The sequence below is a fragment of the Pedobacter sp. MC2016-24 genome, from assembly GCF_015223055.1.
Taxonomy (GTDB): domain Bacteria; phylum Bacteroidota; class Bacteroidia; order Sphingobacteriales; family Sphingobacteriaceae; genus Pedobacter.
In genome coordinates this window covers 230,164-345,506 of record NZ_JADFBX010000001.1, presented here as the reverse complement: position 1 = coordinate 345,506, position 115,343 = coordinate 230,164, and the positions used below count along the sequence as shown (strand labels likewise).

Sequence of the window (115,343 nt, the reverse complement as noted above, 5' to 3'; positions counted from 1 at the left end):
AATATTAATGAGGATTGTATTCAAGCACTTTATGATAAGGGAGCTAGATCAGTGATTTTCTACGCTGTTGGGAATACTATGTAAAATGAACTACTTATAAAAAACAAAAATGAATTACACAGATAATGCACTTAACATTTTTACTGTTAAAACATACAAGGGTATTGGGAATGCATGGGTTGTAAAGAATTTGAAGGGTAACGAAACTGATTACACCATAGTTACTTTATTAAATAGGTCGATAAAAGGGAACCCAACATCAGTGGAAGAATTTGACGGGCTAAAAAGAAAATTCGAAATAGAACTTAAAGAAAAACTTAAACATTGCATTGATGGCTTTGTAGCTAAGGGGGATGATAATTTTCCAAAATTTAGAGGCAATGTTAAAGAGAGTGAGCAGCCAATTCTTATCTATTACAAAGGAAATTTAGATTTACTTGGATATGAGAATAAAAATATTTCAGTCATTGGGCTTTTAAATCCTGACGATGATATAGAAAATAGAGAAAGGGCGGTAGTTGATCAGTTTGTTCAGAATGGTGCGACGATCATAAGTGGTCTAGCACTAGGTTGTGATTCTATATCTCATAAGCAAGCATTGGATTCCAATGGAAAAACAGTTGCGATTTTGCCAAGTCCTTTAAATAATATCTTGCCAGCGAAGAATAATGATTTAGCATCTGAAATTGTAGAACGAGGCGGACTACTTATTACAGAATATTATGATAATTGTAAAAGCTATATGGATTTAAGCAGTCGTTATAAGGAACGAGATCGTTTGCAAGCGTTGTTTTGCGATACTATTTTTCTGGCTGCGAGTTACGCTCAAAATTCTTCTGAACGTGAGGATAATCGACATTTAAAAGGAAAAAAACTGGATAGTGGAGCACGTTTGGCAATGAGTTACGCTAAAGACTACAATATTCCGAGAGCAGTAATGTATGATCCAATGGTTGATATAGCGAATCCAATGTTTGATTTAAATAGAGATATTATCAACGATAGTAAAGACATCGTAGTTATAAACCAAGAAAATGTCAATGAGGGACTAAGTAAGTTAATGCAACGAATTTCATCTTTAAAACATAGTGCAAACATGCAGACCGATCTGTTTGGCTAACGTCCAAGTACAAAAATTTCTAAAATCGTAAATTTGTCGCTCGTATATTCGATTAGTTCAGCGCATATGGTTAGAAAAATAGATGAAGTAGTTAAGACTTACTCTGACAGTTGTAATAAACAGATTCAAAGAATTGTACGATCGGACAGGCGAACGTACATTATAGAAACTTTTAAGCCGAAAGACCAGTTGTACCGGACTATGTTGACCCCCGTAAAGTTCATTTCAATAGCTTGATTGAATACTTCAATATAGAACTGAGCAGAAGTCGTTTAACCCGTTTACTACTTTGGGAAGATTACATTAAGGAATATCCTGCTGGCTTCCAGTATTCCCGGTTCTGCGAACTGTTACGGGACCAAATTAAACTGAACAATGCAGTCATGCATTTCGTCCACTATCCTGCAAAACTGCTGGAGGTAGACTTTGCAGGTGATGTGCTACACTATGCTGACCCCTCAACGGGTAAGCTCATTGCCTGTCCAGTATATGTTGCCGTATTGCCTTTCAGTGGTTATGGTTATGTTGAGGCTTTGCCCGATGCAAAGCTTCCGCAGGTGGTAAAAGCGTTGAATAACACACTTGATTACCTTGGTGGGGTTCCGCTAAGCGTCAAATCAGATAATATGAGACAATGGGTATCTAAGAGCTGTAAGTAGGAGCCTGCCTTTACCGATATGCTGGAAACCTGGGCAAACCACGATAAGATTGCTTTGATGGCGGCCAGGCCATATAAACCTAAAGACAAAACTTCTGTAGAAAACAAATATTCAGCATCTGATGGATAAACTTGGAATGGCGTACTTCTCTGGAGTGGATATGTTGATCTTAAGCGATTTAATGAAAGAAACAATACGTATTACGATTATGCAGATTATTGAAGCAGACGAATTGGGTACAGCACTTTCTGAAATAGGATCGATAAAGGTAAGAATTATGATAATTTAGTTGATGAAACTATTTTATATAATTGAATTATTGTTGTTCTATCTTTTTAATACCAGCTTCTAAGTTTACCCGTCATTTTATCCTGTTCCGGTAATTCTATTTTACCGCATATCAGTTCATCAATCCCTGTGGAGATCGTGGCAGCTAGAGCTCCATGTCGAATAACGTTGATAATCCAATTGCCACCGCATAGCCATGAAAACGCGACTATGCCTGTCCACCAGGGCCCTTCATTGATCAGCATAAAAACAGCCATAAGACTTGATAATATCGCCGTGCCGATAAAAAGCTTAAGCATGTTGATTTGGTAATTTAGCGACCAGCTATTGTCTTTATAAATTAAACTAAAGATACCATCATCAACACCGCTGAATAAAGACCAGTTCCAGTAAGACGTGGAACCTCTATAAGTTACATGCATATCTTCGACAACAACGTTCTTTGCTTTCTCGTCCAATATGGTTTTTACTATATATTGCAATATCTGCTGTTGGTTATCAGCGGTTACTACTGCTTTTAATCGATTTTTAAAGCTTACTGAGAGGGGGAAAGTCATATCTCTAATAGTCTATTAACGAAGATAAAAGAATCTATTGAACATTACTGGGGTTTTCATTTTAAGATATGTGTTTGAATAATTCGTTTAGTGAAGTATCTGTAAGTTTTCTATCTTTTTGACAAGTCCGCTGTCCATAATATTTTTGCAGCGGATGGTTGGTCTTTATCAGTTACGTTGGTATCAAAATTTTGTGGTTGCAGCATTAAAGCCTTACCTTAGATTGCAATAGATTGATACCATTTGAAAACATATATTACGGAGCTGGCTTATGGAGAAGCTAAGGTAATTTCAGTTAGTTCCTGCTATTCTGGATGATTGCCGTAAAATTTGATGATAAAATTATAAACTGATATGTCAGCAGCTAGACCTTTAATTGATAAATTAAACAACAGCAAACCAAGCTTGAATATCAAGCTTAATCCACCGGCGCCTTTTGGTGAAATATTGCGCTTAGAGAAACTCTTAAAAATGGAGTTGCCTTCAGATTTTAAAGAATTTTATGCACTGGCCAATGGTTTTGAAACAGACGATCATATTTTCCGAATTATACCTGTTGCAGAGATTATAGATTATCAATCAGAACTGGCTCCTAATGAAATATATTTCGCAGAGTATATGATTTATAGTGATACATGGAATATTGTGATAGATCCGGATTCAGGGTCTTATGATATTGTAAATAAAAATGGAGCTGGAAATTTAATAACTATAACTAACTCGATATTTGAATTTATCGAGAAATATTTGGAAAGTGACGGCATATTTAGTGATTCTGGATTGTATAGCTGGATTGATAATCAGTAGGTCAGAAATCCTAAGTATCTGTTATAACATCGTCCCAATTTAAAGAAGAGTTCGTTACCCAGTTAATTGCGTAATGGCGTTCTATTACAATGCTGGAATCTACATCTAAAGGAGCAAGATTATTCAATTTTACATTTCTTACAGCCCAATGTATTCTATAAATTAAATCCCATAAATCTAATATTTCAGCAGGTGATCTGATCACAGCTGATTTAACAAAGGCTTCGGTTTTCGTCATAAAATCGGGGATTTGGTTAAAGATAGCATCCATTTCAATTTCCTGTTGAGGAAGTTCTAGCTTTTCAATTTTATTGATAGTAAACAATAATACCCAAATACCCTCCGAGCGCCATGATATATTTATTCTTTCTTTTCTGGTTAATTTTTTCTTTAAAAAGAGTTTCCGTTCGTTGCCTGTTACACTATCCCACAGATTTTCTTTTTTTAGAAATTCGATTATTTCTAATCTGTCTTCCTCGACATTGGAAATGTAAATTAAATAGGTGAGGATGAGTATTCGTTGAGCAATATCCTGGGCAGATCTAATCTCAGATTTCTGCTCTTTTTCAATCAAAGAGACACGGTCATGAAAAGGAATACCTAGAGATACCAATAATATCTCAGTTTGGGTTTTTGATTTTAATGTACTCATCAATATCGACGGTTTGATCATGTTTGCTTTCAGATGTCAGGTACAATATACTATCTTTAATGCTAAAATCTTTTCAATTGAGAAGTACATCATCATATGGTTTTACTGTTTGGTCATTTTGTCTTGTACAAATGCGGAAACTCCTGTAGAGAAATCTGTTAAGCAAAATCATCCCAGGAATGGAACCGGTAAATTAGTTCCTATCAATTTTTCTGATCGCGAATATATATGATGATGTTGGTTTTAATGCTCATGATACAATAACTGCAGACGATTGGAAAATTGAGTATCTGATTAAAGATGATACTACAAGATATGACGATGTTTATATTAAATGGTCGAAAGGTACAAAAGTAAACGAATTGGGATCAGGAATATTGAATGTTTTTAGTTTCTTAAAAGATTATAGCCCCCGGCAGACTACCTCAGTTTATTGAAGATAAGCTGTTAAAACAATTATACCTGTTGGGGAAATTCTAAACGAATCGATAAAGGTGTGTGAAAAGGTGTGTGAAAAGGTGCGTGAAAAGGTGGGTGAAAGATTGACTCAAAACCAATATAGAATTATAGAAAAAGCTGAGTTCAATGTAGCGTTTTCAACACTTTAATCGTATAAATAGCGGGCGGGAGGATGTTGTCAAAGATTATTTCATAGTAGTGACAGACACCAAATGCCCGATTAGCGGGAGTTAACTTAAAATATTAAATACTATTACCTATAGCTCAATATAATATGCAAGCAAAAACAATATTGACAGTTTTATTAATAAGTGTCGGAATAGCCGTCCAATCATGTAAACGAAATAACCCAGTTGTTCCAAAAAGCGAGCAAACCGTTCCGAAAATTGAAGATATTTTGAATGGAAATGATCAAAATCTGATCAACCTACTAAATAAGGTACGGGGAAGCGTTGGAAGACGTGGCCCCGGATCAAAAACAATTTGGAGTAGAAAAAACGATTATGGTTTGGGACTTTATATAAGCGCCAACCATGTTTTTAACATATCCGGATGGAATTCCCGAAACGCCAAATTCTTTGACTTATCGTCCGAAAACACGGGCATTTTTGAAACATCGCAAATTCCTCAGACTAATGGAGGTATCGATTTGGGTAATACACTGGTGGCAGATTTCCCTTTCATTCATTTTGATATTTCTCCCGGTGCCACTAATACGACTCTACTGCCGGCAGAAGATTTTTATCTAGGAATAATTGATAATCAACGAACCCCGCAAGGCCCTTTTCCGAAACACCCTGAACTTGTTAAAACGTCTGAACCATTGCAGCTATACGATCCCGAGCATAGGACAAAAGCAACCCAAACATGGAATACCGCTGTGGCAGGCGAAAAAGTTATTGCAGTTGGTTATCCTCAGGATGATATCAACTATCCTAACGGAGCGGTAGCTTATGGAAAAATATTATCCAATAACGAAGCAGCGGAAGCAATCCAAAAATTGAAGATTGCAGGCGATGCCGAAGGAGATATCCCGTATAACGCGAGTGCAGAATTCTTTACAGAAGCGCAAGCGATCGCTGGAATGAGCGGAGGGGGCGTATTTAATTCCTCGGGGCAATTATTGGGAATTATGGTGAGAGCAACCGATAAGGAAGGTGCTCCTAAAATCATGAGAGTAGTAAAAATATCCTATATTAAAGCTGTCTTAACAGAATTTTATAACGGTTTATCCGAAGTAGACAAGATCAAAGTAAGCCCATTTATAAGGGGCGAATTATGATGAATCGGCAGATTTGATTGAGTCACGCAGGAGGGCAGGCAAATTGGATAGGGGTTATGCAAAGACGTTTTGTTTCCATGTGGTTTATCTGAAGAAAATGAGCTGCTTTTAAAATATTTAATGTAGATTGCATTGGGCTGTTAAATAAGCAGTTCAATAAATTAATAATGAAACAACGTCTCTCTCTACGCCGGGTCTTATCGATGCGCGCATCTTTATGTTTAATACGAATGCTTTAAATAATTCATCTGAAGAATATCGTGTTGCAGTATTCTTTCATGAAGTATTGCATGCTTATCTTGCCGCCTTATTTGTCGCTGACCCAAGTGTATTGCCTAATCTTCCTGATCATGATACAATTGCCTATAACTACGTAACTGTTCTAAGTTTAAATCTACATTATATGTACGGATTGGATATCGATGAAGCTAATGCTTTAGCTTGGGAAGGATTACGCGAAACAGCTTTTTGGGATTTAAGACCTGAGTCTATAAAGAATAATATAACTGCAATCAATCAAGATCACAGATTAGGTATAAGAGGCCATAAATGTAAATAGCGTATGAAAAATAAATTACTTTTCCTGAACTTATTAGTTTTAGCTGCTTTTAGTGGTTATTCGCAAGAAAAAAATACTGACAAACTCAGATCTGAGATTTTCAAAATCGTAATACCCAAAGATGATAATTATTTGGAAAAAGGACAGTTTAAAAGTAGTGTGATTGCATTCTCTTACGCCATTGGAACTGATGAGAAAGGTAAAATAGATACCATTAGCTTGTCAAATTCTGTATTAAACGAACATTCTGGTTTTGTTAATTATGAGCGTATTAAAGCAGAATTAAAGAAACAGGAAGAGTTGTTTAAAAATTTCCGAAATACTTTGTTTTTTGGAATGGTCATGGTTGCAAATGGGGAACTGGACTATATTAGACCAAACCAATTGTATTCATCCTGGCCAAAGCTGTTGCAAAATTTGCAACCTTTATTGGGTAGAAAGAAACTTGTGGTTTATGATCCGTTCCTGACACTTTTCTACTATAAAAAAAGTGACTAGTGTAATTGTGTGTTTATCGTGAAGAAAGTGTAAATCTACAAAGAACTGGGATTTCAAATGTTTTGTTGGTTTGCCTGTGGCATTGCTGAGGATAAATTGAAAAGGACGATCTTTCTCCCCATGTCCTGTTTGTCCTTGAAATGACGAGATATTTCTTGTGTAAACAACAGGCAGTAAAATGCTTTCTTAATGTAAACGTATTTCAGTACGGGACAAATTAATGATCATGCTGGTTTGGATAAAGAGGCCGATACAATGGGGAAGAAAGGGATTAGTGATAACTAGCTTATTTACTGACTCAAATTATGAAGAAGTTAAGGTAATTTCCACTATGAACCAAATCACAAATTCCATTTGACAAAGGAGAAATATAAGCAGCAATTTACAGAAGCCCATGTTGTTTTTGATTTGTTAAATCAACTATTTCTGAACAGACGAAAGCAAATCATGTGGATATCCTAAAGAGATTGCACTGATCTCATCCAGGCTGGCAATATGTTCACTGCTTAAGTTGACAATAGATAATGCGTCGGTCAAGGGGCGAATACATCATCGTTCCTAAGCCTAAGTGCTTGGCCATAGGCATGAATTCTCGGTCAGCCGTACGCTGTACCAGATTGTATTCTAGTTGGACCGCATTCAATTTAAACATACCCACAATTCTCGAAATTTTCCATGCTGGAAAATTCGCGATACCGGTGTACAGGATTTTTCCGGATGTTACTAAATCTTCTAATCCCCTTGCAATTTCTTCCAGTGGAGTATAACCATCATCAAAGTGTGGCATATATAAATCTATATAGTCTGTGCGAAGCCGCTTTAAACTACTTTCTACGGCCTGCCTCATGGCCTTTCGATGATTTCCATAGTTGCCTAAATGAGGTTTCGCATCGCTACTTGAGGTATATTTTGTGCTCACAATGAAGTTGTGGCGCTTACCCTCGATAAATTTTCCGACAATTTCTTCGGATTCTCCCAACTGATACCGGTCCGCTGTATCAATAAAGTTGCCGCCAGCCTCGGCATAACTGTTCATGATTTTTATTGCTTCATCGGAAGTGGTGCCATATCCATTTCTGGTTCCAAAGCTGGCTGCTCCCAAAATGAGCTGACTTGCTTTTAGTCCTGTATTTGTCCCAAATAAGTTATAATTCATTTTTTTCATTGGAATATAATTTGTTTTTTATCGGTGATGAAGCTATCATGAGCAATATTTTTCACTAGCATTTATTGATTTTTGTGTTCAAGAGCTCGCAAGCTCGGTTCATCGCTATTTGTGAGTGTTTGCTCATGATGGTTCCATCGTAATACAAAGCTAAGGTTGCGCGGTTTGCCATCCAATTACGGATAAATTTATCCGTATCTAAAATTATATTCCTATGACCTATATTTGATCTTCAACTATGAGTGATTATAAGAAAAAGTTATCTGTTCCATTGGAATGTGGACTGCATCTGTTTATGGTAGTAGTGAACGGAAAATGGAAGATCAGTTTGATTTGGTGTATTCATTCCGGGTTTAAACGCCCAAGTGAATTACAAAGAAAGATCCCGAAGGCCTCAAGAAGGGTATTGGATGTTCAGTTGAATCAATTAATTGGGCACGGAATCATTCGAAAAATCACCTATGACGAGCTTCCATTAAAGGTGGAATATGAATTAACACCCCTTGGGCAAACGCTCATTCCAGTGATTGCATCCACCGCTCAATGGGGCGAAGATCATCGAGGGGAACTGGAGGTTTTATTGCGCTAAGCTGAAGATATATGAAAGGCACAAAGAAGTCGAGTTGATAAACGCGAATGGTAGAGCAAGGCATGTGTCCACGATTTCTTTCTTTTTGACAAGTCCGTTGTCCATAATATGTTTGCAGTGGATGGTGGGTCTTTATCAGTTACGTTGGCAGCATCATAAATGTGTTCTTAAGAAGATGGTTGCTTGATTTATGTATATTAGAGTTGAAAAACCTTTAGACACATGAAGAATCAGACTCATCTTCGCTGTATGTTAGTTGTTGTAATAATGACGTTGACTTTCAATAGCTGTTCTAATACGCATGTAGTTGAAGGGGAAAAGCGCGAAGTGGATACCGTTGTTCAGGAAAAAGATCCGCCACCACCATCTTATGAAGCTTTTAAAGGGATTTCTCAAGATAGCCTTTTATCATATTTGAAAACGACAGAAAATATCGTTGTTAATAAAAATGCAAAGCTTCCATTCAGACGCCTTCGATACAATAAGATTATAGCTTATGAATATGAGGGTACTATTGGAGAAAGGGTGATTGGCATAGCTGAAAAGTCAAAACTTGCGACAACAATAAAGCAACAGAAGGCACTAAATCAAGACGAGGCAAATAAATTGACTTTTTTATTAGGCGCGAACTCAACGTACGGAAATACATATGCGATGTGTTTTAATCCTCATTTAGGGGTAGTCTTTTTTTATAACAATAAAATAGTTTACCATGCAAGCATATGTTTAAATTGTAATAGGCTACGTTCATCTATTACGATTCCGGCAACAAGGGCAAAGTATATTGGAATAGGTGATGATTATAAGTATCCAGCGGAGGGATTTAGTAAATCTGGAAGCCAGAAGTTGGTTGATTTATTTAAAGAACTGAGGTTAGTTGGAATGGCTCCGGTTCGTAAATAGATAAACGCTTCGCTGGGACGATTAAAAGAACTTTTTATAGTTTTTTCTCCAGTATTGTCCTATAGAGCCCCATTTGTAATTTTTATAATGCTCAATGGTCTTTATGGGTAATTTAAGAAAAGGTGTACGCTTTTCGCCTAGATCATCTTGATCAGGATTACCAGGCCTTTTTAAAAGTAGGAAAGGAATTGTGAAAGATGGCTATCTAAAAAATTATACAGATCTTTTTACAATGAACAATATACAATGAGAACATATTTTGTGCTAGATTAGTTGTCTATGACAGTTAATAAACCAAAGGTACCTAAGGGCTTAAGCTATATCATAAAATCGTCTCAGCTCAAAGCGCTCTTTGAGGAACTTAAACTTGATATTGATGTTTCGGTTAACTATTCTGTTTCAAAAGAAGGACCCGAGGGAATTAGGGTATTTGAATGTCTCTATTGGCTTCCAAATATGAATGTATCCTATGATAGATTATATATTACAATTGGTACTGTTAACATCAGCAATAAAGAAAAGATCAGTATACTTTTGAAGGAGCTTTTTCCGAAATTTAAAGAATGGATCCTGTTTTTATTGTCTCAACCAGAGAATTCGACCTTAATAAAACATGATAGCTATATACGTGCAAATTTTATTAATGATGAGTTTGTGTTGAAATCAGAACCTGATTATACATCTTCTTCTTAACTGCAATTATCGCTTTTTGATGCATCATTTCTTATCGTTGAGTCCAGGGCATATCAATCATAGCATTTTCAGTTTTCTTGTAGAATTGATCGTCGATACAACTGGCGGTATAGAAAATCCATTTATTTTAATTGCGATGACATTGGCACCGGCAATTCTGGAGTATGGCAAATTATGCCTTTCTATGGACTTTGGATGCTATTTGCTGATGGGGGAGATTGGAGATAATGAGTCTGGGCCGAATCCGAAGGGAATGTATTGGTATGATGACAATATTGGTGACATAGATCAAGCGTAAAATTTGTGGTTACAGTCCTAAAGCTTTACCTTAGATTGCAATAGATTGATACCATTTGAAAACATATATTACGGAGCTGGCTTGTCACTATGAACGTTATTTTGGCGTATCTGGTAAAAGGTTGAAGCTGAAGAAAGGGCCGATAGAGAAGTTGCACCCAGACTTTTTTATTTTAGAATTCCCTCCAAATAATAAACATGATATGTTTTGCTATTGTACGCTAGGCATGTCTGCAGATCGCTTAGATGATAATTTAATAGAATTGTTTGTTTACTCAGCTAAAGCAGACGAGACATTGGTTGAGCTTTTGACTGTTTGTGCCTCGTATCATAGAAATGTATTGCCATTGGGTATAAATCATACCGTGAATATTGGACAACCTTGGTTAGGTAATTCAAAATGTGACTATGGCTTTATATCGGCTGCTTATCTTGATGGGGCTGAACTGGGGTTGTTTGAATATGATGGCAAGGAGATCGGTTGTTATTGGCTTATTCCCATCACGGAGAAGGAAAGGGATTTTAAGATTGAATATGGGGTTGAACAATTGGAACAATTGTTTGAAGATAAGCAATTGAATTATTTAAATCCGGAGCGCAATTGCATGGTTGGGGAGTAAGGGTCAGAATTTATACTTACTAAAATTATGGAGAAGCTAAGGTAATTTCAGTTAGTTCCTGCTATTCTGGATGATTGCCGTAAAATTTGATGATTGAAATTATGAACTGATATGTCACAGCTAGACCTTTAATTGATAAATTAAACAACAGCAAACCAAGCTTGAATATCAAGCTCAATCCAACAGTAACATGTATATAAAAGTAAATAATCTATCTTAGATTAACTCATTGTATACTTATAATTACTCACATGCAGCAATTTAAAACAAAGTTCCCTACCGGCTATGATATTCCAGATCCGTTAAATGATAATATAGATATGCATGTTATTGTCCCTGAGGGCAAAGTTTTTTTTGCTACTATATTTACGCTACGAAATATTCAGCATCTGATGGATAAACTTGGAATGGCATACTTTTCTGGAGCGGATATGTTGATCTTAAACGATTTAATGAAAGAAACAATACGTATTGCGATTACGCAAATTATTGAAGCAGACGAGTTGGATACAGCACTTTCTGAGATAGGGTCGATAGAGGCTGTGTATGGGACGGGTAAGAATTATGATAATTTAGTTGATGAAACTATTTTATATAATTGAATTATTTGTTGTCCTATCGTTTTGATACCAGTTTTTAAGTTTACCCGTCATTTTATCCTGTTACGGTAATCTCTAGGCTAAGCCTTTAATTTGAGCTTTTAGTGGCAATATCTGATAGCCCATTAAATTTATTGAGAATAGGCAAGGAATGCTGTTTAATTTTGCATTTTATCCAACCAAATAAAGTTCTAAAACAGGCTTTTTAAATAATAAATCCCATATTAAATTTTGCTCAATTGACCTGACGATGCTCCATTTCCGGAAATGAAAGTTAGTTGGTTTAGGAATTACTTACACAGTAGTTTTACGTCAAATCAAAGTTTATTATGCTAACAACAACAAGGACAGCTCATCAAATTAAGCAAAAGAAGGAAACCGAATTAAAGCCAAAGCAAACAACCTATATCGATCCGTTTATAGATTTTGCATTCAAAAGGTTATTTTCATCTGAGGAAAGTAAGCCTGTTTTGATTGGGCTGGTAGTTGTTACATCATAGAGATACAGCGTGGTTATCTGTCTGGCCAACAGCCATACGGGTAAAATATTCTATGATAAATTAAGTCTGATATTCATTGAGATTTTTAACTTTGTTAAAGGGCCTGAGCAACTGGAAACAGACATTGATAGGTGGTTATATGCTTTGAAGCATTTAACGGAGTTTAAAGCACGTCCAGCGTATTTAAGTGGCCCAGAATTTGATCAATTATTCAACTTGGCTAAATACGCCAATTTAACCAAAAAAGAGAAAGCCATGTACGACGCAAGTTTAAAGTATAAGTGGGATAACAAGAACGTTAGGGACTACGAGGTAAGTAAAGGTCGCGAGGAGGGTCGTGAGCAAGGTCGTGAAGAGGGGTTGCACAAGAAAGCTTTAGAGATTGCAAAGGAAATGCTTGCTGAAGGAGAACTTTTAGAGAGAATTGTTAAATATACTAAACTTTCGATCGAAGAAATCCGGGCTTTAGATTGAGTTGTGTCCCCAGTTATCCTTGCGAAATACGAAGCAAGACCAAGTGGAGATCGGCTTGTATCTCGCGAGGACAGAGTATCGGGAAACACTGCCCTTGACGGCGATGCTTAATTGTACCTCTCATTCCGGGCCAGACTGGCCACTAATCTGTCTGCCGAGATGGGTAGAGAATGCTGTCAAAGCATGACCAAATATAATTAAATCTTCCAATCTCTTTTCTTCTTCCCTTGAATCACTTTTGTCGGATTACCCAGTCATGATAGAGGTAATTCTGGAGTATGGCATCCGAAGGGAATGTATTCGGATGATGACAATATTGGTGACATAGATCAAGCGTAAAATTTGTGGTTGCAGCCCTAAAGCCTTATCTTAGATTGCAATAGATTGATCCGATTTGAAAACTTTAAATGGGCATGGGAGGTAGTGTATACGCTGTTAATTTGGCATTATATTTAATCTCTCGGCTTTAATCTTGAATTTTGCACTATTTTCTTTGTCGCCAATTTCCTGGTAATAATTAGCCAGCTCAATCCACCCAGATTGATCATCTGGATACAGCCTTACGTACATCTCCAAAAAATACTTAGCTATTTTAAAGTTTTTATCTAAAACCTTACTTCGCCAGGCTAAGCCTTTAATGTCAGCTTTTAGCGGCAATATCTGATAGCCCATTTTTTTTGAAACATATTGATAATGGTTTTCTAATATTAGCGCAGAACTATCGCTTAATTTACTGAATCTTGGCCTTTTGTAAAAATTGAATATAAAGTTGAGGGCATCGTATGTGGCGATTAAAGGTATCGAACTGTGATTTTCTGCGGTATAATATTTAAATACATACTGAAGCTGTGTTTTTAGCTGGTTCGCTGAAATAAACTCATCGAATGCTATGACCGACCTCATCGCGACAGTAGCATCAGTGGTGTCCTTCTTTATCGTAAGGATATCAGAATTTCCAGTATTTATGCTATTTGCCATAGCAAGATACAATGCTTTATTGGAAAGTGTATTTGCTTTAATGTAAGTACTTATATTTTTTAAAAGAAAAGACTGTTTCCACCACAATGATGGATCAAGAGCGATGTAGGAGCTAAACATAGATGGGTATTTAACCAATACGTTAGCTACCAGCAGACCACCTACAGAATGACCTAAGAGTAGTCTGTAGGGGGCTGTTAAATATTTTTTCTCAATTTCAGGTATCAGCTCTTTGTCCAGGAACGAAATGAACTTCTCCCCAGCACCATTTGGCTTATAATTGCTCGACGAATCAACAGGTAGTGTAAAATCCCGGCTTCGTTCTGTGTTGCATATACCAATAACGATCATCTCAGGCATAGCACTACTGGCCGTAAGAAAATCAGATATACCTGTATAAAAGTGAAAAAAGACATCGCCATCAAGTAGATATGCAACAGGATAACGTACTTGAGGATTGTAGTTACTGGGAAGATGAACCAGGAACTTTCTTTCTTCCCCGAGAACTTTGCTATACATGCGCTCGATTTTTCCAATTGATACTGAATTTGAATTTTGCCCAACCACCCAAAAGGATTTAACAAGCAGCATCACGATCAAGAAATATTTATTTTTCTTCATTTATGACGAGAGTTATTATGCATATCATTGCTATTCTGAATAATCGAAGATAATAAAAAAGCACATATACCAGCAGTCAATGTCTATGGTGGAATTCTATCTACGGACACAATTGATGTCAGGAAGAGTTTACTGAATTTATAGAAGAAAAGATTACGCATTTCCTTTCAGCTAAGGATTTTCGATTCGGGAGATTTTGTGTCAATCTTTAAGTTTATTGAGAATAGGCAAGGAATGCTATTTAATTTTGAATTTTATCCAACCAAATAAAGTTCTAAAACAGGCTTTTTAAATAATAAATCCCATATTAAATTTTGCTTAATTGAGATCACGATGCTCCATTTCCGGAAATGAAAGTTAGTTGGTTTAGGAATTACTTACACAGTAGTTTTACGTCAAATCAAAGTTTATTATGCTAACAACAACAAGGACAGCTCATCAAATTAAGCAAAAGAAGGAAACCGAATTAAAGCCAAAGCAAACAACCTATATCGATCCGTTTATAGATTTTGCATTCAAAAGGTTATTTTCATCTGAGGAAAGTAAGCCTGTTTTGATTGGGCTTTTAAATAACCTGTTTAAAGGGAATAAATTCATCACTGCTATTGAATTCGGAAAAAACGAGCATCACGGTGAGATTGCAGAGGATGGAGGGGCGTTTTTGATGTGTACTGCACAGATGCCAATGTTAGTTGTTACATCATAGAGATACAGCGTGGTTATCTGTCTGGCCAACAGCCATACTGGTAAAATAATCTATGATAAATTAAGTCTGATATTCATTGAGATGATTAACTTTTTTAAAGGGCTTGAGCAACTGGAAACAGACATCGATAGGTGGTTATATGCTTTGAAGCATTTAACGGAGTTTAGAACACGTCCAGCGTATTTAAGTGGCCCAGAATTTGATCAATTATTTAACTTGGCTCAATACGCCAATTTAACCAAAAAAGAGAAAGCCATGTACGACGCAAGTTTAAAGTATAAGTGGGATAACAAGAACGTTAGGGACTACGAGGTAAGTAAAGGTCGCGAAGAGGGGCGTGAGCAAGGTCGTGCAGAAGGTCGCGAAGAAGAACGTTCAAAAGCATTGGAAGATAAGAGGGAAATTGCACTTGAACTAAAAAAGACGGGCTTAGATTTAGATTTCATTGCTAAGACGACCAAGTTGTCTTTAGAAGAAATACAAGGGTTAAATTGACTTAAGTTCCATTTACTGGATAGACCTTGTGCCTGAGGGGATTGCCGCGGCTCAATATTTTCGTTCACCTACATATCTAATTAATCAGGTTGTAATGTAAATTTGTCCGGCTATGGACATCCATAGTGGTGTAAACAGATAAACATGGATAATATACTAACAGAAAAAGACATCCTTGAACAGGAAAATAAGCTTTACAGTGCAATCAAAGAAGGCAACATCACCTTGCTTGACAAGTTGTTGCATGATGATCTGTTGTTCATTATCCCAAGCGGGGAAACAATAACAAAGGAAAAGGATCTGGATACTTATCGCAAAGGAGCATTAAAGGTTAACGAACTTCTACCAGAAGTTGAAAACCTAAATATTATCGATGATATGGCGGTGATTACATTGATCATAAAATTGAGCGGAAAGTTTAATGAAGTACCGTTTGAAGCTAGCTATCGGTATATCCGGTTTTGGAAAAAATTTGGCGATGGGGTTAAAGTAGTAGGCGGAAGCGGAATCGCTATTTAACCGGAATTATGGTGGATTATTTTTAGTTTAATACTGAAACAGGTGAAGTAACAGATGTACACTTCCTAACTAATGTAAAAATACAATGAGAATCATATTTTTCAGTGTCGCACTATTGCTAAGTGTAACGCTAGGTGTTGCACAAACCCAGGTATCTCTTAACTCAAAAATATATTTGGAGTTGCCTTCGGGAACTGTGAAGTTTGCGGATACAGAGAATTTAAGCAAAATGAAAGAGGCATTTGGTGAACAGTTAGCACAAACTTTGACGAAAAATACAGAAGTTTATAAACTAGATAATATGATATTTCGTTTCAAAGTGTTAGAGAAATTTCCGTCAACTTATATTGAAAATGTTAACAAGGTATTCGATAATAGCTATGGCAGAAGTACAAGTGCGTTGTATAGCCGTGAGAAGCAATTATATAAAAATTATCAAAAAGTATCAAAAAATGCTGGCGATGGTAAAGTGGTGTATGCGCTTTACGATACTGATGACAATGCTAGTTTAGATTTCCATTATTACAATCCCATAAAAAAGGCAGTATTTAGTTTGAAGATAGATTATCCCACAACAGATAAAGTAAAGGTTTTTCGAGCCGTTGACAGGATGATAGAAACAATAGTTGTAAAGTAATTAAAGCTATTGAGATAAATTCACTGTTGTCCAGATAAAATGTTTGGGCTAGCTTACCAGCTAGCCCATTGTTTATGTATTTGAGTTACCACACTTAAACCCTCACCATTCTAACATAATTAATAATAATGAACAATTAAATTAAAAACGCCTTGAATGGGTAAAGTTCTATGAGGCACAGGAAGCTTATATTAAAATATAGGATGAGGTATACGTTACTGATTCGCCAACAGAAAGATGCCATTTGACCCGAGTATTCAGTCAGGTATAATCAAACTATCAGACAACGATTAACGATTAACTATTATATATTTGTTCAAACGTTATGACGGTCAAAATGAACAAATATATCTCTCTTTTAATAATCCCCCTAATTTATTCAGGGGGGGTATTTGCTCAACAGCAAAAGTCAGCTTCCTATCCTGAAGTTGACTTTTTTAAAAACCCTAAGCAACTATTGTGTTGGAGTGGTCCACTATCTTCATCTTACAAAACTAATGTGAATATCTCTGCTGTGCCATTGATGGAGTATTTTAAATCAAAATTTGGTTCTGCCAGAATTGTTTGTAAACCTAAATATGGCTTCGAGAAGTGGAATGCCATGATCAAAAAGATAAAATCTTCGGACAGTTTTAATCGGGTTAAAGAAATTGCGATTAATGAAACGGAGCAGAAAAACTTCATCATTTATGCTTTTTTTATGGAGTATAAATATCTTGTGGAGCCTGATGAAAAACCTGCTTTCCCAGGAGGAAAAGATATGAACTTCCCTGCCCCGATATATGTTTATCAGAAAGAAGTTTATAAATGGAAGCTTTTAGAAAAACTAACTGTAAAAAGTTGGTCTGATTATGCTGATCTGCAAATGAAGTATGCGAAAGCAAAGTGAAATTACTTAGTTTGTTCAGCCAAATAAAGTTCTAAAACAGGCTTTTTAAATAATAAATCCCATATTAAATTTTGCTCAATTGAGATTAAGATGCTCCATTTCCGGAAATGAAAGTTAGTTGGTTTGGGAATTACTTAGACAGTAGTTTTACATCAAATCAAAGTTTATTATGCTAATAAAAGCAAGGGTTGCATTTGATGTATACTGTATAGATGCCGATGGTAGCCGTTACATCATAGAGATACAGCGTGGTTATCTGTCTGGCCAACAGCCATACGGGTAAAATAATCTATGATAAATTAAGTCTGATATTCATTGAGATGATTAACTTTGTTAAAGGGCCTGAGCAACTGGAAACAGACATCGATAGGTGGTTATATGCTTTGAAGCATTTAACGGAGTTTAGAACACGTCCAGCGTATTTAAGTGGTCCAGAATTTGATCAATTATTCAACTTGGTTAAATACGCCAATTTAACGAAAAAAGGGAAAGCCATGTACGACGCAAGTTTAAAATATAAGTGGGATAACAAGAACGTTAGGGACTACGAGGTAAGTAAGGGGCGCGAGGAGGGTCTTGAGCAAGGCCGTGAAGAAGAACGTGCAAAGGCATTGGAAGATAAGAGGGAAATTGCTCGTGAAATGTTGGCTGAAGGAGAACCTCTAGAGAGAATAGTTAAATATACTAAACTCTCCATTGATGAAATCCAAGCATTAGATTGATTTGTGTCCCCTGTTATCGAGAATTATCGAAGTGGAGATTATAAACTTGTAGGAAAAGGTTTTAAGCTGGAAGGGGTGGAATAATTTTTTTAAATAATTCGTTGAGTGAAGAATCCGTCAGTTTTCGTTCTTTTTGTTTTACCCAAGTGTTTTTGGGTTGAGGAAATCCAGTTCTACAATATCCAGCCTGGTTTTGAAAATCCACGACTGCATGGTAATAGTTATTGATGGAAAGAATAGCCTTTGACAGGTCTTCTGTCCATAATATCTTTGCAGTGGATGGTTGGTCTTTATCAGTTACGTTGGCAACATCATAAATGTGAAGTGCATCTAGTATTTTCAGGCCATTGTCATTTCTGTCAACTGCGTATAAATAGCCAGTTTCACCGTTATCTTCAAATATAACAGCGTAATTATTTTCTGCGGTGCTTTCAATGAAGACATCTTCTCCTACATTAAATGTTTGCTCTTCATAGATGATTGCCTTTGGCTTGTTTGACTGCATTGTGTTGTGTTGTTAATTTCAGTATTACGATATTCCATTTACAATGAGTGTATGATAGGTTTTATTGCTCAGATTTATAATCAGGTTAAAGAAGTTGCTTCCACCGTCCGATACCATGAGGATTTCTATTTTCCATTTTTCTTCAAAACTCTGCCAGCCTCTAAAACAATTGACATAGACCAATTTTTGACCCTTAATATTGGTTACAGCTACAAATTGCCGACGGTATTCTTTAAAGTCTTTAATGCGCAAAGAATGCTTTTTTCCGAGGCTTGAATTGTATTCTAGCCGAGCAGAATTGGTGATACTATCTAGTGCTAATATATCAGTTTTAGTAAGACTAGTGTTCTTATAATTCTTTGGAAATAAGTAGGAGTGGTCTGCTTTAAATTTAATAATTGTATATAAATCTGAACTATCGGTTTTAGGTTCAGTCTGTAGTTTTTGTACTGTAGAATATTGAGTCTTACCTGAGTTGCAACCGAAAAACACAAAAATTGTTAGATGTGATAAAAGAAGGAGCGTGGGTGGTTTCATAAACTGAAGATAATTAAATTTATTAAAATAGGTGTCAATTGATAATAATCAGCCAACGCTATCGATTCGCCGGTTGAAAACTTATTAATCAGAAAACTCAATGAGCAACTCGTCAATTGGTTACTGTAAAATTGGAAGCGCTTATTACAGTATGACTGGCGAGTTATTGGCTCTTTCCATGTTGTTGATTTACTATCTTAGATTGAATTTGATAATGCTATAAATATTATATTAGCTGATATGAATGCAGAAGAACTAAGGCTTGGTAATATTGTTAATTTTCTAATGGGCAGTTCATGGTTACAGGGGCAAGTAAATAACATTGGAAAATCAAACTGCGTAATTGGTGCCTCCTCTATTAAAAGCCTCAATATTCAAGGTGTTCGTATAACAGAAGAATGGCTACGTAAATTTGGTTTCAGAGAAATGGAGGACACAATTCCTGAAGGCTATCCAACTTTTTGGCCTCCAGACTGTAGCAGATTTCGAATTTATTTTAGCGAATCAAATCAAATGTTCAATTGGGACGTATTTGATTTGAAGACCCTTGATCTGATGGAAAGGATAGCAACTATAAATTATGTACATCAACTTCAGAACCTGTTTTTTATGCTGGAAGGGAAAGAACTGGTTGTACAGGAAGTATAACTAAATGTGAATTATTCAAATCAGCCGTAAAAAAGCAGCGCAGTTGAAGCTATTCGATAGATTTGAAAGTACTATATTAGCGTTTAAATAAAACACGTTTAACTTGTATGATCCGTTTGCTCTCACTCACCACGTTTTTTAGCATCTTAACGCTTTGGGCAACCGCTCAGAAATTCAACCCATCGATCAACAAGGATTCCCTTTTGAAGGTCATTTATCAAAAATTAGGTTCTGAAGAGCGGATCAAAGAATTTAAGACTCATTATAATTCAGGTAATAAAGAAGTCCAGGAGTTTTTGTTGTTTATGAGAAGTATGCCTCAAAGTAGTAAAAAGGAACTCATCGCCAATATTGACAATAATTATGATAAGATACACCTATTAATTGAATCATTTCGGAAATTGGTACCCAAAGGTTTTGATGTTTTTATTGAGTTTCAGCCAGCTAATAATATCATTACCACACCTGCTAATATTGATATGCGTATTGAATATCTGAATCCAGATAATTTCAATTCAGAGGAAATTGATCAGAAATGGAAAATGGAGTATGGTTCAGCAGAGTTGGATAGGATGTGTAAAAAGCTGAAGTGGAATGACGGAACGTTAAAGGAAATAAAGCAGTTACTTGATGATGCACATTGTATTTCAATTGATAATAATGCCATTGCTGGTGTTGGTTTCGCCAGAAGTGGCATGAGTAAATATTCTTATCGGATTTTTAACCACAATCTAGACAGGGAGGAGATAGGAAAGTATAACGATGGCTGCAGCTATATCTTTCACAAGAATAATATTGTACTGCAGTATGGGGGTGGGGCTGTGGGACCACAGTGTTTTCCGAATGGGGTTGATTGAATTGTTATTTAACAATAATAAAGAACTTAAGTGTAATATTCAGACAGTTAAAAAGTTTTTGAGTTCACCGATCAATCCTACTTAGGTTTTATTAAGGTAACTTGGACAGCAGCTGTTTGACGTTTTCAGTGACCAAAGAAGGATCATCAAGCATAATAAAGTGTCCTGATTTTATTGTTGATAAATGTTCAAAAACTGTGATTCCATTTTTCAAACTTTCATGAGCGTTATACCATAATTGTTTGTCTATACCTGAAACCCCAGCACTTGCTTGCATACTAGTGATTACTGTTACAGGAACATCAGGCAGATTGGGAAGAGTTGACATATAATCCAAATCTTCGCGGAGCGCTCTTACCTCCTGCAGCAGCCCTGGTCCGGCACCGTAAGTTTTTTTTGTTGCATCATATAAGCTATCTTCCTCAGCCTGCGTCCAGTGATTGGCAGACTCATGTGACGGATCAAGAAACAAAAGAGCAGCAATCTTCGATGGATTTTTGATGGCATAAGAACGTGCAATCATACCACCCAGGGAATGTGAAACAATAATAACTTTTCGTTCACCAGCAATTGCAGCGATGACAGCAGCCAGTTCATCACTTAGCCTGTCAATGTTGCGTGGCGATGGTCCCTCTTGTGATTTTCCGTAGCCAGCCCGATCATACATCATCACATCGGAAATAGAAGATAATGGCATTCTAATATTTTCTTCAGTCCAAATGGAGGCGTCATTACCCAAACCACTTTCGAATACAATTAAATATTTAGATCCTGATGATGACGAGTAACTCATCAGTTTGTGGGTACCCAAATCAATCTGTTTTTCAGTTAAACTGGGATGCATTGATTTTTTCTTGCAGGAAACAACGAGTAATGTTAAAAGTGTAAGTAAGAAGAAGGATCTTTTCATTTTTTTATATTTATGAAACAAACTTCTTCCAAAAAAAGAATATAAAGGTACTTCTGGATAAGTATTTTAATGTGCTAAATGTCTGTATTTTAATGTTTTGATACAGAAGAACCAATTTCTAATCCATTTTTTCTTTGCTGGAAGTCCTATATTCTCTTGGAGACATGCCGGTAACTTTTTTAAAGGAAATATTGAAAGAGGTTTTAGAGCTGAAGCCACATTCAAATGCTATACCCATAATTGTTAAGTGATCATACGATGGATTTTTGAACATGCGCATGCACTCATCAATTCTGTACCTATTTATGAACGTGTAAAAATTCTCTTCTAAACAGTCATTGAGCAAATAAGACATGTGATAGGTATTGGAAAGCATCATTTTACTTAGTTTCGGCAACGTGATTTCAGCGTCTAAATAGGGCTTATCGCTACTCATTAATTCCAATAGCTGATGTTTAAGCTGATTCACTTTTTCATCTGTTAGCACTTTCTTCTTCAATGAAGGCGAAGCTGGATTGACTGCAATAGCAATACCGGTTGATCCTCCGATTTCCAGGTTACTGACTAAATCGTCAGCGATCTGATTTTGATTCGGAAAGAAAGAAATTATATCTTTTTGCCTCATGATTTGCACACCTATATAGTAGAACGAGAAAAGATAGATTATTGAGGCGAGAAGAGACAGTAAAGGTTCGGCGGCAATCACTTCTAGCAACCAGATCATAGAAAGCATGCCTAGCCCCATCATTATTTGGCTAAGCCATTTGTAATCATTGCCAGCGAAACTGGAAAGAAACAGCGGAATGGATTTCCTGTGTTTTCTCAACTGTTTTAACGAAATAAAAAGATACCAGAAAATCTGTATAAACAAAAGGGTCAATAGAAAGATGCTTGCAATCTTCTCTATGTGATTTGCTTTGGGCTTATTGACTACAATTGCCTCTGGTGTTATTAGGAATGTAAAAATACAAAGTGCAAGTAGCAGCAGATATGGTATGAAATGTAAGACAAGTTTAAGCTCTAGCTTTTTATCAATTGAGGTTAGATACACAGAAGCAAGATAAAAACATGGCGCAATGGCATAAGTACCTGGCTGAAATATGAGCATTAAGGCTGGATGACTTATATACGTTCCGCTGATATTTAATGCTTCGTCTGTAAAGTTAAGGGTAAGGAAAAGCAAAAAAAGTGATAAGAACCGGTAGCCTATCACTGCTGTGGTTTTTTTTGTGAACGTTAAAACAGCCAAAAAAAATAGTGTACTGGATATAATGGTGCTAATGCTAGCTATAATTTGCGGATTTATGTTCATTGAAGTCTAAAGCAAAGGTAATTGTTATGGTGGAGCCTTTAAGTAGCATGTGAAGGCTTAAGTGGAATGATGGAAAATTAAAGTAAATCATGCAATTACTTGATATTTCCATGTAGGTTCCATGATTTATTGTGAGATTGAGTCACATTTTTCCAGATCCGGATTTGCCAGGTTTAAAGTTGAATTTATAATGCCTAATATATTTTTCAAGATAGGATTTTCGTCATCCGATCTCCAACTCATGTATAAATCAGACTGAATCGGAAGTTCGATAAACCGAATGCCCGACATAGTATTTTTGGAGAATGAAGTGGGTAATATGGAAATTCCAAGTCCATTAGATACTAATGACATGATGGTTGAACCAAAGTCTGAGCGGTGGTGTGTTTTTGGATCGAAGTCAAAAAGCTTAAAAAATTGTTCAACGATTTTTAAATAACTGCTCTGTTGATGAGCCATTGGAAGGATGAATTTTTCTTTTCTGATATGTTCAGGGGTAATGTCAGTAAAATTCCTGATGCAGTGATTATCCGGTACCACCAGAGAAAGGGTATTGCTACCTATTTTCCTGGAGCAAATTTGTTCCAGGCTATTCATGTCGCGTGTGATGGCAAGGTCAATTTTGTACTCCGTTAGGAACTCTTGCTCATTTTCATAAAGCAACTGGATGAGTTCTAATTGCAAATCAGGGAATTGATGGGAGATCTGTTTGAGAATTTCGGGTAAGATGGTGAAAGTAATCGAATCAGGATGAGCAATTCTAAAAGTGCCATATTCTCCAAGCTCCACTTTTTTTGCAAACTGATGTATAAATGTGAACTCTTCCATCATTCCTGCATACTTGTCCCTCAGAAACTGTCCTGAAGTGGTTAATTTGACGTGTCGCTTGTTCCGCTCAAATAATTTGATGTCCAACTCATTTTCCAGTGCTTGTATTTGCCTAGAAAGTGCTGACTGGGTAATGTTCATTTTGGACGCTGTATTCCAGAAATGGAGTTCTTCGGCTAGTTTTAGAAAGTTTTTTATTTGCTGTAAATCCATAGTAATGCATATTAATCATTAATAGATGTAAAAATAGCATTTTAATGCATTAATTAGTCTTGTATCTTTGTGAGGTTGTAACATTAAGGAAGTTCATAGGGACGGGGAAAGCGAAACAGTGTAAATGGGCAGCGACAAACGCCGGAGGTTAATAAAAGGGCTATTAATTTTATAATCGCATAGGTGGTATTAGACTGATAAAGTCAGGTTTACAACACTATTATAATAAAGTAAAGACGTGTATTAATGATAAAAATGATAGAAATTAAGAGGGCTACCTCAGCAGAAACTAAGACGTTACAGCAGATTGGCCGGCAAACTTTTTTTGAAACTTTTTCCTCAAATAATGATGAAGAAAATATGTCCAAATATCTGGAAGAGAGTTTTGCGCTTGATCAATTGAATGCCGAGCTGAATGAATCAGGTTCACGATTTTATTTCGCGATTATTGAGGGGGAGGTGATTGGTTATCTAAAATTGAATACGGGATCTTCACAAACTGAACTCCGAGAGCACCAAGGTTTGGAAATCGAAAGAATTTATGTCCTGCAGCGTTTTCACGGCAGGAAAGTTGGGCAGGCATTGTATGAAAAAGCATTAGAGATCGCTTTTGATATCCGGGCAGATTATGTTTGGTTGGGTGTTTGGGAAGAAAACCCAAGAGCAATCAGTTTTTATAAGAAAAATGGTTTTGTTGAATTCGACAAGCACCCATTCATGTTGGGTGACGAGGAACAGACTGATATCATGATGAAAAAGATGCTAAAGTGATACGACCCACTTATGACTAAAAAAAAATTATTTCTCATTTTACTTATTCTTGGGACAGCATTTTGGGGTATATCCTTCTCAGTCGTTAAACTGGTTGTGGGTAATTTTTCTGCATCAACTTTTTTATTTTATCGCTTTTTGATTGCAACATTCGTGCTTTCCATTATATTTTTTAATCGGTTCAAAGTAACAGATTGGCCATCGATTAAAATAGGCATGGGATTGTCGTTGCCACTTATGTTCGGTATTTGGCTACAGACATTGGGGATCAAATATACGGCTGCTTCCCAGTGTGCTTTTGTTGCTGGAATGTGCGTGGTTATCGTGCCGGTATTGAAGATCGTTATGTATAAGACTTTTGCTCCCTTAAAAATTTGGATAGCTGCTTTAATTGCGATCACAGGCCTTTTTGTCATCTCGGTGAGACAGAATCTATCCATCGGTATTGGTGATATTTATGTATTGACTGGTGCTGTCGGATTCGCTGTTTACTTGATCAAGGTCGAACAGTATTCCAAATCCCGAAATCTTGTTGCGACTATTGTCCCTATGTTCGCGACCTGCACCCTAATCACAGGGTGTTTTGCCTTAACGGACGCTCATGCAAACTGGATGCCTGACAGTGATATCTTTTGGATTGGTGTTGCCTATTGTGCACTATTTTCTACCGCTTACATGTACACCATTTCAAATCTTTCTCAGCGATACCTGAGCGCAGAAAAGGTAGCTCTGATTTATCTATTCGAACCAATTTTTGGTGCGATCGCTGCTTTTTTTGTTTTGAGTGAAGTGCTAACCTGGCAGTTATTTGCAGGTGGATTGATGATCTTTATTGCGACTCTGATCTCTGAAATTAATATCTATCAGTTTGCCCGGAAAAAAAATACGATCAACATACCATAAAGTTAAAGGTGCATCATAAATTGATCTTATAATGATCGTCGTTTTTGGGTGAAGAGCAGGTCATCATCCTGATTACGGATGGTATTATTAAGTTCGTCACTGATTCGCACATTAAGAGATGTTGCATTTTCGTGTTTCCATATGAAATATTTGTTATCTTTGAGTTAGAACAATCTGTTCTAATGATCATCGGCATTCATGTACCAGGACCAAAGTAGTCAGCCAGAGATTCTGGACATTAAAAAATTTGAGGGGCTTTTCAAAGGTAACCATCAGTTTTTATGTATGATCGCTTTCAAGATTGTTCAGGACCACTACGTAGCAGAAGAAATCGTCCAGGAGTTCTTTGTTAAATACTGGGAGGAATGTAGCGGATTTCTACTGAAAAGGAATTTTACAGCGTTTGCATACCGCTCAGTCAAAAACAGATGTATTGATTATCTGCGAAGGCAGTCTGTGTTTAACAAAAATTTTGTCGTGGTTCCATTTGATGGCTTTGATCAGCAACAAGCCGATCACGAAGAGGTGCCTGAGAAAGATCAAAGACTTAAAAGAGTGTTGGAATTATTCAATGAATTGCCGGTAGAACGAAGAAAAGTACTTGAGCTTCACGCGATACATGATTTAAGCTATAAAGAGATTGCCGAAAAGTTAGGTATTTCTGTTAACACAGTTAAAACGCAGCTTAGACGTGGCTACTCCAAGCTGCGGGAGCAAACTTTCTTTATTATGCTCCTCTCTCATCTGATCTATTTTATTTTTTCTAAATAATTGTCACCCATTTTCGATGAGCCTGCGTCATGTTCATGTATGGATCGGGATAACAATCATATCGACTGGAATAAGGTACTTGATGAACTTGACAAAAGATCAGGAATTCAGGAGCTAACGCCTGAAGAATAAGAATTAAAAAAAGAGCTGCTGAAGCTTAAGGAGGAAACTGCGAACCTTTTAGTTGGGTACCGTGACTACGATACTCAGGCACACTGGGAAAAACTGAATCAGCACCTAAGTGTTGCCTCAGGTAATTCCAGAAAACCTGCTACAATTGAAAGCAGGAAGAGCGTACTCTGGCCCCGCATAGGAATTGCGATGGCTGTTTTTTTCGTACTTTCTCTTGGGATATATTTTCTTTGGTTTAATACGGATCCGAAAGAACAAATGGTTCAACTGAAAACTAAGGATATCCTTCCAGCAACAAACAAGGCTATACTTACGACGGCAAGTAACCAGAAGATCATCTTGTCTGAGGAAGGTCATAGCGATCTCGGTCAGCAGGGAAATGCCGTAGTTGCTAAAGACAAGGACGGATCTCTTCACTATCAGGCGCTTAAAGGGCGTTCCGCAAATGGTGTTGTTTACAATACGGTTACCACACCTCGTGGTGGCGTCTATCACCTTACGCTGGCGGACGGTACACAAGTTGATTTAAATGCTGGTTCTTCGATTACTTATCCAACTACTTTTTCCGGATCGGAACGGAAGGTGTCAGTTACTGGCGAATTGTACTTTGAGGTTGCACATCACAAAAATATGCCGTTCAAAGTGGTGTCAGCTAATCAGACCATCGAGGTGCTCGGAACCCATTTCAATGTAAATACTTACGTTGACGAGCCGGCAACAAAAACTACTTTACTGGAAGGTAGTGTAAAGCTTACCAATCATCTCCATCAAACACTTTACTTAAAACCTGGGCAACAGGCTCAGAATGGTACAAACCTATCATTGGTGCCTGGAGCCAATGCCGAAGCGGCGATCGCCTGGAACAATGGTTTCTTTCATTTCGAAAATGCAGATATAGCTACCATCATGAGGGCGTTTTCCAGATGGTATAATGTGGATGTTGTTTTTAAGGGAAAATCAAATGGAAAGCATTTTACGGGAGATGTACATCGAAATCTGACGCTTTCATCAGCATTACAAGTATTGTCCTATTTAAAAATACGATTTAGTATCGAAGCAAACAGAATTGTAGTCATACAGTAATTAACCGTCAACTTAATAACCTAAACCACCAATTATGATCAACTATTTACGACAGCGCTGAGCCTGAGGCTAATGGAACCTGTAAAAAACCGCGGAAGTGTTGGACCACAACCGCGGTAATGATGGGTCAACCTAATCCCGATTAAGGGGAGACAATTGAAGATTGAACAAAGTATTAACCCAAACACTACAAAAGTAATGAAATTTATTTCTACTGCTATGCCTTATTGTGCATGGTACTTTCCTAAAAAAATCCTGCTGGTCATGAAACTGACAATAATCCTCATTTTTATAAGCTTGGTTTCTGTAAGCGCCAGTTCGCTTGGACAGATCACGCTTCATGAAAAGAATATACGCCTGGATCAGGTCTTTGATAAGATCCGGAAACAAACAGGTTACACCTTTGTGTATGAGTCTGAGCTGGTCAAGAGTAATCGGATATCCGTTAACTTGACAGATGTGAGCTTGAACGCCGCACTACAGGCGATCTTCCGTGATCAGTCACTTACTTTTAAATTGGTCGATAAAAATATTGTCGTCCAGCAACTGGAACAATCTTTCTTGGATAAGGTGAAGCAGGTATTTTCTGCGCCGATCACAGTAAAGGGGATTGTTATTAGTGAAAAAAAACCGCTGGAAGGGGTTACCGTTTCTGTAAAAGGAACTACAAAGGGAACCAGGACCAACCAAAAAGGTGAGTTTGCACTAACCGACCTGAGAGATAACGATGTATTGGTATTTAACTACCTTGGTTATGAAAAATATGAAATCAGTGTTAAGGATAGCAAATCATTCAACATTACGGTAGAGCTCAAACTGAGTGTTTCTAAACTTGACGAAGTCCAGGTTGTGGCTTACGGACAAAGTACGAATCAGCGCCTGACCACCGGTTCAATTGCCAAAGTCTCTGCTGAAGACATTGCCCGTCAACCCGTAACTAATGTTTTACAGGCGCTATCGGGTCAGGTACCAGGATTGTTGATTACACAAGCTAGTGGAACACCCGGAGCAGGTGTGAATGTTCAGATTCGTGCGGCGAACTCTTTGCCTTCTGCTAATGGTGTTGCTGCCGTCGGTAGCAATCCTCTTTACATTATAGACGGTGTACCTTTTCTATCAGAGCCAATATATACTGCAGGTGGCAATAAAGTTGGATTCCTCCAACCTACATTTGGTAATAGTCCGCTCAACGCAATCAACCCCAATGACATAGAGAATATCGCGATTTTGAAAGATGCTGATGCGACCTCTATTTATGGCAGTAGGGGAGCAAATGGCGTAATCCTAATTACGACAAAAAGGGGAAAAGCGGGGAAAACCAAGGCTGAGTTTGGTTATAGAACAGGGGTTTCTGATGTGGCAAATTTGCACCGGGTGGAAAATATGACACTCGATCAGTACCTGGAAGTTCGTCGCAAGGCTTTTGCAAACGCCAACGCAACGCCTACGGTAACGAATGCGCCGGATTTGCTGGTTTGGGATCAAACGCAATCTACAGATTTCCAGAAAGTGTTGTTTGGTGAAACGGCGCATACAAATGATTTTTCCAGTTCATTCTCAGGAGGTAACGAGTTAACCAATTTCCTATTAGGTGGGAATTACCACAAAGAGACGACAGTCACACCGGGGGGATATAGCTATAATAAAGGAAGTATTCATTTTTCAGCGGAGCATAGTTCTGCGGATCGGAAATTTACCGCGAATGTCAATGCGACCCTTATACTGGATAAAAATAACAATACTGCCAGACAGGGCAATAGTGGTGATCTTGGGCAGGTTGCGTTAACTCAGGCCCCCAATTTCCCGCTGTATAATGCCACTGGTGGCCTATACTGGTATGATAAGAGCATTTTTAATCTTGCTTTTAATAATCCGCTATCTAACCTTTATCAGGATTATACTGCGAAAAACAATAACCTGATTGGCGGTATTCAGTTGAAGTATACACCCATCAGCGGCTTAAATATTAAATTGAATGCTTCTTATAATAAACTGGTCGCTGATTCAAAAAATCTCTATTATTCACAGGCTAACAATCCTTTAGCCAACATGTTGCCCTCGGCAACCGGAATGCAAAACATTGCCGAGACCTGGAATGTTGAACCACAGGTGGATTACAGCTTAAAACTGGGTTCAGGGAATCTAAATGTCCTGGCAGGTGCAACTTTTCAGGACAATAAATATGATCAGCCGTTTTACATTGTTGGAAGTAATTATTCTTCTGATGCACTATTAGGCTCGTTTTCAAATGCGGGGTCTATCAATGCCTGGAATTTTAATTCGGAATATAAATACCAGTCTGTTTTTGGCCGATTGAACTACAATTGGATGAATAAGTACCTGCTAAATGTAAATTACAGGTACGATGGTTCCTCAAAATTTGGACAGAACAAACGTTTTGGAACTTTTGGGTCTGTAGGTGGAGCCTGGATTTTATCTGAGGAATCCTTTGTGAAAAATAACCTGCCGCTCATCAGTTTTGCCAAGTTAAGGGCCAGTTATGGAACTGTTGGGAATGACCAGATCGGTGATTACCAATATTTCGATACTTATAAGACTACCTTTAATGGATATGCAGGAATAAAAGGTTTGATCCCTGCTAAATTGGCGAACCCTGATCTGGAGTGGGAGCTGACCAAAAAATTAGAAGCAGCCCTCGATCTGGGATTTTTAAAAGACAGGATCTTGATCAGTGGTGCGTATTTTAGAAATAGGACAAATAATTCTTTAGTAAGCAATGCCCTGAGTATTGCGACGGGCTTCGAATCCGTTTACGCCAACCTGGCTGCTGTTAAACAACAACAAGGGCTGGAGTTTACTTTGACAACCCAGAATATCAAATCTGCTGATTTCAGCTGGACCACCAATTTTAACATCAGTTTTGCACAAAGTAAATTGGTTAGTTTCCCAGACATCGGCAACTCCGCTTATGCTGATCTGATGGAAGTCGGAAAATCCCTCAGCACGATATATGGTTATAAATATACCGGCCTCTCGGCAGACAAAAAATTGCCTACTTTTCTGGATGCCAATAACAATGGCAGAGTCTCGCTTTTTGAGCCTGGCTTGGCGATTAACGGTGTTGGAGACTATGTAGCTCTTGGTAAAACAGACCCGGATTACTTTGGAGGAATGAACAACAACTTCAGGTATAAGAATCTTCAACTGGATGTTTTGTTCCAGTTTACCGGTAAGAGCACACGATATGGAATAGAATATTACACAGGCACAAGTCCGGTGGGTTATAACCCTGTGAACATGTCCAGCTACAGCTATGACCTTTTCAAAGCCACAAATGGGGCGATAGCATCCCGGGCTTCTGGAGCTGGAATAGAAGGGACACCGGGTGACAGTTACTATAAATATACCTTATCCGATGCAGTATTAAGTAATGGCGCTTACCTCAGGTTGAAAAATATCGCCCTGTCGTATAACATCGACAGCCGATTTTTGAAACATTTGATGTTGAGTTCTGCGCGCGTATTTGTTCAGGGCCAAAATCTAATGACTATTACTAAGTTCAAGGGATATGATCCGGAAACTCCTGCCAATAATACACCACCCCTCAGAACTGTTGTTGCAGGTATTAATTTCTCATTTTAAACTATCAGGTATGAAAAATCTATTGATCACCTATAAAAATATATTTATTCTCTCTCTAATTGGATTAGTCTTATTGGCAGGAAGCTGCAAAAAATTCGTTGATGTGGATGCGCCCAACAGTCAGCTGGTCAGCGAAACAGTGTTTACCAATGACAATACTGTGAAGTCTGCGCTTGCCGGACTTTACAGCTCTTTTGCAATCAGCAGCGCCGCAAGTTTACAATTCGACTTAAGTATCGCAACTGGGGCCTCGGCAGATGAGTTAAGCACTACAGCTTTGGAAGTTTATGATCCATTTCTGACACATACCATTTTGCCAAATAATGTTACCACTTATGGTATGTGGTCAAGGTTTTACACAGTCATCTACCAGGCAAATGCAATTATTGAAGGTATCAATGCCAGCAGTGGTGGTGTTACTGACGCCGTAAAAAACCAGGCAATTGGTGAGTCGAAATTTATCAGGGCGTTCTGCTATTTCTATCTTGTTAATCTATGGGGAGATGTACCTTTGGCGCTGACCACTGACAGGGTAGTAAATAATACATTGACTCGGACTCCTAAAGCTGTTGTTTATCAGCAGATCATTTCAGATTTGATTGATGCTAAGGGGTTGCTCGTCTCCGATTTTTCTTACGGATCGGGTCAGCGGATTCGGGCAAACAGCTATGCTGCAATCGCTTTGCTATCCAGGGTTTATCTGTACACCAATGACTGGGCCAATGCTGAAGCCAATGCAACTGTCCTGATTAACAACAATGCCACCTATAGTTTACTTAGCACTGCTAACCTTAGTACTGTTTATGTGAAAAATAACACTGAGGCTATTTTTCAATTGGATGCACCACAATCGGGTGTTTCCGCAAGTGGTAGTACTTATGAAGGATTAAACTATGCGGTCAGTAATACCACTGTTCCTCAATACCAGCTGAGCACTTCCCTTGTAAATGCTTTTGAGACCGGAGACAGAAGGTTCAGCAATTGGGTAGGAATAAGCAATTATACCGGCGGACCTTTTTATTACTTTTATAAGTTCAAGAATAAAGTTGCAAATACGACTGCTACAGGCGAATATGTCACTTACTTACGTCTTGCGGAGCAATACCTGATTCGAGCAGAAGCGCGTGCACAGCAAAGTAACTTTTCCAATGCCATTTCAGATATCAATGTGATCCGTAACCGTGCGAATTTGGGCGGAACTGCTGCTGTGGGGCAAACGCAGATCTTGCTGGCAATAGAACAGGAAAGGCGGATTGAACTTTTTGGCGAATATGGACACCGTTGGAATGACTTGAGGAGAACAGGACGTGCTACTGCTGTTTTAGGTCAAAAGCCGAACTGGACAGCGAATTCTGTATTGTATCCCATTCCACAGATTGACCGTGTGAATAATAAGAATTTAAGTCAAAATGCCGGTTATTGATCCTACAATCATGCTTATGAAAAAGATATTTTTAATGATTTTTTTATGTTGTCCTTTGATGATCCTGGCGCAGCAACAGGTGTTTTCAGTGCAGGTAAAAATAGAGCACCTAGAAAATCCAAGTACAGCCAGAGCTTATCTGAGGTATTCCAGCAATGGTAAACCAGCCCTGGATTCTGCAAAAATGAGTGCGGGGCAATTTGAGTTTAATGGGCATGTGTCTGAACCCTGCAGGGCAGAACTTAGCATCGCTCATTCAGGGACTTCGAGTAAAACAGACGAACCCGATGTACTGAGTCTATATCTGGAAAAGGGGCATATTTTGGTTCGGGCTAAAGACTCATTAAAGCATGCCGAAGTTCAAGGTCCGACGCTCAATAGTCAACATGCGCTATACAAAAAAATCGTTTTCGACACCGAGCGTGAACTGCAATCCGTCAGGTCACAGTGGTCTAAGATCAATGTTAAGGATTCGACCACCAGACCACTTAATGACCAGTTGGCTGCACGTTATAAAGCGGGTTTAATCACCCGAAAGCAATTCCAGATCGCTTTTATAAAAGAGCATCCAGACTACGAATTTAGTGCGCTATTGCTTAGTGAGGTGACGGGTCCGTTAATTGATCTGGAAAAAACTGAACCTTTGTATAATGGGCTCGGAAAAGCAGTTAGACAGTCTGCTTCTGGATTGACAATTGGCCGTGCCATTGCTTTGGCTAAGGCAACTTCTGTGGGGTCGATGGCTCCTGATTTTAGTCAGGTTGATATGAATGGGCGGCTGATAACACTGACTGATCTACGTGGGAAATATGTATTTATAGATTTTTGGGCATCCTGGTGCAGCCCATGTCGAGCAGAGAACCCTTTTGTGTCAAAAGCTCACCATGATTTTAAAGGCAAAGACTTTATTGTGATTGGAATTTCCCTGGATAAAGATAAAAAAGCCTGGCAAAAAGCTATCGAAGAGGATGGATTGGCCTATACACAAATCCTGGATCCGAGGATCCCAGGACATGAGCTAGCCAGAAAGTACGGTATATCTGCTATTCCCCAGAATTTTCTGATAGACCCCAGTGGTAAGATTATCGGACGCAATATTCATGGTGCAGATTTGCATACAAAGCTGCAACAGATTTTTGATTTATAATTGATCAATCTTTCAGCCATAGGTTTCAAGAGGTTCTTAAACCTATGGCTAAAAGACTAAATTAATAAGCATAATCGAAATCGCTATTTAATCGGAAATATGGTTGATTACTTTTAGCTTAATACTGAAACAGGTGAAGTGACAGATTTAAGCTGGCTTAGCCTGTTTTAATAACCATTTTCGTTGATTGCAAGGCAGCTATCTTCAGCAACCGTTATTTTTGCTAAAGTCTCGTTTAAAAAGTACCTTACTATTTTGCTCAATATAGTCGCCTGATACAATCAAATATGGATGATTAGGCGAGTAACCTGCGCTGTGGCTTCTCACGATTATTTTGTCGTTAACTTTCAGGCTATTTAACTGCTGAAAATCCTTAGGACTAAATTGCATCATGTATGCTTCACCGTTAATCTTCACTATAAGCCATTTTGGGCCTGATGATTTCGCATTTTCGCGCTGAAAAGTAAGGGAGGTTACCACGGCATCCATATTGCTGAAAGCCTTTATGTACTTTCTTATTTTATCATGACTGGCATGCACCTTTTTACCTTCAGGAGAAATCTCCCATTTGTTGTACTTTATACCGTCGGGAGAAGCCTCCCATTTTTTCCTGTCCTCCAACAGGCGGGCTTCCCTGTCAGCAATAGACAACTTCTGTTGAGATGGCTTAGTTTTACTTTTAATTTCTCGATTAGCAAATACCAGTCCGCTCACCACAATCAGTGGTAAGATCAGCACATAGAGGGATTTTTTCATATGTTTCATGTCCTTTAAAATTGATGAGCAAATCTAGTTTGATATGATTCGGACTGAGTTATTTGGATTGTAAATTAAAATGTAAATTTTGTAAATAAATCGTAAATAGCCTTGAATTGTTTAACAAGTGGCATGAATCACAGGAGGGCACTATTAATGGCATCAGCGAATGGATCCAAGGAACTTTATGATACATTAATAGTGGAAGAAATGCAATCGGTGTTATATCGATGAAATTGGAGATCCTCAAAAACGACGATGTAGCGTTGTTGAGCTATTCAATAGCTTAGAAAGTATTATATTAGCATTAAAATAAAAATTTTGAAGAATCAGGTATTTACATCAAGTATATCATCTATGTTAAAATGGAAAGCCTTTGTCCTCATTGTTCTACTTGTTGGATTTGTGTCTAAAACCAACGCTCAATCCGATCTTCCTAGGGAAAAAGATGAGAATTCAGAATCTGCGTTTCCTACTTTCAAGGACGGGATTCCCGGATTAGTGAAATATTCGAAAAGACTTTTTCCTATTATTTATGAAAATACTAACGATAAAGATAATCTTCCATTTAGCCTTAAAATGCTTTTAACTATTGATACTTCCAGTAAAGTCGTTGATATTGAATTTTTGGATACCAGAATGGAGGATCAGTGCAAAATTAAAGTTAGAGAGGCTTTATTAAAAATGGATGGTTGGAAAGCTGCGGAAAGTAAGGGCAAACCCATAGTCGGCAAGTACCCGTGGAGGGTCAGTTGTATATTATGGGCCCGCTAGGATGTTTTTTTAATCAATTTAAGTACCTTGTGGCTATCTTTGCCAGGAGATGAAAAAGCAAGACATTCAGGACACTTTCGGAAATATTGATATTTATTTGTTTGATCAGATGCTTAAAGGAACCTATGATGAATGTCACATGATCTTGGATGCTGGTTGCGGAACAGGCAGAAACCTGCTTTACCTGTTAAAAAGCGGAGCAAACGTTTTTGGCGTGGATCAAAACCCAGAAGCCATTGCGCAGATAAGAACCCTCGCGGGCTCATTTTCGCAAGTTGATCCGCAAGAAAATTTTAAGGTAGCTTCAGTAGCGCAGCTGCCCTTTGAAAACGAAACCTTTGATTTGGTCATCAGTAGTGCTGTTTTACATTTTGCAGAAAACCTGAATCATTTTGAGGCCATGCTAAATTCCATGTGGGATGTGCTTAAGCCCGGAGGGTATTTTTTCTGCCGGCTCGCCTCAGAAATAGGGATCGAATCATTAGTCAGGTTTATTGGAAATGGTAGGTACTTGCTTCCCGATGGATCGGAGCGCTTCCTTGTAAACCAGGAGATGCTGCTCAGACTCACCAAAAAAATAGGTGGAGAACTTCACGAGCCCATCAAAACCACTAATGTTCAAAACATGAGAAGTATGACGACCTGGTGTGTGCGTAAAATGATGTCATCCTGATTGATTTGGATTGGACACTACATAACTGAAATACAATAGCTATGCTCAGAATAATAATATTCGTTTTAATTTTTATGGGTGTCCAGCCTATTGCATACAGTCAGAAAACACGACCAGTAAAGATGTTGAAATCAACAAAAGATACACTGGATGTGCGTTATAATGATTATTTGGACGAACTATCCTGGATCTTATCTCCTAAAAAGAAAATGGATGTTTTAGCTGTCCAGATTGATGATTCTCCGATAAAAGTTACCATCATTTCGAGTATCGATTCCATTTCCTTCCAAGTCAAACTTGGCGATAAATATGATTTCATTATTGTAAAGGGTGAAAAACATTATAAAACAAGAATTGAAGGAATTCAAGCATATCAGACCAGGAAAGATGATTCTCTGGCCCATGTCAATTTGCAGTGTTTAAAAACTGATTTGCTGTCTGTAGCAGAACGGAACAAAAAATATCCTTTCAATAAAGCCACAAGAATTGAGCTGATTTCCTTCACCGATACAGGTGCCATTCTCTCTATTCCGCTACCTGTTAAAGATGGTCGGCTTGATCAGTCTAAAATAGTTGATCAAAAAATACTTCACACAGCACAAATCAATAAACTTACCGATATATTATTTAATGTCGGAAGAACACCAATACCCAATCTCAAATACACCGAGCATGTCGGATCGGGCTGTTACGTACCTAGAAACGGGATCGTTTTTTTGGATTCCAATGAACGTGTATTTGCTTACATAGAGATCTGTTTTGAATGTCAACAGCACCGGTTTAGTTCAAAACGCATAAAGCCATGGGATGATTGTGAGCAAAAACACGATATGCTGCGCCATTTTTTCGCGGAACTAGGAATTAAGTTTGGTACTTCAGAACGCGGAACACATGAGGTGCCTGAATGACGAACTTCAAAACCTATTCTTTATACTGCCAGGGAAAAGACTGGTTGTAGCTGTTTTGCTGTTTTGTCGAATTTTGGCAGCTCGGATATCGATGTAGCCTTTTGCTTAAGCGTGTTTTCGAACTGTTTTAAGCGCGTTAAGAAACAGCAAATGCTGCTTAACCTCGTCTGAAACGTCTTTGAACTGGAAATCAACTTCGGTATCGATTATTCCTGGTTGAACGAAACCGATATGAATGTCTTCCTGAAAGGAATTGAGCTCAAGACGTACTGGCTGGATGAATTTTGCAAAGGAGAAGTAACGGTAGTCCGGATTCTTTGTCAATATCAACGGATCGGTCAGTTGCCTGAGTCCTAAAATGCTGCCCCTTCCGAAAATGATCAGAGCATCTTCAGTGATAATTAGTTCAGCGCGAAAGAAATGATAACCACCGTTTTTTGCACCTATAGAAGAGGTTTCAGCTTTGACATTTTGTAAATGAATGTGAATTCTGCTGCCTAGCGTATCAAAGAGTTTGTCGTAGTTTTTTCTTTTTTGTTTGTTGATCAGATGGTTAAATAGCAATAAGGCACAAATCACTAAGGGTATAAATATAATTGCCGGCATTTTTCGTTTGCGTTTTGTTGCTGGTTTTAATTAATGCGTCATTAACACCAAGATTATAGCGAAATTAGCGATAATTATTGATACAACCAGTCAGGTTGTTGATGTTGAATTTTTGAATAATTAGAATGATCAGTTATGTATTATGGAGTCGCTAGGATCTTAAGAGACTTGAGTGGAGTGATTGGAAAATTTCATATATTAGATTTGCACATAGACGTATAACCATTTTAATGTACAACAAAAGATAGCCCATTCTAAAACCGCTACCGATTATTAACATGAAAAAGATCTCATTCATTGCCGCATTGACATTACTGCACGTATATAGTTATAGCCAAAATAAAGTACAGACTGTTACTGCAAAGGGGCGGGGCAGTGCCCTTGACACGGTCATTACGAAAAAAACGGAGCTCGCATTTAACAAAAGCTTTCCTAACAACTACAAGAGAGACGAATCGGTTGTACAGGCATTAAGGCCCTACCTGGTTTCGGAAATTCTGGATCCCAGAAACCATTCCGATCGACTTTACCTGGATCATGTTAAGGATGCCCGCGAAAAATTGCCAGAGGCCAAGGCTGCACTTTTTCAGCGCCTAAAAACGAGCAGCAGTTACAGGGAATACATGAACAAATATAACATTGGTAATGAAGCCGATCTTAATTTGATAACCTTTGTGCATATTCCCATGTATTACATTACACCTAATATTGTTTTCTTTCAAAATAAAGATAACGTTGCAAAATATTATAATCTGGGAACCGGAGGATTGAAATACCTGATGATAAAGAATGATAGCCTGATCGGTTATTTGGACTTTTACAATAATAAAAGTATCTTTAGGGAGATACCAAACGCTATGGCAGAGAGTTATTACCAGATAAAGAGATTGGGTAAAGATCCGATTATCCTATCTCAATCTGTGTCCACAGCAGACCCTAAAAAAATAATTGGAGGAATAAATATGTTCGGCTACGTGGATGAGGGGCACCTCATCTATTCTATATATGAAGAAGGTATCGTTCAAGAAAATGGGGCAGGCCAAAAAAAACAAGTTTATCGTAAAGATTATGTACTTCAAACCGCTGAATCTTTTTTAGCTGAAAAACAAGGCAATTCCACCATTCAGCAGTGGCTAAACACTAAAGTTATTATGTAATGAATCACAAAAGTTCTTTATATTAGAAGATAATACAGAAACAAGATGACCCGCTCCGAATTGGTTAAGGAATCAGCAATTGCCTGTTTAAAACGTTTAAATATTTCGTTTAACAAAATTTCAGAGCCGGAGTACCATGAAAATAAGGTAATACAATTGCTAAATGGGCATACTGCAACGGCAGCGCTTTGGGTAGTACATTATACTTATTCTGCCTTTCAGGAAGAAGATGCATTTATTTATTTAGATGACCGTTATTTTGAACTCATCTATATCATCACACCACATGGGTTTGCATGTTATGTTCTTTAATTAAAAGTTTTAGGTAGCTTTAAATATCTTGTAAATGGCCAATTAATGGAATATGAAAGGAAAACAGCTCATGACATTTGTCTTCGGTGAAAAGATCAGGTTGGTTATCTTACTGTTTATAGCGTTGTTTTATGGTTCCTGCGTGAGTCTTAAAACACCTAAACGTGCAGATTTGGTTTCATTACAGGCGCCTATGTTTATCGGTAAGTACCCTGTTACCGTAAACCGTATGGTAAAATCTGAATTTCACAAAGACACAATCATTCCGACTGTGGTTTGGTATTATTTTAAAAATTCGTCAGGTAAGGATTCTCTGGAGTTGACTCAGGCGACGCATATCAAACTTACATTGACTAGTCAAAAACAGCTAAAAGCTATATTGTACAACAGGGATGTTCCTTTAAAGACGGAAGTGTTAAAAGGCCGGTTGAGAAAAGGGTATTTCAGGGCGAAACATGAGCTGAGCTTATCAGGTGTGCCTCCTTTCTACTGGTCTATGACTTCTTCAAAAATGCAGGTCGGCATTGGCCGGGAAAAACAATTATTTATTGATTCTGCTGATGAAACCAATGGGAGTATTTTGATTGTGATGGCTGGAACACCTGGTTTTACACGTAGCATTACCGTTCCGGTTTACGAGAAATAACTGTATATCTATCTGATCCAATCAATGGTATCAATCAACCACTTGCAAAAGCAATCTCGACTGGTAATCAGGCATACGATATAGGCAATCGGAATGGTGAAGAGAAACAGAAAAAAAGAATCCATCCAAACCTGAGGATGCTGTTTACGCCTTACCCTGATCACTAGATCAACGGTGAAACCAACAAACAAAACCAGGAATGTGAATACCGATAAAAAAGCAATACCTAATCCAACATCGGTAGGGTGTTCCCGGCCCCGGTTAGCACTTGCTGCGATTTGTGCAAAAATATAAATGCCCAGGAGCGGAACTGCAACAGTTAAAAAGCGGATCAAAAAGGGCTTAAGCGTTTTCATTTTTTGTGCGCAGTTTGATAAAAGTAACATTACTTATCCATACAACAAGCGTAGCAATCACTACGTCGAGTAACATCATGACCACCGAAAATTCATTTGGCGGATAAAAACTTCGTTTACCTCCATAGATTTTATAAAACCGGAAAGGGAAACCAAAGGTGTCATTGCCGTCAGACGGCGTCTCGATGCTTGCAGTTACGCATGTCAACACAACGAATAGTAGCACCGAAAAACCGGCAATAAATAAGATCCTTCTCATAAATATTATTAATACTTCCGCTGATGGCATCCAGGCAGGGTATTGCAAAATAGAGATTTTTGCGCTTAAAAGATCGATATGCTTAATTTATCTGCTAAACTAATCCCTTTTTCTATTCGCTATCTGAATTAATTTCAGTGCTAAAACTCCGGAAACAAATTGATCGGCAAGGGCTGGGAAGATATTAATTCTTATTTTTGTTTCTACACCACCCAAATAGTATCATAAACAAAAATGATCTTTTGGGTATTTTATAACGCAAGACCATAGCGCGTCTCAGATTGGAACAAGATGGAGAATTATCATGATAATGAGCAAGACATTCTAAGAAGGCTAAAATTAGGTCAGCAGGAAGCTTTCAGCGCATTGTATGCGCTATATAGTGATAAGTTGCTTTATTATGTACAGCGAACAACCAAATCACCGTATTTGGCTGAAGATGTAGTCCATGATACTTTTATGAAGATATGGCAACATCGCGATCAGATAGATCTGTCAAAACCTTTCAAACCTTATATATTCATCATTGCGAAAAGAACTTTATTAGATCTGTTAAAAAGAGCTCGACATGAGGCAGAAATAATCTCTGAAATAAAAAAATATACGCTTGAGGAAGATCATTCTACAGAATTACTCCTGGCCTACAATGAAAGTAACCATTTAATTAATGAGGCGATAGCGCAACTTTCAGAACAAGTCAGAAAAACTTTTACACTCTGCCGGATTCAGGGGATGAGCTACAAGCAGGCTGCAGAAACACTGAGCGTCACAGAAAGTACAATTAATAAGCACATGAGCAAGGCACTTCAAATTGTTCGTGAGCACATAGCCAGACATACTGGTAAATTAATTTCATTTTTTTTCATTTGCTATTGGATGTTTTTTCTCCGCCAGTAGTATTACTTATAAAGACAATATTTTGGATCAGGACATCATTGAACTTTTTAGAAAACATATTGAGAAGCAATGCTCAGCGGCAGAGCTTGAAAAAGTGTTTTTAATACTCGAGGCCGGAAGTTATCCGGATGAATTGGATTATGCTTTAACTCAAGATGCCAATAAGGTTATCGAAGCTGGAGATGATATTGGAAAGTGGAATCAAATAGCTACGCTGAATGTACATCACAAATTAATTACAGCGATAACTGATCAGAAAAAAGCCGTTAATCCAAAAAGGCCGAGCGTGATCTTGAAGATGGCCTCTATTTCTGCAGCGGCTTGCATCTTATTATTTTTTGGTTGGTACTTATACAATTTAAATACTGCCGGGATAGATCGAAAACAATACGAGAGCGACATTGCTCCAGGTAAAGCCGGGGCAACGCTTCGGCTGCAAAATGGAAAAGAAATTAGTTTGAATGGCTTGAAAGCTGGAGTGATTATAAAAGATAACCAGCTCAGCTACAATGATGGGTCCGGTGTAGGATTAGACGCTAAAGCTTCAGCTAAAGAGATTTATACGGCAAACACTGCACCTGGTAATACCTATATGGTAACCTTACCTGATGGAACTCAAGTATGGCTAAATGCTGCATCTCAACTGGACTTTCCTTCGCATTTTGATGGAAAGAACCGTATGGTTAGCCTCAAAGGTGAAGCCTATTTTCAGGTTGCTAAAGATAAATTGCACCCTTTTATTGTGGAAGCCAGGGGTATGCAGGTAAAGGTGTTGGGAACGCATTTTAACATCAATAGCTATGCAGATGAAAAAATAACTAAAACGACCCTGATTGAAGGAAGTGTGCAACTTAACAGTTCCTCGTTGCGAGGCGTAAGCACGGAAGCAATCTTGAAACCCGGTCAGCAAGGTACGCTTGCGGATCACGGAACGCTTGTAGTTTCGGAAGTGGATACGACACTGGCTATGGCTTGGAAAAACAATAAATTTATCTTTGAAAACAATGACATTCAGTCGGTGATGCGCATGGTGCAACGCTGGTATAATGTAGAAGTTATTTATTCTGGCCCATTACCCGATGCCGCCTTTGGAGGTAAGGTGTCCAGGTTTAGCAATGTATCTAATGTACTCCGGGTTTTGGAAACCACCGGTGGTGCTCATTTTAAAATTGATGGCAGGAAAATCTATGTCTCTAAATAATTATGTATTAACAACCAACCTAACAGTTCACCATTAAGAAAAAATATGATCAGAAAATTACGACAGAACGGCTAGCGCCAAGAAGATTAGGGTAAAATTAAAAGACCAGAAGCGCAATACCCCTGGTCTGTTTGGCCCCATTAACAATTAAACTCATCAACTAGAATTGCAAACGCCCCGTCTGTGGAAAGTAAAGGCGCTGCATACAACCAAACTAAACAAACTTAATAATAATTGCCTTCGAAAGCAATCATTATGGTCGCTTGTGGACCTTAAAGAGTTTAGTTTTTAAAAACTAACGACAAAAATGTATAAAATCTGGACCAAGAATCCTGGTATATGTCCACCTGTGTACCATAAAATAATGTTGATTATGCGATTAACCATCGTGCTATTATTTGCGTCATTAATTCAAGTCAGTGCGAATGGATTTGCACAAAATGTAACATTGAATGCATCTGGAGCTTCTTTAAAAGTGATACTTAACAAGCTGAGTAGCCAAACAGGATACGATTTTGTGTATACTGAGCAATTGCTAAAAACGGCAGAACCGATAACTATTCGCGTTAAAAATGCATCTCTCGGTGATGTTTTGGAACAGATTTTTAAACTACAGCCATTAACGTATGCCTTGGATACAAAAACAGTCATTATTAAGGCCAAAGAGAAATCCTTCCTTGAAAACCTCGTGTCAAAGTTCCAGGAAATTGATGTGAGCGGCAAAGTTTTAGATGAAACTGGCAGGCCGATCCCGGGTGCCACCATTAAGGTTAAGGGTAAATCCAAAGCCGTGATATCCGGACTTAACGGAGAGTTTTTATTGGCGGGCTTGAGCACAACTGACATCATCCAAGTGAGCTTTTTAGGTTATGAATTACGGGAACTGAAAGCCAGTACCGGCTTAAATAACATCATTTTAAAGCTAGCAACCAGTAAATTAGATGAAGTTCAAATTCAGGCCTATGGTACTACATCTAAAAGAATAAGCACATCTAATATCAGTACCGTTAAAATGGAAGATCTGGAAAAGCAACCCGTAGCAAATCCGCTGCTGGCCTTGATGGGTAGGGTGCCGGGCTTGCAGATTTCACAAAGTAATGGCAACCCAAATAGTGGGATTACTGTTCGCGTGCAGGGGCAAAATAGCATCTCAAATGGTAACGATCCTTTTTATGTGATTGATGGTGTGCCTTTTCCTCCACAGCTGCTAGCTACAGGGTTAAACGGCGGTAACCTGGGCAATTCGGGTCGCACCCCCGGCAATCCGCTGAGCTTTATCAATCCTTCTGATATCGAAAGTATTGACATCCTTAAAGATGCGGATGCTACCGCTATTTATGGTTCCAGAGCTGCCAATGGCGCCATATTAATCACTACCAAACGGGGAAAAAGTGGTGACATGAAGATCGACCTGTCTTTACAAACGGGATTTAGTGCGTTTACCAATACCTTCGATAAGTTGAATACCGCGCAATACCTGGAAATGCGCAGAGAGGCACTTAAGAATACCAACGCTGCAGCAACCGCTGTGAATGCGTATGACATTCTAAACTTGTATGGGTACGACAACAACCGTGATGCAGATTGGCAAAAGGAAATGCTTTCGGAGAAAAGTAATTTCTCTAATTACCAATTGAGTATATCTGGCGGTAACAACAACACGCAATATGTGATTGGCGGAGGTTTTATCAACCAGGGTTCTTTTTTACCGGGCAATTTTAAAAACACCAAGGCATCAGGGAATTTTAACATCAACAGCGTTTCCAATAACCGCAAATTTCAGATCCAACTTGGTGGAACTTACATGAATGATTCCAATACCCTGCCCAGCTCTACAAACTTTGTTGCTGCGATTGTACCATCACTGTCGCCAAATGCACCCGCGCTGTATAACGAAGATGGATCCTTAAATTTTGCTGTAGATGAGCTGGGACTTTCTAATTATCTTTATGGAAACAACCCTTTAGCCTCCCTAACTGCTATAGGTATAATCCGGACCCGTAACCTGATTACGCATGCCGATTTGAGCTACCACCTGTTGCCCGGGCTATATGTTAAAGCAAACCTGGGATACAATGATTTAAGCTCTGATGAATTGACTACAACACCTCTGGCTTCTTATCAGCCCTACGTAAGGCCTTTCGTATCCCGGTCATCACAGTTTGCAAACAATTCAACGAAAAGTTGGATCGTAGAGCCCCAATTGTCTTATCGGCTAACGAAGGAGTGGGGGGAACTTAATGTTTTACTGGGTGCCAGTGCGCAACAAGCGGAAAGCAACGGGCAGGTGACCACCGCTTCGGGTTATTCCAGCGATGAACTCATGCAAACCATAGTTGGTGCCACAACCCTTGAAGGCGCAGGAACCGTGGCTACGAATTACAAATACAACGCCGTGTTTGGTAGGGCAAATTATAATTATAAAAACAAATACCTTTTAAATTATTCAATTCGTAGGGATGGAACCAGTCGTTTTAGTCCCGCAAATAGATTTCATAATTTCCAGGCGGTTGGCGCAGGATGGATATTTACGGAGGAATCATTTGTGAAGCAAAGCCTGTCCTGGTTGAGCTTCGGAAAGTTTAATGTCAGTTACGGAACTAGCGGAAGCGATCAATATGCGGATTACCAATTTTTGGCTACTTATGGCGCATCCGGGCGACCGTATCAAACCATTGCCGGACTTGGCTTAACGCGAATAGGTACCCCCGACTTACATTGGGAAGAAACCAGCAAGCTGAACTTTGGGTTGAAAACAGGATTTTTTAAGGACAGGGTACTGTTTGAAGTGAACTATGCAAATAACCGCTCTTCTGAACAGTTGATTGCCTATTTGACTCCGTACTATGCCAGTGGATTTGGTTCTGTAACCAGTAATTTCCCTGCAGTGGTGAAAAATACCAGTTGGGAATTTGGCTTGAATACCAATAACATCAAATCGAACAACCTAAGCTGGACAAGCTCCTTTAACCTAACGATACCAAAAAACACGCTGGTATCCTTTCCAAACCTGGCCAGTTCGTCTTATGCTGCCAGACTGTCCATTGGCGAGCCCGTGAACATTTCCAAGCAGTTCCATTTCCTGGGCGTAGATCCGGCAATAGGACAGTATGTGTATGCTGACAGCAACGGAAACCCAACCATGAACCCCAATTCTGCAACGGATTATGTCTCGGTAGACCTCAACCCGAAGTTTTATGGAGGATTTCAAAATACCTTCAGTTATAAAAGCATATCGTTCGATTTCCTTTTCCAGTTTATGAATAAAAAAGCGAAGAACGAGTATTTTACCACAACACTGACAGGCGCAGTGGCCAATAATCAACCTGCCTTTGTAACCAACCGCTGGAGGAACCCGGGAGACATTGCTGAAAGGATGTTGTATACAACAACTTCGAGCGTTTCTTTTAACAATTCATATCTGTCTAATGATGCCGGTTTTACAAGTGCATCCTACATCAAGCTTCGTAATGCATCACTGTCCTGGAAGGTTCCTGAGGTGTGGGCAAAGAAAGTATTCCTTAGAACAGCTTCGGTTTTTGTGTTGGGACAAAACCTGCTGACCATTAGTGATTACTATGGTAGAGATCCGGAGTTTGGCTCAAACACGAGTTATCCCGCATCCCGTACGATAACCTTTGGTGCAAGGCTGGGACTATAACAAGGCATTAAACTTAAAAATATACTCATGAGATTAAAAATTTCTTTAATTATACTTACAAGCCTGGCGATCATAACGAGCGCCTGTAACAAATTTACGGATGCAGGCTTACCTAAAAATTTACTTACCGACGAGGTGACTTTTGCCTCAGATGGCACGGCCATCGCTGCAATTAGCAGCAACTTTGCCGCCATAAGTAACATGAACATACCTGCGGATCCTTTCAAGAGCATTGGGCTTAGGGCAGGCCTATCTGCTGATGAACTTAACCTTTTTTCTGGCTATCCACCTTCCACATCTGGCTATGACGATTTGCTGAAATATTATCAAAACTCGGTGACGCCTGCAAATGCCACCCCATGGCAACAATGCTATTCCTTTATTTTTAACGCCAATGTGGCCATCAATAGTTTAAATGCATCCAGTTCCCTTACTGCTCGGGTAAAGCAACAGTTGTTGGGCGAGATGAAGTTTACCCGTGCATTTATGTACTTCTACCTGGTGAATTTATATGGCGATGTACCTCTGGCCTTATCGGCAGACTTTACCATAAACCAAAAGATTGGACGCACGCCAAAGGCACAGGTTTATCAACAGATGATACAGGATCTTAAGGAGGCGCAAGCCGTTTTAGGGGAGGGTTATGTGGATGGTACTTTACTAGCCCCTACATTGGAACGCGTGCGGCCGAACAAATGGGCGGCGACAGCATTGTTGGCACGCACTTATCTATATACTGGCGACTATGTGCAGGCAGAAACCCAAGCCTCTGCTGTAATCAGCAACAGTGCTTTGTACAATTTGCCAGCCCTGAACGAAGCTTTTCTAAAAAATAGTACGGAAACCATCTGGTCTGTACAAGCGGTTGGAACGACAACGCTCTCCAACACAGCAGAAGGAAGGGTTTTTACCTTATCAACGGGCGGCCCAACCACATCAACACCAGTATATTTAAGCAGTCAGCAGATGGCTGCCTTTAAACCGGGCGATCTTCGCGGAGCGGCGGGTTATTGGGTTGGATCTGTTTCTGCTGCTGGAACAACTTATTATTATCCTACTAAATACAAAATCGGTAGTGTAAATGTGGCTGCAGCCGAATATTCTATAATGTTGAGGTTAGGAGAACAATACCTCATCAGGGCGGAGGCCAGAATACGAAATGGTAGGATAGCCGCTGGTATAGGAGATTTGAATGTACTTAGGGCAAGGGCAAGAGCAGCACAAACAACTGCTGTTCCGAATCCACTACCGGCCCTTTCTACCACCTTATCGCCGGTTGACGCAATGACGGCGGTGATGAATGAACGACAGGCGGAGTTGTTTACAGAATGGGGTCACCGTTGGTTGGATTTGAAAAGAACAGACACTGTTGATGCTGTGATGACCATCGCGACCCCGTTAAAAGTAATTTCTTCATCTAGCCCGAACAACTGGAATAGTGCGTACGCGCTTTATCCAATACCTCAAGCTGAAATTGATCGTAGTCCTTTGCTAAATGGTCATCAAAACCCCGGTTATTAAGTACCCGATCTAAATGGTCTAATAGCTGTTTAGCATTTAAATAAACTCTGACAATTTGCTTTTTATCTAAATCTTAATTATGAAATATTATATAATCTTTATTCTTATTCTTTTGGTTGGTTTACAATCCTGTAAAAAGGATGGACCAACCTTCACCGCACTTGCCTCGTTAAACGTTGCTGATGCCGTTATAGGCGGAAGAAATGTGAAATTGAATACCAATGTAAGGGACAGCGCTACGTTATACGGCTATAAGTTATTTCAGGTTTTGGCTGGCGAAACAGCCGTAAAACTTTATCCTACAAACAATCCTAATTTTCCTTATTACAATGAAATAAAAACCACGGTCAATGGCGGTATTTATTCCCTTTTTCTGACAGGTACTGCTAGTGCACCAGAAAGCATATTTATAAAGGATGAGATTCCGCCATTTAGCCAGGACAGTATTGTCCGTGTGCGAATTGTGAATTGTTCAGTTAATAGTTCGCCACTATCTTTGACACTGGCATCTTCACCGACTGTAAATATATTTAGAGATATATCATATAAATCAGTTTCAGCCTTCAGTAATATTGAGTTAAAGACCAGGGTAGCAGTAGGGGGCAATATCTTTCAGATTCGCGATTCCACTGGAACATTGCTTGCCAGTTATACTCTTCCTGCCACAGGATTGGTCAGTGTTGCTTCATCAAGGTTCAAAAACATTACCCTTGTGATCAAGGGCTTGTCTGGAACAACAAGTGGTACTGATGCTTTCGGTATTTATGGTATGACCAACTACTAACCTATGAAAACAAGATTTACAATTATTCTTTGTCTTTTTCCAATATTTTGCTTCTCGCAGTCCTTAAAGTATACAATTAAAGGAAAAGTTGGAACCTATTCATCGCCAGCAAAGATGTTCCTGGCTTACACTTATCCTGGAAAGAAGACGTCCATTGACTCCTCCACAATCGAAAATGGTTATTTTGAATTTAAAGGAGACTTAGTTATGCCGATCAATGCTACGCTTATACTTAAGAAGACTTCCGCAAAGATCGCTCTAAACAAAATCAGTGAGGAAAATGAGTTATTGTTATATCTTGAATCAGGTGTTATAAACATCAATGGAGGCGATTCACTTTCCACTTCAAAAATAAGTGGTGGTGATCTTAATCGCGATTACATTAAATATACGCGGGAGATTAAGCCTTTTACTGATGGCATGAAAAGAGTGCTAAAGTCATTTTCCCAAGATCATACAATTACGGGCGCTCAGGCGACTAAAAAAATAGATTCCCTGATGCAGTTCTACGACAGATCGCATCAGGATTTCATTGCGGGCCATCTAACTTCGCCGGTAAGTATTTACGTACTTGAATCATTAATCGCGAACGACAAGAATCTAGATGAAGCTTCAAAACTTTTTGAAAGACTATCTCCTAATATCAAGCAAAGTGCCCGTGCCATTTCATTCAAAGAATCTTTGGAGAAAAAGAAAAAGGCTTTCTATAGTAAAAAGCCTGCCAATATCGGAGACCAGGCCCCAGACTTTGAGCAACCGGATGTATTTGGGAATAAGGTTACGCTAAGCAAATTTAAAGGAAAATACCTATTTCTGGACTTTTGGGCAAGCTGGTGTAAGCCATGCCGCGCTGAAAATCCAAATCTTGTTAAGGCATACCACAGGTTTAAAAAACAAGGGTTGGAGATTATGAGTGTTTCTCTTGACGGAATGGCTCAGAAGAAAGCATGGTTAAATGCAATAAAAATCGACGGATTAACTTGGCTGCAGGTTTCAGATCTGAAAGCATGGGACAATTCAGCGGCGCTTATTTACGATGTAAAGGCAATTCCCGAAAATTATCTAATAGATCCTACCGGTAAAATTATTGCAAAAAACCTGCGTGGAGAAGAGCTTAACACTGTGCTACAGACGATTTTTAAAGAAAAGCTGCCTGGATTTTAGCATAAAAAAGGTCGGTTTATCGAAGATATTACTAGAATAAACTCTTCGATAAACCTTCATTACCAGTTATTTATATTTTGAGATTTTTCAATAATTTGTTTTAAAAGTGAATTAAAATGAGTGTTTAATCCATTAACGGCTTCTTCTAAAATAAGTTCTCCATTTTTGTCATAAATAGCTATTCTATCCTTCTTGCCTTTTACAAGATTTAGTGTAGTCCAGCCACTACTAGACCAACCACTTGTGGGTCTGTAACTTCCTTCATACCATCGTCTACATTCAAACGTAGGACGGTTAATCCGAATTTTACCTTCTTTAAAAAGAAAGGATAACGTGTAAGACAGGTCATATTTGTAATTTGTTTTTCCAATACCGCCAGTGCCATGCCTTACAGGTAGTGCTTTTTCTTCATACGCTGTTAAACTGATACTTTCACCTTCAACAACATTCAGTCCTTTTTGTGGATTGCTGTACATCGAATTGATTACATTTAGTACATTTTTATACAAATCCTTTTGTTTTGCATTTGGCACATTAACCACCGTAAAATCACCATTGTCATTTGACACAAAACCATTGGGCGTTAGTTTAAAATATTGAGCGAAGCCCAATTGCGTGACGAGTAAAAGTACTGCGATACTTAGCGTTTTTTTCATGTTCATATTTTTTATAGATGTAGATATTAAAATTGATGCCAGATTGCTCCAGCTATTGCGAATATTTTTAAAAAGATTATTTTTTTTAAGTTTACTTCTTTGACCTTAAAAAAACCATGTAAAGTGGCAAAAACACAGCACGGAACTATACCAATGCTTAAAATTGAAAGGTGAAATAGTTTTTATTGCAGTGTTTACAATGGAAGGTGGCGACTTCTCTAAGGCTCTCCGGTGGGCCGGTGTTTTTAAAGTTATAGGCTTCTGGTGTACTTGCTATGGTTTTCTTTTCCCAGTAAATAAAAGAATCGGTTTTTTGATATAGATCTGGATTGTCTTGGGGGTAGCCTTTGAATTCTGTAATGTCCTTGCAGCAAAGTGGCCGGTCTGTGTACTGCAGGAAAATAGGAATGTCTGGCGTCTTTTGATATTTATCGGTGAGTTGCTGTTTGAGGATTTCTTTTTCGTTTTCTCCGAGATTCTCACTTTCTAAATAACCTTCTATAGTTTTGATATATTGGAAATCACAGATGTGGCTAACTCCTTTGTTTTTAATGCATTCTTCGCAAAGGGCATATAGATCATCATCTATTTCGCCGTTTTTCATGACGTACTTGCCCTGATAAGTATAAAGATCCAGGTTTTCCCTTTCGCAAATGTGACATTCGGTGTAATAGCTGTCTAAAGTTTCCAGTGCCTGATCTGCGATGAGTTCAAAGATTTGTCCCATGTTTAATGAAGTAGTTTGTGTGGATGGTTTAAGGATTTGTGAGTTCGGCTGATTTCACCCAGATCATTTTTTTGTTTTTGTCAAACTTATATACGTCCTGCCACCACCGGGCTCCACCACGACAAGCGGAATATAAAAGTTTCTTTTTAGGGTCGATTGTGACGTCGCAAAGTTCCGAGCATTTAGATTTCGAGTAGTCCGGTTCTTTCAATGCTTCGAAACGTTTGGTTTCCGGGTTGTAGAGCCAGATGCTGAAGATTCGGTAAACGCCCATTCCAGCATCGGGAATGGAGAAGGCCAGATCTTGATAGCCATCAAAATTATAGTCGTTAATTAAACAGTTTCTGGACGCATTTGGGTTGTCAAATCCATGAAGCTCCTGTATGGTTTGTTTTCCATTGGGGTATTTGATGGTTAAATTGTCATCTACGCTGCTGTTGAAGGTGAAGAGGACGTTGTGTAATAAAACTTTATCATCTTCCTGGCTGCCTTCAGGTTTGACTACCGGACTCAAGACAAAGCGTTTGCCATCTTTGTTTCGCTGATACCAGATATTGCTGATTTGATCAGCAGTTTTGGTGAGTCCGTAGCTTCCGGTGACTTTTCCCCGGTAGATTTCTTCCCAGATAAATGTTGTTGATGCGATCTTTTTAACCACATTGTTTTTTAAGGATTTCAGACGTAAGGGGATGATTTCTTTCTGACCAGTATATTGTACCAGGGCACCCTGGCCTTGTGCTCCGGTGTGCAGTCGGAGGCTGAAAGGTTTGTCGGTGTTCGATCTAAGGCTGTAGGATTGGGCTTTTGCTTCCGCTACAATGCTTAGGAGGAAGAAAACGAGCGCAGCAAGGGCATTTATGAAATGATTTGAGTTGTTTTTAAGGAGAGAATAATTCTTCATAGTAGGTGATTTGTTTTTTGGGAGCATCAATTGTGCCAGTTTGTAATGCTTTTACTTATACAAATTTATTGCTGTGGTTAAAACCAAACAGGACTTTCTTTGTTACACTTTACCAAAGTATCATTAGTATAAGATTATCAATCATCTTTTTAAGATCAGACAAACAAGAAATGGCAATTAACAATTGTGTAAAATTAACTTTAGTTTCTCTGGGGATGTTGGCAGGTACCTCTTGCGCTCAACAGGTGGAAAATCAAGCCGTATCTACGAATATTCCAGATACTACGTATAAAAATGTGCTGGAAATAACGGATAATGATGTGGTTACCGATGGTAAGAATTTTCTGTTTACGCGCATGATTTCTGGGAAAATGGATATCCCTGTGGTTTTTGTTTCCACAAGGGTACCCTTGGATTTACTGACTGGAATTTATCCTGAGTTTCGCAGGCTAACGGTGATTACACCCAATTGGAAATATTATGATGAAGTTTCCCGCGACTCACCAGTTGGTGAGCCCATAGCCAGTTCTATTGTTTATCAATTGAATAGGGAAAATGAAGCCGTAATTAAAGACAGTTTGGTCATTATGGGTGGTTTCCCTAAAATGGAATTTGCGGCAAAACCGGTTCGAGAAAAAAGCCTGATGAAAGTGTATTATCGTGAAGGTTATGGTTCTTCGTGTTGTCCGAGGGATCCAAAATGGGACTTGAAGCCTGGAATTAAAGAATTCACCATGGATTTTCAAACTAAAAATAAAGTGAGAATTACCGGTACTTACTCAGAATTTGCAGGAAAGGAAGGGGAAGTGAATTATTATTACAAATTTAAAGGGCTTTCAGATCAATTAAAGCTAAAGTTTATAGTAGATCGGGTTTCCCTGTTATCTAATGACAACCATTTAAAAAAGACCGATTTAATACGCAGCATTTATACGCCTGTTGAAGTCTTGATTAATGAACGCATGACATTATACGAAGATTAGTAAGGGTAAACAATGGCGAGCTGGTATCCAAAAAAGATAGTATGCCCTGGATGCATGCACGTTTACTTTCCGATACAGAACTTGCTGAAGATGTTTTCCAATAAATCATCCGTCGTAACCTGGCCTGTAATTTCGCCCAGATAGTATAAAGCCTGCTTGATATCCATGGCCAGAAAATCGGAGGTTACCGGATTATCTAATCCATTGGATACACTTGCTAAAGCAGTTCTTGTTCTTTGTAAAGCTTCAACATGTCTGATATTGGTTACCATAGTATGGTTGTCAGACAGCTGATCTCCTACAGCAGTGTCATACAACAGCTGTTTCAGTTCTTCAATTTGATGATTTTCTTTAGCAGAAATTGCGATAAATTGGATTTCTGCAGGTAATTTAAGCTCTTTTAAACGATCGCTGTACGATAGGTCTATTTTATTCGCTACTGCAACGAAAGCTACTCCTGGCTTATATAGCCGCATGATATCCTCTTTGATTTCTGATGCACTCAGATTAATAACATCAAACAGATATACCAATAAGGCAGACTGGTTGATTTTTTGCATGGTTTTTTCTACACCGATCGCCTCAATTGTGTCTGTGGCTTCGCGTATACCAGCGGTGTCTATTAACCTGAAATTAATCCCATTGATATTCAAAACTTCCTCGATCGTATCCCTTGTTGTCCCCGCTATTTCACTGACTATAGCCCGGTCTTCATTCAACAAGGCATTTAACAAGGTTGATTTACCAGCATTTGGACGGCCGGCAATGACAGTATTGATCCCTGTTTTGATGACATTCCCCAATTCAAAGGACCGGATCAGCTTATTCAATACGACGGTTATTTTATCGATTAGCGTCTGCAACTGATCGCGGTTTGCAAATTCAACATCTTCCTCAGCAAAATCTAGTTCCAGTTCAATCATGGAGGCAAAATGGATCAGCTGTTCACGTAATACGTTTAATTCTGTACTAAAACCACCACGAAGCTGGTTCATGGCAACATTATGGGCAGCTGCAGAATCTGATGAGATCAAGTCCGCAACCGCTTCAGCCTGAGAAAGGTCTAAGCCTCCGTTCAAAAATGCCCTGAGTGTAAACTCGCCGGGTTTCGCTGCTGAAGCTCCTTTCCGTATCAATAAACTAATGATCTGTTGGATGATGTAATTCGATCCGTGGCAGGAGATTTCTACCACATTTTCTTTGGTATAGGATTTTGGCGCTACAAATAAGCTAACCAATACCTCGTCTATAACTACATTTCCGTCTTTAATTAAGCCAAAATGAATGGTATGCGAATCCTGATCGATCAGGTTTTTACCAGAAAAAACAGAATCGGTGATGGAGATGGCGTCTTTACCGGATAAACGAATTACGCCTATAGCCCCAATTCCAGGAGGTGTAGATAAAGCAACTATAGTTTCGTTTGTAATCATCAGCGATCTTCATTAAGTTTGAACAAAGCACAAAACTAGCCAAACATTTCATAGTTTTTAGTGTTTACCTCTTGAAAAACAAACAAATTACGAATGAAAGACATGCCGCTTACCGTTAAACGGGCAATTGAATTGCTTGGAATTGTACTTATTGGAGCCATTTTAGTTATTGGACACAACATCATTATGCCCGTATTGATGGCGTTCTTTATCAGTATTGTATTGCTGCCTGTCTTTAGGTTTCTGAGGAAATATAAATTCCCGGAAATTGCAGCCATTGTTCTTCCTATTTTGCTTCTTGCTGTTTTTATCGGATTGATTGTTTGGTTTTTTTCTGCCCAGGTAGCTGAATTGGTCAGTGACTTTCCCTCGATTAAGAAAAATGTAAGTTCTCATTTGAATGCATTGAGCAGTTGGATTGGCAACATCAGCAATTTTTCAACTACAGAACAGGTGAAATTTATCAATGAGAAAAGTGATGATATACTGGGTATGGCTGGGAAAGCAGCCAGTGGTGCCGCTGTAACGTTAAGTTCAGTATTTGTATTTGTTGGCCTGTTGCCCATTTATATTTACCTGATGTTGTTCTACAAAGATATTTTGTTGCGGTTTATATTCATGTGGTTTAAACCAGATCACCATCCAAAGGTAAAGGAGGCCATTTATGAAACTGAATCGATCATTAAAAATTATCTGGTTGGTTTGTTGATTCAAGTTACCTATATGACCATTTTGTTGGGCGGAATTTTATTACTGGTCGGCATTAAACACGCGTTACTGATTGGGGTGATTTTTGCCATCTTGAACCTGATCCCATATGTAGGCGCACTGATTGGAAATATCATAGGCGTAATGTTGACGTTAACATCCTCAACAGAATTGTGGCCGGTTCTTACCGTACTTATTGTCATTGCCGTTGTTCAATTCCTGGATAACAATATACTAATGCCAAGAATTGTAGGCTCCAAAGTGAAAATCAACGCACTTTTTGCAATTTTAGGCGTTGTCATCGGGGGTAGCATAGCCGGGGTCTCGGGCATGTTTCTTTCTATGCCAGTCATTGCGGTTCTTAAGGTTATTTTCGACAGAACAGAGATGTTTAAGCAATGGGGAGTACTGCTGGGAGATGAAAGGCCTTCTAAAAGTCCGATGACCTTTTCATCATTCAGGAGGAAAAAAACAGTCCCTACAGTTAAAGGGACTGAGTAAGACTGCCGAAACCTGGCACCCGTGTTTTTATTTAAGAATCAGCACGGGTTTATTGGCATCTTTTGATAATCCTTCTGTAATGCTTTGATGGGTTAAATGATATAAAAAGCTATGAACACCCGGTAATGCGATAATCATCTGCTGCTGATTCTGATCTGCAAAGTTGAGTACACCTTGCAATATATCTTCATCATCAGCGTAATGGATTTCATATTGATAACCCTGGAGCAGTTCCTGGATAATACCTTTGATTTCCAGTGCGGGATGTTCAGGTTTTAAATGCTTTTTACCCGGGTCTACGTTTAGAAGGGCCAGCTTTGGGTGTGGCCAATGTTTTATTTTATGTAATCGCTCTAACAAACTGACATGATTTAACGTTTTGAAATCACAGGCAATCAATGCATTCTTTATGGGTTCATACACTGTTGCCGGAGGGATAATCATTACGGGGACGGGGCTTATTTTCGCAATTTCGATCATGTGCGTGCCAATAAAACTCTCTTCGCCCTCGTAGTTGTTACTCCCAATAAATAAAACATCAGGTTTTTCTTTTTCAATCATGTTGAGTACTGCCCTGAATAATGAAGACTCTAACAGTACAATTTTAACATTGATGCCAGGTTTAAGCCGGCTTATCACGTTAGCTTTGAGTTGCTCCAGCTTACTGATGATTTCTTGTTTTTTTTCCATGATCTCATTGTCGCTTGGCTGAATCAAATCAGCAGAGGGGTACATGTGCTCAAATAAAGAAACATAGAATTGTGAAAACAGGATGAGTTGATCAATGTCCTGGTGGTTACTTAAATCTACTGCGTAGTTGACTGCATTGTTGGCCGGATCAGAAAAGTCTGTAGGTATAAGAATTGTTTTCATTTAATTTAGGTTTTTTGTCATTTGTTTAATTAAAATGGTAGCCTCAAGGATTGATTTTGAGGTTAAACCGGAGGCAGCTAGGGTATACATTTCTGTGGCCCATGGAAGCATTTTATCTTGAAGTGCTATGCCACCCGGCATCAGGTAAATTAATTTGTTTCGACGGTCATTTTCATCCTCCGTTCGCTTTACCAAATGCCGCTTGACGAGGTTGTCGATGAGGTAAGTCATACTTGCCTTTTCTTTGATAATTTTGTCTGCAATTTCCTGTTGATTTCTACCATCTTTTTCCCATAAACAGATCAAAACCTCTAACATCTCATAGGTGATGTTCAATCGATGTTCTTTAATCTTAGCCTGGATGTATTGACGGGTTTTACTTCTCATTTCAATCACAGCTCGTCCAAGTCCCAATGCCAATTCTGCATTACTCATATTCTTCATAAGTTGAGTTTAGTATGGTAAAGTTAAAGATTAGATAGTATAGTATTTAACTATTTGAAATGATTTTAGTCATGCCAATTTCAAAATCATTAAAGGCTATCCATCCAGATAGCCTTTAAAACCAAATATAAATTAAACGAGATGGCTTCTGAGCACAAACAGAAGCCAGGTTAGATTGCAATGAGCTAACAATCTGACGTCAAGGACGGATTCGAACCGCCGTTACAGGTTTATGAAACCTATGCTTAACCACTCGGCCACATGACTGTATTTTCTAAACTGTGACAAATATAAATAAAGTATACTAAAATGGTAGTATTTATTTTGAATATGTTTTTCCTAGTTTTGCTTCGTTTTAAAAGAGCTAAAATATTTTTAGCACCTACAAATTTTGTAACTGAAAAATAACCAACATCATGGACTATAAACAGGAAGAATTAACCATTAGGGCAGCTCGTAAGGATTCAAATACGTCAATTGCAAATGGCAACGTAGCTGGAGTGGCCAGTTATTGGATGGACGATATTGTTGTGATTTCTGGTGAAGGGGGACAATATGCAGGTAAAACCAACCTTTTAAAGATCTGGAAGGAAATGTTTAAGCGCGATGCACCAAAGTTTGAGCGCTTAGCCACTGAAATTATTGTTGGGGAAGCTGGGGATCTTGCCTGGGAAACCGGAATCTGGCATTACACTACGCAAAGCTCAAGGGGCAAATATGCGGCCATGTGGCGTAAAATAAATGGCGTTTGGAAAACCCAGTCCGAACTTTTTGTCTCCCTGGATTAAAGGCTGACCAGCCTTTTAGCTAGTCAATCTTTAATCTTCTGATCATTTCAGTACTGTAAGTTCTGGCATGTTCCAATCTGTCGCCAAAAAAGTGACTGGTTTTTTCGAATAAGGCTTTGTAGCCATTGATATCGCCACAGCCTATTATTGTGGCCCATTCTTGTACAGATGAATGGAATTCGAGGTCGTCCGACCGGATCGATTTATCGTAAAGCGCTGTTTCGATAGATTCCTCAAAAAGCTCCTCGTTTTGAAACAGATATTCGACAATCCCCAATCTCAATCGGAATGGTGGTGTTTGACAGATGAGGTTATGGTAGGGGTTGATCTGCAGTTTATACCAGGAATAGGCCATGCTTAGTAAACTGAGGTGAGAATTGGGTTTACGGCTCTCTGCATGTGCGGATAAAGAAAATTCCCGCATCACGCTATCATCAAGCAATAAAGGACTGTGATCTCCATCCTGATCAAAAATAAATTTCTTTGCAGCATACAACTGCTGGCGGAAATCATCGGCACGTTCCATAATCATCATTTTAAATAAGGTTGATTCGGATTGTGCATAGCATTTAACTTGCTGTCTTGCATAGGGATTTAAAATGGCCAGACCTCCGTAGATATGTGCTTTATAACTGAAGATCCTCAGTGTTGTTAATATTTTGACATTGTCAATTCCACCGATATAGGATGCATTTTCCCAGGGGTAAAATCCAGCATTTCCCCATGCAGTTCCCATGCTTTCAAAACCAACATGGGTTACAGCCTGCGTATCGGCCACAATTTGGTCGTGCATGTGATAATCACCTATTTCAATCAGCTCTGATTTGAGTGTACTTAAAACGTCCATCATACGCTGGTAAGCTTCATCTGTGCAGCGATGCGGGATCACAATTAATTTTTGTCCTTCAGTTTGAAATGCTGGTCCATGCAAGGAGTGACAGGTGATGATGTGTACATCTGAGGGCAAATACTTTTCAAAGGCAAGAATTTCAGGGTGTTTTACAGAAGTTTGCCCGGCTACGATAGCACCATATTTTGTCGAGGAAGCATACAGGCCTACTACTTCAGCTATTTTTTCGGCCTCTACGTTGTAGAAGATGATGTCACACTTTCTGGAAACTTCTTTTCCATCCTGCATTACCGAAATCCCAAATGGGGTTAGCTCTGCGGCCAATGGCTCATACAGGTGCGGTAGATCTGCACCAAAAACAGCATATCCTGCCTTTGCAAATGATTTTGCATACAGCTTTCCCATGTCGCCAAGTCCGATTATTCCAATATTCATGCTGCAAATAACTCATTATATATTGTTTCTGCAACGTTTTTTTCCAATATAAGTTCACCAACATGGCATGTCAGGCTCTATACCAGCCACACTTTTTGTTATCTTTACTTGTCCCAATAAATTTGATGCAATTCATTATTACATGTCAGCTAAAATACGGAAACCTACCTTTGCAGATCGTATCATCGATTTTAATCACCATCTAAATTTTGATGGCGATTTGCCGCATGGGATCAGGATCATGAATCCATACCAGGAAAGCGAAACTGCCGTTCAGGTATCTGATCAGTTTTATAGAAAGTATTACAACGATCATGGCAAGCGTCACCTGATTTTGGGAATAAACCCGGGACGCTTTGGCTCCGGAGTGACCGGCATTTCTTTCACTGATCCAAAAAGATTGATGGAATATTGCGGGATTCCTTTTAATGGTAAGTTAACACATGAACCCTCTTCAGAATTTATTTATGAGATGATTACCGCTTATGGTGGGCCGGAACTGTTTTATGATAAATTTTACATCAGCTCGGTTTGCCCCTTAGGTTTCACCATCGCTGGCGATAGTGGTAAAGAAAAGAATTACAATTACTATGACAATAAAGAATTGCTGGCTGCAGCGTACCCTTTTATTGTTAAAGAAATGGAAAAGCAAATTAAGCTTGGCTTTGAAACGGATATCGTTTATTGTTTCGGACAGGGTAAAAACGAGCAGTTTTTAAGAAAGCTTAACGCAGAAAAGAAATTCTTTAGAAGAATCATTGCTTTGCCTCATCCAAGATACATCATGCAGTACAAGTCAAAAATGAAAAGTACATTTGTTGACGAATATTTAAAGGCTTTTAACGAGATCGCCTGATTAAAGTAGGAATAGATGGATAAACTAACGTTAAGAACAGTTAATGTAACGCGCTATGTAACACCTTTAAGGGAAGGTGGATCTATGCCGGCGATTGCAGAAGCTGACGATGGCTTTTTATATGTGCTCAAGTTTAGAGGTGCCGGGCAAGGGGTAAGGGCTTTGATCGCTGAAATTATTGGTGGAGAAATTGCCCGGGCAGCCGGATTAAAGATTCCGGAAATTGTATTCGCGAACCTGGATGAGGCGTTTGGACGTATCGAGCCTGACGAAGAAATTCAGGATTTACTTAGGGCTAGTGAAGGCTTAAACCTGGCGCTGCATTACCTTTCAGGGGCGATAACTTTTGATCCGCTTGTCACGACCGTCGATCCTTTAGAGGCTTCCAAAATTGTATGGATGGATTGCTGGCTGACCAATATGGACCGTACCGCCAGAAATACCAATATGCTGATGTGGCATAAAGAGCTTTGGCTGATTGATCATGGTGCTTCGCTATATTTTCACCATTCCTGGCAAAATTGGGAGGAACAGGCTTTACGCCCTTTTGCCTTGGTCAAAGATCATGTGTTGTTGCCTGCGGCTACTAAACTAGAAGAAGCAGATCAGTTTTTTAGGGCCTTGCTCAACAAAGAACTGATTCGTAATGTACTTGATTTAATCCCGGATGAGTGGTTGTGTGAGGAGCGCAATTTTGAATCTGTTACTGAACACAGACAAGCTTATCTTTACTTCCTTGAAACAAGGTTAGCCAATTCGGAAATTTTTGTAAAAGCTGCTCAGGATGCCAGAGAAACACTTATTTGAGTATGCTACCATTCGCGTTGTTCCAAGGGTAGAGCGTGAAGAGTTTGTCAATGTTGGTGTGATTGTATATTGCGCCAGGCAAAAGTTTTTAGGTGCACGTTTTATATTAATTGAGCATCGTCTTAAAGCTTTTTGCGGAGATCTGGACTTGGTAGAGTTGGAGCAGAATCTTCAGTCCTTTATCAGAATTTGTCAGGCTGGTCCGGATTCAGGAACGATCGGGCAGTATGATGCGGCATCGCGTTTCAGATGGTTGACAGCTACCCGTAGTACTGTTTTGCAAACCTCAAGGGCACATGCCGGTTTCTGTGAAGATGCTGAAGTAGAGTTACTTAAATTGTACGAACAGATGGTGCTTTAAAACGGCCTTCTTAAATAAACACAAAGAATTTTGATAATTTATTAAAACAATGGTTACTTTGCTGGCCAAAATAAAAACTAATTATGATCATAGAGCCTAGAATGCGTGGGTTTATCTGCCTTACAGCTCATCCGGAAGGATGCAAACAAAATGTAATCAATCAAATCAATTATATTAAATCAAAAGGTGTAATAGCCGGACCTAAAAAGGTACTTGTAATTGGTGCTTCAACAGGTTTTGGTTTGGCATCCAGAATTACCAGTGCTTTTGGCTCGGAAGCATCAACTATTGGTGTATACTTTGAAAAACCACCGGCACCTGGTAAAACAGCTTCGCCAGGATGGTATAATACAGCTGCATTTGAAGAACAGGCTCATTCAGCAGGTTTATATGCCAAAAGCATTAACGGCGACGCCTTTTCTGATGAAATCAAACAAAAGACACTAGCTTTGATTAAAGCTGATCTTGGTCAGATTGACCTGGTAATTTACAGTTTAGCATCTCCAAAGCGTGTGCACCCTAAAACTGGCGTTGTACACAGCTCAACATTAAAGCCTATTGGTACTGAAGTTTTTAGCAATAAAACAGTTGACTTCCATACCGGTATCGTTTCTGAGGTTTCAATTAACCCGGCTACTGAAGAAGAAATAGAAAATACCATTGCGGTAATGGGTGGCGAAGACTGGGAGATGTGGATGGATGCTTTGAAAGCCGAAGGATTACTGGCTGAAGGAGCAACTACAGTCGCTTATTCATACATCGGACCGGCCGTAACCGAGCCTGTTTACAGAAAAGGAACTATTGGTCGCGCTAAAGATCATTTAGAGGCCACAGCATTTACCATAGCTGATAAACTAAAGGATATCCATGGTAAAGCGTTTGTATCTGTCAATAAAGCACTTGTGACACAAGCCAGTTCCGCTATTCCTGTGATACCGCTATACATTTCATTATTATACAAAATTATGAAAGCAAACGGTACTCATGAAGGTTGTATCGAACAGATACAACGTCTTTTTTCAGAAAGATTATTTACTGGCGCCGCAGTTCCGGTAGATGAGAAGGGTCGCATACGTGTAGATGATTTGGAAATGGATCCTGCCGTTCAAACCCAGGTGGCCTCGCTGTGGACAGAAGCAACTGCTGAAACCTTACCTTTAATCGGAGATTTAGCCGGATACAAGACAGACTTCTTAAACTTGTTTGGTTTTGATGTTCCTGGCGTAGATTATACCAAAGACACCAATGAAATGGTAGAGATATCAGGATTGGTTTCTTAATTTAAACACTTATTTTTCAGTTCTTTGATCGGTCCTGGAAGTTTTTTTGATAAATAATCGGAAAAACTTCTAGGACCTTTTTTATAAAGCGTTGTCTTAAGGGCATAATTGATCTAAACCGTCATACTATGCTTCAATTTTGCACCTTATTTAATTCCAATTATTTGTCCCGTGGCTTAGCCATGTATAACTCTTTAGAGGAGCAGTGTGCTGATTTTCATTTGTACATATTTGCTTTTGACACCAACTGTTTCGATGTTTTGTCTAAACTGAATTTAGCCAATGCCACCGTGATTAGTTTATCTCAGTTTGAGAATAAAGATTTGCTGGCTGTTAAAGGAGACCGTACCGCTGCAGAATATTGCTGGACATGCTCTTCATCAACAATAAAATACTGTCTGGAAACTTATCATCTGGATCACTGTACTTATGTGGATGCAGACCTGTTGTTTTTCAGCGATCCAATAGTACTTTATAAGGAAATGGGAGAGAAGTCTGTTTTGATTACAGAACATCGTTATACGCCATGCTATGACCAATCTGCAACCAGCGGAATCTACTGTGTACAATTCATGACTTTTAAAAATACCAAAGAAGGAATGGAAGTGCTGAACTGGTGGGTTGACGCTTGTTTAGAATGGTGTTTCAATCGAATGGAGGACAATAAATTTGGCGATCAGAAATATCTTGATGATTGGACCACAAGATTCAATTGCGTTCATGTTTTAGCTAACCTGGGCGGTGGCGTTGCACCATGGAATGTGCAGCAGCACGATTTTAAAACGAAATCTAAAAATGTTAAAGGTTTAGAGTTAGCAACGGGTAAAAACTTTGATTTGGTGTTTTATCATTACCATGGATTTAAATATTCACTGAATAACAGTTATAAATTAAGTCCGGAGGTTTATCATCTAACCAGCAAAACCATAAAATCAATTTACCGTCCATATGTTAAAGCACTTTCAGTAGCAGAGTTTATGGTTAAAGCGTTAGACCAAGAAACAGAAACTTATGCCGTGACAAATGATATTGAATGGGTAAAAAAGGTTATTGGCCGTTCTTTACTTTTTAATTTGAGAGGCTTTTATAAAAATTACTACAAAGCGCGTTCTTTCAATTATAGTTTTTTAAACACATTTAATCTGTTCTAGAATGATATTAGAATAAAAAATTAAAATAGTAAATTAGTCCCCAGGTAAGATTTAGAAAAATGGGGATTATAAAAACTAAAAAGAACTTACTTATAGGAACTCTGGTTATAATTTTTGCTTTTGTTTTGTCTTGTAAAAAAGAAGAGACAGGAGACAGCGCAAAGATAAAACCTCCGGTAAGAAGTTACGTGGTCACTGCGAGAATTGATAAAAAAGGAACAAATTCCAATTCTCCCGGAACTGCCGTCTTGCATGGTGAATATAGCGAAGAGACTAAAATATTAAGTTACAAGTTGGAATATATGGATATTGTTCCACAGTTAATTACTTTGAGAAGCGGGGCGAAAGGAACAGTGGGGACGCTTGTAAAGGAGATTTATTTAGCCGGTACAAAGACTGCTTTGTCAGGAACCTATACACTGAACCCATTACAGGAGCGAACATTGTTAAAAGGGCAATGGTTTGTCGCCGTTAATACATCAGCAATGAACCCTGAGATATCTGGTATACTTACATTAAAACAAAAGTAGCAGCTTTAATATGGATGAGCAACCGATATACTCAAGATCAGAGGAGGATTTAAAGCTATGGGACGCCATTCGGAAACAGGATAAAAAAGTTTTCGAATCGTTTTATAAAAAATACTGTAAACAATTATTCGCTTTGGCTTACCAATATGTAAACCAAATGCAAATAGCAGAAGAAATAGTCCATGATGTATTTATTACCATATGGAATAAAGGCGACAAGTTAAATGTTCAGTACTCAATGAAAAGCTATTTATTTAAGTCCGTTGTCAATTCTTCTCTGAATTACCTTAAAAAGGAAAAGAGTTTGGCCGAAAAGCAAATTGCTTATCTGGCTTCACAGGATGGAGAGGCGGTTAGTGTTGAGGATAATGAAGAAGAGGAGGCATTACTGAAAAAGCTGGAAGAAGCGTTATCGCTATTGCCGGAAAAATGTAAACAGGTGATGTATTTAAGTCGTTTTGGCAAATTGAAACAACAGGAGATCGCAGATCAAATGGACATTTCCATAAAAACGGTCAAAAATCATTTAACCTATGGATTCCAAAAAATTAGAGCACACTTAGATATACAAAAACAAGTTATTATCATATTTTTATTAATTCTCTTAACTATAAACGGACGTTAAAGTCTGAATGCCATGGAAAAATTCGAAACAAATGAGGAAATTATTTACGCCCTGATCATCGACGATCTGGATGAAACAATTACTCCTGAAGATAAACTTATTCTTGAACACTGGCGTAGCGTATCTATTGAGAATGAGAAAACTTACCAGGATTTCCTGAGTATTCAGATCAATTTGGACAAATTATCCGAAGAAAGCGATTACGATGTCGATGCATCCTGGAATACGCTGGACAGTAAATTGTTAAGCCGTTCTGAAGATAGACCAACCATAAGCTTAAAACTCTGGTTGAGCATTGCTGCATCTGTTTTACTGGTTTGTTCATTGGGTTATTATTTCTTAGCTTACCCGGATTACCAGGTGATCACTACTGCTGAAAATGCCAAAGCAGTAACGCTTCCGGATGGTACTATTGTCAATTTGAATGCTGCAACCAGCATAAAATACAGTAAAAGATACTTTGAGCGGGACAGGAGACTTGAGCTGTTGCATGGGGAAGCCTTTGTACAGGTCATTAAACACGCCGGCCCGCAGTTTCATGTCGTATTGGGTGATGTAGATGCCAGAGATATTGGTACAAGTTTTAACCTTCAAAAAAACTCGGGTAGCATTAAAGTTATTGTGGAGGAAGGAAAGGTGTCTATGAAACATGTAAACTCAGGTGAGGAAATTATGCTGGTAGCAGGTAAAATCGGGATATACGACCTACAGACCAAAACACTACGCGCCGCTGATAATCCGGAAACAAATTATAAAGCGTGGTTAGACAAGAAATTCGAATTTAAAGATTCTCCTTTGCCAGAAGTACTTGATCAATTAGAAAAAGTCTATCAAACCAAGATTTCTATAGATGGTGCAGGCTTAAATGACAGGAAGTTAACGGCAAATTTACATTATGAAAGTTTGGATAGTGTTCTTGCCGTAATTTCTGCATCTTTGCAGTGTAAAACAACTAAATTGAAAGATACTTATATATTGTCTGACAATTAGTATGTGAAGCTTAGATTTCTTTTTCTTTCACAATGAGCCGTATTAACCTGTTTGTTTTTTTTTTGTTTTTCTGCCTGATTTGTAACAATCGGGTAAATGCACAGGTTCAAAATCCATTGGATCAATTGGTTAATATTAATATCGCCGCAGATTCTTTAATCAACAGTTTGCATAAGTTGGAATTAAAGACGAAGCTAAGTTTCGCCTTTGACTCGGATCAACTTCGTTCAAAAAGGAATTTACCATTTACCTTTGTTAAAGCTCCGCTTTCAACGATTATCGATAAGCTTTTGATTGGTACCGGCTTACACTATAAGCTTGTTGGAAATGACATTGTGATTGCGCCGAAAAAGAGCTCAATATGGACCATAAGCGGCCACGTTCGGGATGCCAATAATGGAGAGGAACTCATCGGTGCAACAGTCTCTATTCCCCAGCTTGACGCGGGAGTAAACACCAACCAGTATGGTTTTTATTCCATTTCCATACCTGCTGGAGTATACGAGGTACTCATCTCAAACTTAGGGTACCAGGCGCAAAAATTGAAATTAAATCTGACGGAAAACAAGGAAGAAGAGATCGAACTTTTTCTTAAAACCAATAAGCTACAGGAAGTCGAAATTAAACAATCGGCTATAGCTCCAAACCCGATCTTATCTAATGTTCAGAGTTTGAATGCCAAACAACTGAATAGTGCGACTTACTATAACGGCGAAATTGATGTGGTAAAGCGGCTACAGATGCAAAATGGCATCAAGGCTTTATCCGAGGGTAGTTCAGGCCTGTTTATCAGAGGTGGAAATGCCGATCAGAATTTGATTATTTTAGATGAGGCGGTGGTTTACAATCCTTCTCATCTTTACGGACTGGTTTCGGTTTTTAATCCGGATGTTGTCAATAACATTCAGGTTTATCGTGATTATATTCCTGCCAATTATGGTGGTCGACTTTCATCAGTTATCGTAAACCGAACTACAGAAGGAAATAGCAAAGAATTTCATGTGAATGGTGGGGTTAGTCTGATGTCTGGCAGACTGGCAGTAGAAGGGCCGATCGTGAAAGAACGCGGATCTTACGTAGTTGCATTCAGACGCAGTTTGCTGGATGTTTTTCATAGCAAATTTAAACTCTTTAACCCGCAGTCTGTTTATTATGACATTAACGCCAAGGCAAATTTTAAAGTGGATAAAGACAATACTTTATTTTATTCTGTGTATTATGGAAAGGATCGGTTGCTGTCTGAGAACTCTTACGCAAACAATTGGGGAAATGTAACCTCTACATTGCGTTGGAATCATATTTTTAATTCGCGGGTCTTTCTAAATTTATCAGCCATATATAGCGATTATAGTAATTTGCTTGACCTGAATGCGGATACTTTGTCGCAAAAGAGCCAATGGAACACCGGAGTTAAAGATATGACCCTGAAAGCTGATTATACTTATTTCCGGAGCCCTACAAACCAGATTAAATTTGGTATAGTGGGTACTTACCATCGGTTTAGTCCTGGTGAAGCCAGCAAGTCGCTCTCCGATGAGTTTAATATTCCTAAAGACCGATCGCTGGAATCTGCACTTTATTTTGCCCAGGAACTCCGTTTGAATAAGTATTTTGAGCTAAGTTACGGACTTAGGCTAGGTGTTTTTGTAAATGCTGAGCAAATGAAAAATGTATTTGATCAGCAGGGAAATCGAATTGAAAAAGAGGATGTAAAAAGTTTCGTTAATCCTGAACCAAGGATTAACATCAGTTATTTACCGGATAGCAGGCAACGCCTGTTTCTAACCTACAACAGAAGTTATCAATATTTGATGCTTGTTCAGAACAGTACACTTGCTTTTTCATCACTTGAGCCATGGATCCCGGCATCTACTTCCATTAAGCCGCAGTATGCAAACTATTTTTCTGCGGGTTATACGTTTACTCCGGATAAGTACATTTTTTCTTTAAACGGGTATTATAAAAAATTATACAATCAGATGGATCTGATTGGTCATGCGCAAATTATCCAAAACCCGGCAATACGCAGCCAGCTTAGATTTGGAAGATCCAGGGCTTACGGTATGGAGGCCCAAATTACCAGAACAGAAGGTCGTTTATCCGGAACACTCGCTTATAGCTATTCCAGGGTGTATAAAAAGATAGCCGATCTGAATTCAAACGAAGAATTTGTCGCAAATTATGACATTCCACATGAGCTGAAATTGTCTGCTTCATTTCAAGTCACCGATAGACTTTCCTTACAGTCTTTTTTTATATACTCCACAGGCAGGCCGCTTACTTTGCCCGTAGGTTATTACCAGCATGACGGGATCAATGTTCCGATTTTCGAAAAACGGAATCAATCCAGATTTCCGGAATTCAGCAGACTCGATGTTTCAGCACAATACCATTTTGAAAATAAGCTAACTAAGAGAAGAGCTTTATCGAGCTTCGTATCAGCCGGAATTTATAATTTGTACAATAGGAAAAATCCTTTATATTACAATCTCAATTCTGCCGGCATGGGGACCGCCAGTATAGAATATGCTTTCGGAATATACCCATGGGTTGCTTATAGTTTTAAGTTTTGATATGAAGAAGGTTTGCTATCATATGATATTGCTGATTTTGACAACAAGTCTGTTTGCTTGTAAGAAAACCAGTTTAGATCATACTTTCATGAAGCCTGGCCTGGTTTATGATTTAACTGTGGAGGGTGGAATAAACACCCTGGGCAACAATCAATACATCAGGTTAACAAAGCCTTCCACAGATCCGGCAACAGAACCAAGTCCCATCTCTAAGGCTTCTGTTGTTGTTAACGATGGGCGGGCAGATATTGTATTCCGGGAAAGTTCTCCGGGTATATATGTTGGTGTAACCAAGGGTGATCCAAATTATAACGAGGCTTATAAATTGACCATCAAATACAATAACGTGGTCTATACCGCGGTTGATACCCTGAGGCAAGTGGTTAATATTGTGGATGACTTTTTACCACTTTCCACTAAGAGCCCAACGGATAGTACGGTTACGGTTACAATTCCTAAACATACATTTGGCTATCTCAATGCGAATAAATGGTTCATTACTTATCGGGATCTCAAAACCACCAGTTCACCACCGCCATGGAGCCCAAGTAAGTTTGATCAATCGGCTTATTACAGTTATACGCACTTGCTTGGATCTCCAAATTCCCTGTATCCGTTAAATAACTTAAAACGGGATTTTACGATCAGGCAAACGGATTTGGTCATCATCTACAAAATGTCACTTTCTGATGCGTATGCAAAGTACTTATATGCGGTATTTATGGAGACAGACTGGAGCGGACTTTTTTCTGGGGTGCCGGTCAATGCCAAAGGTAATGTATCCGGAAATGCTCAGGGTTATTTTCACGCAATGGATGTGGTTCTAAGTAGCTATAGGGCGAAAGAATTATTGTAAATATTTATCGTTAAAAAACTATACCGCCAAAAAGCTGTTTGAGGCCAGTTTATCTGCGTTTTTATGGGGGTGTTGGTGTAAAAAATACACTTTAACGGCCTGATAATAAATGTGTTTTCATAGTTATGGTTTCGCTATAATGTAATATTTTAGCCAAAGTTTAACCCCGAACTATGAAGATTAAGAAAGTACTAATTGCCAATCGTGGCGAAATTGCCATTCGTATTGAACGTGCCTGCAGCGAACTCGATATTCAGACTGTTGCAGTTTATACGTATGAAGACCGGTATTCATTACACCGATATAAAGCTGATGAAGCCTATCAGATCGGAGCAGACAATGAACCGTTAAAACCTTACCTGGACATCAGGGCACTGATCGAAACTGCCAAATACAGTGGCGCAGATGCGATCCACCCTGGTTATGGATTCCTTTCTGAGAATGAAGAATTTGCTACCCAATGTGCAAATCACGGAATTATCTTTATCGGACCAAGACCCGATGTCATGCGTTCTCTGGGAGATAAAGTTACCGCAAAAACCGTGGCAAAGACAGCGGGTTTGCCGATTATTGAAAGCAATGAAGTTGATCTGGATACCCTGGACAAAGCTTTGTCAGAAGCGCAAAGAATCGGTTATCCCTTGATGATTAAGGCCGCTTCTGGTGGTGGTGGCAGAGGAATGCGAATTGTGAATGACAATGAGCAATTGGAAAAGGGTTTCTCTGAAGCCAGAAGTGAAGCAAAAAATGCTTTTGGCGACGATACCGTTTTTTTGGAAAAGTTCATCAACAGGCCAAGGCATATTGAGGTTCAGATTGTAGCCGATAATTTCGGTGAAGTTGTGCATCTCTTTGAAAGGGACTGCTCTGTACAACGTCGCTTTCAAAAAGTCGTGGAGGTTGCACCTTCTTTAAATTTAAGTCAAAACACGAAAGACCAGCTTTATCACTATGCCACGTCAATAGCAAAGGCGGTCAGATATAATAATGTGGGTACTGTTGAATTCCTGATCGACGAGCAGGAGAACATCTATTTTATAGAAGTAAATCCGAGAATTCAGGTAGAACATACGGTGACCGAGATGATTACTGGGATTGATTTGATTAAAACCCAGTTGTTTATTGCCGACGGTTATCACCTGGCAGATCAGGAGATCGGCATTAAAAATCAGGCCGCTATCCATTGCAATGGCTTTGCCATGCAATGCCGCATCACGACAGAGGATCCTGGAAATGACTTTAAACCGGATTACGGAACTTTAATTACCTATCGCAATGCAACAGGCTTCGGGATCAGACTGGATGAAGGAAGTACCTATCCGGGAATGAAAATTAGCCCCTTCTTTGATTCCATGCTGGTTAAAGTAAGTACCAGTGGTGCAACGCTTGAAGATGCTGCCAGAAAAATGAACCGGGCATTGCGGGAATTTCGGATCCGTGGTGTTAAAAATAATGTTCAGTTCCTGGAAAACCTGATCAATCACCCGACTTTTGTAAAAGGAAAAGCAACAGTCAATTTCATCCAGGAGCATCCTGAACTTTTTGAATCCAAAAAAAGACTCGATAGGGGAACCCGGATCTTAACCTATCTGGGGGAAGTATCAGTGAATGGAAACCCCGATGTGCGTCAGGTTGATGAGACTAAAAAATTCGATAAGCCAGTCGTGCCTGCTATAGATCATCAAATGGGCTATGCCAAAGGCACTAAAGATTTACTGACAGAACTTGGTCCTGATGGTTTCTCTAAATGGCTTAAAGCAGAGAAAAAGATCCACTACACCGACACCACATTCAGAGATGCCCACCAATCCCTGTTGGCTACAAGGATGCGTACTTATGACATGCTTAAAGTGGCCGAAGGTTTTGCTAAACATCATCCACAAACTTTTAGTATGGAGGCCTGGGGAGGAGCAACCTTTGACGTTTGTCTGCGATTTTTACATGAAGATCCATGGAGACGACTGGAAAAATTACGTGCTGCAATGCCAAACATTTTAATTCAGATGCTAATCAGAGGCTGTAATGGCGTGGGTTACGCAGCTTATCCGGATAATTTAATTGAGTCATTTGTAGAGAAAAGCTGGGAAAAGGGAGTTGATATTTTCCGGATCTTCGATTCCTTAAATTGGATGGAAAATATCACCCCATGCATCGACATGGTTAGGAAACGAACAGGCGGTATTGCTGAAGGTTCACTCTGCTATACTGGCGATATTCTAGATCCTAAACGTACAAAATACAGTCTGGACTATTATTTACGCTTGGCTAAAGACCTTGAAAATGCAGGGAGCCATATCCTTGGTGTTAAGGATATGTCAGGCTTGCTAAAGCCATATGCAGCTAAAGTATTAATTGAGGCTTTAAAAGATACGGTTAAGATACCCATTCATTTACATACGCATGATACCTCATCTTTACAGCCGGCTACATATTTAATGGCCATTGAAGCTGGTGTGGACGTGATTGATTGTGCATTAGGGGCTTTGTCGGGCACAACTGCACAACCTAACTTCAATGCCATTGTAGAAATGATGCGTTTTCATGAGCGCGAAAATCCATATGATATCAAATCTTTGAATGCGTACTCGAATTATTGGGAGGCCGTTAGGGAATATTATTACCCGTTTGAATCTGGTTTAAAAGCAAGTTCAGCAGAAGTGTTTGAGCATGAGATTCCCGGGGGGCAATATTCCAATCTGAAGCCACAAGCTATTGCTTTGGGACTTGGAGATAAGTTTGAGTTAATTAAGGAGCGTTATGCGGATGTAAATGATTTATTTGGTGATATCGTCAAAGTGACCCCGAGTTCTAAAGTGGTGGGGGATATGGCGCAGTTTATGGTGGCAAACGACATCACTCCGGCCGACGTTTTTGAGCGTGGCGAACAATTGTCCTTCCCCGAATCTGTGGTTTCATTTTTCATGGGGGAGATTGGACAGCCGGAAGGTGGTTTTCCGGAAAAGCTTCAACAGATTTTACTCAAAGGTAAGACGCCTTTTACCGACCGGCCAAATAAGCATTTAGCGCCATTGCACCTGGAAGAGGAATATGAGCTTTTCAAAACTGAATTTGGAGATGACCTGAGCTATACGATGTATCTTGCGTATAAGTTCTATCCTAAAGTAACGGCCGAGGCCATTCGTATATTCAGGTTGTATGGGGATGTTTCCGTAATTCCAACCCCATTTTTCTTCTATGGAATGAAACCTGGTGAAGAAACAACGATTGAAATTGCCAAAGGGAAGACTTTATTGGTTCGTTTACTTTCTATAGGTCCCGCTGACGATAAAGGAATGCGTACTGTCTTTTTTAAATTGAATGGTCAAACGCGTAATATTGAAATTCAGGACAAATCCATCAAGGTTGTGAAATTGGAGAACCGTAAAATTGATAAGGGCAATCCTGTTCATATCGGATCGCCCTTACAAGGTATGTTGTCTAAGATCTTTGTGAAGCCAGGCGATCCGATAAAAAAGAATCAGCCTTTATTCATGATCGAAGCAATGAAAATGGAATCAAATATTTCTGCGATTGCGGATGGTACAGTGAAATCAATCACACTTACTGCCGGAACGATGGTCAACACAGATGATTTGGTTTTAGAACTGAATGGATAAAAACAAACTGGCTGTTAAGGTATTTGCCTTTTCAGCCAGTTTACCAATTCTACAGCGCCATTGTAATTTTCATATTCTTTCGGAATCCTGGTTCCATCTACATACTCATTGTATAACCATGGATCCCCAACAGCGAAAACTGTTCCTTTACCATATTTTGCAGTGGCCATAATCACATCGTTTTGCTCAGTGATCAGCGCTTTTGCAGGTGACTTTACGGAAAGGACAGAAATTTCTTTCAGATAAAATATTTTTGAAGTCGGGAATACGTCATTTCCTGCAGGTATATGTACTTCCCCAATTTGAAGTTTTCCATCTTTTACCATATTCCTGCTTTTGTTGGTAAAGTTGATGCCAAATTTCTTCATCAGCTCATTGAGTTGTACCAGATTGGTGTTTGTACTGTCATTGGCAAAAATAACAAGTACTCCACCAGCTTTAACCCAGTTCGTAATGGCTTTAATATGCTCCGGGTTGATCAGATTTGGTGTGGGACTTTCTTTGGTATTGTCGGGGTCAACAATGATATAAACATCATTTCCTTTCAAATTTGCCTCGGTAGGCGCCGCGTCTAAGCTTTTGGTTTGAAAACCTGCCTTCTTAAAAATATCTCCCAGCATGGAAAAACCGTTTAAGGTCTGATCTTCCCAGGTATAATGAAATCTGATCTCGTTTCCAGATTTATCTTTCTTTACTTCATGATTAAAATGATAATCAAGTAAAACCGTCTTTTCCTGTGCCAGCGACATGGAAAAACTTCCAGCCCAGCACACCGCGCTCAAAATAACGCCCCTCGATATTGAATGTTTGAATAGCATAGCTAAATTTATATAATAATTTTGCTTTCCGGTGTGCACATCCTATAAATGTTACCAACGATAACGTTTGCGTAAATAATTTCAGGTCAAGATTGTTTTTACTTATGATAATTATGTAGAATTGCCTTTCGGGTAAATTACATATATTTATGGCCTGAGTGGGTTTCGTCCCATAAGCACAACGAGTAAACATAGTAATACACAAATTAAAATAAACCAGATATAATGAACCAACAAAAAATTGGAAAGTACAGGTGGACCATATGCGCCATGTTATTTTTTGCAACCACAATCAATTATATGGACCGACAAGTGCTTTCGCTAACCTGGAAGGAATTTATCGCTCCGGAGTTTCACTGGACAAATAATGATTATGGCAACATTACAGCACTATTTTCTATTTTTTATGCGGTATCCATGCTTTTTGCTGGTCGCCTTGTTGATCGTCTGGATACAAAAAAAGGCTTTTTATGGGCAATTGGCGTATGGTCAATTGGCGCTGTAATCCATGCATTTTGTGGAATCGCCACAGCTGGTATTCTTACAGGCAATTGGTTTGTAGGATTTGAGGGTGCAAAAGAGGTCATCGCCACGGTGAGTAACACAGGTATGATCATCAATGTGAGTGTTACCTTATTCATTTTTGCCCGTTTTGTATTGGCAGTGGGTGAAGCCGGGAACTTTCCGGCTGCAATTAAAGCTACTGCCGAATATTTCCCTAAAAAAGACCGGGCCTTTTCTACAAGTATCTTTAATGCAGGTGCTACTGTAGGCGCATTAGCTGCGCCGATCACCATTCCTTTTATCGCAGAAGCTTATGGTTGGGAGATGTCATTTATCATTATCGGAGCATTGGGTTTTGTATGGATGGGATTTTGGGTATTTATGTATAAAAAACCTGAATTACATCCTAAGGTAAATGCAGCTGAGCTGGCTTACATACAGCAAGATATTATCGCAGACCGGAAACTGGTTGACTATGTGGAAGAGTCTACTACTAAAGTGTCTTTCACGGATTGCTTTAAGTACAAACAAACCTGGGCATTTGCTTTGGGTAAATTTATGACCGACGGCGTGTGGTGGTTCTTCCTTTTCTGGACACCGGCATATTTAAGCTCTGTTTATCATATGGATTCGACACAAAGTGCTTTGCCATTATTTGTACTCTATACCATAACCTTACTATCGATTATCGGAGGTTGGTTACCGACTTATTTTGTGGAGAAAAAGGGCATGAATCCTTATGCAGGCCGTATGAAATCCATGTTGATCTTTGCATTTTTTCCACTGCTTGCCTTGGCGGCACAACCTCTGGGCCACATTACCTATTGGATCCCTGTCATCATTATCGGTATAGCCGGTGCAGCTCACCAGGCCTGGTCAGCAAATATTTTTTCTACGGTTGGGGATATGTTTCCTAAAAAGGCAATTGCTACAATTACAGGTATTGGTGGTATGGCCGGAGGTATAGGCTCATTCATTATCAATAAAAGTTCCGGTGTATTATTTGATTATGCAGGCCAGAATCAGATGGTATTTATGGGCTTTAAAGGTGAGGAAGCCGGATATTTCATCATTTTCTCCATTTGCGCCATTTGTTATTTAATCGGCTGGAGTATCATGAAAACTTTGGTGCCTACTTATAAACCGATTACAGACCTTTAATCTAAATTTCAATCAAACTAATATTACCTAAATGTTTTTAAAAGATCAGCTTAATGCGATTTTTGTGGAAGAGAACCATATTCCTCAAGAATTTAAGTTAGCAGAAGAGGTACACCAAAGGGAGTACCTGAGCAATGGAGAAATGCGGCCCTGGAATGGGGAGGTGCATGAAGTATTATCGCCTATTTGCATACGGACCGAGAACGGTTTAAAACGAAAGGTCATCGGAACTTATCCATTGTGCAGTGAAAAGGAGGCTAGTGAAGCACTTGATGCAGCAGTAGCAGCGTACAACAATGGGCGAGGAGAATGGCCAACGATGAGTGTTGCCGATCGAATCCAATGTGTAGAGCGTTTTACGCACAAAATCATTGAAAAGAAGGCAACTGTTGTTAAATTGCTGATGTGGGAGATCGGTAAATCTTATGCCGATTCTGTTAAAGAATTTGATCGCACTGTCGAATACATTTATGCGACAATTGATGCTTTAAAAGATCTGGACAGACAGTCATCGAAATTCAGTATAGAACAGGGAATCGTCGCACAAATCAGACGATCTCCACTTGGAGTTGTACTTTGCATGGGCCCATTTAATTACCCATTAAATGAGACGTTTACGACTTTGATTCCTGCCCTGATTATGGGCAATACTTTGTTATTCAAACCGCCAAAGCATGGTACCTTATTGCATTATCCTTTGCTGGAAGCTTTTAGAGATTGTTTTCCTAAAGGGGTTGTGAATACGATTTACGGACGTGGAAATAAAATCATTCCGGATCTGATGAAATCCGGGCAGATTAATGTACTTACCTTAATCGGCTCAAGTAAAGTTGCGAACGAACTTAAAAAGTTACACCCAAAGGTGAACCGGTTAAGAGCAATACTTGGGTTGGACGCTAAAAATGCGGCGATCATTACGGCAAAAGCAGATTTGAAGCTTGCGGTGCAGGAAACGGTACTCGGTTCTTTGTCTTTTAACGGACAAAGATGTACCGCATTAAAAATTATTTTCATTCATCGTAGTCTGGCTGATGTATTTTTAAAAGACTTATCAGAAGCCGTTGCTAAGCTTAAGTTCGGTATGCCATGGGAAGAAGGAGTAGCGTTAACACCGCTACCGGAACCTCAAAAGCCTGCGTATTTAAAAGCTTGTATTGACGATGCCCTGGCCTTGGGTGCAAAAGTAATCAATGACAATGGGGGTGAAACCTGCGAGTCATTTGTTTATCCTGCAATTGTCTACCCCGTAAACAAAAACATGAAGCTGTATGAAGAAGAGCAATTTGGCCCTGTAATCCCGGTTGTTCCTTTTGATGACCTGGAAGAGACCATTCAATACCTGATTGATTCTACACATGGGCAGCAGGTGAGTATCTTTAGTAATGATGATGAGGAGATTGCGAAACTGATTGATCCATTGGTGAACCAGGTGAGCCGGGTTAACATCAACTGTCAATGTCAACGCGGACCAGATGTTTTTCCGTTCACAGGAAGAAAGGATAGTGCAGAGGGAACGCTGTCAGTTGTAGATGCGTTGCGCTCGTTTTCCATCCGATCTTTAGTTGCAACAAAGCTGAACGACAACAATAAACACTTAATTAATGAAATTGTTGATAGCAATAGCTCTAACTTTTTAAGTACTAAGTATTTATTTTAATCTAATTCATTGCTAAAATGTTCTTCCATCGTTCTGTTCATCAGATCTGATGGAAGAACATTTTTTTTGTCTGATTTCCACGCTCAAAAATCTTATCTTGCTGATAGTGATCATTCAGATCGACAATTAAATCTATGAAAAGGTTTTTGATGTTTTTGCTTCTTTTTACCGGACTAAAGGCTTCTGCCATCACCATTGATTCGCTGACTTACAAACAGTTCGGTCAGATTATGCTCTATCATCCGGAAGGGGTGCCAACCTCGGTTGCTCTATTTGTATCGGGAGATGGCGGCTGGAATCGTAGTGTACTCAATATGGCAAAAGATATTGCCGGCCAGGGGGCGCTGGTATTGGGAATTGATGCCAGACATTATGGCTATTCACTTTCCAAAAAGTCTGGCGCTTGTCTTTACCCCGCTGCAGATTTTGAAGAATTAAGCTTGTTTATTCAAAAGAAATATAAGTTTTCTAATTATTTTAAACCAGTATTAATCGGCTACTCTTATGGAGCTGTACTTGTGTACGGGATTCTGGCCCAAGCACCCGCAAATACTTTTAAAGGGGCAATTGCACTTGGTTTCTCACCTGATATCAATTTAAAAAAGCCTTTGTGTAAGGGCGCGGGATTGACTCAGCACATGCTAAAAAAAGACATTTCTTACTACCTCGAAAAAACCACTAAACTTACGGCACCTTTTATAGTATTAAACGGCAGCAAAGATCTAACTTGCCCTTATGCTGCAACTGCAGCCTATCTAAAAGGCATGCCCATGGCTGAGCTGATCAGGTTGGAGAATGTAGGCCATGGATTTTCAACCCAAAACAACTGGCTGCCTAAATTTAACGCGGCGTATCGAAAAATTACAGGTACATCATCATTTGTAACGCAAAAGATGGTCAGTAATATGCCAGTAACAGTAGTTCAGTCTGCCGCTGTAAATAATTTACCACTCCTGTTTATGATTTCTGGTGACGGTGGCTGGACCAGTTTTGATCAGTCGTTGGCCACTGCACTGGCTTCCAATGGACTTACCGTTATCGGACTCGACGCGCAAAAGTATTTTTGGAACGCAAGAACACCAAATGCGACCACAACGGATGTGCTTAAGGTTATACAGCAATACAGCATGCAATTTGCCAAACAAAAATTCGTGTTAGCAGGCTATTCTTTTGGCGCATCCGTTGTTCCATTTATTGCAAGCAGAATTCCGGAAAAGTTAAAATCCAACTTGGCAGGTGTCATATCACTGTCGCCAGATGAATTCGCCGATTTTGAAATCCATATCGCAGATATGCTTGATCTCGGCGGGGAAGATGAGCAGTATAATGTAATTGCAGAGCTGAAAAAGGATAACCCCGAACGTCCCATTTGTTTTTTTGGCGTTGAGGAGGATGCTGATATCCGGAATAAGTTTATAGCCAATGGAATAAAGGTTAAAACACTGGCGGGAAGCCATCACTACAATGAAGATTATACAGGCATCTCTAAAGCGATATTGTTAGCAATAACCGATAGGAATAAAAACTAGAGCTGTTCATTATTCACTTCGGTCTTTATCGCCAGGTAACCTTTCAACAAGGCAATCTGGTTTTTAGCCCGGTTGATGTTGTGATCTGGATACTTTGCTCCGTAGTAAATATCTTTTTGAAGGAAATCTGTTAGAAATCTGATGGCTTGCATGTAAATGATAAACTCGCCCGAATAATTGAAATATTCTTTTTCAGCTTCGGAAAGCACCGAATCCATTTCCTCCATATATCCCTGGCGGATGGCATCAAAGAAGTCTTTCCTAACGCTAACCTTACTGAGATCCGTTTCTTCTTCACTTGCCGCACTCAGGTATGTCCGCATCATATCTCCAACGTCGCTGATGAAATAACCAGGCATTACCGTATCCAGGTCAATCACACACAAACCCTCTTGATTGGCATCAAACAAAATATTACTGATCTTGGTGTCATGGTGAATCACACGCAAATGGATGTTGGGATCCTTAACCAGTTGTTTATAGGTTTCTACAATATCCCGATGCGCTGTGATGAAATCAATACTCTCCCGAGCAGCTTGCAGTCGCTCAGGCTCAGCCTGCGCACAGGCATACTCAAACTGCGTATACCTAAGGGCAAGATTGTGAAAATCGGGAATGGTTATATTCAATTTACTCGCCTCAAAATCAGCTAAAAGTCTGCTGAACTTTCCAAATTGCTTTGCAGCTTCGTATGCCTCTTCTTTTTTGGTAACGACATTTACAGCAGCCGAGCCTTCTATGAAAGGAAACAACCTGAAATATCCGGAAGCATCATGGATCAATGATAATCCCGATGATGAACGAACTGGTGCAACGAATAAATAATCAGGATGATACTTGCTCAGGAATTGTTTCAGCAATAATAAATTCTCATCAATTTCTTCCGGTGTTTTAAACACATCGCTATTTACTTTTTGCAAAATAAAATTGGCCCCCGCAGTTGCTATTTTCCAGGTGTGGTTGATCAGTCCATCGCCAAAAGGCTGAATTGAACTACTTTGTTGGTTGATACCATAAAGGGCTAAGATATGATCGAACATAGTTTTGTTTCTTGGTTATATTCAAACATATCAAAATAAGTGTTCAAATGCATTAAACTTTATTGTGCAAACGTTTGCGCAGCATTAGTCCGTTTTGTTGATTACCAACTGGGAAGCAATTACAATGTTAAAGTAAGCATGTTCAACCGTATCGTTGTTTGGTCGGTTGATGAGATCAATTAGAATTTCTGCTGCTTTTTTCCCTTGTTTGTAAGGAAACTGCTCAACCGATGCAATGGGTGAATAATTGGTATAATGGATGATTGGCAGGTTTGCATAGCTTACAAAATCGAGATCATGCAGTTGGAGTGAGGCCGCATATTTCATCGCAAACAAAGCCACATAATCATTAAAAGTCACAATGGCTGTGGGCTTTCTTTTGTGATTGAGCATGGTATCCATGGCATGAATCGTTCCCTGTTCTGATAAATCACAACTGGTAACCAGAGAAGGGTCAAACTTCAATCTGTTCGCAGTTAAGGCCCTGATATAACCTTCTTTTCGTTCATTACTGGCCACCAAGGTTGTCGGCCCATTGATCATTCCAATGGCACGATGCCCTTTTTTCAACAGAAAATTCACGGCTTCGTAAGTTCCTGTTTCCAAATTCGAGGCTACGTAATGGATGTCCTTAACCGGAGGTATTCTGTCGAAGAAAACAACAGGAATATTCAATTTTCTGAATACCTCAAAATGTTCGTAGGTACTTGTTGTTTTCGAAACGGATACCAGTAAGCCATCTACTCTTTGCGTTTTCATCTTTTCCACCAGCAATTTTTCACGTTCTGCATCATCGTGCGACTGTGCCAGAAGAACAGTATAGTTTTTTTTGTATGCCAGATCTTCTATTCCCGTAATTGCTGCCGAGAAAAAAGATTCAGAAAGTTCAGGTAGTATGACACCAATGACAAATGATTTACCGTTGAGGAACTGTATGGCCCTTTGATTCGGTTCATAATTAAGTTCATCCGCAAGTTTTCTCACTTTTGCCTTAGTAGCCGCACCAATACTGGAATGGTCATTTAAAGCACGTGAAACAGTTGACACCGAAATCTGTAAGATTTTGGCCAGTTCTTTTATGGTGGTTGGTTTATCAGACATTTCAGCCAAATATTGGAATAAAAAATAAGAAGCTTAAATTATTTTGATAAAAGCGCTGGTTTGCATTGCAATTACACGACAATGTACGTAAAATTACACAAACGTTTGTTTTTACCGATTTGGCACAACTACGGCATTGTGAATAAGAATTCATCAACCGGGGCGCTGCTATTTCATGACAATGATCAATGAGTTGGCCACACAGCCTATTGGTTAGTGATTTTTTTCCATATCAAACGTTTGCGTGTTTTTTGTACTGCTAAATTTACCGGCTTAGCCCATTAGTTGCATAACTTGGATTAAGATTTAAACAAACATATAAGTGGATTAATTACCCGCTCAATAGCATAACCAACTAAACAATATGAACAGAAGAGACTTTGTTAGAAATAGTGGTATAACAGCCGCTGCTGCAACAATTTTACCAAGTAGCTCGATATTTGCGAGCGAAAAAGTAGAGAAAGTTAAAATTGCCATGATTGGCGTAGGATTACGTGGACAAAACCATTTGAGCTTATTGCTGAAAAGAGATGACGTAGATTTAGTTGCGATTTGTGACATTGACGATCGGATGCTGACCATGTCAAAATCAATGATCGCAAAAAGTGGTAAACCAATGCCTAAGATATTTACCGGAGATGATCAGGCCTGGAAGAAATTACTTGAAATGAAAGGGTTACAGGCTATTGTGATCTCGACACCTTGGGAATGGCATAAAGAAATGATTATTGGCTCTTTACAGGCGGGACTCAAATATGTGGCAACAGAAGTCATACTGGGAATTACTTTGCAAGATCATTGGGATGTAGTTCAGGCGGCTGAGCGTTACAATGCCCACGTAATGATGCTCGAGAATGTATGCTATAGAAGAGATGTAATGGCTGCACTCAATATGGTAAGACAAGGTGTATTTGGCGAAATTGTACATTTACAGGGAGGCTATCAACACGATTTGAGAGAGGTTAAATTTAATGACGGTGTCAAAGCATACGGTGGTGGGGTGGAGTTTAACGAAAAAGGATTTTCTGAAGCCAGGTGGCGTACCAATCATTCGGTACACAGAAATGGTGATTTATATCCAACACACGGGATCGGTCCTGTTGCCAATTGCATCAACATCAATAGAGGAAACAAATTTTTAAAACTGAATTCATTTGCTACAAAATCACGTGGCTTACACAATTACATTGTAAATAACAGCAGTGAGAGCCACCCGAATGCGAAAGTTAACTTCCGCCTTGGTGATATCGTGACCACAACAATTGATTGTGCAAATGGTGAGACGATCATATTGCAACACGATACAAATTTACCACGTCCTTATTCTTTGGGCTTTAGGGTACAAGGTACCAAAGGACTTTGGATGGATGTTAACCGTAGCGTTTACGTAGAAGGCGTGAGCAAACCACACCAATGGGATGATCAGAAAGCATGGTTAGATAAGTATGATCATCCATTGTGGAAAAAATATGGTGATGACGCCCAGGGGGCAGGTCATGGTGGAATGGACTTTTTTGTGATTCATGCCTTCGTTGAAGCCTGTAAGCGGGGAGCACCAACTCCATTGGATGTCTATGATGCAGCAGCCTGGAGCGCAATTACGCCATTAAGTGAGCAGTCTATTGAAATGGGAAATGAGACCGTTGACTTTCCGGATTTTACCAGCGGAAAATGGATGAGCCGAAAACCGATTTTTGCGCTAAACGACGATTATTAGAAAAGTAATTTAAGGCACCTTTAAAATGGGATGAAGCAGGTGCCTTAAATTATTTTAACATGTCTGTAAAAAAATAGATATTGTTAACATTAACTTAACATAGGTTATGCATCTTTGCATATGTTTATTAATATACTTGCGCTAACCTTTGTGCTGTTTGCTTTCATTGCAGCCTTCAAAATGGATTCATTTTTGCAGGGTTTTTTATTTATTGTAGCCATATGCGCTGTTTGTGGTATGTTCTACTTGTTCATCTCATTTCCTGGAATTTCAGGTCTGGCTGTGGCAATTATGCTGGCCTCTTTTATATTCAGGCAAAGTAAAAAGTAATCGCTTAACTTTTCCATTTATCCATATCGGGCTCACCTGATAATATTTTAATTACAAATAAAATATTTGTTGGTTTTTCATGTTTTTTGTGCAATAATATTTAGTGTTTCATAAAATATTTGTTAGTTTTACTTTGTGTAAATTCATTAAGGAAATATATAAATCATGAAAACTCTAGGTGAAAAATTTAGAATTCTACGCCAAAAAAAGGGTGTCAACCAAAAAATTATGGCAGACCTCCTGGAAATTTCTATTCCCGCGTATTCAAAATTGGAGACAGGCATAACTGATCCGAATTTTAGTAGAATTGAGCAGATTGCCCAAACTCATGGCTTGTCAATCCGGCAATTATTCGATGTAGGGGAGGAAGGCTTAACTGAAGAACAACAGACTATATTGACATTGAAGAGTAAAGTAAGTGAATTGGAAAACTCCGTAATCAGGCTTCAGACAAAACTAATTGATCTTTACGATAAAGCTGATCGGAGCAATTCTACCAGCTCATGAATAAAAAAAACGCCTGTTGAATTCAACAGGCGTTTTTTTATTCAAACTTAGGGTTATTTCTTTTTTACGAGTGATATCAACAGTTCACAACGTTCAGTTAACCAACTGTAATCTTTGGCGTTTTCAGGTTGCTGAAACAACTTAGACCCAAATCCAAGAGAAGTAACTCCCGCATTCAGCCAGGTGTCTATATTTTCTTTATTGACATCTACGCCACCTGTTGGCATAAATTTAAGATTAGGGAACAAGGGTTTGATTGCTTTTAAAAAGCCTGGACCTAAAGTATCTCCCGGAAAAAGTTTTACCAGTTCAGCACCTAACTCCTCAGCCAGGTTAATTTCAGTTGGCGTCATACAACCAGGAATCCAAAAAACCTGCTTGGCTTTGGTGATGGATGCTAAATCTGCTCTTACAATAGGGCTTACAATGAAGTCGGCACCCAGGTTGATGTATGCTTCTGCTTGTGCTACCGTTTTAATTGTACCTATACCTAGTTTAAGTTCCGGCAAATGTTCGTTTCTATAGTCAATTAAAACTTTAAAATTTGCAGGTGCTTTTTCTCCTCTGTTTGTAAATTCAAATACACGAATACCACCGGCATAACTTGCCTTTAATACTTCCAGACAGGTATCTGCATCGTCGTGGTAATAAACTGGTATAACCGGGTAATCCTGAATTACTTTTAAAGGGTGGGTTGCTGTAGTCATGTATAAATCGTTATTTGAATAGATTAAAATTAAATGGAATGGGTATTGTTAAATGGTACCATCACCAAAGTCGCCTTTGACAAACAACTTTTGATATCCGGATGAAGTCGCTTTATTAATAATTTCCTGTCCTTCGGTCGTGCTGGTCAATCCGTAGATCAGGCCTGCCATAAAAGCATCACCGCTACCGATGCGGTCTACTACATCATTGGTTTCCAGAATAGGGGAACAAAAGCTTGCCTCAGGCGTATGATAGGTTCCATAAAATAAATTATGATTTGGATTGTCCATAAAGCGGAAGGTGTAAGCTACATGCTTGCATTGAGGGAAATTCTTAAACACTTCTTTAGCAGATGCATCCGCATGTTTACAGTATTCATCAGATGTCGTCTGACGGTCCAGATGTTCTGCCACCGGAATGCCCAGCATTTTATTTACAGCCCAGATATTGCCCATAATCACATCGCAATACTGAACCAGCTCTGGCATCACCTCGATCGGTTGCTTACCATAGTCCCACAATCTACTGCGGTAGTTGAGGTCTATTGAAATTTTCAATCCGTTTTTTCTTGCAGCAAGCAAGGCTTCCTTACATACAGCAGCCATTCCTTCGTTTAGTGCAGGGGTAAGCGCTGTCCAATGAAACCAGGTATGGCCTTCCATCACCTTATCCCAATCAATAACACCAGGCTTAAGGTCGCTAAAGGAAGAATATTTTCGGTCATACACAACTTCACCGCTGGTTAATCCATTGGCAGAAAGTAAAAAATAAAGCCCCATTCTGCTGCCTTGCAACACAGATTTACTTGTGTCAACACCCAGATTTTGTAAAGACTCCAGTGCATTTGCAGCCAAAGCATTATCCGGTACACAACTTAAATAAGCACAGGGGATATTCCACTGGCCCAAAGATGCGGAAACATTTGCTTCAGAACCACCAGGAAATAGGGAAACAGTATGGTTTTTAGAAATAAACTGATCTTCGGCAGAACTGAATCTTAACAACAATTCTCCAAACACCAATACATTCTCTTGATTTAACATAGTCTTTTTTTAAATTTCAGTTTACAATAATACACGTTCTGCGCATTAAATTGAAGTAAAGTATTTTATTTAAATAACGCAAACGATTTCGTAAATATTTAGCCGGAATAATACATTTTCAATGGTAAATTTCAGTAACATTGATCAAATTAATTAACCTGTATAAATATAACGTATGAGAGGCAAAGATCTGTTTTCACTAGAAAACAAGGTAATTGTAATTACCGGGGCAACTGGGATATTGGGCGAATCATTTTCACTTGCAGTGGCAGCGGCTGGAGCCAAAGTAGCCATTTTAGGCAGAAATGAAGAGCGCGCCCATGCACGCGTAAAGGCCATAGAAGCAATAGGAGGTGAAGCGATTGCGGTAATTACAGATGTTCTGAACGAAGAATCACTCATTGCAGCCAAGAATCAAATTCTTGCCACCTGGGGAACAATCGATGGTTTGGTCAATGCAGCCGGTGGTAACATACCTGGTGCAACCGTTTCGCCCGATCAAAACCTATTTGACATTAAAGTTTCGGATACACAACAAGCAGTTGAGCTGAATTTGTTTGGTACAGTTTACCCAACGCATGTTTTTGGACGTGTCATAGCCGAGAAAGGCAAAGGGTCAATAGTAAACATCTCTTCATTAGCAGCAAAACGTCCTTTTACCAGAGTTTTGGGATATACCATGGGTAAGCATGCAATTGATGGCTATACGAAATGGATGGCCATTGAACTCGCTCAGCGCTATGGAGATAAAGTGCGGATCAATGCCGTGGCTCCAGGAGTTTTCCTGACAGAACAAAATAGGACATTGCTTACAAATCCGGATGGCACCTATACCGACCGGGCACAGAGAATTGTAAATAATACACCATATGCGCGTTTAGGTGATCCTGAGGAATTAAATGGCACCTTAATCTATCTTTTAAGCGATGCCTCGGCATTTGTAAATGGGGAGACAATTATGGTTGATGGTGGTTTTAATGCCTATAGTGGCGTTTAATTTGATTGGAATATGAATACGACAAAACATAAATTATTACAAACCTGGCGTTGGTACGGACCAATTGATCCGGTAAGCCTGCAGGATGTTAAACAAGCTGGCGCAACTGGTATTGTGAGCGCATTGCATCATATTGCTCATGGAGAAGTATGGCCACTGGAAGATATTAAGGAAAGAAAAGCGATCATAGAAGCTGCAGGTTTAACCTGGTCAGTCGTAGAAAGCGTTCCGGTTCACGAATCTATCAAAACACGCAGGCCCGATGCAGCGAAATACATAGAGAATTACAAAACGAGTTTAAGAAATCTGGCGGCTTGCGGTATTCAGACTGTATGCTATAATTTTATGCCGGTATTGGATTGGACACGTACGCAATTGGATCTGGTTATGACCGACGGTTCTAAAGCATTATACTTCAACTGGTCGGACCTGGCTATTTTTGATCTTTTCATTTTAAAACGTGAGGGGGCAGAAAATGATTATCAACCTGAAATTGTAGCCAAAGCTAAAGAGAAGTTCAAATCTTTAAGTCAATCAGAACTTGACGAACTCCGGGTGAACGTGTTGATGGGCATACCAAATGAAAAAGAGATTGAATTGTCTGCGTTGCAAAAAAGTATTGACGAATACAAAGTTATCGGCACTGCAGGTTTAAAAGAGAACTTAACCTGGTTTTTAAATGAAATTGCTGAGACCTGTGAAGATACGGGAATTAAGATGACCATTCACCCGGATGATCCACCTTATCCAATTTTAGGATTACCTAGAATTGCGAGCACAAAGGCAGATTTTGAGTACATCCTGTCAAGCGTTGATAAGCCATTTAACGGGGTTTGCTATTGCACAGGTTCTCTGGGAGCAGGTGTAACCAATAACCTGCCTGAAATATTTGAAGCGGTTAAAGCGCGTGTATATTTCCTGCATTTGAGAAATGTAACCAAGGACGAGGAAGGCAACTTCTATGAAGCTGACCATTTAGGTGGCGATGTGAATATGTACGAGATTATGAAATTGGTTACAGCAGAAAATGCGCTTAGGGCCGAACCGATCCCTTTCAGACCAGATCATGGCCATCAGATGTTAGATGATTTAAATAAAGTAACGAATCCTGGATATTCTGCTATCGGACGTTTAAGAGGGTTAGCCGAATTGCGTGGATTAGAGTTAGGAGTGACTGGTAATTATTAATAAAGACTATGGGAAATTTTTTGAAGGACGATTTTTTATTACAAAGTGATACGGCAGCTGATCTGTATCACAATTACGCCAAACATTTACCAATCATTGATTATCATTCGCATCTGCCACCAGATGCCATTGCGAAAGACTATAATTTTAAGACCATTTCTGAAATTTGGCTTGCCGGTGATCATTATAAATGGAGAGCATTAAGAACACTTGGAGTAGAAGAAAAATACATCACCGGATCTGGAACAGATTTGGAGAAATTTAGAAAATGGGCAGCCGCAGTTCCATACACACTGAGAAATCCATTATTTCACTGGACGCATATGGAACTTAAAAATCCATTTGGTGTAGAAGAATTGTTAAGTGCCGACAACGCAGATCGTATTTACGAGACAACCACTGCACAGCTTCAAACTCCAGGTTTTAGTACACAGGGATTATTAACTCACTTTAATGTAGAGATGGTGGGTACTACCGATGATCCGGCCGATAATCTGGAATATCACCAGCAAATTGCAGGTTCTGAGTTCAAGACAAAAATATTACCGTCATTCAGACCAGATAAAGCATTTAATATTGTACAAGGTGATACTTATCGCAGTTATGTTAAAAAATTAGGTGAGGCTGCCGGTGTAACCATCTCCAAACTTGACGATTTGTTACAGGCGCTTCAAAACAGAGTGAACTTTTTCCATGATAACGGTTGTCGCATTTCAGATCATGGTCTGAATGCTGTTCCGTTTGTGAAAGAAATTCCTGCAAATTTAAATGAAATTTTTGAGCAGGTACTTGGAGGAAAGGATCAAAATGCAGAATCGGTTAAAAACGAATTCCTGTATTATGTATTGCATAAATTGTGTGCAATGTACCATGAAAAAGGCTGGGTTCAGCAATTCCATTTGGGGGCATTACGTAATAACAATACCAGAATGTTGTCTCAATTAGGTGCTGACACCGGTTACGACTCTATAGGCGATTTTCCGCAGGCCGAAGGCTTATCCAATTTGTTAAATTCACTGGAAGCACAAAGTACATTAACTAAAACCATAATTTACAACTTAAATCCTGCAGACAATTCCGTGTTTGCCGCTATGGTTGGAAATTTTCAGTCCGAAGGCATTAAAGGAAAGGTTCAATTTGGCTCAGGATGGTGGTTTTTAGATCAGCTTGATGGAATGACGGAACAAATTAATTCCTTGTCAACCATCGGTCTTATTTCCTGCTTTATTGGTATGCTGACCGACTCGAGAAGTTTCTTGTCTTATTCCAGACACGAGTATTTCAGGAGATTGGTATGTAATATTTTTGCCAATGACATTAACCAAGGATTAATACCGAACGATTTATCCTGGACAGGTAAAATTATAGGTGATATTTGTTATCACAATGCCAAAAACTATTTTGGATAATTATTTAATCTGGGACGATGCCCTGACCAGAATATGGGTAGGAAGCAAAACAGTCTCGTAAGCCTCATATAGATTTTTCTTTTCAATAAGGGAAATTAATTTATCTGCTGCGAGCTGCCCGATTTCAAAGGCTGGCTGATGTACTGTGCTCAGGGATGGGCTAAACGCATCAGCCAGTTCTGTATTTGTGAAACCGATTAAAGCGACATCATGAGGAATTTTATAGCCGAGCTTATTCAGTAATACGAGGCATCTGGTACTGATTTGATCCGTTGCGGTAAATATAGCGTCCGGTTTATTGTCCATACTCATATAATATTTCAACGCTTCCTCCAAATCTGCATTTAAAGTATTGGCATCTGTATAGTCGCAAGATCTGAGTAATTCAGGTCTGTATGGGATACTATGATCAGACAATGCTTTTTTATATCCATTTAAACGCTCGGTAGCAATATTAAGAATGGTATTGGTATTTAAATGAGCAATATTTTGATAGCCGTTTGCAATTAAATGCTGGGTTGCATCATACGCGCCTTTAAAGTTGTTTGCACCAACTTTATGGGTATTGATCTGATCAATAAGGCGATCAAACAGTACAACAGGTAAACCTGATTCCTGCAAAGAAATTAAATAACTAAAATCTATGGTTTCGCAGGCAGGGGAAATGAGAATACCATCCACACCACCAGCATAAAGCAGCTCTATACAAGCCTGTTCCTGCTTCTGCGATTCTTTACTTTGCATGATGATGATTTGGTAAGATTTATCTGTGGTAGCTTTATGAATGCCATCCAGCATCTGTGCAATTACATTGTTATCCAGCGAACAAACCACAACACCGATAGAACGACTCTTACCTTCTTTTAAGCCCTTAGCCATTCTATTAGGAGAATAATGATGCGCTTTCGCGTAATCGAGGACTTTATTTTTAGTATCTATCCCGATCTCGTGGCTATCGTTAAGCGCCTTGGAAATCGTTGAAATAGACAGATTAAGTGCTTTGGCTATGTCTCTTAATGTCACTGTTTTGTTCATGCTGATTTCTCTTCGTATTAAGAACGCTAAATTGCAACTATAAATGCGATAAGCTCAATTTATTTTATTTTTTCTTCTTTTGGTAAATCATATGAAAGCTTCAATTTCTTTTTAAAAAACTGATAATAAGATAATTGTAATTTTAGACTTACCAAAACTTTGTAAGTTGACAAAGCGATGATACAGATCGTTATAACTGTTTATACATTTGTCTAACGGTGTTAAATTATTTACATCTGATATAAGTAATGCCATGGGAAGTAAAGAACGTATAGCAAGGCTAAAAGAAGAAACCAGACTCAATATACTTGATGCTGCCCTTGAGATTGTAAAAGAAGATGGTTGGAACGCATTGAGTATGCGAAAGATCGCCGATAAAATCGAATACACAGCACCCATCATCTATGAATATTTTGCCAATAAAGAGGGGATACTGTTAGAACTGACCCGGAAAGGTTATATCATTTTGGCGGGAGAGATCAGAACAGCCAGAAATCTACATGATAAACCGGAAGCGCAATTGGAAGCTATGTGGGTCGCTTATTGGAACTTTGCCTTTAAATATAAAGAGCTTTATCAACTGATGTATGGCGTAGACATGAATTGTTGTGAGTTGAAAAAGTCTATGCCTGAAGCTGAACTGGCAGATGATATGTTATGGGACGTGATAGAAAAGCTCATTACGATTGACAAGCCTAGTGAAGACTTTATCTGCAGGAAGTATTATACATTTTGGTCTATTATTCATGGTTTAATTTCAATAAACCTGGTTAACAAAGGCCGGGATGACGAGATGAACCAACGCATTTTAAAAGATGCCATAAGAGGAATTATAAAATACATCAACGATTAATAACTGATCAGGCTTCAACAAGCCTTCTTTTTTTAACATCTACTTAACACTGTTAAATAGATTATACACGTTAATAAAAACTTTAATATATAAAATCATGAAATACAAACCCGTCTCTTCACAGTTAATTAACACTGTTAAACAATCTAATTACGTTATGAAATCAATACTTTTACTCTCTGTTTTATTTTTAGTAGCATGTTCGGGTAAAAACCCGCAAGCTCCACCACCTGCACCACCATCATTACCTGTCGCCAGTGTGGTTTCAGGTACAGAAACTACTTTTCAGGAATATCCTGCATCTATAGAAGGTACCGTTAACGTGGAAATACGTCCGCAAGTAACCGGTACACTGGATCAGGTATTTGTTGATGAAGGTGCATTGGTAAATGCCGGTCAGCCTATATTTAAAATTAATGAACAGGTATATCGCGCTGCATTAAACAATGCAATTGCAGCACAACATGCTGCCGAAGCAGCCATGGTGAATGCACAACTTGAAGTAGAACGCTTAACACCACTGGTACAGAATAAAGTTATTTCAGAATTTCAATTAAAATCTGCAAAAGCAACTGCTCAGGCAGCTAAAGCAAATATTGAACAGGCCAAAGCAAGCGTATCTACCGCGTCTATTAATCTGGGCTATACCTTAATTAAAGCACCGGTAAGTGGTTACATTGGTAGATTACAAAAGAAACGCGGAAGCCTGGTAGGTCCTGCGGATGTAGAAGCTTTAACACAATTGTCTGATGTACACGATGTGCATGTTTATTTCGCATTGGGAGAGAAAGATTTTGTGAATTTTAAAGATCAATACCCTGGTCAGACGCTTAATGACAAGTTGAAAAAACTTCCTGCAGTAACCCTATTACTGGCAGACGGTACAGCTTACGCTAAGACAGGAAAAATCGATGTGATCGATGGACAATTTGACAAAAATACGGGTTCAATTACCGTAAGGGCAAGTTTTCCAAATCCTCAAGGACTAATCCGCTCGGGTAATACCGGAAAGATCCGTTTGAGCCTGCAGCATGAAAATGCACTGGTAATCCCTCAGTCCGCAACCATGGAAGTACAAGACAAAATCTTTGTCTTTGCAGTTGCAGATAGCAATAAGGTGAAAAGACAGGCCATATCTATCCTGGGAAAAAAGGGAACAGATTACTTGGTTAAAGATGGTGTAAAAGCTGGTGATCAGATTGTTTTGAGCGGACTGGACCATTTACAGGAAGGCACTGTAATTACACCTCAAAAAGCTACCGATAAAGTAGCTGTTGTAAAAAAATAATACATATCAATTAAGATTAAAGTCATGTTTCAAAAATTTATTGAAAGGCCGGTACTTTCCACTGTGATCTCCATTTTACTGGTGATTGTTGGGATACTTGGCTTAACCAAATTGCCTTTACAGCAATTTCCTGATATAGCACCTCCGGCGGTACTGGTATCTGCAGTATATCCGGGTGCCAACGCCGAAACCGTATTGCGCTCGGTAGCACCTTCACTGGAAGAATCCATCAATGGTGTGGAGAACATGAGCTATATGAGTTCCACAGCAAGTAATGATGGTACACTGGCGATTACCGTTTACTTTAAACAGGGAACTAATCCTGATCAGGCAGCTGTAAATGTTCAGAACCGTGTGGCACAAGCTACCAGTCAGCTGCCTACAGAGGTTGTACAGCAAGGGATTACTACTTCAAAACAACAAAACAGTTTTATCGGGGCAATCGGTATTTACAGTGAGGATCTGAAAAAGTACGATCAGACTTTCGTAGCCAACTATGCCCAGATCAATATCATCCCTGAAATCAAAAGGATTCCAGGTGTTGGATCAGCCTCTATATTTGGAGGAGTGAAAGATTATTCCATGCGGGTTTGGCTGAACCCCAGCCAGATGGCTACTTATGGCATTACCCCCGCAGAGGTGATGGCAGCTATACAGGATAAAAGTATAGAAGCTGCCCCAGGTAAATTGGGCGAAAGAAGTAAGGAAGTGTTTGAATATGTAATTAAATACAAAGGAAAGCTGACCAAACCGGATGAATATGAAAACATCGCCATTCGTGCCAATTCAGATGGATCTGTACTGCGCTTAAAAGATGTAGCCCGTGTTGAGCTTGGTGCTTATTCATATACCAGTACAACTCATTTAAATGGAAAAACAGGGATTGTTATTGGTCTGATTCAGTTGGCTGGTTCCAATGCCAACGAAATTCAGATTGCAGTGGATAAACTCATGGAAAAAGCCGCTAAGGATTTTCCCGATGGGATTAAATACAACCAGTTCTACAGGACCAAAACAGCGCTTGATGAATCTATTGAACAAGTGGTACACACCCTGATCGAAGCTTTTATCCTCGTATTTATCGTGGTATTTATCTTCTTACAAGATTTCAGGTCTACGCTGATTCCGGCAATAGCAGTTCCAGTAGCGATCCTGGGTACATTTTTCTTTATGAATCTATTTGGATTCTCAATTAATCTCCTAACCTTATTTGCACTGGTACTGGCCATTGGTATTGTGGTAGATGATGCGATTGTGGTCGTCGAAGCGGTACATGCCAAGATGGAGCACAAAAACCTCTCACCAAAAGCTGCCACTACCGAAGCCATGCATGAGATTACTGGTGCAATTATATCGATTACGCTTGTTATGGCCGCTGTGTTCCTTCCTGTTGGCTTTATGACAGGGTCCACTGGTATTTTTTACAGGCAATTTGCCTTCACCATGTCGATTGCAATTGTGATCTCTGCCGTAAACGCCTTAACCTTAAGTCCAGCTCTGGCGGCGTTATTTCTAAAAAGCAACCATACAAATGCTGACGGAACGAAAGCGCCTCAAAAAGGCTTTTTACAAAAGTTTTATGCTGGATTTAACAGCAGTTTCAATTCGATGACCAGGCGATATCTTGGTGGAGTGAGATTTCTGATCAACCACAAGTGGATCAGCATGGGTGGTCTTGCCATCGTAATCTTAGCTACAGTGTATTTAATGCAAAACACGAAGTCTGGCTTTATTCCGACTGAAGATCAAGGTTTTATAGCAATCGCAGTTTCAACACCATCAGGTACATCTTTGAATGGTACAACAGAACTGATGAAAAAAGCTGAGGATGAATTAAGTGCCCTGCCATCGGCAAGATTTGTTACCTCTATTCCTGGTTTCAATTTGTTAACCACCTCAAATAGTCCATCAGCAGCTATTGTTTTTGTGTTGTTGAAACCTAATAAGGAACGGGGCGAGTTAAAAGACATCAATGCGATACAAGATCAGATCAGAGGTAAATTAGGCGCCTTATCTGGTGGTACTTTCTTTGTATTTAGCTTTCCAACAGTTCCTGGTTTTAGTAATGTGGAAGCTTTGGACCTGGTATTGCAGGACAAAACAGGCGGTAAACTAGATAAATTTAGTGGGGTGGCCAATAATTTTATTGGTAAACTGATGCAGAAAAAAGAAATCGCCTTTGCATTTACTTCATTTAAAGCAGATTATCCACAGCTGCAACTGGATGTTAACGATGATAAAGCGAACCAGCTTGGTGTAAACGTAAAAGATATTTTGCAAACCATGCAGGCTTATTTTGGTAGCGCCCAGGCCTCTGATTTTAACCGTTTTGGTAAATATTATAGGGTAGTGGTACAGGCCGATATCGCAGACAGAACCGATCCGGCATCTATTGACCGGGTCTTTGTGAAAAGTAAAACCGGAGAAATGGTGCCCATCAATACACTGGTTAAATTGACCCGCGTATTTGGTTCTGAAACAGCATCCCGTTACAACCTCTTTAACTCTATTCAGATCAACGCCATTCCTAAGCCGGGATATAGTTCTGGTGATGCCATCAGGGCCATTGAAGAAACTGCTAAGGAGGAATTGCCAGCTGGATTTGCTTATGAATTCTCTGGTCAAACCCGGGAAGAGATCTCTTCAGGTGGCCAGTCTACCGTAATCTTTATCCTGTGTCTGGTATTTGTATATTTCTTGTTATCTGCACAATACGAAAGTTATTTATTACCGCTGGCAGTTATACTTTCTATTCCTACAGGGATTTTAGGTGTCTTTGTGGTACTTGGGTTAACAGGAATTGAAAATAACATCTATGTGCAGGTCGCACTGATCATGCTTATTGGCCTATTGGCTAAAAACGCGATTCTGATTGTTGAATTTGCAGTACAAAGGCGTAAGGCAGGTATTGGTTTGGTCGAAGCGGCAATTGAAGCCGCAAGGTTGCGGATCCGACCGATCATCATGACCTCACTGGCCTTCGTATTTGGTTTATTTCCAATGAGTATTGCAACAGGCCCATCTGCTCAGGGTAACCACTCCATCAGTATTGGTGCAGCAGGGGGGATGGTCTCTGGAGTTATACTCGGACTCTTTATCATACCTGTTCTATTTGTCATCTTCCAGCACCTACAAGAACGGATTACCGGTGCGCCATTTAAAGTGCCGAATTCCGAAAATTCGTTGGAAGAGAACGATCATGGAAACAGATTGGAAACCGAAGCACTTGCATTGCATACTAATTAATTAAAAAAAAATGAAACGATATATAAATCCATATGCTTTTTTAATACTGGTCGTCTTTTTAAGCGCCTGTAAAGTATCAAAGGATATTGTGGTACCTAAATCAGCCATCCCTGAATCATTCAGGGGGGCTGAAAACCCTACAGATACATCTGGAATCGCATCTGTTCCACTCAACCAGTTTATTGCTCAGGCAGAACTGCGTAAATTAATCGATACCGCTTTATTGAAGAATTATGATCTGCAGATTGCATTGAAGAACATAGAGGCTTCAGAATTGTTGTTTAAACAATCCAGACTCGGAAATATTCCTTCACTCAACTTTCAGGTTACCGGAAGTTCCAACAGGCCTTCAGACAATAGTCTGAATGGTTTAAGTTCGAGCCAGTTCCTGGGTACCAGTCATATTGAGGATTACAATGCCAACCTGGGAATAAGCTGGGAAGCTGATATCTGGGGAAAAATACGCAGCAGGAAACAAGGTGCATTTGCGACTTACCTGCAAAGTCAGGAAGCAAAAAAAGCCATCCAAACCCGTTTGATTGCCAATGTAGCACAGGGCTATTATAATTTATTAATGATGGATGCGCAGCTGTCGATTGCTAAAAAGAACCTGGCATTAAATGACAGTACACTACGTATTATCCACATCCAATTTGATGCCGGACAAGTGACCTCACTGGCTATTCAACAGGCAGAGGCGCAGCAAACCGTAGCTGCACAACTGATACCACAACTTGAGCAGGGATTAGGCATACAGGAAAATGCATTGCGAATTCTGACCGGACAAGTGCCGGCGGCCGTAGAGCGATTGCTGACGCTAGATCAGGTTACCGTACCACAATCCTTATCGGCAGGAATTCCATCGGTCATGGTCAATCGCAGACCCGATGTTAAAGCTTCAGAACTTGCTTTAACCATCGCCAATGCAAAAGTGGGTGTAAATAAAGCGAACATGTATCCGACGCTAAACATCACAGCGAGCGGCGGTTTAAACTCTTTTAAAGCCAGCAATTGGTTTAACGTACCTGCTTCCTTATTTGGCATCGTAACTGGTGGTATCACACAACCTATATTTCAGCATAAGGAATTGAAGACACAATTCGAAGTGTCTAAAGTAGAGCGTGAAAAGGCAGTTTTGCAATTTAGACAAACCGTATTAACTGCTGTAGCTGAGGTTTCTGATGAGTTGATTAAACAAGACAAATTAAAGCAACAATACAGTATCGCAAACAGTCGGGTTAACACATTACAAACTGCAGTAAAAAATGCCAATTTATTATTTAAAAACGGGATGGCAAATTACCTCGAAGTGATCACTGCACAAAGCAATTTATTGCAGAGTGAATTGGATCTTGCTACCTTAAAAACCGCCCAATTGAACGCTTCAGTGGAACTTTACCGGACACTGGGAGGGGGATATTAAGGGGGATTTTAGGGGGATCACATGATTGTTACGCTTGCTGAAACAAGCCTGGATTTTTAATCCCATTTTTAGTAATACGTTGTTTAAATAACTCCAAAGTGATTTTTTAAACAACGTATTATTTTTTTTATCCATTTTTAAGGTTAGGTTTCTAACCTTTTCCGTAAGTACCCAGGGGCCGGGACCATTTACAAGTTCTTTTAAAAGTGATAAGTTTGTATTGAATAACTAACCAGATTCATATTTCAAAATTATGAAAAAACTAACACTGGCAGCTTTAATGCTTGCACCGGCAATCGTATCAGCCCAAACTCCTGAGTTTACTTTAAAGGGGATGCTAACTAATGAGCAACAACCTGCAAAAGTTTATTTGACTTACAGACTAGATGGTAAAAATGTCTTAGACTCAACAGTTTTAAATAAAGGCGCTTTTCAATTTAAAGGAACAGCTGTAAAACCAATCAAAGCAAAACTGATTGTAGACCATAAGCTTGAAGGTATAGCTAAACTTTCCAGGTCTGAAAATGCAGATGTACTGGATCTTTATCTTGAAAAAGGATTGATCAATGTAAATGCTAAAGATTTAGTGGAACAGGCAAGTATCAGCGGATCAAAATTAAATCAGGAATTCCTTGCTTACCAGGCCTACTTATCTGCTGCTCAGAAAGCAATGGATGCGGTAGATAAAGAATATGCTGCTGCTCCTGCTGAAAAACAAAAAGATGAAGCTTTCAGGAAAGAATTAACTGCCCGTTACCAAAAGGCTGCAGCTGAAAAGAAAGCCCTGCAAAATAAATTCATTAAAGAAAAGCCAGCTTCATACTTTAGTTTAGTTGCGCTGACAGAAATCTCTGGTAGCAGTATCGATGTAAATACGGTAGAACCGATTTTCAAAGGACTATCTGCTGATTTGCAAAAAAGTGATGCAGGTGTTGCATTTGCGAAACAAATTGAATCTGCAAGAGCTACCTCGATTGGTGCAATGGCACCAGAATTCACTCAAAACGATGTCAATGACAAGCCAGTGTCACTAGCTTCTTTTAAAGGTAAGTATGTACTGATCGATTTCTGGGCATCATGGTGTGGTCCTTGCCGTGCGGAGAATCCAAATGTAGTTGACGCTTACAATCAATATAAAGACAAAAATTTCACAGTACTGGGTATTTCTTTAGACAACCCTGGTAAAAAAGAAGCCTGGTTAGGCGCCATTGAAAAGGATAACCTGAAATGGACCCAGTTGTCTGATTTAAATGGCTGGAGTAATGCTGTAGCCAAGCAATATGGCATCAGATCTATTCCTCAAAACTTCCTTGTTGATCCGAATGGAAAAATAATCGGAAAAAACCTGAGAGGTGAAGAATTACATAAGAAACTGAAAGAGATCATTGGCGCGGGAGCAAGTAAATAATTGTATGCTAGTTAAAAATGAAATAATGCCAGCTGTTTGTTTGTCTGACGCCTTAGCGGATAAATTTGAACATTTATGGCACCTTGTAGGTAATACACCTATGCTTGAGTTACAGTATGATTATAAAGGTAAACCCGGAAAAATCTACGTAAAATGCGAGAACTATAATCTGACAGGTAGTGTGAAGGACCGCATGGCTTTGAACATTATGTATGAAGCTTATAATTCCTGTGCAATTAAACCTGGCGACACCATTATTGAGGCTACCAGTGGAAACACCGGTATTGCATTTGCCGCGATTGGTAAGGCACTGGGTCATAACGTTAAAATTATTATGCCAAACTGGCTGAGTAAAGAACGCATTGACATCATCAGAAGTATGGGTGCAGAAGTCATCCTGGTTAGTAAAGAAGAGGGTGGCTTTTTAGGAAGTATCAAAATGTGTGAGGAGCTTGCTGCTGCAGGTGGCGTGTTCCTTCCAAGACAGTTTGAGAACCGTTACAATGAAGAAGCGCATGAAAAAACTACCGGTATGGAAATCTGGGAACAGTTGAAACTGTATGGATTAAAGCCTGATGCATTTGTTGCAGGTGTAGGTACTGGTGGTACGGTAATGGGTGTTGGCAAATGTTTAAAAGCACATAACCCTGCCATTAAAGTTCATCCACTGGAGCCAGCTGAAAGTCCGACATTGACCACTGGTTATAAAGTGGGTAGTCACCGTATTCAAGGCATATCCGATGAGTTTATTCCGGAGATTGTCAAATTAGACCAGTTGGATGAAGTAATCCAGGCCAATGACGGCGATTCCATTATTATGGCACAAAAGTTGGCGAAGGAACTGGGACTGGCTGTCGGCATTTCATCCGGAGCTAATGTCATTGGAGCAATCAAATTGAAAGAAGAAATGGGTATAGATGCAGTTGTGGTTACCTTGTTTAGCGATAGTAATAAGAAGTATTTAAGTACGGACCTCGTTAAAGAAGAAACCATAAAACCTTCTTTCATTTCAACTGATGTAACCTTCACCGGATATCACCCGATCTGTCGTTTAAAATAACCATTTGGAACTCTATAAGTCAATTCACACATAAAAAAGAACAAAATGAAAAACCTAATCTTATTAGCAGTAGGCCTGTTTTTTAGCTTTAGCGCTAGCAGCCAGATATTAAAACCTGTAAAATGGAGTTATGCAGCAAAAAAAACATCCAAAACTGAGGCTACGATCTTTATCAAAGCAACAGTTGATGAGGGATGGCATTTATACTCTCAGTACATGGCAGATGGCGGACCTGTAAAAACCACATTTAAATTTGAGCCGTCAAAAGCTTATAAACTGGTTGGAAAAACAGTTGAGCCAAAACCAATTGTTAAGTTTGAAAAATCATTCAATATGAATGTAAGCTATTTTGAAAAATCGGTGATCTTCCAGCAAAAAGTTAAACTTACTGGTGCAACTGCAACAGTAAAAGGAACTTTAGAATACATGGTATGTGACGATTCACAATGCTTACCTCCTGAAACTGTTGATTTCTCTGTTCCTGTAAAGTAATTTAATAATGAGGTTAAATAATTTAATAACAAGCACTAAGGTGCTTGTTATTGCAGCTTTTTTATGTTTTGTGTCTGCTACTGCGGCATTTGCTCAGGATGCTGATACGACAATGACTGACATTGAATTTACAGATATTGCGCCTGAACCTGCAGTTGCTGCTAAGGATACCGCCACGGCAAAAGTATCTCCAGCAGTTGTAGCCAATCAGGATAGTGTAAGCACGGCCAAAGATGCTGGTGCGAAAGCAAGTACTGTGGCTACTGAAAAAGATAAAACCCTCTGGGAAACGTTCATTGCCGGACTTGTCGGTGGTTTTTTAGCTTTTTTAATGCCATGTATTTTTCCAATGGTTCCTTTAACCATCAGCTATTTTACGAAAAGGGCAGGTAGTAAAGGAAAAGGAATTGGTCAGGCCCTAATTTATGGATTGTCAATTATTGTCATCTATGTTGCTTTCGGCCTATTGATTACCGTGATATTTGGATCTGCCGGCTTAAATGCGCTAAGTGCCAGCGGCCTGTTTAACTTTTTGTTTTTCATTTTACTGGTCGTCTTTGCAATCTCCTTTTTTGGGGCTTTTGAAATTACTTTACCAAGTTCATTTGTCAATAAGATTGATTCTAAAGCAGATAACAGCAAAGGCCTGGCCGGTATTTTCTTTATGGCCGCTTCATTGGCCCTGGTTTCGTTTTCATGTACGGGTCCAATCATTGGCACATTGTTGGTACAAGCCAGTTCTAAAGGCGAATTATTAGCGCCAGCTATTGGTATGTTTGGTTTTGCCCTTGCTTTAGCCTTGCCATTTACATTGTCGGCTATTTTTCCCGGCTTTTTAAGTAGCATGCCAAAGTCCGGAGGATGGTTAAACAGCGTTAAAGTATGTCTGGGTTTCCTGGAGCTTGCTTTAGCTTTAAAGTTCCTTTCATCAGCTGATTTAGCCTGGCATTGGGAATGGTTTGACAGAGAAATTTTCTTAGTCCTGTGGATTGTGATCTTCACCTTAATGGGTATTTACCTGCTTGGAAAGATCAAATTTTCACACGATAGCGACCTTCCTTATGTTTCTGTACCGAGGTTATTCTTTGCCATTTTATCTTTTTCATTTGCGGTGTACATACTTCCAGGTTTATGGGGAGCTCCGGTAAGTGTATTGAGCGGCCTGGCACCACCAATGAACACTCAGGATTTCATTCTTAGTGGAAATGGGTCAGCACCATCCAGTGCAGCATCTGCTGAATTCCCGGCCAAAGTGAAATATAGTGAGTCGTTAAAAGCTCCGGTAGGCTTCCATCCATTTTTTGAATTGGAAGAAGGTTTAGCTTATGCAAAAAAAGTAAACAAACCGATTCTATTGGATTTTACAGGACACACTTGCGTAAACTGCAGGCGAATGGAAGATCTGGTCTGGGTAGACAAAGAAGTAGGCCGTTTGATTAAGGAAGAATATGTATTGATCCAATTGTATGCAGACGATCGCAACATCAAAATGGATAAAGATAAAATTCATTATTCTGACATATTAAAAAGAAATACCGATGATCTGGGTTATTGGAACCTTGATTTTCAAGCAACAAGGTACGGATCAAATGCTCAGCCGCTATATGTACTGGCAGGTCATGATCTGAACGCATTGGTTAAACCACAGGGCGCAATATTCGATGCCAAAGAATATGCCGCTTATTTACAAAGTGGCCTAGCCGCTTTTAAGAAGTAAAATATCACATTAGTAACCAATGGCTCCACTGTTTCGGGAGCCATTGGTTATTAATAAAAACCAAACAATCCACAAATTAACCAATAAATGAAAAAACTAAGTTTGATTACACTGGTTCTGTTAGGAGCCAGTTATCATGGGTTTGCTCAGAAGAGAAATCCGAAAACTCCTGTAACAGCACCGGTAGCAGCGCCGGCAGCAAATCCGAATGCGATGAACCGTCCGGCAGGGCCGGCCACAGGTCCAAAGCCTTACAACCAGGTGATCACCGCAAAGGCTAAAACTGACAAAGGCCTATTCAAAGTGCATTTTGTAGACGATCGGTATTTCTTTGAAATTCCGGATTCCCTGCTGAAACGTGAAATTTTAACCGTTAGCCGGATCAGTAAAGCTGCTGCAGGAAATCGTGCCTCTATGCTCGGATATGGCGGCGACCAGATCGGTGATAATGTGATCTCTTTTGAAAAAGGTCCAAATAACAAAATATTCTTAAAAAGCATTTCTTTTGGCGAACGTTCGGTAGACAGTACGGCTCAGGGTTTGTACAAAACTGTAATGAACTCCAATATCCAGCCTTTAGTCGCTTCATTTGACATTAAAGCTTTTGCTAAAGACTCTATCTCTGGAATTAAAGGAAGTGTAATTGACGTAACTGATTATGTAAATAGCGATAATGACATCTTATTTTTTGATGCCGGTGCAAAAAAAGCATTGTCTTTAACCGGTCAAATGCCTGATCGCAGCTATATCAAAGAAATCAAATCTTTTCCAACCAATATCGAGATCAGAACGGTAAAAACTTATATGAAAACACCAGCTGGTCCCGGTGGCCCGATGGGACCTGGCGGTGGAAGTCCTTCTCCCGCAACTTATGAGTTAAACTGCTCCATGGTATTATTGCCTTCAGATCCGATGAAACCAAGGTATTTTGACCCTAGAGTAGGTTATTTTGCGACTAGCTATGTTGATTTCGATGCGAATCCACAAGGTGTTAAAAATCAAAGTCTGATCACCAGATGGCGCTTAGAGCCTAAGGCTGAGGACGTAGAGAAATACAAAAGAGGTGAGTTGGTTGAACCCAAAAAACAAATTGTGTTCTATATTGATCCTGCAACACCAAAAAAATGGGTTCCTTATTTAATTCAAGGGGTAAACGACTGGCAGGCGGCTTTCGAAAAAGCAGGTTTCAAAAATGCTGTCGTTGCTAAAGAAGCGCCAAAAGACTCAACCTGGAGTATTGACGACGCCAGACACAGTGTAATTGTATATAAACCATCGGACATTGCCAATGCGAGCGGACCTCATGTTCATGATCCACGCACGGGCGAGATTTTAGAAACCCATGTAAATTGGTACCACAACATCATGCAGTTGTTGAGAAACTGGTACTTTATCCAGGCGTCTGCGATTGATCCTGCTGCAAGGAAAATGACTTTTGATGATAAGCTTATGGGCGAACTGATTCGTTTTGTGTCTTCTCATGAAGTTGGCCATACATTGGGTCTGCGTCACAACTTTGGTTCATCGGCTACAGTACCGGTTGAAAAATTAAGAGATAAGCAATGGGTTGAGAAAAACGGTCATACACCATCTATCATGGATTATGCACGTTTCAATTATGTAGCGCAACCAGAAGATCACATCACTGCAAAAGGTATCTTCCCTAGAATCGGAGACTATGATATGTGGGCAATTGAATGGGGATACAAATGGTTACCTCAATTTAAAACACCTGCTGAAGAAGAAACCTATTCTAATCAGGAGATTATCAAAAGGATAGGAGCCAACAAACGCCTTACTTTTGGAACTGAAATGGATCCGAATGATCCCCGCAACCAAAATGAAGATCTTGGTGACAATGCAATGCTTGCTTCTGCTTATGGTATTAAAAACCTGAAACGCGTGTTGCCAAATATTTTAGCCTGGAGTAAAGAGCCAAATGGCGATTACAATAATGCAAAAACACTTTATGGAGAAGTTATAGGTCAATTTAGCCGGTATATGGGCCATGTTGCTAAAAACGTTGGTGGTATTTATACCAGCCCTAAAACTGTGGAAGAGCAAGGCGGAATGTTCCAGCCTGTACCCTATGCTAAACAGAAAGAAGCCATGAACTTCCTGAATGCACAGTTGTTTACTACACCAACCTGGTTAATCAACAGGGATTTAATTGCACGTACCGGAATGAATGCAGTGGATATTTTTCAGGGTCCTCAGAAAAATACACTTGCCAGATTGCAGAATCCAGCTACAATTGGTAAGTTGATCAATGCTGAGGCACTAGATGGTGCTAAAGCTTATACTGTAACTAACTTATTCAGCGATTTAAAAACAGGCATCTGGTCTGAATTGTATACGCACAAGACCATTGATGTTTACAGAAGAAATCTTCAAAAAGCTTATGTAGACAATATGATTAGACTGATCTCGGCACCTGCTGCTGCTGCGCCAAGTATGCCTGGAATGAGAATGACAGACCCTACTTCAAATGATGTGTCAAGCATTAGTCGTGCACATTTAATCAATCTTGCTAAAGATATCCGTTTAGCAATACCTGCTGCTACAGGAATGAGCAAGTATCATTTACAAGACTTATCGGTTCGCATCAATACTGCATTGAACCCAAAATCTTAATACCCAGTTTTCGTTTTTTAGTACTGAGCCTTCTCCCATAAGAGAAGGCTCTTTTTTTCTAGGATATTTTAATTGCTACGGTAACTTCAAAAAAGTTATTTTCCTTCTTTATCTGCATGCTTGCTTCATCACCATAAAGAATCTTTAAACGCTTCTCAATATTCTCCATGCCAATATGATGACTTGTATGTGTTGCTTTGTGTTCAATAAGATTCCTGGTTTTCATAATCAAAAAACTCTGGTCCTGATAAATATCTATCGTTGCAGGATGTGCAGCATTTTGGAGATTACCGTGTTTAAACATATTTTCAACGAGCGTAAGCAAGACCAATGGAATAACCTGTATTTTTAATAATTCCTGAGGATAATTTAGAGAGATCAGGAGCGTGTTACCAGATCTGATCTGATGCAAATGGATCAGATTTTCAACTTGCTCGATTTCCAGACCAAGGCCGGTATATGTCCGTTCATTCTCCTGCATAGAATACCGCATCATTTCAGACAAGGACATGATCGCTTCAGCAGCTTCGGGCGCCGTTTTTCTGGCATTAGAATAAATAAAGCTTAAAGTGTTAAACAGGAAGTGTGGATTAATCTGTGCTTTTAAATGGGCATGTTGGGATTTAACCAGTTCAGTTTGTACTTTTTGGTTCTCGATGATCATCAAAAGCCGCTGCTCTTCGGCCTCCTGAAGCGTTTTACGTTCTTTAATGTAATTTATTACAAAATAGTATGCTGTAGAGAAGAAGAGAAAATAAACGCAACGCCAGATTAAACTAACTATATTTTTTAATTTAAAATCCGGTGGATTAACCATTGTTACCCCAAAATATTCCATAAACACCCTGGCAATTCCAAGTACAAATGGAATATAAACGATAATTTCAGCCAAAATGATCAAAGGCAATAGCCAAATCGCTTTCTTCGACTTAACCTGACTTGCAGGCATGGCAATATGCGCATGGAAATAGAAGAGTAAAATATTACAACTATAAAAAACAGCGTAATTTCCAAAGTTAGATGTAGCGCCAATCAAAACTTCATTGATCACTACTTCATAAAATATAAACAATAGCCAGGCTATTAAATGTATTTTTAATCGCGATATCAGTGGGGGGGAATATTTAACTTTATTTGGTTCCATTAAGTTTGAAATACCTGTTTAACTAATGTTTAGGCGTCATTAAATTGCTACACTTCTATTCAGAAATGTTTCTAGTGGATCTTATGGTATTCCGCTCCAGAAAATTGAGAAAGGACTTTTTATACGTGGTACCTAATGGTACTTCCAGTTTATTACTTAGGATGATCGTGGAAGCTTCAACTTTATTAATGTGATCCATTGAGATGATAAAAGAACGCTGTACCCTCATAAAATTCACATTTCCTTCCAATTTGGATTCCATTTCTTTCATTGTCAGGTAGGCGATATAAGTGCCTGTCGGCGTGTGTATTTTAATGTAGTTGTTTAAACCCTCCACTGCGATCAGGTCCCTTAAATTCACCTTAGTATACCGTTGAGTCTGGTCTGTTTTGACGAAAAAGAAATCTTCAGTCTTTACTTGCTTTTTTACAGCAACTTCTGATGTAACCAGCCGATTAACCATCAGCGCAAATTTACTCATAGATATGGGCTTCAATAGGTATTCATTGGCTTGGACACTGAATGCGTCAATTGCATATTTAGCATGGGCAGTAGTAAATACGAGGTATTTGGTTTTGTGGCGAATGGCTTGAGATAAATCCAGTCCACTCATTCCCGGCATGTCTATATCCATAAAAACAATGTCTATGTCGTCAGCATCACCAATATCAACCATTGCATTAAGTGGATCTGTGAAGCATTTGATCAAATGTAGGTTTGGCATGGCCGAAATATAATCCGTCAGCAGTTCTACTGCATGCATCTCATCGTCTATAATAACACAGTTAAATTCTCGCTCCATAGTTTGTTAATTTGCAGACCATCTCATAACTCACCGATTAACAACCGTCCTTTAGTCAAAATAAATCAATGGTGTAATATATTTTTTTATTTCAATAAATTAATTATTGCAACGTAAAGTTGCTGATTTTTTGCCGAAAAAATACAATTTGTAAGTCAGTTGACCGAAATTTAAATTTACACGACCTTAATCAATAAACTGGGATCTTTCTCAAAACTTAGTTTTCATTCACCAAGTTTTTAGTGTTATTCACCACGTAAAACGCTGCATTCATGTAATATAATTGTAGACACCTCGATTGTTTATTACTTTTAGACAATCCCCCTATTAAAAACAAGGTTCCCGGCCAGATTTGTCGGGAACTTTAACTTGAAAGTAAGAAAACTCAAAATATTAGTATGCTCTCGTATGCTTGATTAGTTCTAAAAGGAACGTAAGTTCCTTTTAGTGACTAACATCAGATTCAAACTGAAAATTAGCTATATTTTTGCCATAGATTTTCCAAGATACCAGCAAAGCCAACAGAACAACGGAGCTGCCAATACATCTGCGGTATAATGAACATGCTGAACCAGTAACAGCACGCCCACAATAAATGCAGCCACAAAGCCGATGATTTTCTCTTTTTTATGCTCCAGGCAAAGTGCACCTAAAAAAATCGTAGCCGTGTGACCAGAGAAAAACAAATCCTTAGTAATGGCATGTGTTCTGTAAAAGAGAACAGAACATGGATCGATAAGATTAATAATTCCTTTGGGCGGATCTAATGGGACCAGACTTATGGTAAGAATGCGTGCAAGACACAAAAATATAAAGGACCATAATGCTGTTAAGCAGATAGAAGTATTTTTTGACATCCGCAAAAGCAGCAGCGCAACCATCGCATACATGACTATAAATATATAGAGCGACACATCAACCGCTTTAATTTCAGCCAAAACCCAATCGTTCAGTACAATGCCTTCCCTGGCTTCTATGCTAGCGAAAAAATGAGGAATAAAAAGAATAATCCCGATCAGGCAAATCATCCCAAGAATAAATTTTATCCTGAAAACAGGATATTCCCAGGCGATCTGCCAGCTGAACTGTTTAAATTGCATGAAGGTAGGTTAGTTGTTTTGTCCTGTAAAATTAGACAAATAAAGGGATTTTAAAATAAAATCAAGCATGTTCATCATTATTTACCGCCTGAACATTATGCCCGCTTATCTACATCAGCTTCTAAAGTAAAACAAATGGAATACTAAAAGCCTTTATAAGAGGTCTTTAAATAAGAAACGGGGTTGAATCCGTAGATCCAGCCCCGTTAAATTAACGCTCTCGAAAACAAAGGTACAAATATTTTTAAATGTTACAACATTTATTTTTAAAAAGAGCAGTTGACTAATTCATGTCTTTGCTTACTTTTCTTGCTGTGCTTTTTCCTGGTAAATAGATTTGGAAACCGACACCTATACCCAAATTATGTGCATATGCGCTACTTCCAAAACCTACAACGCCATTATACTTAAGCAAAGCCTCTAACCCAATTGAAGGGGTAACAAAATAGGTCCAGCCTGGTCCGAAGCTGAATCCCAGTCCATTTGTATTTCCGCCACCTGCAGGATTGGTACCTTGAATCCCAACAGTTGCTTCACCAAAAAAACGTGAATTGTTAACTACTTCATTTGCACCAGTCGCACCATAATACCGACCTAAAGCGCTTACACCATAATTAAAATCTGTTCCTTGCCCTTTTTGGGTTGCGATTCCAAGATCAACCTCACCACCAATTGCTAATCCGTCCTGAACAAACCAGGCTGCTTTTGGTGAAACGTTAAACTTAAATTGATTTGGTTTGTCTAAACCAAAACTGATGTTGGACAGATTTGCACCCATCATCACATTTCCTTTCTGAATTTGGGCATTGGCTCCGAATGTCATCGCTGTACCCAACATAATAGTAAAAAATAACTTTTTCATAAGATCTGTTTTTAATGTGATTTAATAACAAATAAACAATTTAATTGTTCATTACTTTTATTTTTTAATGGAGAATACAATTATTATACCAATAAAAACAATACATTATTCAGTTTTATCAGCCCAATCAAAATTATATCTTCATATTTGTATGTTAATCTGGTTTAGGATCTACATACAGATTTCAGCGGATAAATTAATTAGAGATGAGTACATCAGATAAGAAGCCAAAGAAACCAAGTATTTTAAGTTTGCTTAAGCCTTACAAAGGCTTAATTACATTATTGCTGCTGTGTGCGCTTCTAAGCAACGGGATCAACTTAATCCTGCCCAGACTGGTGGCCAATGGGATTGACGACTACACACGCGGAGTCTTTGAAATGAATCCTATCCTAATCAAATTCGGATTTGCGATCGGTATGGTATTTTTATTTACTTTTTTTCAGGGACTTGTTCAGACTTACGCTTCTGAAAAGGTTGCTCGCGATTTAAGGACCAGGTTAGCAGATCGGATTTCTCAGCAAAGTAATGCCTATGTCGAATTGGCTAACCCCTCCAAGCTGCTGACCAATCTGACTGCTGATGTAGATTCTATTAAGCTTTTTATTGCCCAGGCAATTGTATCGATTACTTCCTCCATATTTATCATCGTAGGCGCAAGCATTTTATTGATCACCATAAACTGGGAGCTGGCACTGGCTATAATTGCCATCATTCCCATCATTGGAATTACTTTTTTTCTGGTGATCAAGAAGGTAAGCGTCTTATTTAAACAAAGTCGTGAAGTAATTGATTGGTTAAATAAAGTCATCAATGAGAGTATCCTTGGTGCAGCCCTCATACGGGTCATCAATTCACAACAACTTGAATACGCGAAATTTCTCGCTGCCAATACGAAGGCACGTGACCTTGGGCTTTCCATTTTGAATCTATTTGCCGGCTTAATCCCGGTCATTATATTTGTTGCAAACCTTGCGGCACTAACCATACTTTTACTCGGTGGACACTACGTCATCAGTGATCGCATGACACTGGGAGATTTTGCTGCTTTTAATAGTTATCTGGCATTATTGATCTTTCCAATCCTTGTTATTGGTTTCATGAGTAATGTAATTGCGCAAGCTACGGCTTCATATGCCCGCATTATTGGTGTATTGGAAGCCGCAGATATAGAAAGCTCCGGAGATTTGAAGACGTCATTGATCGGGGAGATCGAAATGAAAAATGTGGGCGTTTTATATGGGCAAAAACCCGCATTGAAACACGTTTCTTTTAAGTTGGAAGCCGGATCAAAAACAGCAATAATTGGCCCCACAGCTGCAGGCAAGACACAATTACTCTATTTATTAACAGGTTTGATCAAACCTAATGAGGGTGAAGTCCTGTTTGATGGCAAACCTGTGCTAAGCTATGATCAGGAAGCTTTCCATAGCCAGATTGGTTTTGTGTTCCAGGATAGCATTATTTTTAACATGAGTATTCGCGAAAACATTGCATTTAGTGATTTAGTGACCGATGAGTCCTTAAAAAAAGCAATTGATACTGCTGAATTGAATGATTTCGTCAACGCACTTCCTGAAAAGTTAGATACCATCGTTTCAGAACGCGGCTCTAATTTATCGGGTGGTCAAAAGCAGCGCATTATGCTGGCTCGTGCGCTTGCTTTAAATCCAAAAGTGTTGTTGTTGGATGATTTCACGGCAAGGGTTGACACGCAGACCGAGCAAAGGATTTTAAATAACGTTCATTTGAATTATCCTGGATTAACATTGCTGTCTGTAACTCAAAAAATCGCCTCCGTTCAACATTATGATAAAGTGATTCTGTTAATGCAAGGCGAAATTATAGCACAGGGGAAACATGCTGATCTGATGCAGCAAAGTCCGGAATACGTACAAATTTATAACTCACAACAAAGTACCAGCAACTATGAACTACAATCTTAACGAGGTTAAGGAAAAGGAGGAGAAAAAGTCGACGATCGCGGTACTCAGAAAACTTTTGCAATTGATTGCGCATGAACGCAAAAACCTTTGGCTTGCTTTTATTGCCATCGTCATCAATTCGAGTTTATTGCTTCTTGCGCCATACCTCATTGGCCATACCATAGACACTTATGTAACCACTAAGCAGTTTAATGGTGTACTGATGTTTTCCGGAATTTTATTTTGCATGTTTTTAATAACCCTGGTTACGGGATACTTTCAGACAAAATTAATGGGGAGTGTAAGCCAACGTATGCTGTACACACTGCGAAATGCGATATTTAGTAAGTTACAGGAATTACCTGTTTCTTTTTTCAACCAGAATAAGGCAGGTGATTTAATTTCCAGGGTCAACAACGATACCGACAAAATTAATCAGTTTTTTTCTCAATCGTTGGTGCAGTTTCTGAGCAGCATATTTACCATGATCGGGGCCGGTGTATTTCTGCTTGTTATCAATACCAAGCTTGGTGCAGCTACACTGACACCAGCTATACTTATTTTATTGTTTACAGCTTTGGTATCCGCATGGGTTAAAAAGAAGAATGCCCTGAACCTGAAAAGTGTAGGCGGACTCAGCGCAGGTATCCAGGAGAGTCTGAACAATTTTAAAGTCATTATTGCCTTCAACAGACGTGATTATTTTAGAAAAAGATTTGACGAAACCAATCGGCAAAACTACAGCACAGCCATATGGGCTGGCATTGCCAATACGGTATTCATCCCGGTTTATGGCCTTTTTTCAAGTATGGCACAGCTCATTGTTCTGGTTTACGGCATTCACCTCATTACCATCGGGGAGTTTACAATTGGCCTATTAATTAGTTATTTGTCTTACGCTGTCAATTTCTATAATCCTTTAAGGCAACTGGCCGCGCTATGGAGCAATTTCCAGGTCGCACTGGCAGGTTGGGATCGCATTTCTCAGATCTTATCCATGGAAAGTGATCTGCAGACGATTGATGTTTCAGATTTTAAAGCTTCGGAAAGCTTATTGTCTTTCAAAAATGTTCATTTCGGATATGCTGAAGGGCAAGAAATTTTGCACAACATCAGTTTTGATTTGGAGCGGGGTAAAACCTATGCTTTAATAGGTCCGACAGGGGGAGGGAAAACCACGACAGCTTCGTTAATGGCTCGTTTATACGATCCTACGCAGGGTACGGTGTTGTTAAATGGAAAAGATATCAGAAGTTATACTGCGGCGGAACGCACTGAAAAAATCGGATTTATTTTGCAGGAGCCGTTTTTATTTACCGGTACGGTAAAGGATAATATTCTTTACGGAAATGCAAATTACAAAGACTTCAACAATGAACAATTGGAAGCTGTAATTAAAGAAGCCCATCTGGAAGCTTTGCTGGCTTTGTTTGATCAGGGCCTGGAAACGGAAGTGACTTCAAATTCCGATAGCATAAGTCTCGGGCAAAAGCAGTTAATCGCCTTTATGAGAGCCGTTTTGAGAAACCCGGAACTGTTGATTCTGGATGAAGCTACCGCAAATATTGATACCATTACTGAGCAACTTTTGGGAGATATTCTGAAAAAATTACCCAAACATACCACATTGGTCATCATTGCCCATCGGCTAAATACTATAGAGAATGCTGATGAGATATTTTTTGTGAATTCAGGAGAAGTAATTAAAGCTGGAACCATGGAACATGCCATGAATATGCTTTTGAAAGGAAAGCGCAATAGCTAAATGCAAGAAGCAGGTGGATTAATGTCCGCCCGCTTCTTTGTTTTTTCTGATGAATGACAGATAAAAAGCAGTAACGATAATAATTACGCACAGAGAAACCAAGAAAATAGTAATGTTCTGTCCATGTACTGACTGATGATGTTCCATAGTTTTATATTTTTTGATGAAGTTAAGAAAAAATATTACGGTTTTAGTTTTTACAGATTCAATATCTAAGCTATTTATTGATACTAAAGCAGTTAAAAATAAATTAACATAAATGAAAAAAGGGTCTTGTCATCAAATGACAAGACCCTTTACGATTAATTTTTATAGTATGTTAAGCTACTTTTACATTTACCGCATTAAGACCTTTACGGCCTTCTTCTACATCATACTCAACTGAATCATTCTCACGAATGTTATCAGATAAGCCTGAAGAATGAACAAAGATTTCGCTACCGCCATCTGCAGGGGTAATAAATCCAAAACCTTTACTCTCATTAAAAAACTTTACTGTACCTTTTTGCATTATATTATATTTAATTTTTTTAAATGTAGTTTAAATTATTGATATAACAATTAAATATCATGAATTATGATCTAATTCCTACAAAAAAGACGCGGGGCCAGGTTTCAAGAACCCAGCCCCGCAATCTAAATTAACGCTCTCAGATGTTTGACTGAGATAACTGCTAAAGGTTTAATTGAAAACCGCTAAATTTATTGGCTGCGAAATATTCCTTATCTTTGACTAATCAGTTAAATTAAAAATAGAGCAATTAAATTGGAAGAGCAATTACTTAAAAGAAGCGAAAATAAATGCGAGTTATGTGAGTCGGGAGAACCGTTAAATACCTATAGTGTAATTCCTCAGAAAGTTCCAAACGAAGACAATACCATTTTAATCTGCGATAAATGCCGTGCACAGATCGAAAGGACAGCACCTACAGATCAAAATCATTTGCGTTGCTTAACTACAAGTATATGGAGTGTTGTGCCAGGGGTTCAGGTATTGAGCTGGCGTTTATTGAACCGGTTGAAAGCTGAAAACTGGGCTTCAGATGCATTAGATATGATGTACCTGGACGAAGAAACGTTGGCTTGGGCCCAGGCTGGATTAGATGAGGAAGAAACTGAGGCTGAAGAACTACATAGAGATAGCAATGGAGCAATTCTTGAAACGGGCAATACTGTTGTCTTAACAAAAACACTGGATGTTAAAGGATCATCTCTAAGCGTAAAACTGGGTACTGTCGTGAAAAATATCCGCCTGGTAGAAAATAACACAGACCAGATTGAAGGTAAAATAGAAGGTCAGGTTATCGTTATACTTACCAAGTATGTGAGAAAGCAAGGGGCTTAATGGCCGTTTTGACGTAATTACCCCTTTAGATTGTCGTAATTAATGACGTTTTTTCCTTACATTCAAACTAATTTTGAGTTGTTAATTATTTGTAAATGATAACCAAACCATTATGAAAAAGGAAAAAATCATCTTTTGGGTAAGCACAACAATCATCTTTCTGTTTGAGGGGGTGATGCCAGCATTAACCTCTCAAACAAAACTGGCAAAAGAAGGGATCTCTCATCTGGGCTATCCTGAATATTTTGGAAATGCACTTGTTGTATTTAAAATTTTAGGCGCACTGGCCTTAATCATACCTAAAACCCCGGCAAAAGTGAAAGAATGGGCATATGCAGGTTTTGCATTCGATTTTTTATTCGCATGCATCAGTCACTGGTGTGTTGAAGGCTTTAGTTTTCAGGCTGTCTTTCCATTAATTATTCTGGCTATCTTAATGGTTTCTTATGTTTACTACCATAAGATTACCAGCAATAAGTTAAATGGATAATTTTAAAATCTAATCACGATAACATGTGCGCCAGGATCGGTGCACATTTTTCGTGGCATGGTGGGTAGAAATGACCGTGTTTCCACTGTGCCGATTTTGGCGATAATCCCCACCAGAATTCGGCAAGGGCGAGTGGCTCCATATCGTTCATAAAAGCATATTGCAGTAATTTAGGTGCTGCGCATTCTCCGGCACCAGCAGGAGGTTTCGTGGCAAAAACGTTTTTAAAGACTTCGATTAGACTTTTAGACTGGCCTGCTTTGTTCAAAAAATGATATTGTTCAAAAAGTTGGTTTTGCAAAGTCCTGGATTGGCTTTTCCTCATATTTTTCAGCATGGAAACCTTTGTTTGATTCTGGTTTGAACCCTCAAGTTCTAAGGCTGATATTTCTAGATTGATTTCAGCCAGTTTTTTCATGCCGGCATTCAAAAAACTACCCGGTGCCAATGCGTCATAAACGGGAGGCACAAATCCTTCATGGTGATTCTTTCCAGCCAATTTACCTGAGAATGCGGCGAGATAACCAAAATTACCATGGCTTGTTCTGACAACCAAAACACCAAACATTTTTCCGATAACAACACCATCGGCATTGGCTGGCAAACCGAAGTTATGCTCCCAGTTTTTTTGTATTAAATGAGCTTGTAATGCTGTTGCAGCGAGCAAACTCAGTCTATGGGGCTTTTCAGTTATGGAAAAAATCAGCCCGGACGCCAATGAAGTTATTTCCTTAGTTTCGTCAAAGCGCCAAAGTATAGAATTCTGATCGTCCAGGCTAAACATTGATTAATTTCTGTAGGTTCATTCTTGGGAAAGCCTGTAATAAGCTCTGATTTACAAAGATATTAATTTTCAGACTCAAATTCAGGGGATATCTTTAGCAATAATAGAGATATGTTAGATCCGAATAGGGTGGATGTTTAGATGTCTTTATGTCTATATGCATGTTTGGGCCGGGCCGAAGCTTTGTCTGCCGGATTTTTTTGGATGTATTATACAACTATTAACCTGCATATAAACACTGCGGATCTGCTGCTGCTTTTGGATAACTAATAGCTTAGTTTTGTCGAACGAGAGTCGGAGGAGAGTCGGACAATGTTCGGCGTATACTTGACTTAGTTAATAGATTGCATTAAGCAAGAACTTAGATGTAAATTGATTCTGAAAAAAAGTGAAAATGAGGCCTGGAATCAGGCTGGAGTGGCAGCACTAATATAGTTATAATTGTTGGCATTCCAAAAGCAAGTTTTGCCATATATAATTTCTTGGTTACAATTATTTTTTGGGTAGAATTTTGTGTAGTATTACTTACACACACAAATTTAACCGATATGAAAAAACTATTAATTATCGCAATGGCTTGCTATGGCCTGAGCGCTCGTGCCCAGCTGCGCGAATCCAGAGACTTTTTGTACCTCTATTCTGATTCTGTCATTTACGCAAATGACATTAAATTCAGGCCGGATTTTGCGGGAAATCTACGGGTGAAAGTGGACTCCAGAAATGTCCCCATCGCACAAGTCAAATTTTTAAATACCAAAGATGGTTTCTTTGCGAATACGAGGAAGATGGGAGTTATGCGGACTGAAGCGTTCGCAGAGCGGATCATAGCTGGAAAGATCAATGTTTTTCTGGAGAAATCGCTATCGTATGTCCCTTTTATCTACAATCCACATAACGCTTATGAGTTACCCTACGCAGCTATGCCTGTAACAGCGATCAACAGCAACATGTATTACAATAAAGGCTATTCTGATTTGAAAAAGTTAAATTATACCAACCTGAAAAGGGATCTGAGGGATGACCCCAGAAGTATGGATATGCTTCGCGCTTACCGCAGAAGCGTGAATACAACCACGTTGTGCTATATAGCTGGAGCTGCATCTCTTTTAACAGGATTATTTGTTGCCACCAGCGAAGGTAAAAACGCCTTCTCAGATAAAAATTTCATCATAGGATCGAGTTTAGGGGTACTGGGCCTTGGCTTGGTAACAGGTGGTTATTTCAAAACTTTTTCGGCGAAAAAGAAGCTGGAAAATACTATAGATATCTATAACCGATAATCAGCGCAAGATTATGTGTAAGATCCCTGGGCGTTTGCCTGGGGATTGATATTTAGTTTGATATACTGTTAAGTTTGGCTAAAAATAATTTGGTGGTTTCCGGTTCCTTTGTATACTTTCGTGTTAATTATAATTAATCTAAATAAGAACATGAAAATAAAATTACTAAATACGCTCTTTTGCATATTGGCTTTCAGTCATTTAACTGCAATCGCCCAGCAGGGGAGTCTGATTAAAGGAAAAGTGCTAACTGTAGAGGGGAAACCTGCTCAGCGTATCTCGGTTCAACTACTAGGCAAAAAGCAAGGTGCAACAACTGATAACAAAGGGAACTATAAAATTAATGACGTAAAGGCTGGCGAGTATATGATCAAGGTTTCGGCAGTCGGTTTATCACCAATACAAAAAAACATAATTGTAGCAGCTAATG

Annotated in this window: 111 protein-coding genes and 1 tRNA gene (2 of these 112 only partly in view); 79 read left to right on the top strand and 33 right to left on the bottom strand. The window is 39.1% G+C overall.

Annotation, left to right across the window (positions count from 1 at the left end; all coding sequences use genetic code 11):
* The 3 genes from IM797_RS01695 to IM797_RS01685 form a co-directional block, all read left to right on the top strand.
* Window positions 1–84, top strand: partial view of a phosphoribosyltransferase gene (locus tag IM797_RS01695; RefSeq protein ID WP_194125356.1) — the 3' end only. It extends 522 nt beyond the left edge of the window; only the last 84 of its 606 coding nucleotides appear in the window; the start codon falls outside the window, past its left edge; the stop codon is at window positions 82–84.
* Window positions 85–109: 25 nt separating this feature from the next.
* The gene (locus tag IM797_RS01690) at window positions 110–1,120 is read left to right on the top strand and encodes a DNA-processing protein DprA (protein WP_194125355.1); all 1,011 of its coding nucleotides are present in this window, start codon (window positions 110–112) and stop codon (window positions 1,118–1,120) included.
* Between the two features lie 233 nt (window positions 1,121–1,353).
* A complete protein-coding gene (locus IM797_RS01685; protein ID WP_194125354.1) occupies window positions 1,354–1,779 on the top strand; it encodes a DDE-type integrase/transposase/recombinase in 426 nt (141 codons plus the stop codon).
* A 335-nt stretch (window positions 1,780–2,114) separates the two neighbouring features.
* Here the strand turns inward: IM797_RS01685 and IM797_RS01680 are convergent, their stop codons facing one another.
* Window positions 2,115–2,624 carry a hypothetical protein gene (locus IM797_RS01680; RefSeq protein WP_194125353.1) on the bottom strand — a complete coding sequence of 170 codons (510 nt, stop codon included), beginning with the start codon at window positions 2,622–2,624 and terminating at the stop codon, window positions 2,115–2,117.
* A 354-nt stretch (window positions 2,625–2,978) separates the two neighbouring features.
* On the opposite strand from IM797_RS01680, the gene IM797_RS01675 reads away from it, so the two are divergent.
* Window positions 2,979–3,431, top strand: coding sequence for an SMI1/KNR4 family protein (locus IM797_RS01675; RefSeq protein ID WP_194125352.1), 453 nt, complete (start codon window positions 2,979–2,981; stop codon window positions 3,429–3,431).
* Window positions 3,432–3,441: 10 nt separating this feature from the next.
* Here the strand turns inward: IM797_RS01675 and IM797_RS01670 are convergent, their stop codons facing one another.
* Window positions 3,442–4,083 carry a DUF4272 domain-containing protein gene (locus IM797_RS01670; protein WP_194125351.1) on the bottom strand — a complete coding sequence of 214 codons (642 nt, stop codon included), beginning with the start codon at window positions 4,081–4,083 and terminating at the stop codon, window positions 3,442–3,444.
* 733 nt (window positions 4,084–4,816) lie between these two features.
* Between IM797_RS01670 and IM797_RS01665 the strand changes: the two genes are divergently transcribed.
* The 3 genes from IM797_RS01665 (at window position 4,817) to IM797_RS01655 (ending at window position 6,881) form a co-directional block, all read left to right on the top strand.
* Window positions 4,817–5,824: a serine protease gene (locus IM797_RS01665; RefSeq protein ID WP_194125350.1), complete on the top strand. Its 1,008-nt coding sequence runs from the start codon at window positions 4,817–4,819 to the stop codon at window positions 5,822–5,824.
* A gap of 217 nt (window positions 5,825–6,041) precedes the next feature.
* Window positions 6,042–6,383 carry a hypothetical protein gene (locus IM797_RS01660; protein ID WP_194125349.1) on the top strand — a complete coding sequence of 114 codons (342 nt, stop codon included), beginning with the start codon at window positions 6,042–6,044 and terminating at the stop codon, window positions 6,381–6,383.
* A gap of 3 nt (window positions 6,384–6,386) precedes the next feature.
* Entirely contained in the window at window positions 6,387–6,881 is a 495-nt protein-coding gene (locus IM797_RS01655; protein ID WP_194125348.1) for a hypothetical protein, read from the top strand.
* 499 nt (window positions 6,882–7,380) lie between these two features.
* Here IM797_RS01655 and IM797_RS01650 read toward each other — a convergent pair whose 3' ends face one another.
* Entirely contained in the window at window positions 7,381–8,037 is a 657-nt protein-coding gene (locus IM797_RS01650) for an aldo/keto reductase (protein WP_228098673.1), read from the bottom strand.
* A 247-nt stretch (window positions 8,038–8,284) separates the two neighbouring features.
* On the opposite strand from IM797_RS01650, the gene IM797_RS01645 reads away from it, so the two are divergent.
* The 7 genes from IM797_RS01645 to IM797_RS01615 all read left to right on the top strand — a co-directional run bounded on the left by IM797_RS01645 (window position 8,285) and on the right by IM797_RS01615 (window position 12,721).
* Window positions 8,285–8,635: a helix-turn-helix domain-containing protein gene (locus IM797_RS01645; RefSeq protein ID WP_194125347.1), complete on the top strand. Its 351-nt coding sequence runs from the start codon at window positions 8,285–8,287 to the stop codon at window positions 8,633–8,635.
* A gap of 222 nt (window positions 8,636–8,857) precedes the next feature.
* The gene (locus IM797_RS01640) at window positions 8,858–9,538 is read left to right on the top strand and encodes a hypothetical protein (protein WP_194125346.1); all 681 of its coding nucleotides are present in this window, start codon (window positions 8,858–8,860) and stop codon (window positions 9,536–9,538) included.
* A gap of 279 nt (window positions 9,539–9,817) precedes the next feature.
* Entirely contained in the window at window positions 9,818–10,231 is a 414-nt protein-coding gene (locus IM797_RS01635) for a hypothetical protein (protein WP_194125345.1), read from the top strand.
* Between the two features lie 19 nt (window positions 10,232–10,250).
* A complete protein-coding gene (locus IM797_RS01630) occupies window positions 10,251–10,529 on the top strand; it encodes a hypothetical protein (protein WP_194125344.1) in 279 nt (92 codons plus the stop codon).
* A 55-nt stretch (window positions 10,530–10,584) separates the two neighbouring features.
* Window positions 10,585–11,148, top strand: a complete 564-nt coding sequence (locus IM797_RS01625) for a suppressor of fused domain protein (RefSeq protein ID WP_194125343.1) — start codon at window positions 10,585–10,587, stop codon at window positions 11,146–11,148.
* A gap of 251 nt (window positions 11,149–11,399) precedes the next feature.
* Entirely contained in the window at window positions 11,400–11,750 is a 351-nt protein-coding gene (locus IM797_RS01620) for a hypothetical protein (RefSeq protein WP_194125342.1), read from the top strand.
* Between the two features lie 506 nt (window positions 11,751–12,256).
* A complete protein-coding gene (locus IM797_RS01615; RefSeq protein ID WP_370583062.1) occupies window positions 12,257–12,721 on the top strand; it encodes a PD-(D/E)XK nuclease family transposase in 465 nt (154 codons plus the stop codon).
* Window positions 12,722–13,156: 435 nt separating this feature from the next.
* Here IM797_RS01615 and IM797_RS01610 read toward each other — a convergent pair whose 3' ends face one another.
* The gene (locus IM797_RS01610; RefSeq protein WP_194125341.1) at window positions 13,157–14,320 is read right to left on the bottom strand and encodes an alpha/beta hydrolase; all 1,164 of its coding nucleotides are present in this window, start codon (window positions 14,318–14,320) and stop codon (window positions 13,157–13,159) included.
* Between the two features lie 412 nt (window positions 14,321–14,732).
* On the opposite strand from IM797_RS01610, the gene IM797_RS28300 reads away from it, so the two are divergent.
* The 6 genes from IM797_RS28300 to IM797_RS01585 all read left to right on the top strand — a co-directional run bounded on the left by IM797_RS28300 (window position 14,733) and on the right by IM797_RS01585 (window position 18,288).
* Window positions 14,733–15,026: an Rpn family recombination-promoting nuclease/putative transposase gene (locus IM797_RS28300; protein ID WP_228098672.1), complete on the top strand. Its 294-nt coding sequence runs from the start codon at window positions 14,733–14,735 to the stop codon at window positions 15,024–15,026.
* Between the two features lie 9 nt (window positions 15,027–15,035).
* Complete coding sequence (locus IM797_RS28295) at window positions 15,036–15,521, top strand: PD-(D/E)XK nuclease family transposase (protein WP_370583061.1); 486 nt, start codon at window positions 15,036–15,038, stop codon at window positions 15,519–15,521.
* A gap of 144 nt (window positions 15,522–15,665) precedes the next feature.
* Window positions 15,666–16,040 carry a nuclear transport factor 2 family protein gene (locus IM797_RS01600; protein WP_194125340.1) on the top strand — a complete coding sequence of 125 codons (375 nt, stop codon included), beginning with the start codon at window positions 15,666–15,668 and terminating at the stop codon, window positions 16,038–16,040.
* Between the two features lie 85 nt (window positions 16,041–16,125).
* Window positions 16,126–16,677, top strand: coding sequence for a hypothetical protein (locus IM797_RS01595; protein ID WP_194125339.1), 552 nt, complete (start codon window positions 16,126–16,128; stop codon window positions 16,675–16,677).
* A gap of 337 nt (window positions 16,678–17,014) precedes the next feature.
* Window positions 17,015–17,566, top strand: a complete 552-nt coding sequence (locus IM797_RS01590; RefSeq protein ID WP_194125338.1) for a hypothetical protein — start codon at window positions 17,015–17,017, stop codon at window positions 17,564–17,566.
* Between the two features lie 248 nt (window positions 17,567–17,814).
* Window positions 17,815–18,288: a PD-(D/E)XK nuclease family transposase gene (locus tag IM797_RS01585; RefSeq protein ID WP_370583060.1), complete on the top strand. Its 474-nt coding sequence runs from the start codon at window positions 17,815–17,817 to the stop codon at window positions 18,286–18,288.
* A 61-nt stretch (window positions 18,289–18,349) separates the two neighbouring features.
* On the opposite strand, the gene IM797_RS01580 is transcribed toward IM797_RS01585, so the two are convergent.
* Both IM797_RS01580 and IM797_RS01575 read right to left on the bottom strand, forming a co-directional pair.
* Window positions 18,350–18,793: a DUF2251 domain-containing protein gene (locus tag IM797_RS01580; RefSeq protein ID WP_194125337.1), complete on the bottom strand. Its 444-nt coding sequence runs from the start codon at window positions 18,791–18,793 to the stop codon at window positions 18,350–18,352.
* Between the two features lie 24 nt (window positions 18,794–18,817).
* A complete protein-coding gene (locus IM797_RS01575; RefSeq protein WP_194125336.1) occupies window positions 18,818–19,330 on the bottom strand; it encodes a hypothetical protein in 513 nt (170 codons plus the stop codon).
* 240 nt (window positions 19,331–19,570) lie between these two features.
* On the opposite strand from IM797_RS01575, the gene IM797_RS01570 reads away from it, so the two are divergent.
* Window positions 19,571–19,978, top strand: a complete 408-nt coding sequence (locus tag IM797_RS01570; protein ID WP_194125335.1) for a hypothetical protein — start codon at window positions 19,571–19,573, stop codon at window positions 19,976–19,978.
* 107 nt (window positions 19,979–20,085) lie between these two features.
* Window positions 20,086–20,835 (top strand): hypothetical protein, encoded by a 750-nt coding sequence (locus tag IM797_RS01565; protein ID WP_194125334.1) that lies wholly within the window; start codon window positions 20,086–20,088, stop codon window positions 20,833–20,835.
* A gap of 91 nt (window positions 20,836–20,926) precedes the next feature.
* On the opposite strand, the gene IM797_RS01560 is transcribed toward IM797_RS01565, so the two are convergent.
* From IM797_RS01560 to IM797_RS01550, 3 genes are all read right to left on the bottom strand, one after another.
* The gene (locus tag IM797_RS01560) at window positions 20,927–21,745 is read right to left on the bottom strand and encodes an alpha/beta fold hydrolase (RefSeq protein ID WP_194125333.1); all 819 of its coding nucleotides are present in this window, start codon (window positions 21,743–21,745) and stop codon (window positions 20,927–20,929) included.
* A gap of 118 nt (window positions 21,746–21,863) precedes the next feature.
* Window positions 21,864–23,057, bottom strand: a complete 1,194-nt coding sequence (locus IM797_RS01555) for an AraC family transcriptional regulator (RefSeq protein WP_194125332.1) — start codon at window positions 23,055–23,057, stop codon at window positions 21,864–21,866.
* Window positions 23,058–23,183: 126 nt separating this feature from the next.
* Window positions 23,184–24,098: a LysR family transcriptional regulator gene (locus IM797_RS01550; RefSeq protein WP_194125331.1), complete on the bottom strand. Its 915-nt coding sequence runs from the start codon at window positions 24,096–24,098 to the stop codon at window positions 23,184–23,186.
* A 255-nt stretch (window positions 24,099–24,353) separates the two neighbouring features.
* On the opposite strand from IM797_RS01550, the gene IM797_RS01545 reads away from it, so the two are divergent.
* From IM797_RS01545 to IM797_RS01515, 7 genes are all read left to right on the top strand, one after another.
* On the top strand, window positions 24,354–24,869 hold the full coding sequence (locus IM797_RS01545; RefSeq protein WP_228098671.1) for a GNAT family N-acetyltransferase: 516 nt from the start codon (window positions 24,354–24,356) through the stop codon (window positions 24,867–24,869).
* A 12-nt stretch (window positions 24,870–24,881) separates the two neighbouring features.
* A complete protein-coding gene (locus IM797_RS01540; RefSeq protein WP_194125330.1) occupies window positions 24,882–25,772 on the top strand; it encodes a DMT family transporter in 891 nt (296 codons plus the stop codon).
* Window positions 25,773–25,970: 198 nt separating this feature from the next.
* Entirely contained in the window at window positions 25,971–26,543 is a 573-nt protein-coding gene (locus tag IM797_RS01535; protein ID WP_194125329.1) for an RNA polymerase sigma factor, read from the top strand.
* A 321-nt stretch (window positions 26,544–26,864) separates the two neighbouring features.
* A complete protein-coding gene (locus IM797_RS01530) occupies window positions 26,865–27,758 on the top strand; it encodes a FecR family protein (RefSeq protein ID WP_194125328.1) in 894 nt (297 codons plus the stop codon).
* Window positions 27,759–28,022: 264 nt separating this feature from the next.
* Window positions 28,023–31,361, top strand: coding sequence for a SusC/RagA family TonB-linked outer membrane protein (locus IM797_RS01525; protein ID WP_194125327.1), 3,339 nt, complete (start codon window positions 28,023–28,025; stop codon window positions 31,359–31,361).
* Window positions 31,362–31,371: 10 nt separating this feature from the next.
* A complete protein-coding gene (locus IM797_RS01520) occupies window positions 31,372–32,784 on the top strand; it encodes a RagB/SusD family nutrient uptake outer membrane protein (RefSeq protein ID WP_194125326.1) in 1,413 nt (470 codons plus the stop codon).
* A 16-nt stretch (window positions 32,785–32,800) separates the two neighbouring features.
* Window positions 32,801–33,931 (top strand): TlpA disulfide reductase family protein, encoded by a 1,131-nt coding sequence (locus IM797_RS01515; RefSeq protein WP_194125325.1) that lies wholly within the window; start codon window positions 32,801–32,803, stop codon window positions 33,929–33,931.
* 204 nt (window positions 33,932–34,135) lie between these two features.
* On the opposite strand, the gene IM797_RS01510 is transcribed toward IM797_RS01515, so the two are convergent.
* Window positions 34,136–34,687 (bottom strand): hypothetical protein, encoded by a 552-nt coding sequence (locus IM797_RS01510; protein ID WP_194125324.1) that lies wholly within the window; start codon window positions 34,685–34,687, stop codon window positions 34,136–34,138.
* Between the two features lie 321 nt (window positions 34,688–35,008).
* On the opposite strand from IM797_RS01510, the gene IM797_RS01505 reads away from it, so the two are divergent.
* Genes IM797_RS01505 through IM797_RS01495 form a run of 3 tightly spaced genes read left to right on the top strand, consistent with a single transcriptional unit; the run spans window position 35,009 to window position 37,042 of the window.
* Window positions 35,009–35,461 carry a hypothetical protein gene (locus IM797_RS01505; RefSeq protein WP_194125323.1) on the top strand — a complete coding sequence of 151 codons (453 nt, stop codon included), beginning with the start codon at window positions 35,009–35,011 and terminating at the stop codon, window positions 35,459–35,461.
* A gap of 49 nt (window positions 35,462–35,510) precedes the next feature.
* Window positions 35,511–36,134 carry a class I SAM-dependent methyltransferase gene (locus IM797_RS01500; protein WP_194125322.1) on the top strand — a complete coding sequence of 208 codons (624 nt, stop codon included), beginning with the start codon at window positions 35,511–35,513 and terminating at the stop codon, window positions 36,132–36,134.
* Between the two features lie 41 nt (window positions 36,135–36,175).
* Entirely contained in the window at window positions 36,176–37,042 is an 867-nt protein-coding gene (locus tag IM797_RS01495) for a hypothetical protein (RefSeq protein ID WP_194125321.1), read from the top strand.
* Window positions 37,043–37,147: 105 nt separating this feature from the next.
* On the opposite strand, the gene IM797_RS01490 is transcribed toward IM797_RS01495, so the two are convergent.
* Entirely contained in the window at window positions 37,148–37,648 is a 501-nt protein-coding gene (locus tag IM797_RS01490) for a hypothetical protein (RefSeq protein ID WP_194125320.1), read from the bottom strand.
* A gap of 278 nt (window positions 37,649–37,926) precedes the next feature.
* Between IM797_RS01490 and IM797_RS01485 the strand changes: the two genes are divergently transcribed.
* From IM797_RS01485 to IM797_RS01475, 3 genes are read left to right on the top strand one after another with little or no spacing between them, the layout of a single operon-like run.
* Window positions 37,927–38,805, top strand: a complete 879-nt coding sequence (locus IM797_RS01485; RefSeq protein WP_194125319.1) for a hypothetical protein — start codon at window positions 37,927–37,929, stop codon at window positions 38,803–38,805.
* A 45-nt stretch (window positions 38,806–38,850) separates the two neighbouring features.
* Complete coding sequence (locus IM797_RS01480; RefSeq protein ID WP_194125318.1) at window positions 38,851–39,117, top strand: hypothetical protein; 267 nt, start codon at window positions 38,851–38,853, stop codon at window positions 39,115–39,117.
* 52 nt (window positions 39,118–39,169) lie between these two features.
* Entirely contained in the window at window positions 39,170–39,763 is a 594-nt protein-coding gene (locus IM797_RS01475; RefSeq protein WP_194125317.1) for a hypothetical protein, read from the top strand.
* 8 nt (window positions 39,764–39,771) lie between these two features.
* Here the strand turns inward: IM797_RS01475 and IM797_RS01470 are convergent, their stop codons facing one another.
* Window positions 39,772–40,119: a hypothetical protein gene (locus IM797_RS01470; RefSeq protein WP_194125316.1), complete on the bottom strand. Its 348-nt coding sequence runs from the start codon at window positions 40,117–40,119 to the stop codon at window positions 39,772–39,774.
* On the bottom strand, window positions 40,106–40,378 hold the full coding sequence (locus tag IM797_RS01465) for a hypothetical protein (protein WP_194125315.1): 273 nt from the start codon (window positions 40,376–40,378) through the stop codon (window positions 40,106–40,108). Before IM797_RS01465 ends, IM797_RS01470 begins: the two co-directional genes overlap by 14 nt.
* A gap of 291 nt (window positions 40,379–40,669) precedes the next feature.
* Here IM797_RS01465 and IM797_RS01460 point away from each other — a divergent pair, with 291 nt between their 5' ends.
* From IM797_RS01460 to IM797_RS01435, 6 genes are all read left to right on the top strand, one after another.
* Entirely contained in the window at window positions 40,670–41,275 is a 606-nt protein-coding gene (locus IM797_RS01460; RefSeq protein WP_194125314.1) for an RNA polymerase sigma factor, read from the top strand.
* Between the two features lie 22 nt (window positions 41,276–41,297).
* The gene (locus IM797_RS01455; protein WP_194125313.1) at window positions 41,298–42,476 is read left to right on the top strand and encodes a FecR family protein; all 1,179 of its coding nucleotides are present in this window, start codon (window positions 41,298–41,300) and stop codon (window positions 42,474–42,476) included.
* A gap of 373 nt (window positions 42,477–42,849) precedes the next feature.
* The gene (locus tag IM797_RS01450) at window positions 42,850–46,137 is read left to right on the top strand and encodes a SusC/RagA family TonB-linked outer membrane protein (protein ID WP_194125312.1); all 3,288 of its coding nucleotides are present in this window, start codon (window positions 42,850–42,852) and stop codon (window positions 46,135–46,137) included.
* Window positions 46,138–46,164: 27 nt separating this feature from the next.
* Window positions 46,165–47,658, top strand: a complete 1,494-nt coding sequence (locus tag IM797_RS01445) for a RagB/SusD family nutrient uptake outer membrane protein (RefSeq protein WP_194125311.1) — start codon at window positions 46,165–46,167, stop codon at window positions 47,656–47,658.
* Between the two features lie 79 nt (window positions 47,659–47,737).
* On the top strand, window positions 47,738–48,442 hold the full coding sequence (locus IM797_RS01440) for a hypothetical protein (protein ID WP_194125310.1): 705 nt from the start codon (window positions 47,738–47,740) through the stop codon (window positions 48,440–48,442).
* Between the two features lie 3 nt (window positions 48,443–48,445).
* Entirely contained in the window at window positions 48,446–49,606 is a 1,161-nt protein-coding gene (locus IM797_RS01435) for a TlpA disulfide reductase family protein (RefSeq protein WP_194125309.1), read from the top strand.
* Window positions 49,607–49,665: 59 nt separating this feature from the next.
* Here IM797_RS01435 and IM797_RS01430 read toward each other — a convergent pair whose 3' ends face one another.
* The 3 genes from IM797_RS01430 to IM797_RS01420 form a co-directional block, all read right to left on the bottom strand.
* The gene (locus IM797_RS01430) at window positions 49,666–50,262 is read right to left on the bottom strand and encodes a DUF4468 domain-containing protein (RefSeq protein WP_194125308.1); all 597 of its coding nucleotides are present in this window, start codon (window positions 50,260–50,262) and stop codon (window positions 49,666–49,668) included.
* Window positions 50,263–50,419: 157 nt separating this feature from the next.
* A complete protein-coding gene (locus IM797_RS01425) occupies window positions 50,420–50,989 on the bottom strand; it encodes a hypothetical protein (RefSeq protein WP_194125306.1) in 570 nt (189 codons plus the stop codon).
* A 28-nt stretch (window positions 50,990–51,017) separates the two neighbouring features.
* Window positions 51,018–51,890 (bottom strand): hypothetical protein, encoded by an 873-nt coding sequence (locus tag IM797_RS01420; protein WP_194125305.1) that lies wholly within the window; start codon window positions 51,888–51,890, stop codon window positions 51,018–51,020.
* A 170-nt stretch (window positions 51,891–52,060) separates the two neighbouring features.
* Between IM797_RS01420 and IM797_RS01415 the strand changes: the two genes are divergently transcribed.
* A complete protein-coding gene (locus tag IM797_RS01415) occupies window positions 52,061–52,873 on the top strand; it encodes a hypothetical protein (protein ID WP_194125304.1) in 813 nt (270 codons plus the stop codon).
* A 62-nt stretch (window positions 52,874–52,935) separates the two neighbouring features.
* On the opposite strand, the gene mnmE is transcribed toward IM797_RS01415, so the two are convergent.
* Window positions 52,936–54,306, bottom strand: a complete 1,371-nt coding sequence (gene mnmE / locus IM797_RS01410; RefSeq protein WP_194125303.1) for a tRNA uridine-5-carboxymethylaminomethyl(34) synthesis GTPase MnmE — start codon at window positions 54,304–54,306, stop codon at window positions 52,936–52,938.
* Between the two features lie 93 nt (window positions 54,307–54,399).
* On the opposite strand from mnmE, the gene IM797_RS01405 reads away from it, so the two are divergent.
* Window positions 54,400–55,515: an AI-2E family transporter gene (locus IM797_RS01405; protein ID WP_194125302.1), complete on the top strand. Its 1,116-nt coding sequence runs from the start codon at window positions 54,400–54,402 to the stop codon at window positions 55,513–55,515.
* Window positions 55,516–55,542: 27 nt separating this feature from the next.
* Here the strand turns inward: IM797_RS01405 and IM797_RS01400 are convergent, their stop codons facing one another.
* The 3 genes from IM797_RS01400 to IM797_RS01390 all read right to left on the bottom strand — a co-directional run bounded on the left by IM797_RS01400 (window position 55,543) and on the right by IM797_RS01390 (window position 57,099).
* A complete protein-coding gene (locus IM797_RS01400) occupies window positions 55,543–56,388 on the bottom strand; it encodes a universal stress protein (protein ID WP_194125301.1) in 846 nt (281 codons plus the stop codon).
* Window positions 56,389–56,832, bottom strand: coding sequence for a MarR family winged helix-turn-helix transcriptional regulator (locus tag IM797_RS01395; RefSeq protein WP_228098670.1), 444 nt, complete (start codon window positions 56,830–56,832; stop codon window positions 56,389–56,391). It abuts the gene before it with no gap.
* Window positions 56,833–57,028: 196 nt separating this feature from the next.
* Window positions 57,029–57,099, bottom strand: a tRNA-Met gene (locus IM797_RS01390).
* A gap of 149 nt (window positions 57,100–57,248) precedes the next feature.
* Here IM797_RS01390 and IM797_RS01385 point away from each other — a divergent pair.
* Window positions 57,249–57,620, top strand: a complete 372-nt coding sequence (locus IM797_RS01385) for a DUF4440 domain-containing protein (protein WP_194125300.1) — start codon at window positions 57,249–57,251, stop codon at window positions 57,618–57,620.
* 19 nt (window positions 57,621–57,639) lie between these two features.
* On the opposite strand, the gene IM797_RS01380 is transcribed toward IM797_RS01385, so the two are convergent.
* Entirely contained in the window at window positions 57,640–58,905 is a 1,266-nt protein-coding gene (locus IM797_RS01380) for a prephenate dehydrogenase (RefSeq protein ID WP_194125299.1), read from the bottom strand.
* Window positions 58,906–59,047: 142 nt separating this feature from the next.
* On the opposite strand from IM797_RS01380, the gene IM797_RS01375 reads away from it, so the two are divergent.
* The 11 genes from IM797_RS01375 to IM797_RS01325 all read left to right on the top strand — a co-directional run bounded on the left by IM797_RS01375 (window position 59,048) and on the right by IM797_RS01325 (window position 72,551).
* Entirely contained in the window at window positions 59,048–59,761 is a 714-nt protein-coding gene (locus IM797_RS01375) for a uracil-DNA glycosylase family protein (protein WP_194125298.1), read from the top strand.
* A 15-nt stretch (window positions 59,762–59,776) separates the two neighbouring features.
* Entirely contained in the window at window positions 59,777–60,568 is a 792-nt protein-coding gene (locus IM797_RS01370; protein WP_194125297.1) for a HipA family kinase, read from the top strand.
* Window positions 60,546–60,929, top strand: coding sequence for a DUF3037 domain-containing protein (locus tag IM797_RS01365; RefSeq protein WP_194125296.1), 384 nt, complete (start codon window positions 60,546–60,548; stop codon window positions 60,927–60,929). The genes IM797_RS01370 and IM797_RS01365 overlap by 23 nt, the downstream gene beginning before the upstream one ends.
* Window positions 60,930–61,012: 83 nt before the next feature.
* Complete coding sequence (gene fabV, locus IM797_RS01360) at window positions 61,013–62,209, top strand: enoyl-ACP reductase FabV (protein ID WP_194125295.1); 1,197 nt, start codon at window positions 61,013–61,015, stop codon at window positions 62,207–62,209.
* A gap of 128 nt (window positions 62,210–62,337) precedes the next feature.
* On the top strand, window positions 62,338–63,360 hold the full coding sequence (locus tag IM797_RS01355; RefSeq protein WP_194125294.1) for a glycosyl transferase: 1,023 nt from the start codon (window positions 62,338–62,340) through the stop codon (window positions 63,358–63,360).
* A 59-nt stretch (window positions 63,361–63,419) separates the two neighbouring features.
* The gene (locus tag IM797_RS01350; RefSeq protein ID WP_194125293.1) at window positions 63,420–63,890 is read left to right on the top strand and encodes a hypothetical protein; all 471 of its coding nucleotides are present in this window, start codon (window positions 63,420–63,422) and stop codon (window positions 63,888–63,890) included.
* 10 nt (window positions 63,891–63,900) lie between these two features.
* A complete protein-coding gene (locus tag IM797_RS01345; protein ID WP_194125292.1) occupies window positions 63,901–64,515 on the top strand; it encodes an RNA polymerase sigma factor in 615 nt (204 codons plus the stop codon).
* A gap of 12 nt (window positions 64,516–64,527) precedes the next feature.
* Complete coding sequence (locus tag IM797_RS01340) at window positions 64,528–65,505, top strand: FecR family protein (protein ID WP_194125291.1); 978 nt, start codon at window positions 64,528–64,530, stop codon at window positions 65,503–65,505.
* Window positions 65,506–65,567: 62 nt separating this feature from the next.
* On the top strand, window positions 65,568–68,078 hold the full coding sequence (locus tag IM797_RS01335; RefSeq protein WP_228098669.1) for a TonB-dependent receptor: 2,511 nt from the start codon (window positions 65,568–65,570) through the stop codon (window positions 68,076–68,078).
* Between the two features lies 1 nt (window position 68,079).
* Window positions 68,080–68,934, top strand: a complete 855-nt coding sequence (locus tag IM797_RS01330) for a DUF4249 family protein (RefSeq protein WP_194125289.1) — start codon at window positions 68,080–68,082, stop codon at window positions 68,932–68,934.
* Window positions 68,935–69,107: 173 nt separating this feature from the next.
* Window positions 69,108–72,551 (top strand): pyruvate carboxylase, encoded by a 3,444-nt coding sequence (locus IM797_RS01325; protein ID WP_194125288.1) that lies wholly within the window; start codon window positions 69,108–69,110, stop codon window positions 72,549–72,551.
* Window positions 72,552–72,565: 14 nt separating this feature from the next.
* On the opposite strand, the gene IM797_RS01320 is transcribed toward IM797_RS01325, so the two are convergent.
* Window positions 72,566–73,369 carry a DUF4350 domain-containing protein gene (locus tag IM797_RS01320; RefSeq protein WP_194125287.1) on the bottom strand — a complete coding sequence of 268 codons (804 nt, stop codon included), beginning with the start codon at window positions 73,367–73,369 and terminating at the stop codon, window positions 72,566–72,568.
* A gap of 225 nt (window positions 73,370–73,594) precedes the next feature.
* On the opposite strand from IM797_RS01320, the gene IM797_RS01315 reads away from it, so the two are divergent.
* From IM797_RS01315 to IM797_RS01305, 3 genes are all read left to right on the top strand, one after another.
* A complete protein-coding gene (locus tag IM797_RS01315; protein ID WP_194125286.1) occupies window positions 73,595–75,034 on the top strand; it encodes an MFS transporter in 1,440 nt (479 codons plus the stop codon).
* A 31-nt stretch (window positions 75,035–75,065) separates the two neighbouring features.
* A complete protein-coding gene (locus IM797_RS01310) occupies window positions 75,066–76,691 on the top strand; it encodes an NADP-dependent glyceraldehyde-3-phosphate dehydrogenase (protein WP_194125285.1) in 1,626 nt (541 codons plus the stop codon).
* Between the two features lie 134 nt (window positions 76,692–76,825).
* A complete protein-coding gene (locus IM797_RS01305; protein ID WP_194125284.1) occupies window positions 76,826–78,220 on the top strand; it encodes an AcvB/VirJ family lysyl-phosphatidylglycerol hydrolase in 1,395 nt (464 codons plus the stop codon).
* On the opposite strand, the gene IM797_RS01300 is transcribed toward IM797_RS01305, so the two are convergent.
* Together IM797_RS01300 and IM797_RS01295 are read right to left on the bottom strand one after the other, a co-directional pair.
* The gene (locus IM797_RS01300; RefSeq protein ID WP_194125283.1) at window positions 78,217–79,260 is read right to left on the bottom strand and encodes a phosphotransferase enzyme family protein; all 1,044 of its coding nucleotides are present in this window, start codon (window positions 79,258–79,260) and stop codon (window positions 78,217–78,219) included. The genes IM797_RS01305 and IM797_RS01300 overlap by 4 nt on opposite strands.
* An 84-nt stretch (window positions 79,261–79,344) precedes the next feature.
* Window positions 79,345–80,361, bottom strand: a complete 1,017-nt coding sequence (locus IM797_RS01295; protein WP_194125282.1) for a LacI family DNA-binding transcriptional regulator — start codon at window positions 80,359–80,361, stop codon at window positions 79,345–79,347.
* 364 nt (window positions 80,362–80,725) lie between these two features.
* Here IM797_RS01295 and IM797_RS01290 point away from each other — a divergent pair, with 364 nt between their 5' ends.
* The 3 genes from IM797_RS01290 (at window position 80,726) to IM797_RS01280 (ending at window position 82,915) form a co-directional block, all read left to right on the top strand.
* Window positions 80,726–82,078 carry a Gfo/Idh/MocA family protein gene (locus IM797_RS01290; protein ID WP_194125281.1) on the top strand — a complete coding sequence of 451 codons (1,353 nt, stop codon included), beginning with the start codon at window positions 80,726–80,728 and terminating at the stop codon, window positions 82,076–82,078.
* A 120-nt stretch (window positions 82,079–82,198) separates the two neighbouring features.
* Window positions 82,199–82,408 carry a hypothetical protein gene (locus IM797_RS01285; RefSeq protein WP_194125280.1) on the top strand — a complete coding sequence of 70 codons (210 nt, stop codon included), beginning with the start codon at window positions 82,199–82,201 and terminating at the stop codon, window positions 82,406–82,408.
* 165 nt (window positions 82,409–82,573) lie between these two features.
* A complete protein-coding gene (locus IM797_RS01280) occupies window positions 82,574–82,915 on the top strand; it encodes a helix-turn-helix domain-containing protein (protein ID WP_194125279.1) in 342 nt (113 codons plus the stop codon).
* A 53-nt stretch (window positions 82,916–82,968) separates the two neighbouring features.
* Here the strand turns inward: IM797_RS01280 and IM797_RS01275 are convergent, their stop codons facing one another.
* The gene (locus IM797_RS01275; protein ID WP_194125278.1) at window positions 82,969–83,622 is read right to left on the bottom strand and encodes a bifunctional 4-hydroxy-2-oxoglutarate aldolase/2-dehydro-3-deoxy-phosphogluconate aldolase; all 654 of its coding nucleotides are present in this window, start codon (window positions 83,620–83,622) and stop codon (window positions 82,969–82,971) included.
* Window positions 83,623–83,670: 48 nt separating this feature from the next.
* Window positions 83,671–84,666 carry a sugar kinase gene (locus tag IM797_RS01270; protein WP_194125277.1) on the bottom strand — a complete coding sequence of 332 codons (996 nt, stop codon included), beginning with the start codon at window positions 84,664–84,666 and terminating at the stop codon, window positions 83,671–83,673.
* A 175-nt stretch (window positions 84,667–84,841) separates the two neighbouring features.
* On the opposite strand from IM797_RS01270, the gene IM797_RS01265 reads away from it, so the two are divergent.
* From IM797_RS01265 to uxaC, 3 genes are read left to right on the top strand one after another with little or no spacing between them, the layout of a single operon-like run.
* Window positions 84,842–85,663, top strand: coding sequence for an SDR family oxidoreductase (locus IM797_RS01265; protein WP_194125276.1), 822 nt, complete (start codon window positions 84,842–84,844; stop codon window positions 85,661–85,663).
* Between the two features lie 12 nt (window positions 85,664–85,675).
* Window positions 85,676–86,851, top strand: coding sequence for a mannonate dehydratase (uxuA, locus tag IM797_RS01260; RefSeq protein WP_194125275.1), 1,176 nt, complete (start codon window positions 85,676–85,678; stop codon window positions 86,849–86,851).
* An 8-nt stretch (window positions 86,852–86,859) separates the two neighbouring features.
* Complete coding sequence (uxaC, locus tag IM797_RS01255) at window positions 86,860–88,260, top strand: glucuronate isomerase (RefSeq protein ID WP_194125274.1); 1,401 nt, start codon at window positions 86,860–86,862, stop codon at window positions 88,258–88,260.
* Here the strand turns inward: uxaC and IM797_RS01250 are convergent, their stop codons facing one another.
* Window positions 88,261–89,295, bottom strand: coding sequence for a LacI family DNA-binding transcriptional regulator (locus IM797_RS01250; protein ID WP_194125273.1), 1,035 nt, complete (start codon window positions 89,293–89,295; stop codon window positions 88,261–88,263). It abuts the gene before it with no gap.
* 253 nt (window positions 89,296–89,548) lie between these two features.
* Between IM797_RS01250 and IM797_RS01245 the strand changes: the two genes are divergently transcribed.
* From IM797_RS01245 to IM797_RS01205, 9 genes are all read left to right on the top strand, one after another.
* Window positions 89,549–90,148: a TetR/AcrR family transcriptional regulator gene (locus IM797_RS01245; RefSeq protein WP_194125272.1), complete on the top strand. Its 600-nt coding sequence runs from the start codon at window positions 89,549–89,551 to the stop codon at window positions 90,146–90,148.
* 157 nt (window positions 90,149–90,305) lie between these two features.
* On the top strand, window positions 90,306–91,436 hold the full coding sequence (locus tag IM797_RS01240; protein WP_194125271.1) for an efflux RND transporter periplasmic adaptor subunit: 1,131 nt from the start codon (window positions 90,306–90,308) through the stop codon (window positions 91,434–91,436).
* A 24-nt stretch (window positions 91,437–91,460) separates the two neighbouring features.
* The gene (locus IM797_RS01235; RefSeq protein WP_194125270.1) at window positions 91,461–94,682 is read left to right on the top strand and encodes an efflux RND transporter permease subunit; all 3,222 of its coding nucleotides are present in this window, start codon (window positions 91,461–91,463) and stop codon (window positions 94,680–94,682) included.
* A gap of 10 nt (window positions 94,683–94,692) precedes the next feature.
* Window positions 94,693–96,105 (top strand): TolC family protein, encoded by a 1,413-nt coding sequence (locus tag IM797_RS01230; protein WP_194125269.1) that lies wholly within the window; start codon window positions 94,693–94,695, stop codon window positions 96,103–96,105.
* Between the two features lie 253 nt (window positions 96,106–96,358).
* Window positions 96,359–97,513: a TlpA disulfide reductase family protein gene (locus IM797_RS01225; RefSeq protein ID WP_194125268.1), complete on the top strand. Its 1,155-nt coding sequence runs from the start codon at window positions 96,359–96,361 to the stop codon at window positions 97,511–97,513.
* Window positions 97,514–97,538: 25 nt separating this feature from the next.
* Window positions 97,539–98,573, top strand: coding sequence for a PLP-dependent cysteine synthase family protein (locus IM797_RS01220; protein WP_370583059.1), 1,035 nt, complete (start codon window positions 97,539–97,541; stop codon window positions 98,571–98,573).
* A gap of 45 nt (window positions 98,574–98,618) precedes the next feature.
* The gene (locus IM797_RS01215; RefSeq protein ID WP_194125266.1) at window positions 98,619–99,065 is read left to right on the top strand and encodes a protein-disulfide reductase DsbD N-terminal domain-containing protein; all 447 of its coding nucleotides are present in this window, start codon (window positions 98,619–98,621) and stop codon (window positions 99,063–99,065) included.
* Window positions 99,066–99,072: 7 nt separating this feature from the next.
* The gene (locus tag IM797_RS01210) at window positions 99,073–100,782 is read left to right on the top strand and encodes a protein-disulfide reductase DsbD (protein WP_194125265.1); all 1,710 of its coding nucleotides are present in this window, start codon (window positions 99,073–99,075) and stop codon (window positions 100,780–100,782) included.
* Between the two features lie 87 nt (window positions 100,783–100,869).
* Window positions 100,870–103,416: a zinc-dependent metalloprotease gene (locus IM797_RS01205; RefSeq protein WP_194125264.1), complete on the top strand. Its 2,547-nt coding sequence runs from the start codon at window positions 100,870–100,872 to the stop codon at window positions 103,414–103,416.
* Window positions 103,417–103,474: 58 nt separating this feature from the next.
* On the opposite strand, the gene IM797_RS01200 is transcribed toward IM797_RS01205, so the two are convergent.
* The 4 genes from IM797_RS01200 to IM797_RS01185 all read right to left on the bottom strand — a co-directional run bounded on the left by IM797_RS01200 (window position 103,475) and on the right by IM797_RS01185 (window position 107,324).
* Entirely contained in the window at window positions 103,475–104,488 is a 1,014-nt protein-coding gene (locus tag IM797_RS01200) for a sensor histidine kinase (protein ID WP_194125263.1), read from the bottom strand.
* 127 nt (window positions 104,489–104,615) lie between these two features.
* A complete protein-coding gene (locus IM797_RS01195; protein ID WP_194125262.1) occupies window positions 104,616–105,362 on the bottom strand; it encodes a LytTR family DNA-binding domain-containing protein in 747 nt (248 codons plus the stop codon).
* A gap of 479 nt (window positions 105,363–105,841) precedes the next feature.
* Window positions 105,842–106,462 carry a phosphatase PAP2-related protein gene (locus IM797_RS01190; protein ID WP_194125261.1) on the bottom strand — a complete coding sequence of 207 codons (621 nt, stop codon included), beginning with the start codon at window positions 106,460–106,462 and terminating at the stop codon, window positions 105,842–105,844.
* A gap of 283 nt (window positions 106,463–106,745) precedes the next feature.
* Window positions 106,746–107,324 (bottom strand): hypothetical protein, encoded by a 579-nt coding sequence (locus IM797_RS01185; RefSeq protein ID WP_194125260.1) that lies wholly within the window; start codon window positions 107,322–107,324, stop codon window positions 106,746–106,748.
* A gap of 206 nt (window positions 107,325–107,530) precedes the next feature.
* On the opposite strand from IM797_RS01185, the gene IM797_RS01180 reads away from it, so the two are divergent.
* Complete coding sequence (locus tag IM797_RS01180) at window positions 107,531–109,270, top strand: ABC transporter ATP-binding protein (RefSeq protein WP_194125259.1); 1,740 nt, start codon at window positions 107,531–107,533, stop codon at window positions 109,268–109,270.
* Complete coding sequence (locus IM797_RS01175; protein WP_194125258.1) at window positions 109,254–111,014, top strand: ABC transporter ATP-binding protein; 1,761 nt, start codon at window positions 109,254–109,256, stop codon at window positions 111,012–111,014. The genes IM797_RS01180 and IM797_RS01175 overlap by 17 nt, the downstream gene beginning before the upstream one ends.
* Before the next feature lie 319 nt (window positions 111,015–111,333).
* Here the strand turns inward: IM797_RS01175 and IM797_RS01170 are convergent, their stop codons facing one another.
* On the bottom strand, window positions 111,334–111,525 hold the full coding sequence (locus IM797_RS01170) for a cold-shock protein (protein ID WP_194125257.1): 192 nt from the start codon (window positions 111,523–111,525) through the stop codon (window positions 111,334–111,336).
* A gap of 255 nt (window positions 111,526–111,780) precedes the next feature.
* On the opposite strand from IM797_RS01170, the gene IM797_RS01165 reads away from it, so the two are divergent.
* Complete coding sequence (locus IM797_RS01165; RefSeq protein WP_228098668.1) at window positions 111,781–112,359, top strand: alkylphosphonate utilization protein; 579 nt, start codon at window positions 111,781–111,783, stop codon at window positions 112,357–112,359.
* Window positions 112,360–112,471: 112 nt separating this feature from the next.
* A complete protein-coding gene (locus IM797_RS01160) occupies window positions 112,472–112,849 on the top strand; it encodes a DoxX family protein (protein WP_194125256.1) in 378 nt (125 codons plus the stop codon).
* A gap of 13 nt (window positions 112,850–112,862) precedes the next feature.
* On the opposite strand, the gene IM797_RS01155 is transcribed toward IM797_RS01160, so the two are convergent.
* The gene (locus IM797_RS01155; RefSeq protein ID WP_194125255.1) at window positions 112,863–113,516 is read right to left on the bottom strand and encodes a pseudouridylate synthase; all 654 of its coding nucleotides are present in this window, start codon (window positions 113,514–113,516) and stop codon (window positions 112,863–112,865) included.
* Between the two features lie 665 nt (window positions 113,517–114,181).
* Between IM797_RS01155 and IM797_RS01150 the strand changes: the two genes are divergently transcribed.
* Together IM797_RS01150 and IM797_RS01145 are read left to right on the top strand one after the other, a co-directional pair.
* Window positions 114,182–114,913: a hypothetical protein gene (locus IM797_RS01150; RefSeq protein WP_194125254.1), complete on the top strand. Its 732-nt coding sequence runs from the start codon at window positions 114,182–114,184 to the stop codon at window positions 114,911–114,913.
* Between the two features lie 150 nt (window positions 114,914–115,063).
* Window positions 115,064–115,343, top strand: the 5' portion of a protein-coding gene (locus IM797_RS01145) for a TonB-dependent receptor (protein WP_194125253.1). The gene runs 2,117 nt beyond the window's last position; 280 of the gene's 2,397 nt are visible here — the first part of the coding sequence; the start codon lies at window positions 115,064–115,066; its stop codon lies off the right edge, out of view.

Excerpts from the sequence above, each read along its gene's own strand:
- IM797_RS01420 (WP_194125305.1), bottom strand. The coding sequence starts at position 51,890 with ATGAAGAATTATTCTCTCCTTAAAAACAACTCAAATCATTTCATAAAT.
- IM797_RS01315 (WP_194125286.1), top strand. The coding sequence starts at position 73,595 with ATGAACCAACAAAAAATTGGAAAGTACAGGTGGACCATATGCGCCATG.
- IM797_RS01620 (WP_194125342.1), top strand. The coding sequence starts at position 11,400 with ATGCAGCAATTTAAAACAAAGTTCCCTACCGGCTATGATATTCCAGAT.
- IM797_RS01690 (WP_194125355.1), top strand. The coding sequence starts at position 110 with ATGAATTACACAGATAATGCACTTAACATTTTTACTGTTAAAACATAC.
- mnmE (WP_194125303.1), bottom strand. The coding sequence starts at position 54,306 with ATGATTACAAACGAAACTATAGTTGCTTTATCTACACCTCCTGGAATT.
- uxuA (WP_194125275.1), top strand. The coding sequence starts at position 85,676 with ATGAATACGACAAAACATAAATTATTACAAACCTGGCGTTGGTACGGA.
- IM797_RS01400 (WP_194125301.1), bottom strand. The coding sequence starts at position 56,388 with ATGAAAACAATTCTTATACCTACAGACTTTTCTGATCCGGCCAACAAT.
- IM797_RS01560 (WP_194125333.1), bottom strand. The coding sequence starts at position 21,745 with ATGAAAAGATCCTTCTTCTTACTTACACTTTTAACATTACTCGTTGTT.
- IM797_RS01670 (WP_194125351.1), bottom strand. The coding sequence starts at position 4,083 with ATGAGTACATTAAAATCAAAAACCCAAACTGAGATATTATTGGTATCT.
- IM797_RS01265 (WP_194125276.1), top strand. The coding sequence starts at position 84,842 with ATGAGAGGCAAAGATCTGTTTTCACTAGAAAACAAGGTAATTGTAATT.
- IM797_RS28300 (WP_228098672.1), top strand. The coding sequence starts at position 14,733 with ATGCTAACAACAACAAGGACAGCTCATCAAATTAAGCAAAAGAAGGAA.
- uxaC (WP_194125274.1), top strand. The coding sequence starts at position 86,860 with ATGGGAAATTTTTTGAAGGACGATTTTTTATTACAAAGTGATACGGCA.
- IM797_RS01190 (WP_194125261.1), bottom strand. The coding sequence starts at position 106,462 with ATGCAATTTAAACAGTTCAGCTGGCAGATCGCCTGGGAATATCCTGTT.
- IM797_RS01355 (WP_194125294.1), top strand. The coding sequence starts at position 62,338 with ATGCTTCAATTTTGCACCTTATTTAATTCCAATTATTTGTCCCGTGGC.
- IM797_RS01285 (WP_194125280.1), top strand. The coding sequence starts at position 82,199 with ATGTTTATTAATATACTTGCGCTAACCTTTGTGCTGTTTGCTTTCATT.
- IM797_RS01440 (WP_194125310.1), top strand. The coding sequence starts at position 47,738 with ATGAAATATTATATAATCTTTATTCTTATTCTTTTGGTTGGTTTACAA.
- IM797_RS01245 (WP_194125272.1), top strand. The coding sequence starts at position 89,549 with ATGGGAAGTAAAGAACGTATAGCAAGGCTAAAAGAAGAAACCAGACTC.
- IM797_RS01225 (WP_194125268.1), top strand. The coding sequence starts at position 96,359 with ATGAAAAAACTAACACTGGCAGCTTTAATGCTTGCACCGGCAATCGTA.
- IM797_RS01430 (WP_194125308.1), bottom strand. The coding sequence starts at position 50,262 with ATGAAAAAAACGCTAAGTATCGCAGTACTTTTACTCGTCACGCAATTG.
- IM797_RS01660 (WP_194125349.1), top strand. The coding sequence starts at position 6,042 with ATGTTTAATACGAATGCTTTAAATAATTCATCTGAAGAATATCGTGTT.
- IM797_RS01345 (WP_194125292.1), top strand. The coding sequence starts at position 63,901 with ATGGATGAGCAACCGATATACTCAAGATCAGAGGAGGATTTAAAGCTA.
- IM797_RS01465 (WP_194125315.1), bottom strand. The coding sequence starts at position 40,378 with ATGAGAAGGATCTTATTTATTGCCGGTTTTTCGGTGCTACTATTCGTT.
- IM797_RS01415 (WP_194125304.1), top strand. The coding sequence starts at position 52,061 with ATGGCAATTAACAATTGTGTAAAATTAACTTTAGTTTCTCTGGGGATG.
- IM797_RS01475 (WP_194125317.1), top strand. The coding sequence starts at position 39,170 with ATGAAAGGAAAACAGCTCATGACATTTGTCTTCGGTGAAAAGATCAGG.
- IM797_RS01405 (WP_194125302.1), top strand. The coding sequence starts at position 54,400 with ATGAAAGACATGCCGCTTACCGTTAAACGGGCAATTGAATTGCTTGGA.
- IM797_RS01495 (WP_194125321.1), top strand. The coding sequence starts at position 36,176 with ATGCTCAGAATAATAATATTCGTTTTAATTTTTATGGGTGTCCAGCCT.
- IM797_RS01540 (WP_194125330.1), top strand. The coding sequence starts at position 24,882 with ATGACTAAAAAAAAATTATTTCTCATTTTACTTATTCTTGGGACAGCA.
- IM797_RS01195 (WP_194125262.1), bottom strand. The coding sequence starts at position 105,362 with ATGGAGCGAGAATTTAACTGTGTTATTATAGACGATGAGATGCATGCA.
- IM797_RS01630 (WP_194125344.1), top strand. The coding sequence starts at position 10,251 with ATGCATCATTTCTTATCGTTGAGTCCAGGGCATATCAATCATAGCATT.
- IM797_RS01500 (WP_194125322.1), top strand. The coding sequence starts at position 35,511 with ATGAAAAAGCAAGACATTCAGGACACTTTCGGAAATATTGATATTTAT.
- IM797_RS01205 (WP_194125264.1), top strand. The coding sequence starts at position 100,870 with ATGAAAAAACTAAGTTTGATTACACTGGTTCTGTTAGGAGCCAGTTAT.
- IM797_RS01350 (WP_194125293.1), top strand. The coding sequence starts at position 63,420 with ATGGGGATTATAAAAACTAAAAAGAACTTACTTATAGGAACTCTGGTT.
- IM797_RS01530 (WP_194125328.1), top strand. The coding sequence starts at position 26,865 with ATGGCTGTTTTTTTCGTACTTTCTCTTGGGATATATTTTCTTTGGTTT.
- IM797_RS01450 (WP_194125312.1), top strand. The coding sequence starts at position 42,850 with ATGCGATTAACCATCGTGCTATTATTTGCGTCATTAATTCAAGTCAGT.
- IM797_RS01680 (WP_194125353.1), bottom strand. The coding sequence starts at position 2,624 with ATGACTTTCCCCCTCTCAGTAAGCTTTAAAAATCGATTAAAAGCAGTA.
- IM797_RS01525 (WP_194125327.1), top strand. The coding sequence starts at position 28,023 with ATGAAACTGACAATAATCCTCATTTTTATAAGCTTGGTTTCTGTAAGC.
- IM797_RS01425 (WP_194125306.1), bottom strand. The coding sequence starts at position 50,989 with ATGGGACAAATCTTTGAACTCATCGCAGATCAGGCACTGGAAACTTTA.
- IM797_RS01175 (WP_194125258.1), top strand. The coding sequence starts at position 109,254 with ATGAACTACAATCTTAACGAGGTTAAGGAAAAGGAGGAGAAAAAGTCG.
- IM797_RS01545 (WP_228098671.1), top strand. The coding sequence starts at position 24,354 with ATGATAGAAATTAAGAGGGCTACCTCAGCAGAAACTAAGACGTTACAG.
- IM797_RS01480 (WP_194125318.1), top strand. The coding sequence starts at position 38,851 with ATGACCCGCTCCGAATTGGTTAAGGAATCAGCAATTGCCTGTTTAAAA.
- IM797_RS01655 (WP_194125348.1), top strand. The coding sequence starts at position 6,387 with ATGAAAAATAAATTACTTTTCCTGAACTTATTAGTTTTAGCTGCTTTT.
- IM797_RS01580 (WP_194125337.1), bottom strand. The coding sequence starts at position 18,793 with ATGCAGTCAAACAAGCCAAAGGCAATCATCTATGAAGAGCAAACATTT.
- IM797_RS01640 (WP_194125346.1), top strand. The coding sequence starts at position 8,858 with ATGAAGAATCAGACTCATCTTCGCTGTATGTTAGTTGTTGTAATAATG.
- IM797_RS01590 (WP_194125338.1), top strand. The coding sequence starts at position 17,015 with ATGAACAAATATATCTCTCTTTTAATAATCCCCCTAATTTATTCAGGG.
- IM797_RS01300 (WP_194125283.1), bottom strand. The coding sequence starts at position 79,260 with ATGTTCGATCATATCTTAGCCCTTTATGGTATCAACCAACAAAGTAGT.
- IM797_RS01340 (WP_194125291.1), top strand. The coding sequence starts at position 64,528 with ATGGAAAAATTCGAAACAAATGAGGAAATTATTTACGCCCTGATCATC.
- IM797_RS01375 (WP_194125298.1), top strand. The coding sequence starts at position 59,048 with ATGTCAGCTAAAATACGGAAACCTACCTTTGCAGATCGTATCATCGAT.
- IM797_RS01555 (WP_194125332.1), bottom strand. The coding sequence starts at position 23,057 with ATGAACATAAATCCGCAAATTATAGCTAGCATTAGCACCATTATATCC.
- IM797_RS01395 (WP_228098670.1), bottom strand. The coding sequence starts at position 56,832 with ATGAAGAATATGAGTAATGCAGAATTGGCATTGGGACTTGGACGAGCT.
- IM797_RS01575 (WP_194125336.1), bottom strand. The coding sequence starts at position 19,330 with ATGAAACCACCCACGCTCCTTCTTTTATCACATCTAACAATTTTTGTG.
- IM797_RS01485 (WP_194125319.1), top strand. The coding sequence starts at position 37,927 with ATGAAAAAGATCTCATTCATTGCCGCATTGACATTACTGCACGTATAT.
- IM797_RS01180 (WP_194125259.1), top strand. The coding sequence starts at position 107,531 with ATGAGTACATCAGATAAGAAGCCAAAGAAACCAAGTATTTTAAGTTTG.
- IM797_RS01230 (WP_194125269.1), top strand. The coding sequence starts at position 94,693 with ATGAAACGATATATAAATCCATATGCTTTTTTAATACTGGTCGTCTTT.
- IM797_RS01280 (WP_194125279.1), top strand. The coding sequence starts at position 82,574 with ATGAAAACTCTAGGTGAAAAATTTAGAATTCTACGCCAAAAAAAGGGT.
- IM797_RS01310 (WP_194125285.1), top strand. The coding sequence starts at position 75,066 with ATGTTTTTAAAAGATCAGCTTAATGCGATTTTTGTGGAAGAGAACCAT.
- IM797_RS01635 (WP_194125345.1), top strand. The coding sequence starts at position 9,818 with ATGACAGTTAATAAACCAAAGGTACCTAAGGGCTTAAGCTATATCATA.
- IM797_RS01185 (WP_194125260.1), bottom strand. The coding sequence starts at position 107,324 with ATGAAAAAGTTATTTTTTACTATTATGTTGGGTACAGCGATGACATTC.
- IM797_RS01445 (WP_194125311.1), top strand. The coding sequence starts at position 46,165 with ATGAGATTAAAAATTTCTTTAATTATACTTACAAGCCTGGCGATCATA.
- IM797_RS01150 (WP_194125254.1), top strand. The coding sequence starts at position 114,182 with ATGAAAAAACTATTAATTATCGCAATGGCTTGCTATGGCCTGAGCGCT.
- IM797_RS01290 (WP_194125281.1), top strand. The coding sequence starts at position 80,726 with ATGAACAGAAGAGACTTTGTTAGAAATAGTGGTATAACAGCCGCTGCT.
- IM797_RS01645 (WP_194125347.1), top strand. The coding sequence starts at position 8,285 with ATGAGTGATTATAAGAAAAAGTTATCTGTTCCATTGGAATGTGGACTG.
- IM797_RS01470 (WP_194125316.1), bottom strand. The coding sequence starts at position 40,119 with ATGAAAACGCTTAAGCCCTTTTTGATCCGCTTTTTAACTGTTGCAGTT.
- IM797_RS01370 (WP_194125297.1), top strand. The coding sequence starts at position 59,777 with ATGGATAAACTAACGTTAAGAACAGTTAATGTAACGCGCTATGTAACA.
- IM797_RS01220 (WP_370583059.1), top strand. The coding sequence starts at position 97,539 with ATGCCAGCTGTTTGTTTGTCTGACGCCTTAGCGGATAAATTTGAACAT.
- IM797_RS01325 (WP_194125288.1), top strand. The coding sequence starts at position 69,108 with ATGAAGATTAAGAAAGTACTAATTGCCAATCGTGGCGAAATTGCCATT.
- IM797_RS01510 (WP_194125324.1), bottom strand. The coding sequence starts at position 34,687 with ATGAAAAAATCCCTCTATGTGCTGATCTTACCACTGATTGTGGTGAGC.
- IM797_RS01520 (WP_194125326.1), top strand. The coding sequence starts at position 31,372 with ATGAAAAATCTATTGATCACCTATAAAAATATATTTATTCTCTCTCTA.
- fabV (WP_194125295.1), top strand. The coding sequence starts at position 61,013 with ATGATCATAGAGCCTAGAATGCGTGGGTTTATCTGCCTTACAGCTCAT.
- IM797_RS01675 (WP_194125352.1), top strand. The coding sequence starts at position 2,979 with ATGTCAGCAGCTAGACCTTTAATTGATAAATTAAACAACAGCAAACCA.
- IM797_RS01665 (WP_194125350.1), top strand. The coding sequence starts at position 4,817 with ATGCAAGCAAAAACAATATTGACAGTTTTATTAATAAGTGTCGGAATA.
- IM797_RS01385 (WP_194125300.1), top strand. The coding sequence starts at position 57,249 with ATGGACTATAAACAGGAAGAATTAACCATTAGGGCAGCTCGTAAGGAT.
- IM797_RS01170 (WP_194125257.1), bottom strand. The coding sequence starts at position 111,525 with ATGCAAAAAGGTACAGTAAAGTTTTTTAATGAGAGTAAAGGTTTTGGA.
- IM797_RS01240 (WP_194125271.1), top strand. The coding sequence starts at position 90,306 with ATGAAATCAATACTTTTACTCTCTGTTTTATTTTTAGTAGCATGTTCG.
- IM797_RS01210 (WP_194125265.1), top strand. The coding sequence starts at position 99,073 with ATGAGGTTAAATAATTTAATAACAAGCACTAAGGTGCTTGTTATTGCA.
- IM797_RS01595 (WP_194125339.1), top strand. The coding sequence starts at position 16,126 with ATGAGAATCATATTTTTCAGTGTCGCACTATTGCTAAGTGTAACGCTA.
- IM797_RS01565 (WP_194125334.1), top strand. The coding sequence starts at position 20,086 with ATGATCCGTTTGCTCTCACTCACCACGTTTTTTAGCATCTTAACGCTT.
- IM797_RS01275 (WP_194125278.1), bottom strand. The coding sequence starts at position 83,622 with ATGACTACAGCAACCCACCCTTTAAAAGTAATTCAGGATTACCCGGTT.
- IM797_RS01365 (WP_194125296.1), top strand. The coding sequence starts at position 60,546 with ATGCCAGAGAAACACTTATTTGAGTATGCTACCATTCGCGTTGTTCCA.
- IM797_RS01305 (WP_194125284.1), top strand. The coding sequence starts at position 76,826 with ATGAAAAGGTTTTTGATGTTTTTGCTTCTTTTTACCGGACTAAAGGCT.
- IM797_RS01160 (WP_194125256.1), top strand. The coding sequence starts at position 112,472 with ATGAAAAAGGAAAAAATCATCTTTTGGGTAAGCACAACAATCATCTTT.
- IM797_RS01320 (WP_194125287.1), bottom strand. The coding sequence starts at position 73,369 with ATGCTATTCAAACATTCAATATCGAGGGGCGTTATTTTGAGCGCGGTG.
- IM797_RS01570 (WP_194125335.1), top strand. The coding sequence starts at position 19,571 with ATGAATGCAGAAGAACTAAGGCTTGGTAATATTGTTAATTTTCTAATG.
- IM797_RS01550 (WP_194125331.1), bottom strand. The coding sequence starts at position 24,098 with ATGGATTTACAGCAAATAAAAAACTTTCTAAAACTAGCCGAAGAACTC.
- IM797_RS01380 (WP_194125299.1), bottom strand. The coding sequence starts at position 58,905 with ATGAATATTGGAATAATCGGACTTGGCGACATGGGAAAGCTGTATGCA.
- IM797_RS01235 (WP_194125270.1), top strand. The coding sequence starts at position 91,461 with ATGTTTCAAAAATTTATTGAAAGGCCGGTACTTTCCACTGTGATCTCC.
- IM797_RS01650 (WP_228098673.1), bottom strand. The coding sequence starts at position 8,037 with ATGAATTATAACTTATTTGGGACAAATACAGGACTAAAAGCAAGTCAG.
- IM797_RS01215 (WP_194125266.1), top strand. The coding sequence starts at position 98,619 with ATGAAAAACCTAATCTTATTAGCAGTAGGCCTGTTTTTTAGCTTTAGC.
- IM797_RS01270 (WP_194125277.1), bottom strand. The coding sequence starts at position 84,666 with ATGTTAAATCAAGAGAATGTATTGGTGTTTGGAGAATTGTTGTTAAGA.
- IM797_RS01330 (WP_194125289.1), top strand. The coding sequence starts at position 68,080 with ATGAAGAAGGTTTGCTATCATATGATATTGCTGATTTTGACAACAAGT.
- IM797_RS01600 (WP_194125340.1), top strand. The coding sequence starts at position 15,666 with ATGGATAATATACTAACAGAAAAAGACATCCTTGAACAGGAAAATAAG.
- IM797_RS01490 (WP_194125320.1), bottom strand. The coding sequence starts at position 37,648 with ATGCCGGCAATTATATTTATACCCTTAGTGATTTGTGCCTTATTGCTA.
- IM797_RS01250 (WP_194125273.1), bottom strand. The coding sequence starts at position 89,295 with ATGAACAAAACAGTGACATTAAGAGACATAGCCAAAGCACTTAATCTG.
- IM797_RS01610 (WP_194125341.1), bottom strand. The coding sequence starts at position 14,320 with ATGAAGAAAAATAAATATTTCTTGATCGTGATGCTGCTTGTTAAATCC.
- IM797_RS01295 (WP_194125282.1), bottom strand. The coding sequence starts at position 80,361 with ATGTCTGATAAACCAACCACCATAAAAGAACTGGCCAAAATCTTACAG.
- IM797_RS01435 (WP_194125309.1), top strand. The coding sequence starts at position 48,446 with ATGAAAACAAGATTTACAATTATTCTTTGTCTTTTTCCAATATTTTGC.
- IM797_RS01515 (WP_194125325.1), top strand. The coding sequence starts at position 32,801 with ATGAAAAAGATATTTTTAATGATTTTTTTATGTTGTCCTTTGATGATC.
- IM797_RS01535 (WP_194125329.1), top strand. The coding sequence starts at position 25,971 with ATGTACCAGGACCAAAGTAGTCAGCCAGAGATTCTGGACATTAAAAAA.
- IM797_RS01460 (WP_194125314.1), top strand. The coding sequence starts at position 40,670 with ATGGAGAATTATCATGATAATGAGCAAGACATTCTAAGAAGGCTAAAA.